This window comes from Sinobaca sp. SA16-1 (assembly GCF_059510515.1).
Genome location: NZ_JCAKFL010000005.1, coordinates 173,015 through 288,357, shown reverse-complemented (window position 1 = coordinate 288,357; position 115,343 = coordinate 173,015). Strand labels below are relative to the sequence as shown.

Here is a 115,343-nt window from a genome sequence, read left to right as displayed (position 1 = left end):
TGATTACTTCCGACGCTCCGCCCGGCACGCAGCAGAAAAAAGCTGTCTTTACGTCCAGGCTTGTCCATTTGTACATCAACATTCCAAATACAAGCCCCATCAGCAGTGTAATCGATAACGTGACAATCAGGGGCAGAATATAGGCTGGAATGACCGCGAAAAGCTCTGTGTCCATCAAAAAGCCAATGTTGGCTCCCACGAGCGCCAGAGCTGCCTGAAACGGCCAGCCTTCAAAGGTAAAACGCTTAATGAAAATCCCTGTAAAAATCCCGGCCAGCAGGGCTCCAAACAGCCAGCCGGCAGGCACACCAGCAGCAGAAAAAAGGCCGCCTGTGAGGACGGCTGCTGTGATAAATAAGCCTTTCTGCCACATCATGACGGCCCCTCCACTACTCATTTTAATCAACTTTTGTTAGTATATCATGATTTTCCGTACTGCTCTCTTTGTTTCGAAGAAGAAGTAGCCGCCTCACGAAAGGAACGGGAAGAAAAATAAAATACGGCTCCGTTAATAACAGCCATTATAGCCATTCCCATAAAGATATTGCTGTAAATACCGGCATTTCCCGGAGAAAAATGAAGCGGATTATACGCCTGTGCTCCGGTATATTGATTCAGCAGGGCACCTATGACCGCTCCTCCGAATGCACCGGCCATGAAATTAAATAAATTGTACACGCCCATTCCTACACCTGTCTCCTCCTCCGGAAGAACAGAAGAAATTAAGTTAGCTGTGGCTGTCTGCAGAAACGGAAAAGCTACATAGCTTGCAACCAGGGCCATGCTTATGAGCCATGGAGAAGCACCAGCAGTAATAGACAGCGAGATGAAGCCAACCATCGTTAAGCCGAGGGCAAGAAACACCATCGGCCAGCTGCCAAACCGATCCGTCCATAAGCCGGCAATTCTTCCCATAAATGCCGCAGTTATCGCACCAGGAAACAATACGAGCCCAATCGCTGTTGTACTGAGATTGTTCACGTCATCCAAGAGAAGAGGCATCATAAACATCATGCTGAACATTGTCATAATCCCGAAAAAGCTTGTAATTAAGGTGGTCCGGTACGCATGGTTCAGAAATAAACCGGGCTTGATAAACGGATTGTCCACACGGAAAATCCACCATATGAAAATAGACAAAAAGATGATACTGACCCCGAGATACATCCAGCCGACCGTTGTAATAAATAAAATAAAGAATCCAACTCCCACTGCCATAAAAAAGGCACCCGGAAAGTCGACTTTGCCGGTTTTCGGCTCTTCCACCGGCAGCCATTTGTGAAAAAACGGAATCGTTATTACAACGAATATCGATACTAGAAATAAGTAATTCCAGGCGAATGCACCGGCAATCAACCCGCCGGCAATAGGGCCTATCCCGGATGCAAATGCCATTGTTGAAGATACTATGCCAAGCACCTTGCCCTGTTCCTCTTTAAAAAAACGGGAAGGCGCGATAAATACAAGCGCTGGAACCGTTGCAGCTCCGGCAGCCTGGATCATTCTGGCCGCCACTACCATCAGGAAGTGAGTGGAGAAAAATCCGATCACAGAGCCAACAGCAAACAAAATCAGTCCAACCGTCAGCAGCCGCTTAAATGGATACAAGTCAGCGAGCTTTCCATAGATAAGCGCACCTACTGCATAAATAATAATGTATCCTGTTACTACCCAGCTTACCTCCGAAGGAGATAACGAAAAGGCCTGGGCAATATCAGGAACCGCAATCATAAACATAGTAGAGTTCATAACAGAAAACATAAGAACTGCACATAGCAAAACAATAATTCTTCTTTTAACAGATCTGCTGAGTGGTTCAGCACTTTCTATATGTGAATCCGGCACAGACAGCGCCCTCCTTTAATGCTTCTTTATACCATTAGCAGTGTATCATATATTTCTCTTTTCGAAATAAATTCAGTCTCCGCATTCTTGATAATAACAATGAAATATATGATATACTGTAACGATGAAAAAAAGATCGGAGGATTTATGCTTACTTTTGAGGAAAAAATAAAAATTGCGGAAGAATTTGTAGAACTTGAGAAAAAAGAAGTATCCATGGGGCGCGTTAACTTCCATTACGAAGAAAGTGCATATGATAAGAAAAATGTTGTCTATCACCTTCATCCGAACGGCAACGGATTTGTCTATGCCGAACTGGTCCAGGACGTTAAAACAGATGAGCGCGGCATGGTAAATATTCGGGAATATCCGGCAGATGACTTTAGAAATTTAATTAAAGAAGCGATTTCTTCTCTTCAGGCTGATGCCTCTATAGAAGAAGAATTTGAAATTGAAGAATGGGAAAACGTAGAGGATCAGCTGCTCGTTCTCATGCCGGAAGAAGACGGCTGGAATGTCTACGCCGGGCTGCAGCTCGATGGCACATTCAATACGTACGGCGAAGCCATCGATTATTTGGAAAAAGAAGGATTCAAAAGAGTATTATAATAAAATAAGGAAGAAAAAGAAGAGCTGCCCCTAAACAAGGGGCAGCTTCTTTAACATATCGAGAATTCATTATATTTTGTATATCTATACACAATACCCGTTTCTTTTAAAAAGGGAATAGCACAGAAAAAAATTAGGCGGCGACTCGAACAGACCAGCCATCGGTGAAAATAAAAAGGTCGTTCTTTTCCTTTTCAGCTTTTGGCTTGTACAAGATTCAAAATTTCAATTGAACGGAGAGTAAATTCAATAAAATTTTAAGAAGATCTCTGCTTATTAAAAACCTCTCCCGGTGAAAAGGGAGAGGCTGAATTGTTATTTTTTATTTAATAAATGAAGGAGGGATTCATACGTCTGAGCCCCCATTATGCCCTGTTCGTTTGCAATAAAACATGGCACTCCTGTAATGCCGATCTCCTCGGCCGTCTGCCTGTCTTCCATAATTACCTGTTCAAATTCTCTATTCTCCACGGATTGGCGGAATGCTTCTTCGTCGAGTCCAACAGCTTCAGCAATTGCTGTCAGGGTGGCAAGATCGTTGATATCTCTATCTTCCTGAAACTGTGCTTTAAACACGGCGTCATGATAGGCATCTGCCTTTCCATGCAGTTCCGCAAACTTGGCTCCTTCATGAGCGTGATGGGAATGGCTGCTTTTGTCATTCCATTTCATATCCAGCCCGTACTGTTCGGACATCCGCTTCACGTTCGCTCTTGCCTGCTCCATGTAGCCTTCCGGCTTGGGCGGCAGTTCAACGCCTTCCGGCTTTAATTCAAATGACCGCCATTCTATTTCTACTTTCTCTTCCTCAACCAACTGGTTGAGCGGGGCACTCCCGATAAAGCAGAAGGGTCAAAGAAAATCGCTGAATACGATCATTTTCTGTTTTTCTTCCATGTCAGTCACACTCCTATGATTTAACTTTAATCACAATTTTACCGCGGGTGCGGCCTTCTTCACTTGCCGCATGGGCCTGCTGAACACCTTCTTCACTAAGAGGAAACGTGCTGTCGATAACTACTTTTAATTTGCCTTGGACACATAGATCCGCCAGCTTCTGCAGACGTTCTCCACTTTCTTCGAGCCATACAAAGCCGGCTTTCACTCCGTATTTATCCGCCTGTTCCTGTTCCGGCTGTCCGGCGATGGTTGGAAGCTTCCCGCCTTTTTTCAGTACGGTAAAGCTTTTTTCGAGTACTTCGCCGCCGATCGTGTCGAGTACAATATCTGCATCCGTCACTATTTTTTCAAAGTCTTCTGTCTGGTAGTCAATGATTTCATCGGCCCCAAGTTCTTTTAACATATCTGCTTTTTCCGCACTTGCTGTAGCGATAACATAGGCACCGAAGCTTTTTGCAATCTGCATGGCAAAATGACCGACTCCGCCGCCGGCTCCGTGAATGAGTACTTTATCTCCGGATTTCATTTCTGCAAATTCGACGAGACACTGCCAGGCCGTCTGTCCGGCAAGCGGAACAGCTGCGGCGTCATCAAAGCTCATATCTTTTGGCATATAAGAAACCCGGTTTTCCGTTGTTTTTACATACTCTGCGTACGTACCACGGTTGTTGTTGGCAGTACGTGTGAATACCCGGTCTCCTTTTTTAAACGAATGAACGTTTTTCCCAGTTTCTCTTACAACGCCTGCTGCATCCCATCCTAATATAATAGGGAATTCGTAAGGCAGCATGTCTTTTAAATAGCCTTCTCTCAATTTCCAGTCAATCGGATTTACAGACGTTGAATATATTTCAATAACGACTTCATCATCTTCCGGCTCCGGCCGGTCTATTTGTTCTTCGGTAAGCTGTTCCTTACCCCCGTATTCATTTATTACAATTGCTTTCATCCTGGTTCCACATCCTTCTTTTTATACTCTTCTTCTATCCCCTTACTTTTAGTAATGCAAACCTGCATCCCTTCACTCATTCTTTGCTGCACTTCTTTGTAATCAGGCATGCCTGTCTGTGCTCCAATTTTTTCAACAGCTATGGAGGCTGCTGCATTCGCAAAAGCTGCAGCTTCTTTCATTGATTTTCCTTCAGCTGTTCCAACGGCAAGTGCCCCGTTGAAAGTATCCCCCGCTCCCGTTGTGTCCTGTACCCGGCTTTTATAACCCGGATGCGACTTTCCTATCGTACCTTCTCTCCACCGCACCCCTTTATCTCCAAGGGTCGTAATAATTTTCTGCTGGATGGTATCCTCCGCTTCTGTAAACAGCTGGCTGTATTCTTTTTCATTAGGCGTTATATAATCGGCCAGTTTCCATAATAGTTCCGGCATATCCAGGGCGGGAGCCGGATTGATCATAAGAGGCAGATTGAGCTCACTGCATCTCTGTGCCGTATGCATAATCGTTTCAGCAGGTATTTCAAATGACATTAAAATGATGTCGCTCTGCTTCAGTACGTGGAGATGTTCGTCTACATAATCAGGCGTTACATAGGCATTGGCGCCGGAGGCAATAATAATCCGGTTGTCATTATCTGTTAACAGAATAGAGGCGGTTCCGGTAGAAACTGCCGGAGCTGCTTTCACATACAGGCTGGTAATCCGGCTTTCTTTAAGATAGGCGCGTATCTCTCTGCCAATATAATCATCTCCTGTATGCCCGATAAAACTTACGTCCGCTCCCAGTCTCGCGGCTGCTATTGCCTGATTGGCGCCTTTCCCTCCCGGGGCCGTTTCGAACCGCTCTCCTATTATCGTCTCTCCCTGCTCTGGAATGCGGGAACAGGTAGTAATCAAATCCATATTAATGCTGCCAACTACTGTGACTCTCGGTGCATTGGTCATGGTCAATTCCTTCTTCCGGCTGAATTAGTTTACAAACCCGGTTTTGTTCTCTTTTTTTATACGACTATTTACAAAAAGAGTCAACTGCCGGTATATAAAAAAGCGGCCGCTTCCGGCCGCCTTGCACTGTTTTTTAGGAAGAGGCCGGCTCTACTGTTTTCCGGCTTTGTTTTTTGAATCCTTCTTCCCTGAATTCTTTTTTCTTCTGCTTGGAAAGCTGATTGTATTCTTCCAGGAATGCTTCATAATCCTTCAGCACTTCCTCGAGCGGACCGTAATCTCTTTTCTCGCCGAATTCCAGCCACAGGGCTTTTGTACAGAATTCTTTCATCTGGCTGATGGAATGGCTGACGAAAAACATCGTCTTGCCTTCTTCTTTAAACTCCCTCATCTTATCAAGGCTTTTCTTTGCAAAAGCCCGGTCCCCGACAGAAAGAGCTTCATCAATAATAAGAATATCAGGGTCAATGCTTACATTGATAGCAAAACCAAGTCTTGCCTTCATCCCGCTTGAATACGATTTCACCGGCTGATCGATAAATGCTTCGAGCTCGGCAAATTCAATAATGCTGCTTTCCATTTCTTTAATCTGCTTTTTGGAAAAACCGAGCATTAAACATTTCAGCTCGATATTCTCCCGGCCGGAGAGCTTCAGGTCAAGACCGGATGATACTGCAATGATAGCTGAATCCCCATTTTTGATAAGCTCCCCGTCTGAAGGAGGAACAATTCCTGCCAAGATGCTCGACAGCGTTGATTTACCTGAACCATTTACTCCGAGAAGACCGATAATGTCTCCTTTTTCCGCTTCAAACGATACATTGCGGAGAGCATAGAATTCTTCTCCGAAGTCTTTAGGCAGAAGCATATCCTTCAGCCGCTCCGACTGGGAATCATAAATCTTATATTTTTTTGTTAAATTATTAGCGATAACTGCTTTTTCCATAGAGACCCCTTCTTCCATTAAAGGAAATCAACAAAGTGACGGCGGAAACGAACATGCAGGGCGGCTCCGATAATAAAAAATACCGCAACGGTTCCCCAGAAATATAAAGTATACTCCCACTGGTCAATGAAATACCATCCGTCTCCAAAATAAGCAGCCCGGTATCCCTCTACAAGATAATACAGCGGATTAAGCTGCATAGCGGACTGAATTGCCGGCGGCAGGGAATCGGTTGTCCATAGAAACGGCGTTAAATATAGCATGACGCGGATAGAGGATTGAATAAACATCTGCACATCGCGCACTAATACAGTAAGCGTAGACGAAATTAATACAAACGATACAACGAGCGCAATGGTTCCAAATAGAAAGTAAGGAAACTGCAGGTAATACATGTTTACAGGGTACCCTGTAAACTGCATATAAATGCCTACGATTACCATTAACGCTAAATGGGGATAAAGCTTGGACACAATAATATACGTTGGAATAGCGCTCGTTGGAAAATTCATCCTGGCTACCATTTTAATCTTTGAAAATATGGATTTAGAGCCCTGGGTGATCGCCGGCTGGACAAAAAACCAGATGGTAATACCGGCCATCATCCAGTTTAAAAACGGAACGCCGTCCACGCCGGTGTTGCCGCGGATGCCGTACCCAAATACAAACCAGTAAATAGCGATAAAAATCAGCGGGTTTATAATCTCCCAGGCAATACCTAAATAGTTGTTTTTATTTTTGCTTTTGATTTCATAGACTGACAGCCTTCGTATTAAATACAGGCTCTGGTACAGTTCTTTGCAAATTAATACTGCAGATTTCATAATAGTTCCCTCTTTTGCCGATACATTAGGAAATCACTACAAGGTCCCTGCTGTTACTCTTTCAGCTTCCAGGTGCGTTCCGGTATAACAGGCATTATTTCTTCTATTTTAGAAATACCCGCTCTACTATCCGCTTGGAGGCATTTCCGTCTTCAAGAGCATTGTAGTTGTTTTCGAATATCTCGAATTCTTTTTTGTAACGCTCCATAATGGTATCGGCCTGCCTGATTTCTTTAATAATTTCGTCTGTGGTCCGCACCAGCGGGCCCGGGGCCTCTTTTTCAAAATCGAAATAGAACCCTCTCAGCTGGTCACGATAGCTTTCGATGTCATAAACAAAGAAAATCATCGGGCGCTTTAGCACGCCGTAATCGAACAGAACAGACGAATAATCCGTCATCAGAATGTCGCTTATAATATATAAATCACGAATATCTTCATAGTTGGACGCGTCATACGCAAATCCTTCGTGTTCGGTTACATCCACCTGGTCTGATACAAGATAGTGCAGCCGAAGAAGCACGACGTACTCATCTCCCAGCTCTCTTTGCATTTGATCCAGGTCCATTTTCAGGCTGAACTTATAGCGTCCGATAAAATGGTATTCATTATCCCTCCACGTTGGAGCATATAGGATTACTTTTTTATCTTCGGGAAGGCCAAGCTTTCGTTTGACCCTCTGGACGTCTTCTTCTTTATGGTGCACAAGATAGTCGTTTCTCGGATAGCCTGTTTCCAGCAGACTTTTGTCGTAGCTGAAAGCACGACGGAAAATATCCGTAGAATAGCGGTTAGGAGATATCAGATAGTCCCACCGGCTCGCTTCATTCACAAAATTCTTTTTGTACGTTTCTGTTGTAGTGCCGGGCATAAGTACTTCTTCCATATCCAGTGCCAGTTTTTTCAGCGGTGTACCGTGCCACGTCTGCAGGTACACCGTTTTTTCCGGTTTTGGTATCCATTTCGGAAGCCGGCTGTTGAATACCCAGTACTTCGCTCTCATCATAACCATAAACCACTTGAGGGTAAACCGGGGAAGCATATTTACATTATGCTCTTCGAACTTCCCCTTATACCGATGATCCACGCTCCAGTAATACGTACGCTTTGGATCCTGTTCCTTCAAGTACTCATACACAGCCCGGGGGTTACAGCTGTACTGCTTTCCGAAGAAACTCTCAAATACTACAATATCCTTCTTTCCGGGCAGGCGGCCGATTAACGAAAGCAGCGAACGCTGCAGGCTTTTGCTTTTCTTGAACTTTTTATAGCGCTTGGATGTATTTTTTTTAATCTTTTTTACTTTTTTTAGATAAGACTTTTTAATTTTGTTTGATGATTTCTTTATTTTCTTAACGGATAGGTTTTTCATATCACTAAATCCTCCACTGGCTCCATCTATTAGAAAGCAATGCCGGCTGTTTTTGAGAAAGCAGCGGCGGTGTATTTCTCATCAGGGTTCTATCTGGGGCATGCTGCCTTTGCCTGTTATGATAACAGGTCGTTCTCCGGCAGCTAAAAAGAGAGCCTTATATAATATAGCAGGAATCCTTTTGATTTTGAACTGCTTAAATTACTGTGGAATATGTGATCACCCGGCAGAGGAGGGTTTTCCTTTTTATATTTTTTTCGTAAAAAACGTAAAGAAAAACCTGACACACAGCCAGGTTTATTGGCACCGTCTTTCCATACAGGGATGGAGATTCTTGTGACTTTTAAGCAAAAAAAGAGAGAGCACTACGTTCCCCCTCTCTTTGTTCCATTATATTCAGCTTGCTTTTTTTAGTAGTTGTTCACGAGAAGAAGCTCTTTTTTGATTTTGGTCGTTGAAATGTTTGCTGTTCTTGGAAGGTACACAACATCACAGTAAGGCTTAAGGAAGTCGAATTCGCCCTTCCAGTCATCTCCCATGACAAAGGTATCAATCGAACGGTCTACCACGTCTTCGAGTTTCTGCTCCCACTCGTTTTCCGGAATCACTTCATCTACATAACGGACAGCTTCAAGAATCATCTTACGCTGCTCATACTGATAATAAGCTTTTTTGTTTTTTAGTGCGTTGAACTCGTCTGTGGAGATGGCAACAATTAGATGGTCTCCTAGGTCTTTTGCACGCTTGAGCAGATTAATGTGGCCCCAATGCAGCAAGTCAAATGTGCCGTACGTAATAACTTTCTTCATAACTAATGCCCTCCTTGTTAAACTTTATATGTTTTATTTGTATTTATTTTTAGATGATAATGTTAATTTTTTTTAATCAAAATTAATATAAAATTTACTTTCTACTGGTTGACTTTTATACTATAACATACATATACCGCCGCAATCATCGAGTAATCATGGAAATATTGCCCAATGATTTATAAAAATATGTAACAAACTAAACAAAAATTACACACTTTTACTTAATTTAAAAAAGGAGTACCTTTTAAGGCACTCCTTTTCTTTATTCCGGATGATTCAGGGCATCTACTGCTTCCTGATAAATACGTTCTGCATTCTTCTGATCAATATGGGTGAAAATAGATGATTTCATGCCGGCCACCGATTTCTTTTCCTGAAAAGACTGTTCGATATGTCCGCGGATGCTGTTCAGCAGATTGTGTTCTGACTTAACTGTATCCCCAAGAAAAGTTTCTCCGAGTGGACGGAGGCTGCCTGTTTTAAAAAAACTTTTCACATCAAAGTGATAGAAAATCACCGGTTTTCCCATATAACTGAAATCGAAAGAAACACTGGAATAATCCGTGATCATCAGGCTGCTCTCCTTTAAGAGCTCCTGTACGGACACTTCCCCTAATTTCAGCACACGAATGTGTTCTGTGCTCTCGACTGTAAAATGGTCTATATACGGCTGCATCCGGTAATGAGGATAAAAGTCCAGGTCCACGTTATGAGCTTCGAGCATGCCATGCAGTTCTTCATTGTGAATAAGCGACTTGTACCTTTTATAATAGGTAGAGTCTAAAAATGCTTCCTCATTATGAAGCCATTCCCTCCACGTTGGAATCAACAGAATTTTCCGCTTAGATCCGGGATTTTCCAGCAGTTCATCAAACCTCGATAAGCCGGTAACTTTCACTTCAGCGGAACTGTATCCCATTTCTGTTACAACCATCTGCTTTTCCATTTCCGAACTGACGCAGAAAATATCAAAAGGATAATGGTAGTACTTTTTATCGTATTCTACTCTTTTGCGGCCAAGTACGCCGTGCTGCAGAAAGACTTTTTTGGCCCGCTTGTATGACTCCATTAAAGCACCTTTAAATGGCAGCAGGTATTCAATATCATGGGATCCAAAAAACGCATCCGCTTCCAGCGCCTTTATTACATGCTCGTCACTGCCGGCAGCCAATACATTTCCAAACGCTGCCACTTTGCTGAAATCTTCCGCTTTTTCGTTAACAACGTAGTACGCATCAATTTCGGGGTGATGCAGACGGCAGTATTTAAAGAAATGATACCCTGTATCCTGCGCAGTATCCGGTCTTTCCCCAATAATCCACGTATATTTTCCGGTGGAGCGTGCGTACGTTTCGTTTTTTTCTTTCAGCCAGGCCGCGTGCTCTTTAGAAAGCAGCGCGGTTTCCAGCTTTACATTGCCCCGCGGAGTGTGGGTCGCGTAGTATTCCAGAACTTCCCCCTCTGTTTGTAACGAGTGGGAGGCAATAATATCATCTTTATAATAGGTAAATTCTTCCTGGCCAAGCTTTCTTTCCCGAATGTATGTCCCCAGTTCTACACGAATGTACAAATCAATGACATCTTTACTCTCGTGAAGCGATTGAAGCTGATCGAGCGGCACTTCCACTTTAAAGGCGTCCCCTTCTTTTTCATAAGGGACAAATAATGCCTCCCGTTCTGTCTCCCGGCTTTTCGCTACAATAGTCAGTGACTGGTCTGCCGGATCAGCTGCTTGCATGGCATTAAGGCTGGCCGTTCCTTCTATAAAAAAGCTGTTACCCTGTACGTTTAAGGCGGTAACATTTCGTACAATGCCCGCTTCTTTCAATATATAACCTAGACGGTTGTTGACCGTAGCGTAGAAAAATCCTTTATATACATAATCGCCGCGCCGCCATTCTTTTCTTGGTTCTGTTTCAAAAATACTCTGCTCTGCTCTAAAACGGTATTCCATCAGCCGCGCATCCACTTCTGCGCTTAAATACACTTCATACCGGGACGTATCAATCATTTTTCCGAAGAAAAGAGACTTTTCCGGCAGGCTGCATGTAAACGTATATTCTTTTGCCTTCTGATCTCCTTTTTTTGTTTCCATAGGCGTCCGAATTATTTCACCGGACAGCTTGTCGGCGAGGCAGAGATGAAACGCATCCACTTCATACTTTCCCCACTGAAAACTGCCGCTCATATGCACTTTGTTGTCCTGGTAGACGGAATTCCAGGAGTAAACTTTCACTAAGTCTGCGAATACTTTAAAGGAAAATCCTCCGTTTGATGTACGATACGGACGTATCCGGCGGATGCCGCCATCCACTTCAGCCCGATGATATGCCCCGGGGAGGAATTCGCCCGAATCTATATTCATGCGGTACAGCCTGCGTTTATCTGTCTTGATATAAAAGTGAGCGTCCCATAATCCGCCGGAAAAGGACGGTTCGGAGGAGATCCAGTCTGCCTGCCAGAAATAGTCATCCAGCCACTTTATGGTTAATGTTTTATTAAGTATTTTTTCTCTCTTCTTTAAAAGAATGCCGGACGAATGAAGATCCGGAATATCTGATAGAATGTTTCGATTCCCCATGCCCGTGATGCGGTACGTGTCTCCGGAACGTTCAATATCCACTACTTTCATCGGCATATCTTTCAGCGTTTCCCCATCCCATGCTTCTCTTCTCGTAATATTCACATAGCCTCTTGGTGTTTTATACACCTTTAAAAAAGCCCGATCGCCGTAATACAGCTTTTCCATGTAGAGCTTATCTGCAGTAGGCGCGCGCAGCCTGGCTGCAGCCTCATTGCTGCCATCCGACAAAAGGATATAGACCTCCCAGTTGTTAATGTGCGGCGTCACCTTATGTAAATAAAGGGCTTCAAGTGGTATACGGCAGACAAAGGATACGCGACCGGCCTTTCCTTTTTTCGGCTTTACGACATTCCATTCTATAGAATCCACCGTAAACTGGTGCTCTTTATCTCCTGGATGGATGACAGTTGCCAGCGAATGTTTTTTTATTTTTCTGTAGGTTATTTCTTCTGGTAAAGAAGTGCAGGTACCTTTGATCACCCACTCCTCTTCCTTTACATCTACCCAATTTATTCTGGCTGATACAGCCTTTGGTTTTAGTGTCGTCATTTGAAACCTCTCCTGCTTTTTGCGTCGTTCTTTCTCTTATCCCATTCTCCATTTAAGCTGTACCTTAATCTTAGGCCATTCCTCTGCAATAATACTATACATTACTGCATTTCGGATCCGGCCGTCATGAAGCTGACGCTCGTTTCTGAGCATTCCTTCTTTTACCGCCCCAAGGCGCTCCAATGCCCGCTGGGCCGGCACATTTTTTTCATCTGTTAAAATCTGCACCCGAATCGCATGAATTTCTTCAAATGCCTGCTGAAGCAGCAGGTATTTTGTTTCGGCATTTATGCCGGTGCCATGCAGGAAAGAGCTGAAATAAGTCGATCCAAGCTCTATCGTACGCCGGCTTTGGGAGTAGTTGTATAACCTGGTCGATCCTCTGATGCGCCCGGTTTTTTTCTCGATAACCGTATAAGGAAAAGAGGTTCCCTGTTCGTATTCCAGACAGGCCTCTTCAATAATGCTTTTCATGTCTTCTACTGAAGAAAGGTACCTCACCATGTACGTCCAGTTGGATGCTTCCGTTGCAATATAGTACAAATCTTCTGCGTCATCCAGATTCATTAAACGAAGCTGGTAGTGATTACCGGTTCTTTTTTTCAATGGATGCTCCTCCTTCTTTAATTAAAATGGCTTGTATCTCCCTCTTTTCTTACATCTATACGCCCGTCTTTTATTTCAATATGAGTCAGGCTGCAGTTCGCCAGTGGAGGGGCTTCCCAAAAATGTTTCAGCGATTCTTTTTTTAAATACGCCAGCAGGCATTTCAATGTACCAGAATGGCTCACAAGCAGAATTTGGCCCTGCTCGTGTGTATTTATTATGTTCTCCCAGGCAGACGCCGCCCGCTGCTGGAGGGCGGGAAACGTATCGCCGCCCGGTGCCTCAAATAAATGGGGCTCGGTAAAGAAAGTCGTCACTTTTGCTTCTTCTTCTTTTTGAATGGCTTCCGCTGATCGACCGTCCCAGCTCCCATAATTAAGCTCCATCAGCCCTTTTTCTTTTTTGATGGAAGCTGCCGGCTGTCCGGATATGATCTCGGCTGTCTTTACCGCCCGCATTGTCGGACTCGCGTATACAGCGTCCAGAGGGATCTCTTTTAAGCGCCTGCCCAGCAGTTCGGCTTTTACGGTACCGTCCCTGGTCAGCGGAGAGTCTTTCCACCCCTGCACAATTCCCTGCGCATTCCATTCGGTCTGGGCATGGCGTACTAAATAAACTGTCAGCATTTTCCACATCTCCTTTTTATTCCGGCTGGCAGGAAGGACAAAAATAAAGCCGTCTCGACGCTGCCGTAATCTTTTGAATATCCGTGCCGTCTATACGGCACTGGTCCCCGTCTCTGTTAAACACCCAGTGCCTTCGCTGCGCGTAACTCTGCCCTCTCTCTTTCAGGCGGCCGGCTGTTTCCCGGTCTGTGGTGATACCTCCTGTCTGATAGGAGCGCTCTACTAATGTAATCAGCGCTTCGGCTGCGCTTTGAAGCTGTTCATCGGTACAATCCGCGGGCCTTTTTCCCGGATGAATCCCCGCTTCAAATAAAATTTCGCTTCGCAGGTAATTGCCGATGCCTGCTACAAACGACTGGTCCAGTAAAAGGGAGGCCCATTTTCGGTTAACAAACTTCCGGCTCGTCATCCGCTCAAATAATTCCGCAGAGGACGTTTCATTATTTAAAATATCCGGGCCGATTTTCGCTAAAAACGGATAATCTTCCACTTCTTCGTCTCTAAGTACTTCTATTTCCGACGCGCTGTATAAGAGAGCGGACTTCTTTTCATTGTGTATCGCCAGCCGCAGCTGGCGCTTTGTAGCAGGATAGTTGTATGCTGAACGGACATACCACTTCCCGTACAGCTGGTTGTGGGAATAAATGGTGTAGCCGTTATCAAAACGGATCAGCATCGCCTTTCCTCTCGTCTCCACTTTTAATACTGCTGCCTGTTCAAACGAAGCGGTATACGACTGAAGGTAGGGAAATGCAAAATACATTTCTGTAACGGGGCCTGCCTGTAGAGCTTTTTCCACCTGGTCTGCGGCCCGTCTGATTTCTGGTCCTTCCGGCATGTTTATCGCTGCCTTTCCTATTTATTATTTTACCCTTTTTCTTTCGTCCTGTATCATATATAAGAAGTTGATTTTTTGAGCCCATATATCGTTTATAAAGGAGAACAGTCATGAGTGCTATTCTTAATATATTTAATAAATTAAACCAGAATATTGAAGCGAACCGTCCCACGTCCACCCAGGAGGGGGACCTGGAGCGTACGATTGAGCTGTGTGAACAGGGCATTGTCCTGCTCCCAATGTACATGCAGGAAGCAGGAGAACCTCCCGGTCAGCTGTTATGCCGGGACGTGTTGCTCCGCTGTTATCTTACCACTGATCAATTTGAACTTGCACGTGAAGCCGTTGCTTCTGTGTATAAGGCAGGAGCCTATACTTCCGTTCAGCATGAAAAGGCGGTCCGCGGTATTGATGACATCGAATCCGCCCGCAATGCTCTTGCCGAAGTATTAATAAAAAATCCGGGTATTGCCGCTGAAGAAGCAGAGCAGAAGGTGCCTGGAGCTGTTTCCTCTTCCCTCAAATGGTACCTTACCCACTCCCGCGTTCTGGATAAAAAAACAGAAAACGGCGTTACCCGGGTGTGGCTGCCTGAACAGCTGATGGACCAGTCCCATACCGATCCATCATTAGTAAAAGTAGCTATCGTTGATGTGGAAACCACAGGAATGTCCAAGGAAGAAGATGAAGTGGTCGAACTCGGTTTAGTCGTTTGTCTTGTTAACAATAAAACCGGCGAAGTGGAAAAGGTTCTCACAGAGCTGAATAACTTAAATGAACCAAGCTTCTCGATTCCGCCGGGTGTTACAAGGGTTCATGGTATTACCGATGAAGATGTCCGCGGAAAAAGCCTCGATCATCCTAAAATCGAACTGCTTCTGGAGCAGTCCGACCTGATTGTCGCTCATAACGCTTCGTTTGACCGCGGTTTTGTTTCCCGCTATTTTCCTTTTGTTAAAGAAAAGCCGTGGCACTGTTCGGTAAAAGGCGTCAATTGGAAACAGTACGGCTTTGTTTCCAAAAAGCTCATTTCGCTCTGTCAGGCACATGGCCTTGCCCAGACGCAGTCCCACAGGGCGCTTGATGACGTGAAGCTGACCCTCGGCCTGCTTCAGCAGAAAAACCCTGAAGGCACACCTTATTTTCTGGAACTGCTGGATAAAGAAATTCAGTTTTCCGATAAAAAACGAGCATACTAAAAAGCGGAAGGCCGGCGCCTTCCGCTTTTTTTGTCGTAATTTAGGGTGTTAATGACCGTTGTCTTTTTTCGTAATTTCAATCAAATCACCGAGCGTCAGCTTGCCCCGGTCACCAATATGATAAAGCAGTTCAACGAGCAGATGAGCAGTAGTCTGGGCATCGCCAAGAGCGCTGTGCCGATCAAATAGTTTTGAACCGAACTGAATCGCATAGTGGGAGAGATCTCTCATATCCCAGGATGGATTCAAATAACCGATCACATCGAGCGTGTCAATATACGTCGGTTCATCAAAAGTCAGCTTGTGCCGGGCCAGTTCTTTTTTCAGCACCATAATATCAAAATCAAGGTAATGGCCCACCCAGCCGCCGCTGTCATACTGTTCAATAAATTGATAAAATGCTTCAATCGCTTCCAGGGCAAGAGGTGCCCCTTCCACGTCAGACTGCTTAATGCCAGTCAGGGTCTGAATGGAGTCAGGAATCTCTCTTTCCGGATTCACGTAAGTCTGAAATGTATGGTCGGTAACTTCCAGGCCCTGCACCTGCACGGCTCCAATTTCAATCATCCGGTCTCTGCTGCCTACAGCAAACCCCGTCGTTTCTGTATCAAATACGGTAAAGCCGAGCTCCTTTAACGGGGTATTTAATGGCAGTTCGTTGTTTAACTGATAGTGAAGACTCTTTTTTTTCCAAAATATCATAAGACTCCCCTCCTTTTCATCCCCTGATCTCTTTAAGCCATTCCAAATGTCGCCACTGCTTTTGTCTGAAGCGTGCGTATGGCTTTTAACGCTTGTATCAGCGCTTCTTTGTCCCTTGATTTCATCTGTCGGAACGACACTTCGCTGGAATTTTCCTCTTCCCGCTTATACCGGTCCCATGACTGCGTCACCCTGATGTGAAGCACTACTTCGTAAGCATAAAGCAGCTCATCGGCAAAAGGTTCATCCATTACTCTTTTATCTTTAAGATGCTCTATCATTTCTTCCGGCGTTTCTCCTAAAATACCGTGCTCGGCTGAAAGAATCTGCAGCGAATGATGAAAAGGAAACAAAGCCTGCTTTTTTATATCCATGCCTTCTTTTTTCACGCGGAACAGGGCACGTATTGGATGGTCCAGTACGGGAACCGGCACGTTTTTTTCAAGCTCGGCTGCACGCCTTAGAAATATTTTTGATTTTCCGAGCTGTTTGGACACGCCTTTTACAAACTGATCTCTCACTTTTTCACTGCCGTATATCCAGCGGAACGCAAGAAAGTTCTGACCGAGCAGGATGTTTTCATTGGTGGCTCGAAGACCCCATGTCCGGATTCTATCCTCCCAATGATCAATCGTTCCCCGCCAACCGGGAGCGCTTGCCATCATGTTTCCATCACAGCGTTTGTAGCCTGCGGTTTCCAGCCAGTAAACAATCTGTTCTCCAAGCTTTTTAAAATAGGCATCATTGGATTTACGATCTTCTTCTTTAGCCGGTTCTTCATACACAAGAAAATGATCCTGGTCCGTCATCATAAACTGTTCGTGCCTGCCCCCGCTTCCCATCAGGAAAAACGCAAAATCACAGGGCGGGCTTCCGAGTTCTTCTTTTACTTCTTCAAGCGCAAGTTCGGTACAGTGACGGATCAGACGGTCATACAGGTTCGTGACTACTTTCATGATATGAAGAATCGGAATGCCGTCATCAATCAGATGGCCGAGCACTTCATAAATGGCAAATTTCACGTCAGCAAGGCTTTCGCTGGAAGATGCTTCGATTTCCCGTAGAACGTCAAATTTGCCGCGGTTTTGTTTTTTCAGCAGATCGGACAGCGTGATCATACCGACCACCTGGCTTTTGCTGTCTTCATTCACGACAGGCAGGTGCTTGATGCCATTCATAAGAAAACTCGACATCGCTTCATAATAATAGGCCCTCCGGGAAATCGTGTAAGGAGACGAAGACATAATATCAGCTGCGGTACCTGTTTTCCTGTCTGCGGCAATGACACGCTGCACCAGGTCCTTCTCAGTAATGATGCCCTGCAGCCGCTGCTTTTCGTTGACAACGACAATGGAACTTGCCTGCTGGTCGACCATTTTTTCTGCTGTATGCTGAATGCTTTCTTTTTCTTCCACCATTAAAGGCGGCGCATTCATTACGTCCTGTACCCGTTGAATAAACGGATCGCTCTCCCCCCACTTCTGGGCAAGATGCACCTGTTCTGCAAGAGAAGCATAAATATCCCTCAGCCTGACGGCTACATGACGCATGACAAAATCACGCACTTCTTCGCGGTGCCATACTTTTTCCATCACCTGGTACGGAATGTACAGGCAGACCGACTCTTCAATGGCACGTACTTCTACCGTGTAATTGTTCTGTTCGGCCGATGGCTCCCCCAGAAAATCAGCAAGGCTTGATAACCCGATAACTTCTCCTTTTTCCAGCACTTCAAGAACTTCCTGGTTTTTTTCTTTTGTTTTGGAAAAGCTCACATATACTTCCGTTAAACCTTCCAGGATAAGAAGCAGCCCGTCTCTCGGGCTTTCCGAGTATAAAATACGCTGATTTTTGGAAAACGACTGTAAGGAGCATGTCTCCATTAATGCACCAAATTCAGCGGCTGGTGCGCCGCTGAATAAGGGATGGAGATGTACCTGCTCCAAGTATTCTTTATTTGTCTTCTTCTGTTCCATCATTCATCCATACCTCACCGTTCTTATATGTCATTTGTTCCGGATAGCGGAGATCCACTACATCATCCTGCAGATGCTGAGCAGGAGCCGGGGTTAATAACGTCACGATAATACATGCAAGGAAGTTAATAGGTACGGCAATAATACCGGCTCCTGTGTCCTGAATGCCAAGGAGTGTAATTCCATTAAGCGCCAGGAAGATGTACGTAAGTGTCGTACCGAGACCTACGAGCATTCCGGCAATGGCCCCCTGCTTGTTCATACGTTTCCACCATACGCCAAGGAAGAGAACCGGGAAGAATGTTCCGCCGGCCAGTCCAAAGGCCCAGGCTACAATCTGTGTGATAACGCCCGGAGGATCCAGTGCAATAATCCCAGCTACTACTGTAGAGGCAACAATTGCAATCCGTCCTGCATTTAAACGCTTTTTATCTGATGCTGTCGGATTCATCAGGCGGTAGTAAATATCATGAGCGAAGGAAGAGGAGATCGTAATCAAAAGACCGCCCGCAGTCGATAGAGCCGCAGCCATCGCACCGGCTGCTACAAGACCAATAACGAACATGCCCAGATTGGCAATTTCCGGCGTCGCCATTACTACCATATCGTTGCCAACAGCGATCTCATCCCAGTCCAGTATGCCGTCTCCGTCGGTATCGGCAATTTCCAGCAGACCCGTGTTGACCCAGCTTTCCGTCCAGGCGGGAAGCTGATCAATCGGCTGCCCGGCTACTTCTGTCATTAGAATAAAACGGGAAAATGCAGCGTAAGCCGGCGCAGAAAGATACAGAAAACCAATGAACAGCAGTGCCCATGCACCGCTCCAACGTGCCGCTTTCATTGTTGTTACGGTGTAGAAGCGAACAATAACGTGCGGAAGTGCTGCGGTTCCTACCATTAATGTAAACATAAGAGCAATAAACTGACTTCGGTCACTCTCTGAAAACGGTGCAAAGTATTCAGTAAATCCAAGTTCCCTGTCCAAAGCACCAATCTCGTTAACGACATTTCCATAGGTCAGCCAGGGAAGCGGATTCCCGGTAACCTGCAGGGACATAAATACAATCGGTACAATATAAGCAACAATAAGTATGATGTACTGTGCTACCTGAGTCCAAGTAACCCCTTTCATACCGCCGAGAGAAGCATAAATCGCAATAATAACAACCCCGATAATCGTGCCGTATGCGGCCGGGATACTGAACAAACGGCCAATAACAACTCCGGATCCGGAAAGCTGGCCGATAACGTAAGTAAAACTGATAATAATAGTGGCAATTGCTGATATTAATCGTGCTGTATTGCTGTCAAACCGGTCCCCGATAAATTCAGGAACCGTAAACCGTCCGTATTTACGAAGCTGTGGTGCCAGGAGGAAGGTAAGCAGAAGATAGCCGCCTGTCCAGCCCATAATATAAGCGAGACCGTCATAGCCGAGAGCCATAACTGTTCCGGCCATACCGATAAATGAAGCGGCACTCATCCAGTCGCCGCCTATTGCCATACCGTTCCAGAATGCTGGAATCCCGCGGCTGGCTACGTAGAATTCAGATGTTTTTTTAGCTCTATTGAAATAGGCAATTCCAATATACAGTGCAAATGTAGCGAGTATCAGACTTACAGATACGAGTGTTTGCATGTCCAAGCTGGTGACCCCCCTGAATGTTTAGTTTGTCTGTAATGGTTATTTTGCTGCAGTGATTTTTTTATTAATGATCTACCGTTTTGCCACCGCTGATCCGGACATTTTCATCATTATCAATGCCATATTTTTTGTCCACGCGGTCATTTAGAATCGCATTTAGGAATAAAAGAATTATAAAGACGATCACGGCTCCCTGGGAGGCCATATAATAATGAAACTGTACGCCCATAAACATAAATTGTGAAAAGAATTCCGCGAAGGTTACAACACCGAAGGAAACGAGAAATCCAATGAATAAAAAGATCGAAATCATCGTCGTCCTTGTTTTAAAATAAGCATCCGCTACTTTTTTCTCTACTTTTTTCATTTATTAACACCCGCCTCTATAAGTTAGTAGTTTTTGTGCGCTTTCGTTTTTCTATCCTCCCCTCTTTTTGTGAGCGCTTTCAAAAATGAATGCATGAATCATTATGCACTATGTGAAACTCTTCCTGTTTCTTTTTTGCAATTCATACACATAATGATCGGTGGCTTTTTAGCAGCCAATATACTATTCAACACAATGACAGCGGGAATGAAAACAAAGAAAAATGATGTCATCCACCATCCCAGAATCACCGCCATTATGACAGGAAGCGTTGACATAAAAAAGACGTAGCGCCATTTCGACATCACAGCGATTCGTTCACTGCTGCAATGAATGCACCGTTCGTTCTGCTCGTTTTGGTTTCTCATACCTGGCCCTCTCCTTTAATATGTTATTGCAGGCCGAAAATCAACTGAACTGTTTCCCAAAACGGCAGCGGTACTTTCGCTATCTCGATTACCATATAGGTTCCGATCGCCAGAAACGGCATCAGCAGAAGCGCCGGCTTTTTCATTTTCCATGCCACAACCAGACTTCCCAGCATAACCACCCAAAATAAAATCAATGCAGCCATTTTCATCCCCCTTTTGTGAGCGAGCTTTCAAATTCAGACTTACCAGTCTGATAAAAACAGTAATCACTCTACTTTCTGTTTTTCACGCAGGGTATTCTCTGCGTTTTGTTATACTACACATTATTCCAAAAATATCATCAGCCCGCAACTCTTATTTTAAAAATTCTAAAATATTAAAAAACGATCAAAGTAAAAAAAGAGCGCTGCCTCTTTCCGGCTCCGCTCTTTTTCTGTTAAGGGGCTGGTTCTTCTGTTAATGGCAGCACCAATATTTCCACTCGTCGGTTCTGTGCTCTGCCTTCCGCTGTATCATTGCTTGCGGCCGGACTATGTTCCCCATAGCCTTTAGCACTGAAAATAGCAGGGTCCAGATCCGGATTATTAAGCAGCAGCTGCATAAAATGGACAGCTCTCAGTACGCTGAGGTCCCAGTTTGTTTCAAAGTCCGCATTGGAAATAGGTACATTATCGGTATGCCCGCTGATAACTATATTCCGGGGAGGGCTTAATACGAGGAGCTCTGAAATTTCATCAGATAATGATTCTGCTTCTTCCCGGACTTCATCTTCACCGGAATTAAACAAAATATTATCTTCAATTGAAAGCATCAGTCCATCTTCTGAAATGCTGGTGTTTAATTCTTCCTCAAGGCCCCGGTCCTGTATAAACTGATCCACCTTTTCCTTGATGCCCTGCAGTTCTTCCTGATCAGCAAGCGCCGCCGCTTCCTTTTCTTCTTCCGTAGCCGACGCATCGGATACTTCTGACAATTCCATACTATCCTGGCCTGCCAGCTGTTCCATTTCCGGTACCATTTCCGGATGCTCCATTATGCCGGTTCCTCCGTCAAACGCTGAATTAAAAGAGTTCGAAATCTGCTCGAATTTTTTTGCATCTACAGAACTCGAAGCAAACAGGACAATGAAGAGGGCAAGAAGCAAGGTGAGAATATCCGCATACGGAAGAAGCCAATCCTCCCCCATGTGTTCCTCTTCATGCTGCTTTTTTCTTCGTTTAGACATGCTATCCCTCTCTTCCTGCTGCGGGTTCTGCATTTTGAATATCTTCCATTACTTTCTGTCGCTTCTTTGCCGGAATATACATCAGCAGCTTTTTCTCAATTACTTTCGGAGGCTGCCCTTCAAGTACGGAAAGAATACCTTCGATCATTACTTCTCTAATTTCTATTTCTTTTTTTGATTTACGTCTCAGCTTATTGGCGAACGGGTGCCACAATACATAGCCGGTAAAAATACCAAGCAGCGTGGCTACAAAAGCCGCACTGATCGCGTAGCCGAGCAGCTCTGTGTCACTCATGTCGGCAAGGGCTGCAATCAGTCCAACCACTGCCCCAAGCACACCAAGAGTCGGTGCGTATGTACCTGCCTGTGAGAAGATGCTTGCCCCCACTTTATGGCGTTCCTCCATCGCCTCCACTTCTTCGGTCATTAAATCCCGGATGAAGTCCGAGCTTTGGCCATCGACTACCATACTCAATCCATTACGCAGAAACTCATCTTCAATTTCATCTACTTCCGGTTCCAGCGCAAGCAGCCCTTCTCTTCTTGCCGTCTGGGCCCACTCTGAAAATTTCGGAATCAGTCCTTCCACACTTAAAGCGCCTTTATCGCTGAAAATAATTTTGAAAAGGTTAGGTATATTTTTGATTTCACTCGTAGGAAACCCAATAACGATTGTTGCGATGGTTCCAACGATAATAATCATGATGGCTGCCGGATTGACCAGGGCTCCCAGTTGCACACCTTTCATTACCATTCCGCCGAGAAGTGCCGTAAGTGCTAGTATTAATCCAATAATGGTTGTTTTATCCATTCCTTATTCATTCCTTTAATTTGACGTCTCTACCATTACTATCGGCAACGCCGCATTGGAAATGAAGGAGGAAGACGAACTTTTTCATTCATCCTGCCAAAAAAGCTCATCAAGGGTTTTCGAAAGCACATGGCAGACAGCGAGACACAACTGAAGACTCGGATTATATTTACCTGATTCCATTAATCCAATGGTCTGTCGGGATACTCCTATTTTTGCTGCCAGCTCTCCCTGGGATAAATCTTTTTCTGCGCGGGCTGCTTTCATTTTTAAGTTTTTCATTTCTTCTCCTTTCTTCCCGGACTATTCCAGTTTCTTTGATCTTGTAAAAATAACTGGAATAAATGCCAACAAAAGCATAGCTGGAATATATATCATTAGGCTTCCCATAGAAACGATAAAAAAATAATATACACTCTGTGACATTCCTTCTCCATATACCACGGCGCTTCTAACACCAAAATACAGCGATATGATCAGCCCGCCCGCAGCAGCATAAATAAAATGCTTTGCTGTCATCGGCAGACGGCTGTTTCGATCGTGTATTTCTTTTTCTGCACTAAAAATACCGAGCAGCCACCCTCTTATCATGTAATAGATTCCTGTTCCAGCTAAAATCATTAATTCTACTATAGGTAGAGAAGACGGCTCTGGGTTTACCATCTCTTTGTAAAAAATCGAAAAAGCGCAAAATAACACGACCAGGAGATAAAGCTCTTTATAGATTTTATTTTTTGTCTGTTCAATCCATTCATCTGTTGTTTTTTGTTTAAACCAACGCATTATAACGCCTCCTTTTCTAAAATTATATATTATATAAATCATAATGCAATATATATATTGCATTAAGTTAATAAAAAAAAACACTCCTATGGAGTGTTTTTACTGATGCGGTTTCGGGCGTACGAGCATTTCGTTAACCGCCACGTGATCGGGCTGTTCGATTACATATGTAATCGCATTAGCCACATCTTCGGGATAAAGGGAGGGGCCAAGAATATAATTGTCCATCATATTTAACAGGTCTTCATCTGTTAAATGGTCGGTTAGTTCTGTTGCAACCACTCCCGGTGAAATCGTCGTTGCCTTAATATTATCTTCCGGCTGCACTTCTTTACGAAGTCCATCCATGACAACGCGTACTGCTCTTTTCGTGGCGGAGTATACAACATTGGATGTCGCTGTTTCATGTCCTTCTTCAGAAGAAATGGAAATAATATGGCCTTCTTTCTGATTCAGCATAGCAGGCAGGGCGGCTGCAACACCGTATAAAACACCTTTCAAGTTCACATCGATCATACTATCCCATTCGTTCACTTTCGCCTTACTCATATTGGAAGCAAGCGAAATGCCTGCGTTATTAATCATTACATCCACACGTCCATAAGCCTGAAGTGCCTCGTTTACGAGAGCTTCCACCTCTTCGCGCTTCGTTACATCCGTTGTTTTATAGATGGCTTTTCCGCCATCATGTTCGATTGTCTGCTGAAGCAGTTCCAGACGTTCCTCCCTGCGGGCGCCCAGGACCACGCAGGCTCCTTTTGATGCAAGTTCTCTTGCGGCAGCTTCTCCGATTCCGCTGCTTGCTCCGGTAATAACAATAACTTTTCCTTCCATAGCCATATAGCGACACCCTCCCAATTTGATAACTGTGTTCTTATTCTACCTTTAAAAGACTCTATTTTACAAATACAAGATGTCATTCCCTCTGCTTCCAGCATGTGCCTAAAGAAAAGCAAGAGCGTTTAGGCTCTTGCTTCAGAAGGAGATACCGTTGTTTCTTCTTTTTTATTCTGTCGTTTAATATAGCGTTCCAGGTGCTTTTTATAGCTGTGCATAACCCAAATATGCATTCTCGCCTGCGTATACTGATAAATAAACCACGGCAGCGAAGGCATGTAATCATGAATCGCTACAATGCACTCGCTTGTTCCGGGAATATGCCTGAATTCCAGACGCCCGCGGTTACCGTCTACCGTCTTGGCAAACGCTCCGCCTGTAATATAGTAAAGGGCTCTATCTTCCGTACTGCGTTCTTCAGAAAGCGATAGAATAAGAAGCGGTTTTCTTCCGAACTTTGGATAAAGTTCACAGCTGCTCGGATCATCACATTTTGCCCGCAGAAAAGGATTGAACAAGCCGGGAAGCCATTCCACATAGTGCCGGGCCACCCACTGGGCTGTTTTCCCGTCCGGCATTGGAACACGCTGCACCGAACGGACATTGGCCTCTACTTCCGGTTTTTTCGGTTTAGGAGAAGCCGACCCCTGCTGTTTTTCTTTTTCTTCCTGCTCTTTTCTTTTCTGTTCTTCTTCGCGGATGGAATTTCGGGCCGCTTCTTTAAATGTGATTTTACCGTCACTGATGCCTTCTACTACCCGCTCTTTGCTGACGACCATGGGATGCACGAGGCTTTCAATAAGCGGATACACCATTTCCTTCGGCGTCTGCGTCGTTAGGCTGACCCAGAGCCGGGACAGTTTCACGGTGAAAAAAGGCACATTGTAAAACTTGCGTTCTTTATTTAAGACTTCCGCTGTCTGCTTCATCATAATTTTATAAGTAAGGACTTCCGGTCCTCCCACATCAATGGCTCTTCCAAATACAGACTCGTTGCCGACGCTTTTATCCAGCGCATTTAACACATCCGGCAGGGCGATAGGCTGTGTTTTTGTATTCGTCCATTTTGGAAGAATCATATAAGGCAGACGCTTTACCAGACGCTGCAGGATTGGGAAAGAAGAGCCCTGCGGTCCTACGATCAGACCGGCACGTATTGTCGTTACGGGAATGCCGTAAGCGCTGAGCACCTTCTCAACTTCAAGCCGGCTCTTCAAGTGTCTGGAGAGCTGCTTTGCTTCCGGCATCAGACCGCTCAAATACACAATCTGCTTGACCCCGTTCTTCTTGGCGGCCTGGGCGAAGTTATCCGCCAGAATAATATCCATATCCTCGAATGTGCCCTGTGTGAGCTTTGCGGAAGGCATCATGGAGTGAACGAGATAAAAGGCATAATCGGCTCCCTTTAATGCTTTTTCTGCATCCGCCATGGAGAACACGTCACAGGACCGCCATTCGACGTGTTCTGTGTTTTCGTATTTATCACCGTTACGTGATAACGCGATCACATCGGCATGTTCGGTTAGCTTATTCATTAGATTTCTGCCAATGTAGCCGCTTGCTCCGGTTAATGCAATTTTCGGACGCTTTGTCTGTTGATTATCAGCCATTGAAATTCACTCCAGTATACTAAATTTTATTATGTTTCTTATTCAGTACCCTTTTTTGGAGCAGAACTAACGCATGGCCGCGCCTACTTCTTAGCAATATGCACTTTCAGATTTTTACCTTTGATCGTCGTATGGCGCAGTGCCTCGAGCACCATCATGCCTTTTCCATTTAAAATATCTACGTAGGAGGACTGCTCCTGAATGGAAATAATGCCGATGTCTTCTGCCGATACGCCCTCAATATTAGAAATCGTGCCGACAAAGTCTACAGCCCGGATTTTCTTTTTCTTTCCGCCGTTAATATACAGCTTTAAAATATCTTGATTCATCTGTTCTCCTTTGTCTGCTTTCCGCTCCGGCTTCTGCTGAAGGCTTTTTTGAAAAGCCGGCAGAGCGCGGGTGACTTTCTGTTCAGCCGGTACCGCTCTTCTTTCAATGGAGAATCCGATATAGTCTTCAATGTACTTCATATAACGCTCATCACGGGGACCTGCAATCGTTATCGCCGTTCCGCTCCGTCCTGCTCTTCCCGTCCGTCCGGTGCGGTGCACATAGCTCTCCTGTTCCCTCGGCACGTCAAAGCTGATAACGTGGGTGACGTTCTCTACGTCAATCCCTCTGGCAGCTACGTCTGTTGCCACCAAATAGCGGAACAAACCTTTCTTAAAATCATCCATCACGTCAAAACGATCTTCCTGGATCATGCCGCCGTGCAGTTTATCACATGGATAGCCCTTCTGTTTAATGTAGGCAAACACCCGTTCAACCTCTGCCTGGGTGTTACAGAAAATGACGCACGTTTCCGGATTTTCCATGACTGCTGCTTTATGAAGCGTTTCGAGCTTTTTCTCCGGAATGCTGTCCAGACGATAATGGGTAATCGCCTGGGCGGAAGCCGCTTCCGGTTCCACTTCCAGATAATCAGGTTCGATCATGTATTTCCGACCGAGCTTTTCGATATTTTCCGGCAGCGTAGCAGAAAACAGCATTGTTCTGCGCTGCTTGGGAACCCGGTGGATTATCGCTTCCACCTGTTCCAAAAAGCCCATATGAAGCATTTCGTCTGCTTCATCAATAACAAGGTACTTTACTTTTTCAAGAGAAAGCGTTCCTTTTTCAATGTGATCGAGTACACGGCCCGGGGTTCCGACTACGATATGGGCTTTTTGCTTCAGCTCGTTTTTCTGCTTGGCAAAAGGCTGCTTGCCATACAGCGCTACCGCATTAACCCGTTTGAAGCGTCCGATATGGATAATATCGTCTTTTACCTGGGCGGCGAGTTCCCTCGTCGGCGTAAGTACAAGCACCTGCGGCTTGTTTTCCTCCCACTCTACCAGCTCACAGAGCGGAATGCCGAATGCCGCTGTTTTCCCGCTTCCCGTTCTTGCTTTTACAATCACGTCCCGGCCTTCCAGCGCTTTAGGAATCACTTTCTGCTGGACGTTGGTCGGCTCCTTGTAGCCAAGCATATCAAGCGCGCGGAGTATGTCCTCTTGTAATTTATACTGCGTAAATGATTTCATTTCCAACACAATCCTTTTTGTTTATAAATTTCGTTTGGTCTTATCCTGCACTTAATCATACATGGTTCTTTAAGCAATAGGGAAAAAATCAGCAAAAAAAGGCAGGGACGAGGCCTGCCTTTTGTTTATACAACCAGTTTGACACCACTTGTTTTCTGCTCGAGCATTTTATGAATTAATGTCCCGATATGAGCGGCAGCTTCCAGTGGCGGCGTACCGCTGCGGTGAATGTTGGAGACTACCATGCGGCTTGATTCTTTCGTTCCCTCCCGGGGCCGATAGCACATATAGGCACTTAAAGATTCCGCCGAGACGAGGCCCGGCCGCTCGCCGATCAGCAGCACAAAGGCCTCAGGCTGAAGCAGTTCTCCTATCGCATCCATACAGCCGACACGCCCTCCTTTTAAAAAGAAAGAGGTGCCTGTTTTTAAACCGTAGGAATCGAGCGAATCTTTAAGCGCCCGGTACACATCCATGATATTGGCCTCTACCGCCGATGCGCTGAGACCGTCTGAGATAACAATCTGCACCTGAGGAGCCATTTCACAGTTCTCGAGTATCCGCCGGCGCCCTCCATCAGAAAGCAGGCGTCCGTGATCCGGCCGTTTCAAATAATTCTCCTTGGATTCAAAGCGGGTATCTATCGAAAACAAACCCAGCTTCGCGAGCAGCGCCTCCTCCACTTCCCCGTAAACAGAATCAACGGCTGCGGCATGATCCACTCGAAACGACAGCGCATCTTTTGTGAGCGGTCTTGTGCCGGTTCGTCCGACTTGAATCCGGGCTGGTGTAAACTGCCTCAGGTCGACCGCATGCGTATCTTTTTGTTTTTCCATCCTGCTACCTCCTATACCCGGTGCAGAAACACTCCCGCGTCACCGGATGTTTTTGTAAGATATCCATTTTTCATCAAGTCTCTGCTTTCCAGCCATTTTTCAAAATCAGGAGCCGGTCGTTTGTTGAAAATACTGCGCTGCGTGGCAATGTCATGGTAACTGAGCGATTGGTAATTCAGCATGCAGTCATCGGCCATCGGCACGCCAATCACAAAGGTAACGCCTGCGCTGGTGAGCACGGTGCTCAACGTGTCCATATCATTCTGGTCCACGTTCATATGGTTTGTGTAGCAGGCGTCGACCCCCATTGGCAGACCGTGCATTTTCCCCATAAAGTGATCCTCAAGCCCCGCCCGGATGACCTGCTTGCTGTCAAACAAGTATTCCGGACCGATAAACCCTACTACCGTGTTGACGATAAACGGATTAAATACTCTCGCCATGCCATAGCATCTCGATTCCAGCGTTACCTGGTCAATGCCTGCGTGGGCTTCCGCGGAAAGCTCGGACCCCTGCCCCGTTTCAAAATACCAGCGGTTTGGTCCCGGTGCAGTGCCTTTTTCCTGAATCAGCGCTGATGCTTCCCGAAGCATTGCCGTTGAAATACCGAATGATTCGTTTCCGGCCTGGGTTCCTGCAAGACTTTGAAACAGCATATCCGCGGGCGCCCCGTTTTCCACCGCTCTCATCTGGCTCGTAATGTGCGAGAGCACACAGTTCTGCGTGGGGATGTTCCATTCATCAATAACGGCTTTTGTTTCCCGCAGCAGGCTGTCAATATTGCTCGTCGTATCAATAACCGGATTAATGCCTATGACGGCATCTCCTATTCCATAACTTAATCCTTCATACAAAGAAGCCCTTATGCCTTTAAGATTATCGGAGGGGTGATTGGGCTGGACTCTGGAAGCGAGCACGCCCGGCTGGCCGATCTGAGTCCGGCATGTGGTCAGAACGGTAATTTTGGATGCTGCCTGAATCAGATCCAGATTGGACATCAGCTTAGCCGCCGCCGCTATCATTTCGCTCGTCAGACCTTTTCCTGTTTCGACTAAATCACTGCCTGTCTGTTCATCGCTCAATAGATACTCCCGCAGATCAGAGACGGTCCAGCTTTTTAGCACGTGCAGCCTCTCTTTATGGAGAGACTGCTCAATCAGCTCTGACACTTCATCTTCTTCCGGCAGAAGCAGCGGATTGTCGTATATCTCCCCAAGCGTCAGATCGGCCAGCACCATTTTCGCTGCTATCCTTTCTTTCATGGAATCTGCAGCCAGGCCGGCCAGCTCATCGCCTGACCTCTCTTCATTTGCTTTGGCCAGAATTTCTTTCAAGCCGTGAAAAACATACGTTTCCCCGAAGAGAATTACTTTTTTCTCCATCTCTTTTCCCCCTTTTCATCAAAATGCCAGTGTTTTAATAGAAATGGAAATCGCTTCTCCTGAAACCGGAAGCCCCAGATCGATATAATCGCCGTGTGTGACATCCACCTGATCGATGCAGATCACTTCTTTGTCCTTGCCTGACCGCTTTTGGAGAGCCTGTCCGAGTACTTTAGCCAGATCGTTCTCACTCAGCACGGCAAGAATCCGTTTATCAGCAAATTCTCTGGCGTACACCGCCTCCATGCTGTCGCTTATATCCTGCAGGAGCTCGTATGTGATGTGTTCTATAGAAGGCAGCGCGATCACAAAGGGAGGATCCTGCTGTTCTGAATAGATGGATTTCGCTTCTTCGAGCATCTTTTCAAGACGGGTATGAAAAGTAGCAGCCGAACCATGTTCATATACCGGAATCGTTAAAATAGGCAGATTTTTAAGCGGGAGGAGCGTCTGGTTAACAAACATCGTGGATCCGCTCACTTCCGTATTCTGCATACCGGCTCCAATAACTGTCGCCCGGGACGTTTCTTTGGCAGGAATGAGGAATAGGTTTCGGCTTAACGCTTCTTCCTGCAGGCACGCTGCCAAAAGTGGTCCGATGTCTCCATAAACCGCGGTTTCTTCGACTGTCTTTGGCTTAGGCTCCCTCATCATTTCTCCGACACCGCCGGAAAATATGAGCGTGTCAATCGTTGGAACTGCTGATAATGCGGGCTCTGTTATCAACCCTTCTGCCGCCTCCCCGCCTGTCACTGCATCGAACATCAGCCCGCTCAGCAGCTGACAGACGCCCTCCAGCTCTTTCATGGATAATGCCTCATTTACCTCCACCGGAATACCGTGTCCGCTCAGAAGACGTTTCGTAGACGGGGCAATATAGCTCACTTTCCCCTGTTTATCCAGCCGCAGAAGGCGTCCGCCGACATGAAACGTTATTGTGTAAAAAGGAAGACCGTTTTTAAACAGCGCTGCATTGGCTGTACCTCCGCCTACATCAATATTTGCCGTTACACCCGTATGGTTTTCGGAGTATTCCAGCGCTCCGGATCCTTTGCCTGCTAAAATGCCTTCCAGCGAGGCTCCGGCTGCAGCCACGACAAAATCCCCGGCACGGTCGGCTAAATAATGAATGATATGTTCTGCGTTTTTCTTTAACGCTGTTTCGCCCGTTATAATGACAGCGCCCGCTTTCACATCGGCAAGACGAATCCCGCCGTGCTTATATTCCTTTTCCAATATATCCTGCAGGGCTTTCATATTAATTTCTTCATTGTTAACCAGGGGGGTCGTGTACATCCCGCTTTCATAGACAACTTCTCGTTGTTCAATCGTGCAGGCCGGAAGTGTAAAGCCATTGTCAGATACTTGAATATAAAGCCGGCTGACAATGCATTTGGTGGTACTCGTTCCAATATCAATCCCTATACTTGTGATCCATTCTTTATCCATCACGCCCTCCCTTCAGGCGGATTCACTCTGCTTTTCTAATAAACGTCCGGCCGCTAGAAAGGCCGCTCCTTCATAAGGTCCAACGTTTAAATCCTTACTGAACTATATTCGTCTTTGCTGTCAAAATACCTGCATGTACCAACGTATTGAGCTGGACTTTTTGCCTTGTCTGAATTGTCTTTCCAGCACACCGCAGTTTTGGCTGATTGTGCATCCTGTCGCATGCATATAAAAAAGATCCCAGCAGCTGCCGGCATCTTCAGGATATTGATTATCTGTTTTTACTTCTCTTTACTCTTCTTCTTTATCAAGCCGGAACACGTTCTGCCCGTCTTCGAATACCGTATTTCCATTTTCAAACTTGATAGTATCAGCCTGCGGCACCATCCGGTCTTTTGTTTCGTACTGAATGTTGTAGGTCGGCTCCTTTCCATCATAAAGCACCGTTACATCGTAGTTTATTTTGTGGCCCTTATCACTTTTTGTTTCATGGCTTCCCTGAACGGAAGAAAAAGTTATTTCCGCCATACGTATCCACTCCTTTGCTTTTTCTTTACTCTTCCCTTAGATTGCTCTTCTGAATCTTTATTTCCGTTTGCTCTCTTCTATCTTATTAAAAAAAGCATTTCAAATGCATATTTTATCGTTTAACAGGGTATGAGGTGAGGATGCACCTGTTCCAAATCTACTGGAAACATATCGGGTCAGAATTAGTTATTCATTAAAAGGGAGTGTATTGTATGGAACCAAAAGTCGATCGAAAAAAAAACAAACTGGCGTTGATCGATTATAAAATTTTTCTTCCCGCCCTCATTGTTATTATTGCGATAAGCGTTATGTTCGCAGCTAACGAGGGCGCTGCTTTGGAGTTATTAAACCCTGTATTTGATTCCATTGTCAGCATATTCAGCTGGGGATATCTTTGGTATGCGGTTATTTTAGTAGGAGCCGGCCTTTATTTATCCTTTTCCAAATACGGAAAGGTCGTTCTTGGAGATCCTGCTGAAAAACCTCAGTTTTCCCTGTTTGAATATGCTTCTATCTTAATAGCGATGGGTGTTGGTTCTACGTTAATGCGGACCGGCATGCTCGAATGGTCATCTGTAGCCAATGATCCGCCTGCCGGAGTCGAAGCTCAGTCTGCTGAAGCCCTTTTATGGGGAAACTCCTACGCGATGTTTATGTGGAGCTTTCAGGTATTTGCTATCTTTGTCATGATTGCTCCGGCAATGGCATACCTTATTCATGTCAGAAAACGTCCATTGATGCGTATTTCGGAAGCTTTCCGGAGTATTTTTGGAGATGCCTTTACGGATGGACCGCGTGGGAAATTTTTGGATATTATTTTCCTGATCAGCATTTTGGCCGGTGCGGCCGTTACGCTTGGTCTCGGTGCTCCCATCGTTACGTACAATTTCGCCGCACTGTTCAATATGGAAGTGACATTCGGCCTCACGCTGGCTGTGACCATTATCTGGGTCTTCATGTTTTCCATCAGTGCTTATGTCGGTATTGAAAAAGGAATCAAACGTTTGAGTACCTTTAATATGTACTTAGCAGGAGCTTTTGGTATTTTTATTTTAATAGCCGGACCCGGCGTATTTATTCTTAACTTTTTTACAGAAACGTTTGGATTTCTTCTAAATAATTACATTGGCATGAGTTTTATGACCGAATCATTAGCCGATGGAGGAGCCAGCCATATCCAGACAAATACGGTATTCTGGTTTGCCTACAGCGCCACATGGGCTATGCTGCACAGTGTATTTGCCGCCAAAATATCAAAAGGACGTACGATTAAAGAGATGATCTTAACATATCTGCTGGCACCTACCCTGCTGTCCTGGATTGCGACCGGTATTCTCGGCGGACTCGGCGTACACCGCTATATCAATGGAGACGTAAACGTGCTCGAGATCGTGCAGAACGGAGATGAAATGGCAGCTATTCCTGCTATTCTGTCTTCTCTGCCACTTCCTGCCCTCTCGCTTACCGTCTTTATGATTGTGGCCATGGTTTTCTTAACAACCACTCTGGATTCGACTACGTATACCATTGCTGCTTATACAAGCACAGAAGATATGAGCAAAAAGGAACCATCTAAATTTCTACGGATTATTGTCGCTGTTATTATTACGTCGCTTGCTCTTGTTTTAATGAGAGCCGGCGGACTTGCCCCGCTCGAAATTGTGTCCGGATTAATGGGGCTGCCGATTATTATCATTCAATTTATGCTGATTTATGCAGCCATTAAAATGATGAACCAGGATGAAGCCTGGATTAACAATGTACGCAAAAAATAAAAAGAGAAGCCTCCTTTTGTCGAAGGGAGGCTTTTTTTCTAGAAAATTTCATTTATCTGCTTAACCTTTCCTATATCCTGCCGATACTATAAGAAGAAATGAAACATTTAATGGCACACTTTTATTCTTTTTAAGAGTCCATCTGTTGTCCATACATATACATATCGAAAGGCAGGAATTCCATGATAACTAATGTAGCTACAAGCGGATTTTCGCTTCCGCAGCCCGGTAACACCGCATCTTCCATGAAAGTAGGCAGCCGGGGCGATTTTGTCGAGCAGCTTCAGAAAACACTGACGGAAAAGGGATTCAACCCTTCTTCCAACATAGATGGCATTTTCGGATCCAAAACGCTTCAGGCAGTCCGGGACTATCAGATGTCGACAAGCATCTCCAACCCGCGCGGGAATTTCTATGGAGTAGCCGGTCCACAGACGCTCGGTTCTTTAGGACTTGCCGGCTCCCCTGTCGTAGCAGGAGCTTCTACCACTGTGCCGTCAGAAGCAGCATCCGCTCCAAAACCGGCCTCTTCTTCGGCTTCCGGAGATGCGGACAGCCTGATTTCGTCGGCTAAACGCCATATGGGCGTTCCTTACCTATGGGGAGGCACGACAAGAAAAGGCTTTGACTGCAGCGGCCTCATTCAAAGCGTCTTTGCCGAACACGGCAAGGATCTTCCCCGCACCGCCGCCCAAATGTGGAAAGCTGGAACGAGTGTGGATAAACCGGAAAAAGGCGATCTGGTCTTTTTCGAAACGAGAACCGGCCCTTCACACGTCGGTATTTATGCAGGCGATAACAAGTTTGTTCATGCCGGCGCCTCTACGGGGGTAACAGTAACAGATATGGACAACAGCTACTGGAAATCAAGATACCTCGGAGCGAAAGAAATGTAAAAAAAGCTTTATTAAAAGAACCGGCAGGAGATACTTCTGTCCGGTTCTTTTTTTTAGAATGTTTTTAAAACCCGGGTCGACATACGTATTCACAAACGCCCTCTCCGTGTGTCAAAATGGTATACTGACAGAGTTTCCGAACGCAAACTACATCACCCGGGAGTGGACAGCTATGGATAAAAAAGATATTGCCGCGATTCGCAGGCAGCTTAAAGTAGACAATGACCTATTAAAGATTACTGATATATTCAATGTGTACGTGATGAAAGAAACGACAGAAATTTACCATCAGCAGAGCCAGCCATTTCATATGCTCGACAGCGACCAGCAGGAGCTTTTTATCGCCCACTTTAAAAAGCTGCTCGGCGGCCAGATGGATGAAAAGCTGTTTGAAGTAAAGTTTGACCGGGAAGCTGAGGATTCCAGCCAGCTGATTCTGCACAAAGCGCTTCTCAGCAGCAGTGTAGAGGACTGGAAGCAGGAAATGCTTGCGATCACAAACAAGATACTGATCGATCATCCGTATGAAAAAGATATTGTGATCTCGTTTATCCGCGCGGAGTACATGAAGCCAACCCGTCGGGAAAGCGGGGAAAATGAGGAAAACACCCGGGACACAGTCTATTCCAATCCCTTCATTATATGCAGCATTAATAAGACCGAAGAGCCTAAGAAAGAAATTCATTTTGACTACATTGAAAAAGAATTCAAATACAAAATCGAAACCGATCCCGTTATCGATTTAAAGCACCCCATGGCAGGCTTTCTGTTTCCGGCGATTACCGACGGAGTGTCCGACGTAAATCACGTCCTCTATGCAGCAGGCAAAGCGCATGAGCCGGACTACCGGTTTATTGAAGAAGTACTGAACGGCCAGGACATTATGACTGCCCAGGAAGACAAGGCTGTGTTTGAAGAAGTGATTAAAGACGTAGTCGGCGACCAGCTCAACCCATCCACCCTTGCTGCAGTATATGAAGAAATCAACCGGGTCGTTGAAGAAAATGAAGAAGATACGCCTCCTATGCTCGACTATAAAGACGTCGGCCGCGTGCTTGCCCAGAGCGGTGAGAAGGTCGAAGACGAGCAGATTAAATCATCATTCGAGCGCTTCACCAACGAGGAATCCTACGAACTAAAAGCAACAAGCGTGATCCCGAAATACAAATCCAAATCGATTAAAATCAATACGAAAGTTGCCAATATTTCAATCAGCCCGCAGGACCTGCAGTTTGTGAAACAGGTCAACTACAAAGGCAAGCGCTGCATTATGATTGAAATCGAAGAAGACGCCGAAATCGAAGGCTTTAAAATGCTGCCGGAAGCGTTTGGGGAAGACGAATTGTAAAAAAAGAAGAGGCCGTATAGGTCTCTTCTTTTTTATGAAACAAGCTATTAAAATTTTATTGGGACGGCAGCTTTCTGCAGGCCATGCCTCAGCAAAAAGACAAGACCATCCTTTTATCTTTACCGATGGCTGGTCTGCAGGAGTCTGCCGCCATATCTATAAACATAATTATTTAGTGATCACATCACTTAGAACTTGTTTTAAGGAATTTCTCAATTTAACCATATTGTCCGTCATAAAAAGGATCATTTCATCCCAGTCCTCTTCATTGAAGACATTTACATCTTTATGCCAGTAAGCGATGCGGCTGCCTTTGCCCTGTTCCAGCCGCTGCCAGTCAAGCTGGTCTCCAAACGAGGCTTCTATTTCATCTTTGCGGTCTGAAATTCTATCGAAAAGTTCTTTATTTTCTTCCTGCAGTCCACGATTTATCAAAAGTTCAACCCTTGCAAAAGTTCCTGTAATAACAAATGTATAGGTTACCCCTCCATAACCGCTTCCACAGTTAAGCCAGTTATCTTTTGAAGGATTGACATTTTTAAATAGATCCGACTTCTCATTCATCTCTTGCAGCAGGCGTGTCCAGAAATTAATTCGGATGGTATGTCTTGTTTGTTTCTTTTCTTTATTGATTACTTCTTCCTGTTTTTTGTTTGCTATTTTTATTAAATACTCTTCGGCATTTACAACTGGAATAATCTGTTCCGTCTCGAGAAGAATCTGGTCATTTAATTCATAAGGTGTAACCGTAATACATTTGATTTTAATATGGTGATCCAAAAGCCACATCGCTGTGGACGTTACTTCTTTTCTAAAATGTGCAGCAATCATAATAATCCGCTGATCCTCATTGTTGAGCTCTACCTCACTGAAATCCTCGATTTCAAGAAATTCACTCAATACTTCCTCTGCCAGTTTGTTCCTTTCCTGTCCGTCCAGGTATTTTTGAAAAATATCTCTTATGTCGTTTTTTGTCAGTCCTGAACAATAGGATGCGTACTTTAAAGACTGCCATACAACATCTTTACCACTGTCATCCAGCTTGTTTTCGATGATTACAAGATTTCCCATCTTATCAATTGCCAATAAGTCCAGTCTTTCTTTTGTATCATCAAAACCGCTGAATTCTTTTTGAATAATAAGTAATTTTTCTCCAAGAATATCTGTATTTTTACATATCCATTCCTGCAGATGCTGTCTTTCCCTGAATTTTAATTCCTGAAAAGTTTTCTTGTTGATAGATACTGCTTCATTTTTTTCTTTATCTATTAGAAACATTGAATCTCTCCTTTTAATTTCTGCAAAAAAAGAATTTCCGTCACGGCCTTTCCAAATATAATAGAGAGAACAGACCGCTGTCTGGAAATTCTTTGTTTTTTACTGTTCTACTCTTGAAACTGATGCTACACACTCTATATGCGTGGTCTGCGGGAACATATCCACAGGCTGTACTTCTTTCACTTCATACGCTCCGCTTTCCGTTAGATACTTCAAGTCGCGGGCCAGAGTGGCCGGGTTACAGGAGACGTAGACAATTCGTTCGGGCTTCGTTTCAAGCATCATATCAAGCAGCTTGTTGTCACAGCCTTTCCGAGGCGGATCGACCACCATGACGTCCGGGCGCAGGCCGTTTGCTTTGGCCCACCATGGGACGACTTCTTCAGCTTCCCCTATCGCAAACGTTACGTTCTCAAATTGATTCAGACGGGCATTACGCTTCGCATCCGTGATCGCTTCCGGTACAATGTCTACGCCATGCACGTGCTTCGCTTTCTGGGCAAGAAACAGCGAAATCGTTCCAATGCCGCAGTACGCGTCTACTACCGTTTCATGGCCTTTCAGATCGGCATATTCAAGCGCCTTATCGTATAGTACCTTCGTCTGATCCGGATTCACCTGGTAAAATGAGCGTGCTGAGATCGCAAACGAGATGTCTCCTATATGATCGTAAATATATTCTTCTCCCCACAGCACGTTCGTTTTATCGCCAAAGATTACATTCGTGCGCTTTGGATTGATGTTGTGAATAATCGATACCGTTTCCGGTATGTCTGCCTGGATTTTTTCGATCAGCTTTTTCTTATGGGATAAGGTTTCATCTTTTGTGACAAGTACAATCATCAGCTGGCCGGTCGTTTGGGCATATCGGGCCACCACATGCCGGAGTGTGCCGCGGTGTTTGTCTTCATTGTAAGACGTAATTCCAAGCTCGTCGGCAATATTTTTAACCTTCTGCACGGCCTGGTCGTTGTTTTCCTGCTGAATCATACAGGCATCCATGTCCATAATCCGGTGGGAGCGCTGCTGGTAGAAGCCGGCTTTTAAATGGCCGTCCGGCTTTGTTCCAATCGGCACCTGCGCTTTGTTGCGGTAATGCCAGGGCTCATCCATACCAAGTGTTGGATGAACAGTTACGTCAGACAGGCCGCCGAGACGGTTTAAAGCTTCCACTACCTGCTTATGCTTGTACTGCTTTTGCCCGCTGTAGTTCATATGCTGCAGCTGGCACCCGCCGCAGAGTTTATAGATCGGACAGGGCGGTTCCACCCGGTCCGGGCTTTCTTCGATCACATTAAGCAGACGGCCGAAGCCGTAGCCTTTTTTCGTTTTAATGACTTTTATTTCAGCAGTTTCGCCGGGAAGACTGTTTGGCACAAATAATGTATAACCATCCACCTTTGCGACGCCTGCACCTTCATGGGTTAAATCTTCTATAGTTGCCGTAATGGTCTCGTTTTTCTGTACGGGCAGCTCGTTTGTCATGTGATGCCTCCACTCATTAGTCCTATATTCTTTACAGATTGTATCATATCTTATTCCATTTGGATTTGTTTGTGTCCTTTATGAGCGGTCTTCTCTTTTGAAACAAGCTGCGGTAGGATAAATAAAGAGATCTTTAGGAAGAAAGGACGTTACATATGAAGACAGAAAAAGAAAAAATGCTGGCCGGAGAGCTTTTTCTTCCACACGACGAAGAGCTCTCCGAAGAGCGTATGAATGCGAAACTGGCACTGCGGATGTACAATAACATCGGCGTGGAATATCCGGAGAAGCGTCTGGAGACGATCAAGCAGATTTTCGGGTCTACGGGTGAGGCCGTCCGGGTTGAATCCGAATTCCGATGCGATTATGGCTACAACATTCATGTCGGGGACTCTTTTTACGCTAACTTTGACTGCGTCATGCTTGATGAAGCGCCTATCCGATTTGGCAGCGGCGTTATGCTCGGTCCCGGCGTGCACATTTATACCGTAAATCATCCACTTGATGGAGAAGAGCGGGCCACTCTGTATGAATACGGCACTCCCGTCACTGTAGGCAACAACGTCTGGATCGGCGGCCGTTCCATTATTAATCCCGGTGTTACCATCGGAGACGGTGCCGTCGTTGCATCCGGTGCGGTAGTTGTAAAGGATGTTCCCGCTCATACCGTTGTCGGCGGCAATCCGGCACGCGTGATTAAACAGACGAAAAAGCAGGAAGGCTGATGACCTTCCTGCTTTTTGCTATTTATTTTGTTCGCTTTCTTTCCATTTCGTGTAGCTTGTGTCCTGCTCGAGCGGCAGATCGTGGTCGACCGCAAATTTCTCAACATCACGGTACAGCCCGGTATCTTTAAACCGGCGCAGGCGGATCGTTGATAAATTTTTTCGTTTAATCAATGGAAGAACTTTTCCACCCGGAGCATTTTTTAAAAAGATGCCGGTGACGTTTTTCGGATACACTACCCTGGTGAAGATCCGTTTCTTCAATAAATACGTATAACACGTCATCGTGTTATTTTTAATCTTCACATGCTGGTGAAGAAACATCGACAGTACTGCGACAATACTAATCAGTACAGCCGGAATAATAAAGGCAGGATCTGTTAACAGCACGATGGCCCAGACCGCAGCCAAAAGAATAATGGGTTTTACAAGATTATAACCAGAGTGATACGTCATCCTTACTATTCACCTACTCTATTCCTACAATTTTACTTCTGCGCTCATATAATAGCACATCTCTCCATACACCGTTAAGCCTTCCTATTTTTTCCCGGCGTCCAACTTCCCGGAATCCGGCATTTTCATGGATACGTATGCTTTCAATATTCTCCGGCATAATGCCGGCCTGAAGCGTCCAGTAGCCTTCACGCTCGCTGATATAGATCAGCTCTTTCATCAGGCGTGTGCCGATGCGCTTGCCGCGTCCTTCATCATGTATATAAATGCTGGTCTCCCCCACGCCTTCATAAACCGGCCTGTTTGAGGTAGGAGCGAGTGCCACCCAGCCGAGCACTTTTCTCGTCTCTTCTTCCACTGCTGTAAGCCGGCAGACAAGATCATGTGTCGCTGACCAGATTTCCCAGGAAGGCGTTTTTGTTTCAAACGTTGCTTTCCCGGTCTGAATCCCCATATCGTATATTTCCCTGACTTCCGGCCAGTGCTCCTTATGGAGCCGTTCAATTTCAATGTTCATTATGTTCAGCCCCTTACGTGTCCCATTCTTTACTCTTCTATTATAGAAGAAATACGCTTCTGCGACAAATATCACCGTTTTTCCAGGTGAAGCGGCTGAGGGACTGTTAATATTCATTTATAACTTATTGATAATAGGCAGATAGAATATTGTTTTAAAAAGGAAAAATATGTGATAAAATTCTACATGTAATCGCTTCCATTATCGTATTCTACCGATTTACAGTTTTGTGTATCACTATCACATTTATGTAAAAGGAGAGGAAATCGCATGCGCTATGAAAGCCCGAACACAAAAGGAAGTCTTGTTCAATTTAAGGATCGTTATGACAATTTTATAAATGGGGAATTCAAAGCTCCCGTCAACGGGGAGTATTTCGATAATGTATCCCCTGTTACCGGCAAAGTATTCTGCCAGGTAGCCCGTTCATCCAAAGAAGACGTGGAACTTGCCGTCGATGCAGCAGAGGCGGCAAAAGATGCTTGGGGTAAAACCTCGGTGGCAGAGCGCTCGAAAATACTAAATAAAATCGCAGATCGCATCGAAGAAAACCTGGAAATGCTTGCCGTAGCAGAAACATGGGACAACGGAAAAGCTATCCGTGAAACACTTAATGCCGATATTCCGCTGGCAGTCGATCACTTCCGTTATTTTGCCGGGGTTATCCGTGCTCAGGAAGGCCGCTTAAGCCAGATTAATGATGATACTGTCGCTTACCACTTCCATGAGCCTCTTGGTGTTGTAGGTCAGATCATTCCATGGAACTTCCCTATTCTTATGGGAACGTGGAAAATCGCGCCTGCGCTGGCTGCCGGCAACACCATCGTACTCAAGCCGGCCGAGCAGACACCCGCTTCGATCATGCTTGTTATGGAATTAATTCAGGACCTGCTTCCACCGGGCGTATTGAACGTTGTTCAGGGATTCGGCGTTGAAGCCGGCAAGCCGCTTGCCACCAACAGCCGGATTTCCAAAGTCGCCTTCACCGGTGAAACAACGACCGGACGTCTGATTATGCAGTATGCGTCAGAGAATATTATTCCGGTTACACTGGAACTGGGAGGAAAATCCCCGAACATTTTCTTTAAGGATATTATGCTCGAGGATGATAAGTTCCTGAATAAAGCAGTAGAAGGTATGGTATTGTTTGCCCTGAATCAAGGGGAAGTATGTACATGCCCGTCCCGTGCCTTGATTCATGAAGACATTTACGATGAGTTTATGAAACGTGCCCTCGAGCGCGTAAACGCTATTAAAGTCGGCCACCCGCTTGATACCGATACGATGATGGGCGCCCAGGCTTCCCAGGAACAGATGGAAAAAATTCTATCGTACCTGGATATCGGTAAACAGGAAAATGCCGAGCTTCTTACAGGCGGCGGCAGGCAAAAAATGGACGATGAAGAACTCGCTGAAGGCTTCTATATTGAGCCTACTGTCTTTAAAGGACACAATAAACAGAGAATTTTCCAGGAAGAAATTTTTGGACCGGTTCTTTCTGTTACGACCTTTAAAACAGATGAAGAAGCAATGGAAACCGCTAACGATACCCTTTATGGATTAGGCGCCGGTATCTGGACTCGTAATATTACGACAGCCTACCGCTTTGGCCGCGGCATTCAGGCCGGCCGTGTCTGGACCAACTGCTATCACGATTACCCTGCACACGCAGCGTTTGGTGGATACAAGAAGTCCGGTATTGGCCGTGAGAACCATTTGATGATGCTTGATCACTACCAGCAGACAAAAAACATGCTTGTCAGCTACAGTGATGACGCGTTAGGTTTCTTTTAAACACCCGCAGCAGATTATACGGGCCGCCTTCCAGAAATGGGGGCGGCCTGATTTTCTTTCTGGATGAAAACGTGTACAATAAGACTATATCCTTTTTCTTCTGTCCCGCGATTAGACCCTATTTTCAAGAGAGGATGGTTAATATGGCTGTGGATAAAGTAACCGCAACAGATGCCACGCTTGAACTGATGGAATCACTCAAAAAACGGCACGGTGAATTGATGTTTCATCAATCCGGAGGCTGCTGTGACGGCAGTGCACCAATGTGTTTTGCAGCGGATGAATTCAAGGTCGGAGACAGTGATGTATTACTTGGAAAAATCGGCGGCGCGCCTTTCTATATTTCAAAGGACCAGTATGAGTACTGGAAGCATACCCAGCTCATTATCGATGTAGTGGACGGCCGGGGCGGTATGTTTTCCCTGGAAGGCCCGGAAGGCAAACGGTTTTTAACCCGCTCCCGCGTGTTTACAGAAAACGAACGCGAAGAGCTGAAAAAAGAAGCATCCATCGTGTAAGAAGACTGAAAGAGCCTATCCGCTCTTTCTTCTACATAAAAGAATACAGCTGAAGGAGGCCCCTCTATGCACTGGTTTGTTATTATTACGGCAATTACTGCCATAGGCACCGGTATTTTCGCTTTTGTTAATATTAACCGCGGCTATTAAAAAACCGACCTCACGGGGTCGGTTTTTTACATGGCATCTACTTTATCAAATTCCTCTATTATTTCTTTATGCGGCGGCTTTTGCATCAGGCTGACCACAATAATGGCAATTCCCGCAAAAAGGAATCCCGGTACAAGCTCATACAGGGCAAAAATACCTTCTGAAGGGATGGCCCATAAAATGACAGTACCTCCTCCTGTCAGCATGCCTGCCAATGCGCCTCCCATCGTTGTGCGGCGCCAGAACAATGCCAGCAGCAGGACAGGGCCAAATACAGCCCCAAACCCTGCCCAGGCGTACTGTACCAGTTCGAGCACGGTGCTGTCCGGATTGTAGGCCAGCACTGTTGCGATCAGGGCGATCGCTACTACCCCTATTCTTCCAACCCAGACGAGCTCCAGGTCGCTTGCTTTCGGCCGCAGATAGCCTTTGTAAAAGTCCTCGGCCAACGCGCTCGAAGAAACAAGCAGCTGGGAATCAATTGTACTCATAATCGCAGCCAGAATAGCAGCCAGCAGAAAGCCGGAAATCCATTCATTAAATAACAGCTGCGAAAACAGAATAAATACCGTCTCGTGAGAGCCATCAGCAAGCGCTCCTCCCGCTCCGGCAGCAGAGAAGTAGGCAATGCCTACAAATCCTGTGAAAATGGCACCAAATAAGGAAAGCACCATCCACGTCATACCGATCAGCCGTGCTTTTGGAATTTCTTCTTCTGAGCGGATTGCCATAAACCTCGTAATAATATGAGGCTGGCCAAAATAACCAAGCCCCCAGGCGAGCAGGGAAATAATACCAATCGCAGAGGTGCCGGCAAACGCATCTAAATGCGTAGGATCAACGGTCCCAACCGCTGCGATGGTTTCCCTCCAGCCGCCCAGTTCCGAAACGGCCACAAATGGCACAATGACGAGAGCGAGAAACATAATGATTCCTTGAAAAAAGTCCGTCCAGCTGACGGCAAGAAACCCGCCCAGAAACGTGTACGTAATAATGACCGCCACCCCTATCCAAAGAGCGGTCGTGTAATCCCATCCAAAGGAATTCTGAAACAGCGTAGCTCCCCCGACCAGACCGGAAGACGCGTAAAATGCAAAGAAAATAAGTATAAAGACAGCGGAAACCATCCGCAGGAGCTTGCTTTTATCCCGAAAGCGATTTTCCAGAAAATCCGGAATCGTAATAGAATCATTGGCCACTTCCGTATAGCGTCTAAGACGCCGGGCCATAAACTGCCAATTTAAGTAGGCGCCGACGGCAAGGCCGATCGGGAGCCAGATCTCACTCATTCCCCCTAAATACATTGCTCCCGGCAGCCCGAGCAGGAGCCAGCTGCTCATGTCCGAGGCACCGGCGCTCAACGCGGCGACTGCCCCGCCAAGCTTTCTTCCTCCTAATACATAATCGGAAAGATTGTTCGTCATTTTGTAGAAAATAATACCGATTGCGAACATGCCGACAAGGTAAATTAAAAACGTAACTAGCGTTGGTATCGTCATTTTCGATCTCTCCTCTGCTTTCTTTTATCTGTCACAAACGTAATGCAGGAGAGAATAATAAGGATAGGCATCGGAACCAGAAGCCAAAACCACGTCGCTGTTGTTAATGTTTCTGTCATATTATGTCCTCCTTTTATCTTACTGCTTTGTAATGCAGGAAAAGTGCCGATCATGAACTATTTTATGTAAAAGGTATTTTTTATTCTGTTGCCCGGTAGACACCGCAGGTTTTTTGGCACTGCTTAATATTTTGCCCTATTTTGCCTGCGTCTGCAACTTTCTTCTATATTACAAGAAATGACATATTTCCCCCTTAATATATGGTAATATAATGTTAAAACATAGGAAAGTAAGGGAATGTACATATGAAATGGATGACAAGTGCTGCACTTATCTGTTTTCTCAGCCTGCCTGCTGCTTCTGCCGGTGCGGCATCCCCCGAACAGGAAGGATTTTTTTCTTCTTTTATGAACCAGATGTTCTCTTCCGATGAAACCGAACCGGAAACAGAAGAAGCTGATGACAGATGGGCAGAAGCCCAGCTTGAGGTGGAAGACGAGGAAAATCAGACGGAAGAAGAACGCTTACACGATTTCGACGAGACGTGGGCTTCTTTCCCCTCCAGCGGCCAGGCTCCGGCTTTGACGACACCGCTGACTCTTTTCACAGCCGCTTCTGCTTTCACCAACGGCTTCACAGAGCCGGAAGCACCTGAATCAGCTGACGCTGTCAACACCCCAGTTGCGGAAGAGCAAGCAAACAGCAGCTGGGATTCTTTTGATGAACAATGGGACGATTTTGGCAGTTCTTTTGATGAGGCCCGTCAGGAAGAGGATGCTTCAGAAGACGAACCGGTTCTTTTTCAAGAAACGGAAGAAACGAATTAGGAGGTATCCCCTATGCTCCGCCGAACCCCGACACTTTTCAAACCTTTTCCAATATTAGAGACCGAACGGCTTATTCTGAGACGTCTGCAGCAGACCGATCTCCGGGATGTATTTGAATATGCATCCAACGAGAACATCAGCCGCCAGGTATTGTGGGAGGCCCATCAGTCACTGCGGGAATCACAGCGGTTTCTGGACTATGCTTTTGAACGGTACCGCCGGGGGGAAATGGCCCCTTTTGCGATTGAGCATAAAGCAGACAAAAAAATGATCGGCACCATTGATTTTGCCTGGTGGGAACGCGGAAACGGAACGGTTGAAATCGGATTTGCCCTGGCTGAACCATACTGGGGACTCGGCCTTATTTATGAAGCAGCCAGTGCCTTGAGTCAATTTGCTTTCGAACGAATGGGTGTTACACGCATCGAAGCCAGATGCTTCGCTGAAAACACCCAGTCGATCCGCGTCCTCGAAAAAATAGGTATGACGTATGAAGGCACACTCCGGCAGCGGCTTTTGGTTAAAGGGGAGCGGCGGGACGTTCATATTTACAGTATTCTTCATCAGGAATGGAAGCAGAAGAAACGGATTCAGTAAAAAAGGAACTCTTGGAAGAGTCCCTTTTTTTTGGTTTATTTCACTTTCGGGCTGAACATTTCAATATGATGATGCAGGTTAAAGAATTCACATGGCAGTTCCCCGCCGTGCTCACCGTCCAGATTGAGCTGCATGTCGCCCTCTACTTCAATTTTCACGCGGCTGGCTTTCACATACATGACGCGTTCATGATTCAGGTGTTCTGCATTCAATGCCTGCGTGCCTATTTTTACTAACTCGGCCAAATTGGTTTTTTTGATTAGAATAACATCAAATTTCCCGTCATTGTATTTAGCTTCCGGCAGCAGCTTTTCAAAACCGCCTACCGAATTGGTATTTGCGACAAGAAACAGCATAATTTCTCCTTCAAATACTTCATCATCGTACTCCACTCTTACTTGCTGTGGATGCAGGTCGCGGAGCTTTTCGAACCCTTTTAAATAGTAGGCAAACTGCCCCATCATTGTTTTCAGGCGGCTTGGGGTGTCATAGGTTAATTCTGTCAGCTTGCCTCCGGCTGCGATATTAATAAAGTACTTGTCGCCTACTTTCCCTATATCGACAGGCTGGGTATAGTCGCCGCAGAGTACATCGCATACGCCTTCTATGCCGACATCGCTGATACCAAGTGCCCGAGCCATATCGTTTGTCGTACCGGAAGGAATCAGGCCGAGTTTGGGCCGATGTTCTAGATCAGCAATGCCGTTTACGACTTCAAAAATCGTCCCGTCCCCGCCGGCTGCTACGATCACGTCAAAACCGTCCAGCGCAGCCCGCCGCGCTTCCGACTTGGCGCATCCTTCGGCTTTTGTCATATGGGCAGATGTCTCATACCCGTTTTGTTCCATGCGGTCCAATATATAAGGCAGGTCTTTTTTCATCTGTTCCCTGCCGGATGTAGGATTATATATTACTCTTGCTCTTCTCATTGCAGTCTCCTTATTATGTGGTTTACTATCCCATACCCTAGATGGCGGTATTTTGAAACAGAACATGCCATTAGTGTATACTTACCTTAAAGCATTTGCTGCTCTTTGAAATCTTAACAAGTTTTGTTTAACAAAAGTAATATACATATCTTGATCTCTTTCTTCAAAGATAAATAACCCTTTTTTCATTTCTTTTAAAGCTAATGTGATTTCTCCATTGTAAAAATGAGAAGTTCCCTTTAAGTAGTAAAATTCTCCAAGAAGAAACACCGAGTCTTTCTTGTAATTTAACTGTATCCCATATTCAACTAATTCAATAGATTTTTTGAATTTTTTCATTCTAAAGTAAACTAATGCCAAGTTATAATAAATCTTTATTAATGGAGAATTTGTATTAACTAGAGGTATTTTTTTTACCATTTCAAGAGCTTTGTCAAAATAGACCAGAGCTTCTTTATATTTTTGTATATCTGAATGCATATTTCCCATGCTCATCATCATTGAAATATCTGTAGGTGAAATTGTCTTTTTTGAATTTGTTTCGATGTCCATTGCTAACCACAAAAGATCTATAGCCTCTTCTTTTTCATTAGTTAAATTAAAGTGACATATACTTCTTTGCCACAATAAAAATTTACGATGACTTAATTTCCTAAATAATGGATTTTTTAAAGACTCTCTTATCAATTCCATTGCTTCATTATACTGCCACGTATGAACTAAATTTTCGATTTTTTCTTTCGTTTCTTTAATATAATTAAATCTAGGAGCTTCTTGTTCTTCAAAGAAATAACTAATATCCACACCCAAACGAAGTCCCATTTTCTGCAAAATTTCTGCTGAGGGCTGCATTTCTCCTCGTTCAATTTTTGAAACAGCCCTTTGCGAACAAATTTCCTGACACAGCTCCCTTTGACTAACCTCGTAATACTCCCTCAAATCTTTCAACTTTTCTCCTATACTACTTTTCATTTAAACACGCCCTAATTGAGTACTATAGTTCTCAATAATATCAAAAATGTCCGAATTTGTATAATTTATAGAGCTGAATCGATATTATAGTCTTAGAAGACTTATGCATGACTTAATTGAGTATGCCATAATTCTAATATGAAGTTGATATTACTGTTGCAGGGAGGATAATTATGAAATTAGTAAAAGTTATAGCGTTTACAGGTATTGCTTTAGCTCTTGTTGCTACAACAGGAGACGTTAGTACTCTTGGCGTTAATTTCCCTCACGTATATTAACTCTTTATTACTCTCTTAATTTGTTTTCATACCACCAAGTTTTTTTACCCCCTTTTAATCCCCTGTGCTGCAGGGGATTCTTTTTTTCATTACGGCTGGCAAGGAGAGTGATTGGATGGTTTTGGATAGAGAAGGATTTATGGCTTTATTTTTTATGAAGGAGCAGGCGGCGCGCGATAAAGAAACAACTCGGGCCCTGCTTGAGTTTGTTTTCTATGAAACGCCGAAATACGGACCGGACATGCCTTTTATTGAATTAATGGCTTACGTCTGGCTTAAAGATCATCAGGTCGTGCGGGAACTTGCTGAAAAAGAACCGGCGTTGGAAGGCTTTGTGGATATATTTGACCAGAGCGATGAAGCCGACTTTGCTTTCATGACCGACCGGGTTAAACAAGCAATTTTCTCCTGACTCACAAAAAAAGAAGCAGCCGCCGCAGCGATTGCTTCTTTTTTCTATTTAACGGGCTTCCATGCCCTCTTTAATTAATTTGTTCACGAGCTGTGGATTCGCTTTTCCTTTGGTTTCCTTCATCGTCTGGCCGACGAGGAAGCCAAGTGCTTTATCCTTCCCGTTTTTAAAGTCTTCGATTGACTGCTGGTTGTTATCTAAAATCGTATCCACGATCGACTTAAGCTCGCCTTCATCTGAAATCTGGACAAGGCCTTTGTCTTTAACGATCTGTTCCGGATCGCCGCCGTTTTCCATCAGTTCAGCAAATACAGTTTTGGCAATCTTGCTGGAAATCGTGCCTTCTTCAATCAGTTTGATCAATGTTCCCAAAGCTTTAGGCGTCATCTTGATATCCTGAAGCTCCATGTTGTTGGCATTCAGGTAAGCATTCACTTCTCCCATGAGCCAGTTGGACGTCTGTTTGGCATTAACGCCCTGGTCTATTGCTTCCTGGAAAAAGTCCGACATTTCCTTGGACTGGGTGATTACACCGGCATCATAAGCCGGCAGATCGTATTCTTCAATATAGCGGACTTTTCTCGCATCCGGAAGCTCAGGAATCTGCGCTTTGATTTTATCAATCCAGTCCTGGTCAATCAGTAACGTCACCAGGTCAGGCTCCGGGAAGTACCGGTAATCATCGGATCCTTCTTTAATACGCATCAGAACGGTTTCTTTTTTACTGTCATCCCACCTTCTCGTTTCCTGAAGAATTTCTCCTCCGGAAAGAAGCTCCTGCTCCTGGCGGATTTCTTCAAAAGCGAGACCCTTCTGGACGTTCGTAAAGGAATTCAGGTTTTTCAGCTCGGCTTTTGTACCAAATTCCTCCTGGCCTGCGGGACGAAGGGATACGTTGGCATCGCAGCGAAGAGACCCTTCTTCCATTTTGCAGTCTGAGACTTCCGTATACTGCAGGACAGCCTTCAGTTTTTCCAGGTAGGCATAGGCCTCTTCCGGTGTACGAATGTCCGGCTCTGATACGATTTCAATCAGAGGCGTGCCTACACGGTTGAAGTCTACAAGAGAATGCTCGCCGAAATCATCGTGTGTCAGCTTGCCTGCATCTTCCTCCAGGTGAATACGGGTGATGCCGATTCTTTTTTTGTAGCCTTCTACTTCGATTTCGATCCAGCCATGCTCTCCGATTGGTTTATCAAACTGGGAAATCTGGTAGGCTTTTGGATTATCCGGATAAAAGTAGTTTTTGCGGTCAAACTTTGTTTCTTCTGCAATTTCGCAGTTCAAGGCTATTGCCGCTTTCATGGCATATTCCACGGCACGTTCATTTAGTACCGGCAGAACGCCGGGATGACCGAGGCAGACCGGACAGGTCTGTGTATTCGGAGGTGCACCGAACTCGGTTGAACAATTACAAAAGATTTTTGTATTCGTTTTTAGCTCTGAGTGGACTTCAAGTCCAATGACCGTTTCAAATTTCACAATAGTTCCCCCCTTACAATTCCGCTTTCGCTTTATGGTGTTCCGTTGCCTGTTCATAGGAATGGGCCACTTGATAAATCGTTTTTTCATCGAACGGGCTTGCAATAATCTGCAGGCCGACCGGCATGTTTTCAGAAAATCCGCACGGTACGGAAATAGCCGGTACCCCTGCCAGGTTTACTGGAATGGTTAATATATCGTTGGCATACATCGTCAGCGGATCATCTATCTGCTCGCCGACTTTAAACGCAACGGTCGGCGCTGTTGGGCCGATGATTACGTCATATTTAGCAAGTACATCGTCAAAATCATTTTTAATTAAATGACGGACCTTTTGGGCTTTTTTGTAGTAGGCCTCGTAGTAGCCGGAGCTTAAGGCAAAGGTTCCAAGCATTATACGGCGCTTGACCTCATCCCCAAATCCTTTGCTTCTCGTTTCCTTGTACATTTCAAGCAAGTTCTTGCTTGAGTCGTGACGAACGCCGAAACGAACGCCGTCAAAACGGGAAAGGTTCGCCGATGCTTCTGAAGAAGCAAGCAGATAGTATGCGGCTACCGCATACTTAGAATGGGGAAGAGATACTTCCTCCCATGTCGCGCCCTGGCTTTCGAGTACTTTTAACGCTTCGAGCACTTTTTCTTTAATTTCCGGCTGCACGCCTTCGCCGATATATTCTTTCGGCACAGCGATTTTCAATCCTTTGACGCCTTTTTCGAGATCTGCACTGAAATCCGGAAGTTCTACGTCGGCAGAAGTCGAATCTCTTTTGCAGTGACCGGCTATTTGCTGAAGAACTCTGGCGTTGTCTTCTACCGTACGGGTTAGTGGACCTACCTGATCTAAAGAAGAAGCAAATGCCACAAGACCAAAACGGGATACACGGCCGTACGTAGGCTTCATGCCTACTACACCGCAGTAGGAAGCCGGCTCACGGATAGAACCGCCCGTATCGGAGCCAAGAGAAAACATTACTTCTCCTGCGGCAACCGAAGCTGCGGAACCGCCGCTTGATCCACCCGGCACCCGGTCAAGGTCCCAGGGGTTGCGCGTGATTTTATAGCTGGAGTTCTCATTGGAAGAACCCATCGCAAATTCGTCCATGTTCAGCTTGCCGATATTTATAGAAGATGCCTTCTGCAGTCCTTCTACTACTGTTGCATCGTAGACAGGGATAAAGTTATCAAGCAGCTGGCTTGCGCAGGTCGTGCGAAGGTTTTTTGTGACAATATTATCCTTAATACCGCCCGGCAGACCAAAAAGCATGCCATTGACACCGTCTGTACCGATAGCCTCATCCAGTTTTTTCGCATGCGCTCGGGCCTGTTCTTCGTTTAACGTGAGAAAGGCCTTTACTTTGTCGTCGACTTCATTGATTCGTTTATAGGAAGCATCTACTAGTTCAGATACTTTAACTTCTCTGTTTTCAAGCTTCTTATGTACGCTCGAAAAACTTTCTTCTAATATAGACATGGTCTTCCCCCCTTTACTCTAAAACTGATGGTACTTTCACCTGACCGTTTTCCTGATCCGGTGCATTTCTTAATGCGTCTTCTCTATTTAAAGAAGGTTCTACTTTATCTTCACGCAGTACGTTATGAATATCGAGTACATGCGATGTCGGCGAAATATGATCTGTATCCACTTCGTTAAGCTGCTCGGCAAACTCAATAATTTTATCAAGCTGCTCGGTAAATCGTTCTGCTTCTTCTTCAGAAACAGACAGCCGGGCCAGATGAGCCACATGCGTTACCTGTTCTTTTGTAATTTTATCCATTTTATTGTCACCTCCGGCTTCTTATGCTTTCACAATATACTGATGATACCAAATTAGCTGTCTCACAGCAACGCTGGGGCAGGCGGCCCCCTGAAGCAGGGAGCCGGCTTTTAGTAAATATGGGTATAAGGATCTTCCCCGGATTCTCTCACAATTAATGCTTCCTGCCCCTGAGTGGAATTAATTTCTATTTCAATTTCCATTTCAGAAGGAAAGCGGGCTTCCATGCGGTCTACTACAAACTGGGTGAATGCAATAACTTCTGTTTTGCTGTAAAAGCGGATAGGAATTTCGATATTTAGTTCTCTCATTTCCCCATTCTGGTAATAGCCTTCTCCTACTACGCCGGTAAAGTTTTCAAAGAAATTATTAATATCGGCCTGGAAGGAGTCGAATGCTTCAGCATCCGAACGCTGGGCTTCTGTGGCTGCACTGGAAGGGAATAAGTAATGGTTCTCATCAATCTCAGTCCAATTGCCTACATCGTTGCCAGGCTGTGCTATCCCGGTCGCAATAAATTCACCCGGTACCGATGCATCCCTTGGAGCTTCCCGGAAAACCGAAAACATAATGGGTACATCTTCGAGTACCCCGTCCCCGCGCTCTTCACTGCGAAGGCGTTCAGTGATCTCCTGGGCTATACGTTCGGCATCCTCCAGGCTCGTTTCCCGATCGATCGTTTCCTCCAGCCAAGGGCCGTAGGAACCATCGTCCAGCTCTTCCCGGAAATAATACGTACTATTCATGGAAAGGCCGATCATTACACCGCCTGGCTCATAATCCCCGCCGTCTTCGACCATGTAATTATGCTCGATAAGGTTTGAGAGCGTTCTTGGCGAAGCACTTTCCCTGGCTTCAAAATCATCGCCGCCTCCAAGAGCCGGGTTTAGGCCGTCCGGGTTGCCTTCTTCATCATCTGACGCATCTTCCTGGCGGCTCAGCCAGCTGTTTAATTCATCTCTCGTAATATAGCGGCCTTCCCGGAAAAAATAATCATCCTGGCTGAATTCATCTACAGCAATTTCCTGCATGCCCGTTTCCAGACGTTCCAGGTCCAGACGATTGTACGTCATTTCCGTACTGAATCCGCGTGACTGTCCGTGCACATACTGCCCGTCTTCGAGGATGCTGCGGTAGTATTCATCCAGGCCTGGAATATCAGGGCTGACTTCTACTGTCGTTTCCTCTTCCTCCTGGTTTTCCTCCGGGCTTTCTTCTTCATCTGAAGACATTCCCGGAAGGCATCCGGAGAGCAGCAATACAGCAGATATTCCGACCAAGCCTGTTTTTCTCCACATATCTTTCATCTCCCTATTTGAATCGGCCGTGCTTTATTAAACAGCATCCGTTTCCTTTTTAAAACGAGCTTCGTTCCACACTTCGACAGAGCATTCTTCCGCTTTCGCCAGCTTGGAACCTGCATCTTCCCCGGCAATCAGAATATCTGTTTTCCGGCTCACGCTGCCCGTCACATTTCCGCCAAGCTTTTCAACGATTTCCTGGGCCTGCTTCCGGGAATAGTCTTCCATTTTCCCGGTAAGCACGACGGTTTTGTCTTTAAGCGGTGATTCTTTTACCGCCGACTGTTTTTTCGGTCCTTTGTACTCCATATTAACGCCGAGGCGCTTTAGTTCAGACAAAAGCTCTACTGCTTCCTCATTATCGAAAAAATTCACGACCGAATCCGCCATCTTTTCACCAATCTCAAAAACGGCGAGCAGTTCTTCTTTAGACGCCTTCATCAGACCGGCCATGGACTCAAATTCCGCCGCCAGCGTTCTGGCGGCTTTTGCGCCTACAAGAGAAATGCCCAGACCGAACAAAAGCTTTTCCATCGAGTTGTTTTTTGAAGCTTCAATGGCTTCCAGTAAATTCTGTACGGATTTTTCGCCCATTCGTTCCAGTTCCAGCAGCTTTTCTTTTTCCAGCTTGTATAAGTCCGCAATACCGTGAATGAGTTCATGCCGAAACAGCTGAAGCACAACTTTTTCTCCAAGGCCGTCGATATTCATCGCTCCTCTGGACACGAAATGAATAATGGCTTCTTTCAGCTGGGCCGGACACTGCGGATTAATACAGCGCCTGGCCACTTCGCCTTCGAGGCGGACGAGCTCGCTTTCGCATGCCGGGCAGTGGATCGGCATGACGAAATCTTTTTCTTCACCGGTTCTAAGCTCGGTGAGCACCTTAACGACTTTCGGGATAATGTCGCCGGCTTTTTTGATAATAACTTTGTCCCCCAGCTTGACATCTATTTCCCTTATCAGATCCTCATTATGAAGCGAGGCCCGTTTCACGGTCGTTCCTGCCACCTGGACTGGTTCAAGCACAGCGGTCGGCGTCACAACGCCGGTACGGCCGACTGATAGAATAATATCTTCAAGCGTCGTTACTTTTTCTTCCGCCGGAAATTTATAAGCCGTCGCCCAGCGCGGGCTTTTCGCTGTAAAACCGAGCTTCTGCTGCTGCGACAGCGAATTGACTTTGATCACGATGCCGTCCGTTTCGTAGGAAAGACCCGTCCGGGTATCCGCCCATTCTTCCACATAGGCAATAACGTCTTCGATCGTTTGGCAGTGCCGGCTCTCTGGGTTTGTTTTGAAGCCCAGTTCCTTCATGTATTCCAGCGACTCCAGATGAGAAGGCAGGCCGAGGCCTTTGTCATCGGCAATAGCATACAGGAAAATGTCCAGGTTGCGGTTTGCTGCGATTTTGGGATCCAGCTGGCGGAGTGAACCCGCAGCGGCGTTTCTTGGATTGGCAAATGGCTCTTCGCCGTTTTGTTCTTTTTCTTCATTTAACCGCTCAAATGACTTTTCCGGCATGAAAACTTCCCCGCGCACTTCAATATTCACACGGTTATCCAGGCGGAGCGGAATCGAGCCGACGGTCCGCAGGTTATTGGTTATATCTTCCCCTGTCGTGCCATCGCCTCTTGTTGCCCCGCGTACAAATCGTCCTTTTTCATACGTTAAAGACACGGCAAGGCCGTCAATCTTCAGCTCGCAGATATATTCGGCCGGTTCATCCAAATTCTGCTGGACGCGCCGGTCAAAATCACGGAGATCCTGTTCATTAAACGCATTGCCCAGGCTCATCATCGGAATCTCATGCTGCACTTTCTTAAACGAATCCAGCGGAAGTCCGCCGATACGGACCGTTGGTGAATCCTCTGTCTGCAGCTCCGGAAATGCTTCTTCTATATCGACCAGCTCTTTTAATTTCTCGTCGTACTCCGAATCGGGAACAATCGGATCATCGAGCACATAATAATGGTAGCCGTATTTCTCAAGCAGCCTGCGTAGCTCCGCTGCTTTTTCTTCTGCTTGTGCCTGCTGCATCGTTTTCTCCCTTTCCTTGCTTATTCCTTTGTAATTGGAGCAAATCGGGCTAAAAGCCGTTTGATGCCATCTTTAGGAAATGCAATATCCAGTTCCATATCCTCGGCGTCTCCTTTGACGCTGACAACGGTGCCGGTTCCCCACTTTTTATGGGAAGCCTTGTCTCCTACTTTCCAGCCAAGCTCCGATCCGCCGGTTTCGGCCTGAACCGTATGCTTTCTATCCGCTACAGCTGCCTGGCGCCGGCGTTCATACGGTGACAGCTTCTGCTGGAAGGAAGGCGTCAATGGTTTGTCCTCTTCCATGCCTTCAAGCAGTTCTTTCGGCAGCTCACCGATGAACCGGGATACAGGGTTGGCCTGGGTTTTACCGTACAGCTGTCTCATCTTGGCATGGGTGATAAACAGCTCCTGCTCGGCTCTTGTAATACCAACGTAAGCCAGACGGCGCTCTTCTTCCATCTCCTCTGCTTCAAACAACGAACGGCTGTGTGGGAAAATCCCTTCTTCCATTCCAGTAATAAACACGGTCGGAAATTCCAGTCCTTTTGCAGAGTGGAGGGTCATCATTACGACGGCACCTTTTTCTTTTTCCTCTTCGTCCGGTGCATTAATGTCGGATACGAGTGCCAGATCGGTTAGAAAGCCGATAAGTGATTTATCTTCTGCATTTTTTTCAAAGTCTTTTGTTACCGATAAAAATTCATCGATGTTTTCCATCCGGCTCTGCGCTTCAATTGTCTGTTCTTCTTTCAGTGCCTGACGGTATCCCGTTTTTTCCAGGATTTCCTCTACGAGCTCCGTTACAGAAAGGTATTCCTGCATCTCTATCCAGCCTGCCATCTGCCGGGAGAAATCAATTAATTTTTTGGATGCCCTGGCGCCGAGACCGATCTGGTCGGCGTCCTGAATCGCATCAAACATTGTGATGTCGTTTCCTGCAGCAAAATGGGCCACTTTATCAATGGTAGCCGCGCCGATTCCCCGTTTAGGCACGTTAACGATCCGTCCAAGGCTGATATCGTCATTTGGGTTTGCAATCGTACGAAGGTATGCGAGCACATCTTTGATTTCTTTTCTGTCATAGAACTTGGTGCCGCCGATCATGTTGTAGGCAATGTTGGATTTCACAAACATTTCCTCTATCATCCGCGACTGGGCGTTCGTGCGGTATAAAATAGCGATATCTGAATAATTGCGGCGCCCGCTGTTAACTTCGTCTCTTATTTTTTCGATGATGTATGCTGCCTCATCGCGCTCATCCGTGGCGTGGTAATAACGGATGTTTAAGCCTTCATCATTATCGGTCCAGAGGTTTTTCGGCTTTCTTCCTGCATTATTGGTAATCACCGCATTCGCAGCCTGCAGAATTTTCTTGGTGGAGCGGTAATTCTGCTCCAGCAGAATCGTCTTTGCTTCTTCGTAGTCGGATTCAAACGAAAGGATATTTGAAATGTCGGCTCCGCGCCACTTATAAATGGACTGATCGGAATCCCCTACGACACAGATGTTGTGGTGTTTTTCAGCGAGCATCTGCACGATCGTATACTGTGCTTTGTTTGTATCCTGGTACTCATCTACATGAATGTACTTAAATTTACGCTGGTAGAATTCCAGCACTTCCGGCACCTGACGGAACAAACGGATCGTTGTCATAATCAGATCGTCAAAATCAAGCGCATGGTTGCGGCGCAGACGCTTCTGGTATTCGCTGTATACTTTTGCCGCTGTTTCTTCAAACGGGCCATACGCGCGTTCTGTCAGCTTTTCCGGAGATTCAAGCACGTTTTTGCTTGATGAAATAACACTCAGCATACTGCGGGCATCGAATTTTTTGGAATCAATATTTTCATCTTTCAGGATCTGGCGGATCACGGAAAGCTGATCGGTACCATCTAAAATAGAAAAGTTGCGGCTGTATCCGAGCCGGTCGATGTCTCTGCGCAGGATGCGGACACACATGGAGTGAAACGTGGACATCCAGATATCTTCCGCTACCGGTCCGACCAGTTTCCCGACCCGGTTCTTCATCTCCCGTGCCGCTTTATTCGTAAACGTAATCGCCAGAATAGCATAAGGCGGGATGCCCTTTTCTCTCATTAAGTATGCGATCCGATGGGTTAGTACTCTTGTTTTTCCACTTCCTGCGCCGGCCATTACAAGCAATGGACCGTCCGTATATAGAACGGCTTCTTTTTGTTCGGGGTTCATGCCCGCGAGCATTTTTTCAATTATTTCTTTTTGCATGCCGATTCCTCCGTATTAATCAGGATAACGATTTGAAACAAACGTGCCGTTTCATTTACCTGCCCCTGGTATCGTTTTATTTTTTTACTGCTTTCACTGTGGAAAGAGCGGCTTTCATGTTTTCATAAATAATATTGCCTACGACAATTGTGTCTGCAAAAGCGGCCATTTCTGCGGCTTCCTCTTTCGTCCGGATGCCTCCCCCATAGAAAAAGCGGGCCTGCTCCAATGCTGCGGCGGTTTTTTTTACGGTTTCTACAGGGCCCAGTACTCCGCTGTACTCAAGATAAAAGACGGGAATGCGGAACAGCTTGTCTGCAAGCTGTGCATAGGCCAGAATATCTTCCTCGTCCAGGCTGTTATTTACGCCGGTGCGTCTGGCTGCTTTCGAATCCGGATTGGCGATACAGTACCCTTCCATAATCATCTCTTCCCATTGTATCAGAGGACCGAGTGCTTTAAGCGCTTCGTGATGGGCTCCGGTGATCCACTTCGGGTCACCTGCATTCAGCACGCTCGGAATGAGGTAATAATCAAATCCCGGCGTTACTGCCTCGAGTTCTGATATCTCCAGGGCACACGCGACCGAATACCTGCGGATTCTGGCCAGAAGATCGAGCGTGTTATCAAGCGTCACACCGTCGGTTCCGCCTACGATGACTGCATCCGTTCCCGATTCACAAAGCTTTTCCAAATTTTCGTCCGATATTTCTTTAGCGGGATCTAATTTAAACACATGCTGCCATTCTGTATATAAAAGCATTTCTGCTCCTCCAAATTCACGCTTCAAAGTAATAAGTCTCAGCCATTAATTATACCAAAACCAAACGCATATTCCTAAGATAATTTCACCCGCCGCTGCAGAGAAAGCCTTATCATTTACCGCTTTTCTCTTTCCGGCGGCTTTTAGTCCCAGGAGCTTTGCGTGCAAAGCCGAATGTTCGACACGTTTGTGTTCCTGCTTTATACTTTTTTCGTTCTATGTAAAAATAAATACCTGAAAGGAGCCGCTTATGTTCACATGCCAAAATGTACAGTATAAAGATATCCTGCAAATAGACAGCCTTACGATAGAGAGCGGTGCCATCACCTGTATTGTCGGAGAAAGCGGCAGTGGAAAGTCTACTTTTTTAATGCTTCTTAACCGTATGATCGAAGCCGACCGCGGGGAGATCTCTTACAATGGAAACCTCCTTTCTTCGCTTGATCCGGTTATGCATAGGCGGGAAGTTGCGATGCTTCCCCAGCACCCGGTTTTATTTGGGGAAACGATACGTGATAATGTTAACGCCGGCCGACGGTTTGCCGGCAAACCATCCGCTGAAGATGAAGCCATTAAACTAATTATGAGCGATTTTTACTTATCTAAAGACCTGGAAACCGAAGCGGAAACTCTTTCCGGAGGAGAAAAGCAGCGGCTCGCGCTCGTAAGGGCTGCTGTATTGGACAGCCCGGTTCTCCTGCTCGATGAGCCGACTTCTGCTCTCGATGACAATCTCGAGCATGAAGTGATGGATCGTTTTGTCAGCTGGGCCCGCCAGCATCAGAAAACCATTATTTTTGTTACCCACTCCCGTTCTATCGGTGAAACATTTTCTGATACGTTAATCGACTTTAATCAATATACGCTGCAGGGAGGTGCGCTCAATGGATGACGGCATGATAAGCCTGACCATTTACCAGCTTCTCGCAGCCTATGTGTTTATTATTCTGCTGCTTGTTATCGTACGCATTCGAAAAATACCGCGTGATAAAGAGATTCTTATCGCTACGCTGCGCATGACCATTCAGCTCCTTATTGTAGGCTATGTGCTCATGTATTTATTTGAGAACCCGCACCCTCTTTTCACTATTGGTGTCGTATTATTCATGACGGCTTTTGCTATTCATAACGTTCATAAAAGAGTTCGCGGCACATTGAATAAAGAGCTGAAAAAAGCAGTGGCTGTCTCTATCAGCGTCGGCACATTGACCAGCCTGGTTTACTTTAACTTTATTGTCATCCAGTTTTCTCCCTGGTATGACCCGCGCTACACGATTCCTATTGCCGGAATGATTATCGGCAATTCCATGACCGGCGTGACACTAGGGGTGCAGACGCTTCTGGACAATATGAAAAACCAGCGCCGGCAGGTAGAAGCCGCGCTTATGCTTGGGGCCGATCCAAAAGAGGCCAGCCGGGAAATTGTGAATCAGTCGTTTGATTCCTCCATCCTTCCGACCATTAATTCCATGGTGGGAATGGGTATCGTTTTTCTTCCCGGCATGATGACCGGCCAGATTTTAGCAGGCGCCGATCCGGTCACTGCGATTGAATACCAGATTGCGATTCTGCTCGGCATTACCGGAGCCGTTGCGCTTACCGTTATTATCTTTGCCCGGATGGGGTACAAAGTATTTTTCACGGAAAACAGCCAGCTGAAATAGAAAAAAATCTCCCGTTTCTGCGGGAGATTTTTTTAACCAGTGTATATATCCGCTCTTGGATAACGGACGTTTGATTTTTCCGTTCTTGCCAGGGCAAAAACGATGGTAAGCGGGCCGATTCGGCCGAAAAACATCAGCAGCATCAGAATATATTTGCCCGGCTCCGTCAGCTCATAGGTCAGCCCCATCGAAAGCCCAACGGTACCAAACGCTGAGAACACTTCGAATACGATCACTAAAAACGGCGCCTGTTCTGTGAGCGTTAATAAAAACAGAGCGGTAAATACAAGCATCAGGCTCGTCACCGTAATAATAAACGAGCGGGCAATAACGGCCTGGGGAATCGAGCGCTTAAACAGGACCGGCTCTTCATCCCCTTTAAAAAAAGTAATCATCGCCCAGATGATAACGACAAAGGTGGTTAATTTAATGCCGGAAGCGGTTGAGGCGCTTCCTCCCCCTATAAACATCAATAAAGACATTAATAAAGCCGTTCCTGGTTCTATCTGCGTGATGTCGATCGAGTTAAATCCAGCCGTTCTCGGTGTAACCGCCTGGAAATACGAAGCCCATATTTTATCGCCGAGTGATAAAGAAGCCATCGTGCCGGGATTATTTGTTTCCAGCAGAAAAATGATGACCGCAGCAGACGCGTTTACGATCAACGTGCCAATGATCATGATTTTGGAGTGAACCTGCAGCGACTTGAACCGTTTGTTTTCTATTACGTCATACAGCACGGTAAATCCAATACCGCCTGTAATAAACAGGCCGGTAATAATAACGTTGACGAGCGGGTCCCCAACGTATTTGGTAAGGCCGTCCGACCATAGGGAAAAGCCGGCATTGTTAAATGCAGAGATAGAATGAAACAAACTCGCAAATAAGCCGTACCGCCATCCATACTCAGGCACCCAGTCAATCGCCAGAAGGGCTGCAGCGAGCGCTTCCATGCTGACTGAAAAAATAAACAGCACTTTCACGAGCTTAACGATGCCGCCAATGGACGTTTGATTAAAGGACTGCTGAATGCGCAGCCTTTCCTTCAGTCCAATCTTTCTACCAAGCAGAATAACAATCATCATCGCAACCGTTAACAGCCCGAGCCCGCCTATTTTTATTAAAATCATAATAATTACCTGGCCGAAAGTGGTATACACGGTTCCCGTATCCACCACAATCAGACCGGTCACCGTCGTAGCGGAGACAGCTGTAAATAGAGCGTCCGTAAAGCTTACCGGTTCAACCGCGGATACTGGAAGCAGCAAAAGCAGCGTGCCTGCCGCAATAGCCGCCAGAAAACTCAACGCTAATATCTGCGGCGGTGTCATATTAATTTTATGGCGGTGCATATACGATGCCATAAGGCAGCCTCTCTCTTCGTCTCATGCTTTCTATTTGAAAGATGTGTCAATTGTATACATATTAAAGACCCATTCACTATAAATGTAAATGGGTCTTTATGACTATATAAAATAAGCAGCTGCGTGCTGCCAAAGCTTTTTTAATGCTATTAAATCTGAAGAGAGGATCCGCATATGAATAATATTATATTCCGGCTTTGTTACGGCAGCGCGCGTTCCTTCCGGAATCGACAGATAACGTTGGAACGTTTCTGCCTCTATCTTTTCTGCCACCGCCCCAGCGGCCCAGAATGATGCATAGTAGTCGCTCCCATCCAACACGCCTATATGATGGGGATGACAAACATCCGGCTCCAGACGCAGGCGGTCCAGGCATTTAAGTTCCTGGTCCATCCATAGAGTAAAAGAAGTATCCAGCTTCTGATACTGCCAGGCTTCCCGGCGTTCCCGCCGTCCCGGGGTTAGTATCTCCCCCCAGATTATTGAGGCCTTCTCGTCCATCTTTACTATGGTCCGGCTTGTAAAGGACGCATCTTTATACGGAATTAATGTGTCCGGCTGCAGAATGAGAACGGCTCCCTTTTCTATATTCACCGAAAATTCCTGAATCGTATCCTGCGCTTTCGTCTGCGGGTATACTTTTACCGCTGACTGGGGAATCAGCGTCACCTCCGCGTCTTCTTCCAAATAAATGCGGTAGATGTACGTATCACCCGACACCATTCCGCCGGAAGTCTCCACTAAGTAGGCCACCGCCCGTTCCGGGCTGTCCGGATAAAGCATCCGGCTTACCTTGAGCGGCGGCGACTGATAGGCATCTTTTAAAATCGTGCGTCCTGATTTACGTGAAAACCGAAGATCCAGCTCTCCCTGAAGAGCCAGGCTTGTCTCAGGCCCCACTTTTCACTTCAGCATCAAGCTTGACGTCTTCGAGCAGCAGCGAATGGCGGATCCAGGAAATAACCCCATCCAGGCCCGATCCATCTTTTTGGTTAGCAAAGACGAAAGGTCTTTTGCCTCTGGCATTGCGTGCATCCTGTTCCATCATCTCAAGGTCCACCCCGACGTAGGGAGCCAGGTCTTTTTTATTGATAACGAGAAAATCCGAACGCGCTACGCCCGGTCCACCTTTACGGGGGATGTCCTGGCCTTCCGCTACATCTGTTACGTAAATAAACCCGTCTACAAGCTCCGGACTGAACGTCGCTGATAAGTTATCACCACCGCTTTCAACAAAAATGATATCCAGACCGGGAAATGATTCATTCAGTTCATCAATGGCTGCGAAGTTCATGGAAGCATCTTCACGGATAGCCGTATGCGGGCATCCGCCCGTTTCTACGCCGATGATGCGCTCTTCCGGAAGCACGCCGTTTTTTGCTAAAAACTGGGCATCTTCTTTTGTGTAAATATCGTTGGTAATAACGGCTATATAGTAATCTTTATGCATTCTTCTTGTCAGTTGTTCGATTAAAGCTGTTTTGCCGGATCCCACAGGACCCGCCACTCCAATACGTACTGGACTCATTTCTGAACCTCTCCTTTATTATGAGCTGAATAAGCGTACTTTAATATGTTCGTGTTCCATGGAAGCAAGTTCTATGCCAACCGCCTGATTTCTTACATCTGCAAGCGACAGCTCTTCTACTGCTGCAGCTGCTTTTATGACGGAAGGAAGAAGCGCGGAAATCGTCCGCATGCCGCTTTTCTGTCCCAGAGGAACTGCCCGGACGGCATTGTGTACGAGCGATGTCGTGGTTGAATACAAAAATCCCGTTACGGCTTCCTTTGTGCCAATATTTGTCTGCAGCATATAGAGGGCGTAGACGACACTGTAGTGACGTCTCAGCTGATGAGATTCCATCGTTCTTTTTAGTTCATCGGCCGCCGCCTGCCCTTCTATAGATTCCACCGTCTGCAGAAACTGGCTGCCCATGCGCAGGCTTGCTTCTTTTGTTTCTCTTGCGATTTTCACAGCGTGTGCAACGGCTCCGGCATAAGCAAGGCTTTCCCCGGTGCCGTTCATAATTTCCTGAACGATAATGGCATCACCGTAGACGACATTTTCAAACAAGTAGGATTCACAGAACGCAAGAAGCTCACCGCCGTTTGTAATCCAGTCTGCCTGAATATAGGTTTCCATCCCAAACGACTGCGTATACGATCCAATCGGAAACGCACTGTCATGAAGCTGCATCAGCTTCAAAAAATCAATGTGCATGCGCGTGGCCTTTATATTTGAACGGACGGTCAATCCGTCTCTGCTCCAGCTTATAGGCAACTCCTGTATCTTTAAAAATCGTTTCCAGTGTGCTGTCGTACCTTACGGTTATATTATCGTCTTCTACGAGGCAGGGCGTATGACGGTTGCCCAGTTCAAAAGCAACCTTTCCCATTTCCGTCATTGAAGCCGGCGTGATGACATATACATCTTCCAGCGTGGTGCGGACGGCAATCTGCAGATTCTCGTCTTCATACAGCAGGCCTCCCGTTTCCAGATGCTCACCCGCCTCCAGGGAAATAGAGATATCCCGTCCGGCGGCAGTATCTTTTCTTAAAATACGTTTAGCCAGCTCTTCCCACTCTACTTCCAGCCAGTCCACTTCTTTGGAAGAAGCATCTTTTTCATTAAATCGTCCAGCCATTTTTGTGATTTTCATAACAGGTCTCTCCTCTTTTTAAAATAAAAAATACCGCTGGGCCATCGCCACTTCTTTCAAGGGCTCGCACGTCAGCAAGACGCCGTCGGCCTTTACTTCATAGGTTTCCGGATCGATTTCAATGTTCGGCATTTTATCGTTGGCTTTCATATCCTGTTTGCCGATCGTGCGGCAGTTTTTTACATAGGAGATATTCTTCTGGAGGCTGAGTTTTTCTCCTATTCCATCATCATAGGCCGCCTTTGATACAAATGTCAGACAGGAAGAATACAGGGCACGGCCAAAGCTTGCAAACATAGGGCGTTGAAAGACGGGCTGCGGCGTAGGAATAGACGCATTCGGATCTCCCATCTGAGCGTGGGCGATATGTCCGCCTTTAATGATGATTTCCGGTTTGACTCCGAAAAAAGCCGGGTCCCATAACACAAGATCCGCCCACTTTCCCGGTTCCACCGATCCTACTTCATGGCTGATACCATGGGCTACGGCCGGGTTAATCGTGTATTTGGCTACATAGCGCTTTGCACGCTCATTGTCATTTCCCTGCGCTTTGTCTTCTGCTATAAAGCCAAACTGCTTTTTCATTTTATCTGCCGTCTGCCATGTCCGGATAACTACTTCCCCAACCCGCCCCATTGCCTGGGAATCGGAGGATATAATGCTCAGGGCTCCCATATCATGCAGAATATCTTCTGCAGCAATCGTTTCCGGCCGGATCCGGGAGTCAGCAAAAGCTACATCCTCCGGGGAGTTATGATCCAGATGATGACACACCATCAGCATATCCAAATGTTCATCTATTGTATTGTGGGTGAACGGCCGCGTCGGGTTGGTTGAAGAAGGAAGCACATTCGGGTATCCTGCAATTTTCATAATATCCGGAGCGTGGCCTCCGCCCGCACCTTCCGTGTGATACGTATGAATCACGCGTCCTGCAATTGCATGGATCGTATCTTCTACAAATCCCGCTTCATTCAGCGTATCTGTATGTATTGCTACCTGCACATCCATATCATCCGCTACGCGAAGCGCAGCATCAATCGCAGCCGGCGTTGTTCCCCAGTCTTCATGAAGCTTCAGGCCGATCGCCCCGGCTCTTACCTGTTCTTCAAGCGGCTCCAGGGAAGCTCCATTTCCTTTGCCCAGAAAGCCCAGATTAACCGGAAACCCTTCAGCTGCTTCCAGCATCCGGTGAATGTTCCACTCACCCGGCGTGCAGGTCGTCGCTTTCGTACCTGTCGCAGGACCGGTGCCTCCACCAAGCATGGTAGTAACACCCGAAGAGATCGCTACATCAATCTGCTGGGGGCTGATAAAGTGAATGTGGGCATCAATTCCTCCCGCTGTAACGATCATTCCTTCAGCGGCAATCACTTCTGTAGAAGCCCCTGCTGTCAGCTCCGGATGGACGCCGTCCATTATATCCGGATTCCCGCTTTTTCCGATGGCTTTAATACGACCGTCTTTTACGCCGATATCAGCTTTGTAAATACCGGTATAATCGACAATCAGCGCGTTTGTAATTAATAAATCCACGACTCCCTGGTTCCGAACAGCCCGAGAGCTCTGCCCCATTCCTTCCCGAAGAACTTTGCCCCCTCCGAATTTTGCTTCTTCTCCATAAATCGTATGATCCTTTTCCACTTCTATCCAAAGATCGGTATCTGCGAGCCTGACCTGGTCCCCTGTTGTCGGGCCGTACAGTCCGGCATAGCTTTTTCTTGAAATATCCATTACCGCTCTCCTCCAAACCCTTTTTTCTCTGCAGCTGCCGCCAGCTGTCCCGGCTGATTCACGGCGCCGTTTGTCAGTCCGTTAAGCCCGTAAACCTCTTTTCGTCCGCCGATTTCCACAAGTTCCACTTCATGTTCTTCGCCCGGTTCGAACCGGACAGCTGAGCCGGAGGAAATGTTAAGCCGCATACCAACAGCCAGTTCTCTATCAAAAAACAGGTTGCGATTCACTTCAAAAAAATGAAAATGCGACCCAACCTGTATAGGACGGTCGCCTTGATTGGCTACGCGGATCGCTGCTGTGCGCCGGTTTTCATTAATCGTGACCGGTTCTGTTTTCAATTTATATTCTCCAGGAATCATAACAACGTCCTCCTTTTCTTATTGGATAGGCTGATGAACGGTCACAAGCTTTACTCCATCTGGAAATGTTGCTTCAATTTGTACATTGTCGATCATTTCGGGAATACCCTCCATCACTTCTTCAGCAGTAAGCACATGCTTGCCTTCCTGCATAAGCTGGGCTACCGTCTTTCCTTCTCTTGCGCCCTCCATTAAAAAAGAGCTTAAAATAGCCATGGCTTCCGGATAATTAAGCTTCAGCCCTTTTTCCCTGCGCTGCTTGGCGAGTTCAGATGCCATAAAAATAAGCAGCTTCTCTTGTTCAGTTGGCGTCAATTTCATTTTGTCACGTCCTTGGACTATTTTCAGAATCATAAGACTTTCTTATACGTCGATATTATACCTATCATCACATGTGAACTTCAAGCTGTATGTAAGATTATTTAACATCCTTTATATAGGAGAAACTGTTCATGAATTTTTCTTCTTTTGTGCAACCTGCCTAAATAAATTCTGTGTGATGTAATCTGACAATGACCTCCAAACCCCCTCGTATATATGCTACTTTTACAAACATACATGTTAAGGGGGTTTACATAGAATGTTATATTTTCCCAAAAAGACAGCACTTGCTCTCAGCATGGCCGCTTTATTAACAGCCGCCGGATGCTCCGGCGAAGATGAAGCTGCTGTAGAAGATAGTACCGCAAGCGGGGAAGCCGGCACCTCTACTGAGGCGGATCCCGAGGAAGAAGCAGTGGAAGTTGACGAGGATCAGATTCCGGTAGGCATTCTTCATTCCTTAAGTGGAACAATGGCGATGAGTGAATCGTCGGTTCGCGACTCCGAATTGCTCGCTATTGAAGAAATTAACGAAGCCGGCGGCGTCCTCGGTAAAGAACTCGTCCCGGTTGTGGAAGACGGTGCGTCCGACTGGCCGACATTTGCAGAACGTGCGTCCAAACTGCTTCAGCAGGATGACGTTCCCGTTATATTCGGCGGCTGGACATCGGCCAGCAGAAAGGCGATGCTGCCGGTCGTCGAAAATAACAACGGACTGTTATTTTATCCGGTCCAGTATGAAGGAATGGAATCTTCCCCGAACATATTTTATGCGGGCGCCGCTCCCAATCAGCAGATCACTCCTGCGATTGACTGGCTGATGGAAAATAAAGGCGATGATATCTTTCTGCTTGGCTCGGACTATGTATTTCCACGTATTGCCAACCAGGCCGTCATATCCCAGGTGGATGATGCCGGCGGGACGATCGTAAGTGAGCAGTACACGCCGCTCGGCCATACAGACTACAATACGATTATTTCCCGCATTAAAGAAGAAGAGCCTGATGTTATTTTCAACACATTAAACGGGGACAGCAACGTTGCTTTTTTTAAACAGCTGTATGATGCCGGTATTACATCGGAGGATATTCCGGTATTGAGCGTCTCGGTAGCGGAAGAGGAAATTCAGGGGATCGGCGCCGACGTGCTTGAAGGGCACTACGCCAGCTGGAACTATTACCAGAGCACCGACACCCCGGAAAATGAAGCCTTTGTAGAGTCTTTCAAAGACACCTACGGAGACTCCCGGGTAACGGGGGATCCGATAGAAGCGGGATATTTCATGGTTCATCTCTGGGCGAAAGCCGTAGAGGAAGCCGGGACAACAGATGTGGACGCGGTCCGGGAAGCAGCCGATGGTATCACTTTTGATGCTCCCGGCGGTCCAGTTGAAATTAATGGAGACAATCAGCACGTAAGCAAAACGGTACGGATTGGCGAAGTACAGACGGACGGCCAGTTTGAAGAAGTCTGGAATTCCGGCGACCCGGTAGTGCCGGATCCTTATCTGGAAGAATATGATTGGGCAGCCGGTTTAAGCGACGTGCTCACCGACGAATAAAAGGAGGACTCACTGTGGAAGGTATTATTTCTCAGCTGTTCAACGGCATCAGTCTCGGGTCTATCCTGCTGCTGATCGCCCTTGGTCTGGCTATTACATTTGGTTTAATGAACGTTATTAATATGGCACACGGTGAACTGATTATGATTGGCGCCTACGCCACGTTTGTGGTGCAGAGCCTGTTTATCGATTACCTGCCTGAATCTATGTTTAACTGGTATTTTGTTTTAGCGATTCCGGCTGCGTTTTTGACGGCGGCTCTTATCGGCTGGCTCCTCGAATGGACGGTCATCCGTCATTTATACGGCAGGCCTCTTGACAGCCTGCTTGCCACATTTGGCGCCGGCCTTATTCTGCAGCAGGCCGCCCGCTCTATTTTCGGCGCTCCCAATGTTGGCGTGCAGAGCCCGGCCCTGCTATCCGGGGCTGTGGAAATCTTTTCAATCAGTTTTCCTAAATCACGGATTTTCATTATCCTGCTTGTGAGCGCCTGCGTTCTGTTTATGTTTTATTACTTTTACAAAACATCCAACGGCAGAAGAATCCGTGCTGTTATGCAGAACCGCGATATGGCTTCAAGCGTCGGTATTTCTACACGCCAGGTCGACTCTACTACGTTTGCTCTTGGGGCGGGATTTGCCGGCATCGCCGGGATGGCCCTTACCTTAATCGGCCCGATCGGCCCGACATTGGGTACAGCTTACATCATTGATGCATTTATGGTCGTCGTAGTCGGAGGCGTCGGAATGCTTCTCGGCACCGTCATCGCCGCTCTCGGTATCGGGGTATTTAATACCGGCTTTGAATACTTTACGAATGCGTCGATGGGACGCGTGCTGTTATTTGTGATTATTATCTTATTTCTGCAGTGGCGCCCGAATGGTTTATTCAACCTTAGGACCCGCAAGCTTGATTAATACAAGAACGGAGGGAAGACATGGGATTATCGAAATGGATTGGGACTAAGCAGGGCATCTTTGCCGTACTGCTTCTCCTATTGGCAGTACTGCCTTTTATACTTAATGATTTTCATACAAATCTGCTGGGCCGCTACCTGGCTTTTGCGATACTCGTCATCGGCCTGGACCTTGTCTGGGGCTATACCGGTATATTAAGCCTTGGTCACGGCATTTTCTTTGGACTTGGCGCCTACATTATGGCGGTTTACGTCACGATTGAGTCAGCCGGCGGTGCGCTCCCTGACTTTATGATGTGGAGCGGGATGACCGAGCTGCCTTTCCTTTGGGAACTGCTCTCCAATCCTGTGGCAGCTATTCTTCTCGGGGTACTCGTACCAATGGCTATTGCCTCGCTGCTTGGATTCTTTACGTTCCGCAACCGGATAAAAGGCGTATACTTCACTATCCTGACGCAGGCACTTGTACTCGTGACCGTCACGCTTATTGTCAGCCAGCAGCGCTACACCGGTGGATCGGACGGACTGAGCAGCTTACACACAATTTTTGGATTTTCTTTGTCCAATCCACAGACTCAGCTGTTTCTATACTTTCTTACCCTCGTTGTGCTGGCAGCCGTCTTTTACTTCTGCTTCAAGCTCGTAAACAGCCGGTTTGGGAAAGTGCTGATCGCGATACGGGACGGGGAAAACCGCCTCCGCTTTTCCGGTTACAACACAGCGTATTACAAAATGGTTGTGTTCACTCTATCCGCTGGAATTGCCGGACTTGCCGGCATGCTGTTCGTGCTGCAGATCCGCATCATTACGCCGACGATGATTGATATTATTCCATCGATTGAGATGGCCCTATGGGTTGCCATCGGCGGACGCGGTACGCTGCTCGGCCCTGTATTCGGCGCTATTCTAGCAAATGTCGGAACTACATTTTTCAGTGAAACGTATCCGGAGCTGTGGACATACTTTATCGGCCTTGTCTTCATTGTCGTTATCGTATTCCTGCCCGGAGGCCTGATGTCGATTGGAAATAAACTAAAAAGAAAACGGAGGTTATCTGATCATGAAAAAGCAGAACAGCAGGCAGGAGCAACCACTGACAAGCATTCTTAAATGCCAGGATGTCCTCGTGAAATTTGGTGATTTCACCGCATTGAACCGCTTTTCATTCGGTATGGCCGATAAAGAAATCCACTTTCTTATCGGACCAAATGGTGCTGGAAAAACTACGTTTCTTGATGTCCTCTGCGGACTGACAAAAATGAGCGATGGCATCATTACTTTTCAGAAAAACTATGCACTCGAAGATAAAAAAGAATACGAAATTGCCAGAAAAGGAATCGGGCGGAAGTTTCAGGCCCCTTCCATCTTCCCTCACCTTACCGTGCAGGAAAACCTCGAAGTCGCCATGAAACAGGAGAAAGGCGTATTCTCGATGCTTCGCGCCAAAATGAAAAAAATGGAAAAAGAAAAGATAGACCGTCAGCTCGAAATTATCGGCCTGGCCGGCAAACGCGATATCCTCGCGGGCGGTTTATCTCACGGCCAGAAACAGTGGCTCGAAATAGGGATGGTGATGATGCAGGAGCCGGAACTGCTTCTGCTCGATGAGCCGATCGCCGGCATGACCGAAGAAGAGGAAGAAAAAACAGGCAGCCTTCTCCGGGAACTAAAGCAGGACTGCTCTCTTATTGTCGTAGAACATGATATGGATTTTGTCCGTGAGTATGCCGAAAAGGTAACCGTCATGCATGAAGGCACCCTCCTCAGTGAGGGCACGATGGAGCAGATCCAGCAAAACGATAAAGTACGGGAAGTTTACCTCGGCAGCAAAGGAGCCGATGCTCATGCTTAGTGTGGAAAGCATCGATGCCGCCTACGACGAGAGCACCGTTCTGCGCGGCGTCTCTATTCAAGCAGATAAAAACCAGGTGATCTGTATTCTCGGCCGCAACGGTGTTGGCAAATCAACGCTTATTAAATCGATTATGGGTGTGCTTAAAGTCCAGGAAGGCCGGTTAACATTTAACGATAAAGACATTACAAAAACCGTGCCCGCCAAGCGTGCCCGGGCCGGCATGAGCTACGTTCCGCAGGGCCGTGAGATCTTTTCAAGCCTGACCGTAGAAGAAAACCTGCTGCTCGGACTCGAAGCAAACCCAAACAAAAAAACGACTATATTTGAAACCATTTACAGCTACTTCCCTGTACTCAAAGAAATGAAAAACCGTAAAGGCGGTGATTTAAGCGGCGGTCAGCAGCAGCAGCTCGCTATCGGCCGTGCGCTTGCAGCCGAACCTTCCCTTCTTCTGCTTGATGAACCGGCGGAGGGCATTCAGCCCAACATTGTAGAAGACATTCAGCAGGTGATTATCGACTTAAAGCAGAACACGGAAACGGCGATGATTCTCGTCGAGCAGAATATTGAATTTGCCCGTGCTGTCGGCGACTACTTCTATGTAATGGACCGGGGCCGCATTATGTTTGAAGGACCTGAGCTCATCCAGGAAGAACTTGAAGAGTATCTCAGTATTTGAAAAAGCGCAAAAGAGATTCCCGAAAACTATCGGGAATCTCTTTTGCGCTGCGGATAATAATAAAAAACTATTTTCAATATACCGATATATGGCCGTCTGCACGGGATTCCGTACCCCCGATGTACACTCCGCTTTCCGAATCCTTCCAGATAACCTGCCCACGTCCAAAGGCGGTTTCATCCATTGTTTTTCGAATATGATGCCCTTTTCGTTCCAGCGCCTGGGCAATATGGTCGGGAAACAACGGTTCAATTTCAATCGTTTTCTTTTCCGACCATCTCCACCTCGGTGCATCCAACGCTGCCTGCGGGTTAAGGCCGAAATCAATGGTGCTCGTCAAGACCTGCAGATGCCCCTGAGGCTGCATAAATCCTCCCATGACGCCAAAGGCTCCTGCTGCCCGGCCGTCCTTAGTCAAAAAGCCGGGAATAATCGTATGATAGGTTCGTTTAGCGGGCCCTGCTGCATTTACTGCGTGTTCATCCATACTGAAATTACACCCTCTATTCTGCAGGTTAATCCCCGTTCCCGGAACGACAAGCCCGGAGCCAAAATCCATATAGTTGCTTTGAATATAGGACACCATATTTCCTTCTTTATCGGCAGCCGCTAAATACACAGTTCCTCCCTTTTGCGGTTTCCCCGGTTTCGGCAGCATCGCTTCTTCACCGATAGCTTCTCTGCGTTCTGCTGCGTACTCTTTAGACAGCAGCTCCTCCACCGTTACGTTCATGTCTTTCGGATCTGTAATATAGTGCAGGCCGTCTGTATAGCCGAGTTTCATCGCTTCCATCAATACGTGATAGGTATCCGGCGATTCTTTTTCCTTCAGCTCCATCTCTTCGAGAATATTCAGCGCCAGAAGAGTGTTTAAGCCATGGCCATTCGGAGGAATTTCCCAAACATCATAGCCTTTGTAGGAAACAGAAATAGGATCCACCCAGTCTGCCTGAAAAGCACTCAGATCTTCTTCTGCGATTAATCCTCCGTACTGTTTTGAAAACGCATCTATCTTCCCGGCCAGCTCCCCTTTATAAAAAGACGCAGCTTTCGTTGCGGCAATATCACGAAGCGTGCGGCCATGATCAGGAAAAGTCCATATGTCTCCTGCCTGCGGGGCGCGCCCGTTTTTCGTGAAAATGCGGAACCATTCCTCAAATTCGGCCCCTTTTAATGTGTCGCTGAATAACTGCACCCCGCGCTTCCAATACTTTGCGACTGCCGCACTGACGGGAAATCCTTCTTCTGCCAGCTTTACTGCCGGAGCCAGCACCTCTTTAAGCGGCAGTACACCAAACGCTTCAGAAAGCTCCGCCCAGGCGCCGGGCGCCCCCGGAACTGTCACTGGAATAAACCCATGGTCCGGCACGTCTGTCAGCCCTTTTTCTTTCAGCTTTTCGAATGTAAAAGCTTTAGGAGACCGCCCGCTCGCATTTAACCCGTACAGTTTTTCCTTCATCCAGACAAGAGCAAAAGCATCCCCGCCTATCCCGTTGGATGTTGGCTCTACTACCGTAAGAGCAGCAGCAGCGGCAATCGCCGCGTCTACGGCATTCCCTCCCTTTTCAAGCATCTGCCGGCCGCAGTCAGCAGCCTGCGGCTGGGATGCGGCTACCATTCCGTTTTTTGCGTATACCGGAAGTCTTGCCGTCCGGTAAGGCTGGTACAGTTCATCAAATGTCATCATGCAAATCCTCCTTTTATGATTCAGGCTGAATCCATTTTCCAATGCCTGTGACCGGCTGGGCCGGTGCCGGAAAAATGGTGTTTCCTCCAAGAATAGTCTGTTCAATCGATGCAGAAAAAGTCATGCCTTCATAGGCACTGTGTTTGTTTTTCATATACATGTTTTCCTTCGTAACGGTGTAGCCTTTATTCATGTTGACGAGCACGAGATCCGCTTCTTTTCCTTCTTTAATTTCTCCTTTCCGGCCAGCAAGGCCGAAGCGTTCCGCAGGAGCAGCTGCCAGCCACTGCGCGACCTGCGGGAGTTCTATATTGTGGACCGCCGCCAGTTCCAGGACGGCCAGAAACGTATACTGCCCCCCGCTGATCCCGCCCCAGGCCGCAAACATGTCGTCTGTAGCCTTCATGTCAGCAGGACACGGAGAATGATCAGAGGAGATCATATCAATTTTTCCCTCAAGCAGCACCTGAATCAATTTCTGCTGCTGGATTTTGGAACGAAGCGGCGGTGCGCATTTAGCTTCCGCTCCTTTTTCAGCGAGCGTTTCTTCTGTAAACAATAAATAATGCGGACATGTCTCCAGAGTCACATCCACTCCTTCCTGCCTCGCCTTCTGTATGTTTTCTACCGCTTCCGCTGTGCTGATATGCACAAAATGAAGCGGACAGTTTGTTACTTTGGCGTAGGAAACAGCCCGGTTCACCGCTTCAATTTCCGCTTCTTCCGGCCGGCTTTTAGAAAAAGAAGCCGCGTCTGTCTGCTCTTTGTACCGCTTCTCCAGCCCGTTTACAATCGCTGCACTTTCGGAATGCAGAGCCAGCAGCCTGCCTGTCGGAGCAATCCTCTGCATGCCTTCAAATAGTACAGCGTCATCGGAGCGCTCAAATTCTTTATTTCCTGTAGGGGACATAAACGCTTTAAAACCGATGACACCGGCAGCTGCCAGCGCTTCCAGTTCGTCTTCATTGCCAGGAACAAGTCCTCCCCACAAGCCGAAATCCGCCGCAGACTTCAGTCTGCCTCTTGCCGCCTTTTCCTGGAGCACCTCTACAGAAATAGTGGAAGGTATTCCGTTCAGCGGCATGTCGAAATATGTAGTCATTCCACCGGCGGCCATCATCGCCGCCCCTGTTTCAAAACCTTCCCAATGCTCGCGCCCGGGTTCGCTGAAGTGGGCATGCACATCAATACCTCCTGGAAAGACGTGAAGTCCCTGCGCATCGACTTCAGAAACGGCTTTGTTTTTAATAGCGGGATGTATTTTTTCAATGAGCCCGTTCTTTATTGCAATATCTGCGGTGACGACCGTATCGTGCATCACAATCTCTCCCCGGCGGATGATTACATCATAATTGTCCATCAACTATCTCTCCTCTTGTGTTTTTATGTAAGCTTTCTTCACAATGATTGTATATGGCTTTCATTTTACTGGTATTATGACAATTAATCATTAGCATTTCCGGCAATTTCTTTCCCTATTATTGGATATAGTAACTAAATCAGCATATATAGAATAGAAAGGACGATACAGCATGAAAATAAAACATCTATTCCAGACTCCGCTGCTTAAAGAAGCCTTCATTCTTGCCGGTCGGAACGGACAGGACCGCCCCATTACCAATGTCAGTATGATGGACGCCCCCGACATCGGGGACTACTTGAATGAGCATGACCTGCTCGTAACGACCGCCTATCATTTTAAAGATGATTCGTCGCTGCTTACCGATCTTATTCAACATATGAACGACAAAGGCTGCGCAGGCATCGGCATTAAGACAAAGCGCTTTCTTCATGAAGTGCCGCAGGAAGCTGTAGCACTTGCCGATGCGCTTGACTTTCCGATTATTGATCTGCCGGCCCACATCAGTCTGAGCACCATTGCAGCTCACCTTCTCAGCAGTATGCTCGACACACGGACGACCGAACTGCAAAAAGCCATATCCGCCCATCAAACATTTACCCGCCATATAATCAGCGGCAAAGACCTGCAGAGCCTCATCATAAGTGTGGCGGCTACTGTGAACCAGCCTGTGTTTATGCTCGACCATCATGCCAGACTCGTCTCAGCCTCCGAGTCGATGCCGGATGTTATTGAGTCCTTTACTGCCCTGTACAAAATGAATTATCTGTTTTTCCTGGAGAACACGACCCATACCACTTTTTCCCTGCTTGCTTCTCCCTATACACAGATTACACTGTTTCCTATTTATACTCATGAATCCACGTGCAGTTACCTTGCCGTTGCTGGAAAAACGGACAGCTTCAGCAGTGAACTTGTCCTCACCATGGAACAGGCGGCCAACGTTATTGCTTTTGAACGTCTAAAGGAAAATGCCCTGAAACAGCACCAGCAGAAAGCCAGAAATGAGTTTTTTATCAATTACTTGGAAAGTGCTTTTTCAACAAAGGAAGAAATCATTAACCGGGCTAAGGAATTTAACCTTCCGAATGAAGAGAAGTATATCTGTATCGTGGGAAAAGTTGACCGGCAGGAAAAATGGAGAAGCTTTACCCAGTCCCAGCTCGAAACGAGCGCGGTTTTTGATTTTATTCAAGGAGAACTTCCCGGATTTCCGTTTCCTCCCCACTTGTTTATAAAAGGCGAAATGCTTATTATTCTGCTTCAGGCCGATGAACATACCGGCGATGTAGTGCCTGCCATCACAAGCGTTCTCAAGTCTCTTCAGCAGGAAACAAAAAACTATTTTCAGCGGACAATATCATTTGGCATCAGCAATATTACCCATCAGTTTCTTGATGTTGATACCGCTTTCCGCGAAGCAAGAGATGCTCTTCAGACCGGTCAGCTGTCCGGTGTCCTTGAATCCGTGCAGGCATACCAGACGAAAGATGTAGCAGAGCTGCTCCGTGTGATTCCTGTAGAAGACTTAAAAGAATTTTATATTCATACGATGCAGCAGCTCGGTCAGGCCGGTAACGATGACCCCACCCTGCTTTACACGCTGGCTGTGTATTTAGAGACCCACTGCCATATTTCCGAGACTGCCAAGCGCCTCTATGTTCACCGTAACACCGTTATCTACCGGCTGGAGAAATGCGAAGAATTAATTGGCAAAAGTCTGAAAGACCCGGAAATCACCCTGCGGCTCCGCCTTGCTCTTCGTATTAGAGCGTCTCTGTCCATGGTCGATTAAATAGAAAATCATCTACACTATTTTCGTTTTATTTAGAGAAACAGCGCATTATTTTTAAACTATTCAGTTATCTCACCCAATGACTTACCCGCCTTTATCCATTACGATAACACTACATCAAAAACGGCCGGGGCGGCAGACTGTACTGCATAAGGAGGCAGAGTCATGAGGTATACCCTTCAGGAACTAAACGACATGACAGAAAGCAGATTCACTGATGCGTTAAAAGATGTGTATGAACATTCGCCCTGGGTAGCTGAGAGAGCTTCTGCCCATCGCCCTTTTTTCAGCCGGAATGATCTTCACAGCGCTATGGTGCAGCAGGTTAAAAAAGCTTCACTTGAAGCCCAGACGACTCTTATCTGCGCCCATCCGGTACTCGGAACATCCAAACCAATGAGCAGCGCTTCTGTCTCAGAACAGAATGGCGCCGGCCTCCAGAGCTTAACCGAGGAAGAACAGCATCGTCTTGATGAATTAAATACCCTCTACATGGCACGGTTTGAGTTCCCCTTTATTTATGCCGTTAAAAATAAAACCAAGCGGGATATTTATCATTCCCTGGCAGAACGGGTTGATCTGACAAAAGAAGAAGAAAGGGACCGGGCACTGGAGGAAATTTTTAAAATTGCCAGCTTCCGCCTCGAAGGCCTTCTCACGGAGGAAAAAGAAAGCCGCCCATTTTCCTGAATCCATTTTGCTTGTAAAAAGGAGGCTCTTACCTATGGCACTCACCACTCATATTCTTGATATCGCCCACGGCCGTCCGGCAGCTTCCGTTCAGGTGCAGCTGTTTTCTATTGATACTGCAGGCACCCGTGTTCTGCTCCGGGAAGACCGGACCAACGAAGATGGCAGATTCGACACCCCGCTGCTCCCATCCAAGGAGCTCAAAACCGGTGAATACGAAATGCTGTTTTATATCGGGGATTATTTTGCTTCCATCGAACAAAGTCCGGCCGAAGAACCCCGCTTTTTACAGCACGTCAACATAAGATTCGGCATATCTGCGCCGGAGGAGCATTATCATATCCCGCTGCTTATTTCTCTCTGGGGCTACCAGACCTACCGGGGCAGCTGAGACGTTACCATCCAAGAAAGAGAGGAACATACGTGAAGAACTGCTTTTCATTTGATACACTACATACTACATACCGGAAAGAGAGCATTGCCGGTGGCCGTACCGGTTTTACGTCTGTTGTGACAGCAGGGGCCCTGTTCTTTTTCCCTCTTTTAGCCGTAGTGACAGAAGGAGTAACCGCCGCTTCATTGAGTGGAGGGAGGAATCGCTGTGCCCGCTTTTCTAACCATTGTTGCGATGCCCCTTACCTACAGCATTGCGACAGGCATTACCTTTGGCTTTATCTTTTATCCCATGCACTGTCAATTGATGATGGCAGCCGGTAAAGCTGTTTATATTCAGGCTTTGTAACAACAAAAAAAAGCGCCGTAAAGGCGCGTTTGCTGAAAAGCATTCCCCGTTTGTTTACTGAAGAGAACCGGCGATCGTATCTATATTATGTCGGAACATGCCTTCATAGGTTCCCTCTTCCGTTCCTTCTTCTCCCATTGCATCTGAATAAAGTTCTCCGCCTATTTCCACTTCATGACCCTGCTGGGCCGCCCCTTCAATAATGGCATTAATCGAGCGGTCGGATACACTGGATTCTACAAAAACAGCATTTATTTCCCGGTCGACAAGCAGGTTCACAATATTGTCCACATCACGCACGCTGTACTCCGAATCCGTGCTCAGCCCCTGCAGTCCTTCTACTTCCATGTTGTAAGCATTGCCAAAATAGCCGAAGGCATCGTGGGCGGTAACGAGCACCCTGCTTTCTTCCGGTATCGTATTCAGCTCTTCTTCCGCATACGTATCAAGCTCCGTCAGCATAGCTTTGTATGCTTCGCCCTGCTCTTCATACAAATCGCTGTTTTCTTCATTCAGCGAAGACAGCTCTTCTGTTACAGCATCCGCCGTATATCCCCACATCTCCGGGTCAAACCAGACGTGCGGATCCGTTGAATCACTGTCTGCTTCGGTCTGCAGCATGTCCTCCGGAATATTTTCTGCTACAGGAACAGCACTTGTTTCGTCTCCTACATTATCAAATACTTCCTGCATATTTCCTTCCAGATTCAATCCATTATAGAAAATAATATCAGCATTTGCCAATTTCCCTATGTCTTCCTGAGTCGGCTGGTACAGGTGGGGATCCACGCCGGGTCCCATTAACGTTTCCACTTCTACGTATTCTCCGCCGATATCATTAACCATATCGCCTACCTGGGAAGTAGTCGCAAGCACCTGCAGCGGCTCGTCTTCACTTACCGCTTCGTTATCGCCGGTTCCGCAGGCAGATAGTATTCCCACTAATGCTGCCATTCCAATTACGACTCCTGTTTTTTTCATCTTGCTTCCCCCTTGAATTTGCCTATGGGCAAATTTTATAGTAAAAAAAATATTATTTAGTTTAAGTCTAAAATGTTTCCCTAAGGAAAGAATAGACTATTTTTTATTTTTCGTCAATTATATTCCTGATTTTTTCAAACAAAAAAGCCCCTATTAGGGACTGTCACTTGATCCTTCGAAAGCAAGGCTGTCGGCTGCCTTTTGGACAGCCCTTATAATACTGGCATAGCCTGTACAGCGGCAGAGATTGCCTGCCAATGCCTCTTGAATGTCTTCCACGGATGGATCGCTGTTTTTGTCCAACAATGCTTTAGCCGCAACAATCATGCCGGGCGTACAGTAGCCGCATTGAAACCCGCCTTCTGTTAAAAAGGCTTTTTGAATCGGATCCATTGCCTCTTTTGATCCAATTCCTTCTATCGTTGTTATGCTGCTCCCCTCTACCTGGCAGGGCATAACCAGGCAGGCATTCATCAGCTCTCCATCTACGAGGATCGAACAGGCACCGCACCGGCCAATGCCACAGGAAAGTTTCGTGCCTGTCTGCTGCAGATCGTCTCTAAGTACATCCACCATTCTTTCGACTGGATTTCCATTGTACGTTACTTGTTCCTGATTCACTTGAAAACGAATGGTTTTTTTCGTTGTGCTGTTATGCGCGGATTTCATCTGCATTCTCCTCTCGGCCCAGCTTCATCAATAGTTCTCTTGAAACCGGAATACTGGTGATATGAGTGCCGATCGCTTGAAACACGGCTTCTGCAATCGCGGGAGCCACAGCTACCGTTCCGATTTCCCCTACGCCGCGCGGGCCGTACTTGTCTTGTTCGTATAAATCTTCAATCGCCTCCACCGCCATTACTGCCGGTACATCCTGAATCGTTGGAATCATGTACGTATCCAGATTGTCGGTGTCATACCGGCCGTATGTCATAGCAGCATCTTCCATTAAACTGTAGCCGACAGACATAACACCTCCGCCTTCTATCTGGCCTCTGTACCCTTTTGGATTTACGACGGGACCGGCCGCTGCCGCATGCTGCAGACCAATCACCTTGACCCTGCCAAGACGTATATCAAGTTCTATTTCCGCCACCACAGCACCAAACGTATATAAAAAATGCCCGGAGTCAATTTCGTCCGGCGTCACCGGAAAATCGAAGGTTGTCTGCACTTCCAGCATTTTTTCTGGAAACGCCTCGAAAAGCTCCCGGTAAGATACGGCCTGTTCTCTTGTTTCCAGTAGATACACTCCGCCTTTTCCTGTATAAAACCCCTCCGTGCTTTTCCCAAGTACAGCTGCGGCCCGTTCAAAAAGCCGCTTCTGAAACAAAGGCTTCAGCCGCTGGATGGCATGATAGACCATGCTTGTACCGCGCGAAGCCGTCGTCGAACCGGAAACCGGCACTTTTTCTGTGTCTCCTATCAGAAAGCAGACGTCTTCCCGACTGCATTCAAACGCCTGAACAAGTGTATTTTCAATAACCGCTACAATGCCCTGGCCGCATTCTTCAAATCCAAAAACACCTTCTATTTTCCCTTCCTCATTCAGACGGATCATGCCTCCGGAAGGATCGAGACGCCCGTATCCAAGTCCTCCGCCATGCATGGCCACAGCTGTACCGAGCCCGCGCTTGATATACTTTGCGGCCGGCGGCTTTTCTGCCAGTTCCGTCTGTTTTTCTTTTCTAATACGCTCCGCGGCCTCCAGTACTAACAGCCCGCCGTTTGTCGGCGCAATCCGGTGGCCGAGCGGTCCCGGTGATTCATGCTTTCTCATATTGACTGCCTGGAAATCGTGCAGATCCATGTTAAGTGCAGCCGCCAGCCGGCTGACCTGTCCTTCGAGCGCAAAGGTAACCTGATTTCCACCGAAGCCGCGGAACTCACCAGCTACACCGTTATTAGTGTAGATCGATAACCCTTTTGTCCGGACATGCTCAATATCATACGGTCCGGACGCATGTTCTACTGCAAATTCCAGAACAGCCGGTCCTAATGTGGCATAGGCTCCGGTATCTGCCTCAATATACGTCTCGTGGGCGATAAGCTTTCCTTTTTTGTCCACTCCCGTTTTCATTTTAATTTTCATTGCATGGCGTTTAATTCCAGCACGGACCGATTCTTTCCGGCTGTTATGGATTTGAACCGGCTTTCCCGTTTTCAGTGCGAGCAGTGCCGCATAAGGCTGTACGTTCAACTCATCTTTTCCGCCGAACGAACCTCCTATTGGACTCGATACGATGCGGATACGCTCTTCTTCCATCTGCAGAATTCTGGAGAGTTGAAACCGGTCCTTGAGCCCGTGCTGGGTACCCATGTAAACCGTAATCCCACCGCCTGCTTCCGGGACGACCACCCCGCCTTCCGTTTCCATATAGGTGTGCATCTGCCGGGGTGTTTCATATGTTTCCTCTACGACGACTTCACAGGCAGCGAATGCACTGTCAGCATGCCCGCGCTGCTGCTCTGCCTGATGCAGAATATTTCCGTCTTTATGAAGCGCCGGTGCGTCCGGGGCCAGGCTTTTTTCCATCGTATCTATAATAGGCAGTTCCTCGTACTCGACGATGATCTTCTCCAGAGCTTCCTCCGCGGCTTCTTTCGATACGGCCGCAACGGCCGCGACTGCGTCTCCCATATAGCGGACTTTGTCTTCACAAAACACCGGCTGGTTCGGCATCACGATACCAAACCCATTTAAGCCGGGAACATCTGCCGCTGTAATAACGGCTTTTACGCCGGGAAAGGCTTCTGCTTCTTTTATTTGGATGTGTTTAATCAAAGCATGGGGAGAGCGGCTGCGAAGCACCCGGCCGTAAAGCATGCCTTCTATCCGACGGTCCGTTAAATATTTAAGCGTGCCTGTCACTTTCTCTATGCCGTCCGGCCGGATGTTTCCATCATTTTTCAGCGGCATGGGTTCTATCCTCCTCTTTCCAGATTTCCAATGCAGACTCCAGGATCATGCCGGCAGCCATTTTTCGATAGCCGGATGCTGCAAACACATCGGATACCGGGGCATATTCTTCCAGAATCATTTCGCAGACTGTTGTCACTGCCGAATGAGTCAGCGTCTGATTTTCCAGACAGGCTTCTGCGGCAGGCATCCGCTCCGGCGGCTGATCTCCACCGCCTACGGCAATTCTTACGTGTTTCAGACGCCCTGCCGGCGTCCGGTCCGCCGATGCCGCTACAGTCAGGATCGAAGGGCTGAACGTTTCCCGGCTCCCTACTTTTTCAAAAAAAGTAAGTGTTGGTGATGGGAGCGGAAGCTGAACAGCGAGCAGAAGAGCTGCCCGTTCCTGTGTCCGGTTCAGATAGTGGTCCAACGGCAGCACCTTCTCTCCATCTTCATCCATAAAACGAACCTTGGCATTTAACACGAGCAGTGATGCGGCTGCATCCCCTTTACGATAGCCGATGTTGCCTCCAAGGGTTCCCTGGTTTCTGATGGCAGGCGATCCAACAGCACCGGCCGCTCTGCATAATACTGGAACGTGCGCCTTTAAAATAGGATGATCGATACAATAACGAAGCAGTACATTGGCTCCGATAGACAGAAAATCTTCGCCATTTTCTCCCTGTCGTTGAAGCGTCTGCAGTTCCTCGAGCGCCTGCAGCATAATCATATACGATGGAAGCGGAGTACCTTTTTCCCGCTGCAGTTGAAACGTGGTGCCGCCCATCATAAAAGCGGCGTCCGCCCCATATGTTTCTTTCAGCTGCCAGGCCTCCTCTATTGTATGCGGAGTTAAAACGATACTGTTTGCACCAGCCATTGGTAATCTTCCTTTGTGTCTATGTCATAGAAAAGCGCCTCGTTTGCTGCAGAAAAAACAGTTCCCTGCAGGGAATTATCACCACGGAGACAAGATCGTGCTCCTTTATCTCCTTCAAGCTGTTTCAAACGGGAAAACAGCTGCTTTTGCAGCAGAAGCGGCGGCTGCAGGCGACCCATTGCGGCATAATCCTGGGAAGCATTTTCACAGGTGCTGATTAACTGATTGATTCTTTTTGCAGTAACAAACGGCTGATCTGCCAGCAGTATAACTACCGCATCTGCTCCCGCAGCTTCCGCTTCTTCTATACCGCGCCGCAGGGAATAGGCCTGGCCTTCCTCTGCCCGTCCGGCCACTACGGTTGTCCATCTTTCCCTCCAGGATCCCTGATAAAATAAGGGAGCAATCCACCGGGTATCCGTGCCGGGACGGGTCACAATAATTGTCGTATCGAGTTCCGATAAAAGTGCCTGCTTTAACGCAACACTGCCAAGTGACATGCTTCCTGCAGGCAGATGAAGCTTGTTTTCCTGCATTCGTCTGCTTTCGCCGGCAGCCAGATAAATACCTGTCACCTTTTCCACCTCGCTGCCTCCTTAACGGCAGACTGTTTGGACAACGGAATGATTTCCGCTAAAATACTGACCGCAATTTCTTCTGGTCCCTCTGCTTTAATGGAAAGACCGACAGGAGACGTAATCCACTCCGGAAGCGGTCGTCCGTTCTGCAGCCGTTCCGCCCTCGCTTTGGAACCGAGAATACCGAGATACATCGGACATTTTGGAATCAGATACTCGAGCAGCTCTTTGTCGTATTGAAAATGGTGGGTCATCAACAGCACAAAATCAGAAGGAGCAACCGGCACCTTTGCAGCCAGTTCTTCAGGAAATCCACAGTAGATCGCCTCTGCTGCCGGATGAATCTGTTTCCGGCATCTTTCCACGCGCCAATCAGCAACCGTTACGGAAAAGCCACTCATCGAAGCGATTTGCACAAGCGGTTCCACATCCGTACCAGCTCCAAATATAACCAGCCGCTGTTTAGGCTTGATAACCTGGACGTACATTATTTCTCCGGTGGAAGTGATAAAGCGCCCTTTCGTTTTCACAAGGGACACTTCTTCAGAAGAAACCAATGCCGTTTTCAGCCGGCTCTCTTTTTCCACACGCAGCACGACCGCTTCTTTCCCTTCTTTTAGAAGACCCTCGATTGTAAAAAGCCGGTGGATTTGTTCAGCCCGCAGAGGCTCCATATGAACGAAAACACTTCCATTACAGCCGGTGCCTTCTCCCCAGGACAGCGGATCATACCCGCGCATGTCGTATTCCACCGTCCGGTCTCCGTGCTCCCATACTTCTGTGACCCTGGCTGCAATGTCCTGCTCCAGGCAGCCGCCGCTTAATACTCCTGTCATCGCTCCCATGTGATCTACCAGCATGGTAGTGCCTTCTTTTCGATAAGCCGACCCTTCTACGTGAATAATTGTCGCCAGCATGGCAGGCTCGCCGTGATTCATATGACGCAGCGCCTGAATAATCCTATGCAGGTTTTCCATCTGATATCTCCTTTCTTTTTTACGTCACTATCTTTTGAACGGCGGCGAGCATGCGTTTAATGGAAACGTTCGACTGGGTAAGCACATCTGATTTGTTTACAGTCAGATGCTTTTTGTTTTCCATAACAATTTTCCCATCAATAATTGTTGTTTCTACATCCTGGGCCTGCGCTGAATACACTACGCGGGAATACGGATCGACCGTTTCGGAAGGATAGCTGTGAAAATCACGCAGGTCCATCAGAAATAAGTCCGCTTTTTTACCGGTTTCAATGCTTCCGAGTTCATGATCCATTCCTATTGCCTTTGCTCCGCCGCGTGTAGCCATACGAAGTACTTTCGCTGCAGGCATTGCCGTAGGACCGTGAATTGGTTTAGGCAGAAGAGCGGCCAGCTTCATTTCGTGAAACATATTCAGATTGTTATTGCAGGCGGCTCCGTCTGCCCCAATGCTGATATCACAGCCATCGGAGTCCAGGGTGTACGTATCTGCAATTCCGGAGGCAAGCTTTAAGTTTGATCCCGGACAATGCACCATTTTTACCTGTTTTTCTTTAATAATCTGCCTCTCTTTTTCATTGAGCCACACGCAGTGCGCCAGGATAAGGCGCTCGTTTGCCAGCCCAATGTGATCGAGGTATTCGACATTCGGCATGCCGCGCTGCGATTCCACCAGCTCTATTTCGCTTTTGTTTTCGGAAGCGTGGGTATGAACATATACATTGTAATAATCAGATAAATCACGGACTTCCGTCAGCAGCTCTTCCGTGCAGGAAACAACAAAGCGCGGGCTGAAAGCATACTGAATTCGTCCGTTGTCATAGCCGTGCCATCGTTCCAGAAGTGCCACGCTTTCTTTAATAGAAGTCCGGGTATTTTCAAGCAGCTGCGGCGGTACGTCGTCGCCGACATCCATCATAACTTTTCCGGAAAGCGCGCGGATGCCGCTTTCGGCAATTGCCTGAAACGCCGATTCGGTGTGATGGACCGTCTCCATATCAACGATGGTAGTCGTTCCACCGCTGATGCACTCTCCAATACCGAGCATCGCCGAATAGTAAATAGATTCCTCGTCGTGGGCAGCTTCAAGCGGCCACAGCCTTTTTTTCAGCCAGTCCATTAATTCCAAGTCATCTGCCTGTCCCCGGAAAATCGTCTGACATAAATGAATATGTGTTTGGATAAAACCAGGAAGCACCGTTTTTCCCGTGCCGTCAATCATTCTCGTCTGGGCCGGATCCAGCTCCTGAATATCCCGGCCTATCGCTGCAATACGTCCATCCTGAATCAATATGTCCCCGTTTATAATATCCATTCCATCATTTATTGTAATGATTTCCGCATTCTTTATTAGAATATCTTTCATGAGAATCCCTTCTTTACTGTGTATTTGGGATAAAAAAGCCGGAGAATTACACAGTCCTTCGACTATGCGCTTCTCCGGCTTCTATTCTTTTCCGACCAGCGGAAAGACAGCTCCCGATTTTTCGATTAAAAGAGACTGCCCGGATAAACAGGCTGTTTCCTTTTCGTTTAATTGTTAATATCGTATGAAAAAAACACCAGTTTGTCTGGTTATTTGTTAGATATCCTTACATATTTTATGTATCAATATAAATAATGGCCGCCGCTTCTTCTGTAACAGGATCAAAGTCTTTTAAAATCGTTTTCACTTTAATCGAAAGCTGCTTTTCCAATTCTGCCTTCAGACGTTCTTTAAATTCTTTGATCAAGGTCGTGTCCACGGTCAACGTAAGTTCCGGATACTTCTTATGAATGGCTTCGAGCGCCGGCACGCGCTGATGCTCCCCAAACACCAGAATCTTGTCCTGCAGCATCTCGATTTTCTGTTTCCTGACCCCGACTTTGTACATATCCTGATTGACTTTATTATAAATCTGCGCCACTTCTTTCCGCAGTGTTTTTTCATCCATTTTGTTATATGCGTTCATGTTGTCCCTCCTCCTATTAGTATAATAAATACTCTCCGGGCTCCGTTCTGTTTGTGTACATAATCTGACAGCTTTTTCTGTAATACAAAAACCGCCCCCGGGCTGAGCCGGGAGCGGTTTCTTTATTTTTCCTGGGTTTCTTTGATTCGGTCCAGCGTCATTTGATAGCTGTCATTTCCATAGTTCAAACAGCGTTTCACGCGGGAAATCGTAGCCGTACTGGCTCCGGTTTCTGTTTCGATTTTATGGTACGTATTCCCGTTCTGCAGCATTCTGGCTACTTCCAGTCGCTGAGCTAAGGATTGAATTTCATTTATGGTACACAGATCATCAAAAAATGCATAGCATTCTTCCAAATCCTTCAATGACAATATAGCCTGAAACAGCTGATCTAATTCTTTTCCACGAAGTTTATCAATCTGCATCCTTTACACCTCACTTTAAAACGAATGTCCAACTTTCATTCCTGCTGTAAAACTGCTTCTCAGACGCTGATACATATGAAAATCAGTGACTTGTTTTGTTAGGTTACCGTTCTGCCCTGTACTTTTACAGTTTAACGCATAATAGAAGGAAAGAGTACCGTTTTCTTATGCACGTCGAAAATTCCCTTTTGGGTCACCCGGATGTAAGGCAGGTGGGTCGAGGAGAAAAACAGCATGCTGTATATAGGGTCATCATGCTTATAACCGCGCTCGCGGAGCTTTGCCTCAATGCTTTCATGCTTGGCAATCACTTCTTCCATCGGTGCAAGCGACATGGCGCCGAACAGCTTCAGCGGAAGGCCTTCAATAACTTCATTGTCTTCGACAAGAAAGATCCCGCCGTCATTCTGCTTGAGTTCTTCAAAAGCACGGAGCATGTCTTTTTTTCGTTTACCGATTAAAATAATGTCACCGGTATTGGAAAATGTCGTCGCAAGGCCGCCCAGGTTTTCCGCGAAGCCTTTTATGACGGTATTAATACGCCATTTCCCGTGGCGGTCCAGCATCGTAAAAAAGCACTCATCATGATCAGGATCGAGCTCATCAATGGCTGCGTCCACGCCTATTTGATACGGCTTTAATATAACCGAATTGACTAATTCAATTCCCATCGGCATGGAAAAATGAAGATCATCGTAGGTAAGGTTCCAATCAAGCATTAATGGATGGACCCCGTATTCACTCCAGGAAAAATGCTTCTGCGGATATAGGTTTTCTTCTCCGCGGTACACCCATTTCCCTTTAGCCATCACTGCTTCCGGCTTCGGAATTGATGGATCTTTCAGAAAGTTAATATGAGCAAGCCGGCCGGGCGCAATCATTCCAACGTAATCATCAATGCCAAGATGCTTGGCAGAGTTGTAGGAAGCCATTTCGTATGCTTCTATTTCCGGCACTCCTTTTTCCAAAGCGATTTCGATTGTGCGGTCCATAATCCCATCTTTGTAAAAAGAAGGCGTGGAGCCGTCTGTATTCATCGTAAAGCGGCTGAAGTCGGTAATACCTGCTTCCAGCAGACCTTCCAGCATTTCCGGCAGATCCGGGCGGATGGAAGAATAGCGCAGGGAAGTAGTCATTCCTGCGTCCAGCCTCATTAGCGCCTCATCCGCCGTCATTGCTTCATGGTCGCCTGAAACACCAAGCAGTGCCATTTGGATAATGGTTTTTTCGGAAGCACCGGGCAAATGGCCTTCAATCGGCTTATTTGCTTCTTTCGTCTGCTGCATCCAGTGAAGAATCGTATCATCACCTGTCATGACCCGCGGCCATGCTGTAAGTTCCCCGCCCTGTACGACGAGTGGGTGCTCCAGCCATGACATCATTTTGGAAGGAGAAAAAATAGAGTCTTCTTCCTCCATTTCCGTCTGGGCATCGTATCGCGCCCACCAGTACATGGAAGTCGGGAGATTATCCAGTTCTTCTATAAGTGTAAGCGCTTTCTTTTTATCAACATGCAGAAAGAAAAACATATTGTCATTTACGAGTGTCGTTGTTCCCCGCTGGGAAGCATACGCTGCAAAAGTGTGCGGATTGTAAAGCTGAAACGGATGAACATGTGGCTCTATATAACCTGGCACAAGAAACTGGCCTGTGCAGTCTACTACTTCCGCCTGTTCAGTATTATCGGGAAGGCTGTCTCCTACGTATATAATGCGATCGTCCGATATCCATATGTGGCCTTCCAGCCATTTTTTCCGTGCACTGCTCAAGTACGTTGCATTTTTTAATACTATATCAGGTGAGCGTTGTCCTCTGATAACGGAAAGTTGGTTTCGAAGTGTTTGTTTGTTCCATCTAAATAACCGGGATGCCATATTTTCACCTGCTTTGCTGTATTTTTATGTTTGCTTATTTAGTGCTATCGTATCACACTTTGCCTCTGTACTCCACGAAAGGAAGTGACAACTGTGGGAACTCTGCCCCGGCTTAACGGGGCGGAGCACCCCTGTTACTGTAACAAAAAGAACGGATCTGTTTGGTGTTGTTGAGAAGAAATCTTCCATTGAAATTCACTGCCGGCAATAGAAAAGCCCTCCGCCTGACCGGCAGAGGACTTCAATGCATCAGGTGGCAGCCGATATGGCTTTATGCCCGATGTCTTTACGGTAAAACAAGTGGGTCGTATCAAGATCTTCAAGCTTCGCGTAGACCTTCACCTGTGCTTCTTCAAGCGTTGCAGCTTTTTCTGCGATTAACAGCACGCGTCCACCAGCGGTTTTATACTGGCCGCCTTCCTCTTCAACGCCTGCAAAAAACAGCATATCAGATGACGGTACCGCAGCAATCGGCTGATGTTTTGCATAAGAGCCGGGATAGCCTTTAGAAGCGGCTACTACACCGAGTACCGCATCGTCGGACCAGGAAAGCACCGGCTTTCCGCCGGCCAGCAGGTCCAGAATCACTTCTGCCAGATCAGATTCCAGACGCGGCAGCACTACCTGCGCTTCCGGATCGCCGAAACGGGCATTAAACTCGATGACTTTAGCGCCGCTGTCTGTCATCATCAGCCCGGCATACAAAATACCGGTAAACGAACGACCTTCTTTCACCAAGGCTTTAGCAGCAGGCTCAAGTACCTGCTCCACTGCTTCCTGCACCTGCTTTTCTTTAAACTGCGGCACGGGGCTGTAGGCCCCCATCCCGCCGGTGTTCGGTCCCTGATCCTGGTCATAGGCACGTTTATGGTCCTGGGCGCCTACCATTGGAATCACCGTTTCTCCGTTCACAAAGGCCATCAGCGACAGTTCTTCCCCGCTCAGGTACTCTTCGATCACGACTTCCGCTCCGGCCCCGCCGAATTTACTGTCCACCAGTATATCGCGGAGCGCCTCGCCGGCTTCCTCTTCTGTCAGCGCGACGGTCACGCCTTTGCCTGCCGCCAGGCCGTCCGCTTTGATTACGATGGGAGCACCGATTTTCTGTACATACGCCAGCGCCTTATCATAATCAGAAAACACTTCATAAAAACCGGTCGGTATGTTGTAACGCTTCATAATGTCTTTGGCAAATGATTTACTGCCTTCAATTTTGGCAGCAGCCTGGGAAGGGCCGAAAACGGCCAGGCCTTCCTTATGAAAGCGGTCAGCCAGTCCTTCAAGCAGCGGTACTTCCGGACCGATCACGGTCAGTCCGATATCCTGCTGTTTGGCAAAGGAGACAAGACCGTTCTGATCCGACTCGCTGATCGCTGTACACTCTGCCGCTTCTTTCATGCCCGGATTGCCGGGGGCCGCGAACACTTTATTAGTTTTCCGGCTTTTAGAGAACGCCCATGCGAGAGCATGCTCCCGGCCGCCTCCGCCGATAACGAGTACATTCATAAGTGAATCGCTCCTTTTAATGTTTAAAGTGGCGGATGCCTGTAAATACCATCGTAATGCCCAATTCATCAGCCATCGAAATAGATTCTTCATCACGGATAGAACCACCCGGCTGAATAATAGCGGTTACGCCGGCCGCTCCTGCTGCTTCCACCGTATCTTTCATTGGAAAAAAGGCATCAGAACCCATCGCGGAACCGACAGCTTCCTCGCCTGCCTGTTCTACTGCAATAGCTGCAGAGCCGACGCGGTTCATCTGGCCGGCCCCGATTCCAATGGTTTTATCGCCTTTAGCCAGTACGATTGCATTTGACTTCACGTGCTTGACTATTTTCCAGGCCAGCTTAAGATCCTGCCATTCCTGCTTGGAAGGCTCCCTTTTAGTTACAACGCGAACGTCCGCATCCAAAAAGCCCTTAGCATCCTGTTCCTGGACAAGTGTGCCGCCGTAAATGGAAGTCATTACCGAACGCTCCATTGGGGCTTCGTCCATGGAAACACTCAAGAGACGGATGTTCTTTTTAGCTGACAAAATGTCCAGCGCTTCCTGTGAGAAGTGCGGGGCAATCACGATTTCCAGAAAGATATTCTTCAACTGGTCCGCTGTTTCCGTGTCGACTTCCTGGTTTAATGCTACAATGCCTCCAAAAATAGACACTGGGTCTGCTTCATACGCTTTCTGGTACGCTTCGGCAATCGTTTCTCCGACACCGACACCGCACGGATTCATATGCTTAACGGCTACTGCAGCCGGCTGGGAAAATTCTTTTACCATTTCAAGCGCTGCCTGGGCATCGTTAATATTATTGTAGGAAAGTTCTTTACCATGCAGCTGCAGCGCGTTGGCGATTGAGCTGATCGGGCCGATCGGCTCTCTGTAGAAAGCCGCTTTCTGATGGGGGTTTTCCCCGTAGCGCAGATCCTGCTTCTTCTCATACGTTACGGTGTACGTTTCCGGATAAAGTTCCCCGGTCTGATCTGTTAAGTAATTGGCGATCATAGCGTCATAGGCTGCTGTATGGCGGAAAACTTTCGCTGCCAGCATTTTCCGGCGCTCGACACTGATTTCCCCGTGCTGCTCCAATTCATGTAACAGCTCTTCGTAATCGTTGGGATCCGTAATCACTGCAACATCCTGATAATTTTTGGAAGCGGCGCGGAGCATCGTCGGTCCGCCGATATCAATGTTTTCGATCGCTTCTTCGAATGTCGTCTCCGGACGTTCAATCGTTTCTTTAAACGGATACAAATTAACGATAACGTAGTCAATCGGAGCGATATTATGTTCTTCAAGCTGTTTCATATGGCTTTCTTCCGAACGCATTGCAAGAAGTCCGCTGTGAATATTGGGATGAAGGGTTTTTACACGTCCATCCAGAATTTCCGGAAACCCGGTAACATCGGAAATCCCGATGACCTTGACGCCTCCTTCTTTAAGAACGCGGCTTGTGCCTCCTGTAGAAATAATTTCAATGCCGAGGCTTTCCAGTTTTTTCGCAAAGGGGACGATGCCCTCTTTGTTTGATACGCTGATCAGTGCTCTTTTTGTGTACATGCCTGTTAAAAGCTCCTTTCCAATTTTCCAGCGAGTTCATCGATAACTTCCGGATACAATCTATGCTCTATCGCCTGAATGGCGTTCGTTAATGTCTCTTTGGAGTCTGTGCGGCGGATGTTTACCGCTTCCTGCGCAATAATGCGGCCGGTGTCCATGCCTTCGTCCACGTAATGAATCGTCACCCCGGTAATTTTTACCCCAGCCTGCCACGCCTGCCCGATCGCATCTTTTCCGGGAAAAGCCGGCAGCAGCGAAGGATGGATATTAACGATGCGTCCTTCAAATGCGTGGAGAAGAACCGGGCCGATCAGGCGCATGTATCCTGCCAAAAAAACAAAAGAGATGCCATGATGTTCCAATTCCTGTACAATCTCTTCTTCAAACGCCTGTTTGGAACTGTATTGTTTCGCCTGAAAAGAAAATACGGGAATATGCAGTGCTTCTGCTTTTTGAATAACGGCCGCCTGCGGTTTATCACATACAAGCAGGGAGACTGCTGCGCCGAGCCTCCCCTCCTGTTCTGCCCGGACAATGGCTTCGAAATTCGAGCCGCTGCCTGAAGCAAATACTGCTATTTTTTTCATGAAACGGTGCCATCCAGTTCAATCGAACCTCCGTCGGTAACGGAGCCGATCCGCACGGCTGGTTCCTGCCCGGCATGAAGCGCCTGCAGTGCCGCATCGGCATCTTCCGGGCGGACAGCTGCGATCAGGCCGATACCCATATTAAAGGTGCCGTACATATCTTTATCCGACAGACTGCCGGTAGACTGAATCAAGGAAAAAATCTCCGGTGTCTTCCAGGCTGAAGTCTGAATGGACGCACCAAGACCTTCCGGAAGCATTCTTGGTATATTTTCATAGAAGCCGCCGCCTGTAATATGAGCCATTCCCTGCACAGTTACGGTGTTCATTAAGTCACGTACTGCTTTTACATATATTCTTGTCGGGGTTAACAGCTCAAGCCCGAGCTTCTTTTCAAGCGGAGAGTAGATTTCCTGGAGCTCCAGGTTCCCTTTATCAAACAGGACACTTCTGGCAAGAGAAAGCCCGTTGCTGTGAATACCGGAGGAGACAAGACCGATCAGTACGTCTCCTTCCCGGATATTTTCACCGGTGACAATATCTTTCTTTTCCGCCGCACCGACCGCAAATCCTGCAAGGTCATATTCATCAGCATCATACATGCCCGGCATTTCTGCCGTTTCCCCGCCGATCAAAGCACAGCCTGACTGCTCACAGCCGTCGGCCACGCCTTTTACGATTGCTTCGATCTTTTCCGGGACGGCCTTGCCGCACGCGAGATAATCGAGAAAATAAAGCGGTTCTGCGCCTTGAACGGCAATGTCATTAACGCACATAGCGACGGCATCCTGGCCGATCGTATCATGTTTATCCATTTGAAAAGCGATCATCAGCTTTGTGCCGACGCCGTCTGTTCCCGAAATAAGCACGGGCTCTTTGTATGGAAGCGCAGAAAGGTCGAACATGGCGCCGAACCCTCCGAGTCCTCCCATCACTTCCGGACGCATCGTACGGCTTGTATGCTTTTTCATTCGTTTTACTGCTTCATAGCCGGCCTCTACATCAACGCCGGCTTGTTTATATGCATCAGACATCGTCAAGCCCCTTTCTATTCTAGCTGTTCATCACTTTATCATGGGGATGAACGGTGTCTTCGTAAATTTCTGTTGGGTAGTTTCCTGTAAAGCATGCCAGGCACTGGCCGCAGTTCTTATCCTGGCTGCTTCTTCCAATCCCTTCAAGCATGCCGTCGATGGAAATGAAGGCTAATGAGTCGGCTCCCATTTTTTCACGCATTTCTTCCACTGTATGGTTCGACGCGATCAGCTCCGCCTTCGTTGACGTATCGATACCGTAAAAGCAGGGGTGGGTAATCGGCGGCGACGTGATGCGCACGTGTACTTCCAGCGCACCGGCGTCTTTTAACAGCTGAACGATGCGGCGGCTTGTCGTACCGCGGACAATAGAATCATCCACCATGACAACACGTTTGCCGGCCACTACGCCCCGTACCGGTGACAGCTTCATCTTAACGCCCTGCTCACGCAGCTCCTGGGTCGGCTGAATAAAGGTCCGTCCGACATATCGGTTTTTAATAAGGCCAAGCTCGTAAGGAATGCCGCTCTGTTCAGCAAAGCCGATAGCCGCTGAGATGGAGGAGTCCGGAACACCGGTTACGACATCTGCTTCCACCGGCGTTTCCAGAGCCATCTGCTTGCCGAGACTTTTCCGGGCCGTATGCACATTAATCTGATCAACATCCGAATCCGGTCTTGCAAAATACACGTATTCCATACTGCATATCTGTCTGTCCGCCGGTTTGGAAAACAGCTGCGAGCGCATGCCGTCTTTATCGATAATAACAATTTCCCCCGGCTGCACTTCCCGTTCGTGCACAGCGCCTACAGCGTCAAATGCACAGGTTTCCGATGCTACTACGTAGGCATCTCCCATCCGTCCAATCGAAAGCGGACGCAGGCCGTTTGGATCCATGGCCACCATCAGCTTGTCTTCGGTCAACACGGCAAGCGCGTAAGCACCTTTGATCGTGGAAAGGGCATCTTTAAACTGTTCTTCAAGCGTTGGGTGAGGACTTCGTTTAATCAGGTGGGCCAGTACTTCTGTATCGGAAGTGGACTGAAAAATGCTGCCTTCCCGTTCCAGGTCACTTTTTACTCCATTTGCATTAACAAGGTTTCCATTATGAGCGAGCGCCAGTCCGCTTGTCTGGGACTGGAATAAAAGCGGCTGTACGTTTAACAGCCCGCCTCCACCGGAAGTAGCATAACGAACATGCCCTATCGCTGCATGCCCCTGAAGCTTCTCCAGTTCACCTTCTTTAAATGCTTTCGTCACAAGGCCAAGCCCTTTGTGTGTGCTCAGCTTATCCCCGTCGCTTACGACGATGCCGGCACCTTCCTGCCCTCTGTGCTGCAGGCTGTGCAGGCCGTAATACGTTACCTGCGCTGCATCTTTATGTCCCCAGATCGCAAAAACTCCGCATTCTTCATTTAAGCCTTTGATTTCACCAAACATGGAATTGCTCCTTTCCAGGTCTCCTCCAATGTCTTTAAAGGAGCCTGTACCACCGTTTCTCCTGATGCTGATGCAATATGCAGCTGGCTGTTGTCCGTCACTGTGCCAATGAATTGAGCGTCTTCGATCATATCTTCCAACAGTTTCTTTTCGTCGGCCGGTACACTGATAACAAAACGGGACTGGGTTTCAGAAAACAATTCATTTATCGGTTGCCCGGAAAGCGTGACATCTGCTCCAAGCGATGTGCCTATTAAGCTTTCCGTCAATGCTACGCCAAGCCCGCCTTCTGAAATATCGTGGGCGGAAGAAACAATGCCCATTTTAATTGCTTCCAGAAGCTGCTGCTGGCGTTTTTTCTCTACGGCCAGATCCAGCTTCGGCGCCTTGCCGGAGATATAGCCCTGTTCCATTTTCTGCAGTTCACTGCCGCCAAATTCCGGCGCTGCTTCGCCGATCACATACACCGCGTCGCCTGCCTGTTTGAACGTCTGGGTCGTAATATGCTTTAAATCTTCGATCAGGCCTACCATACCGATGACCGGCGTTGGGTATACCGCTCCCTGGCTTGTTTCGTTGTAAAGGGAAACGTTGCCGCCGATGACCGGCGTTGAAAGCTCGGTGCAGGCTTCGCTCATGCCGTCTGTCGATTTTTCAATCTGCCAGAAAATCTCCGGGTTTTCCGGACTTCCGTAGTTCAGGCAGTCTGTCACGCCTAAAGGACGGGCCCCTGAGCAGACAATATTACGCGCAGCTTCCGCTACCGCGATGCGCCCGCCTGTTTCCGGATCCAGATATATATAACGCGAGTTGCAGTCTGTCGTCATCGCGAGAGCTTTGTTTTTGTCTCTTACTTTAATAACGGCCGCATCCGACCCCGGCTGCACGACTGTATTTGTCTGCACCATATAGTCATACTGGTCGTAAATCCATTCTTTGCTTGCAATGGTCGGCTGCTCCAGCAGTCGAAGCAGGGTGCCCTGCAAGTCTTCTACATCCGGAAGCCAGTTGATGCCCTGGTTTTCCTGGTAATAAGCAGGTTCTGAAGAGGCCGGATGGTACACGGGTGCATCCTCTGCAAGCGAATCAACAGGCACGTCGGCTGCTACTTTGCCGTTATGAATCAGGCGAAGTACCTGCTCTTCGATTACTTCCCCAACGTTGGCAGAGAGAAGTCCCCATTTATCGCATATATCAATAATTTCCTGTTCACGGCCTTTTTCTACAACGAGAAGCATCCGCTCCTGCGATTCGGACAGCATCATTTCGTATGGTGTCATGCCTGTTTCGCGCTGTGGCACAAGATCAAGATTCATTTCAATTCCTGACCCTGCCTTACTCGCCATTTCGGCGGAAGAAGAAGTCAGGCCGGCTGCTCCCATATCCTGTATGCCGACGAGCGCATCTGATTTCACAAGCTCCAGGCATGCTTCCAATAACAGCTTTTCTTTAAATGGATCTCCGACCTGAACAGCAGGACGCTTGCTCTCCGATTCTTCACTCAATTCCTCTGAAGCAAAGGTAGCACCGTGAATACCGTCACGACCGGTGTCGGCTCCGACATAAAGAACCGTGTTTCCAACTCCTTTAGCCTGACCCTTTTGAATGTCTTTATGGTCAATCAAACCTACGCACATAGCGTTAACAAGCGGGTTGCCTTCATAGCACGGATCAAACTGAATTTCACCGCCGACGGTAGGTACCCCGACGCAGTTGCCGTATCCGGCAATGCCGGCGACTACTTCTTCGAGCAGGTAACGAACGCGCTGATTGTCAAGTTCTCCGAAGCGCAGCGAGTTTAACAGCGCAATCGGACGGGCTCCCATGGAAAATACGTCACGGAGAATACCGCCTACGCCCGTGGCCGCCCCTTGATAAGGTTCAATAGCGGAAGGGTGGTTATGGCTTTCGATTTTAAATACTACCGCCTGGTCATCGCCAATATCGATGATGCCGGCGCCTTCCCCGGGTCCCTGCAGAACTTCTTCTCCGGTAACCGGAAACTTTTTCAGCACGACTTTGGAGTGCTTGTAGCTGCAGTGTTCGGACCACATAACGGAAAAAAGCCCCGTCTCTGTATAATTCGGCAGACGTCCGAGAATTTTTTCCACCATCGCAAATTCCTGCTCTTTAAGGCCCATTTCTTTATAAATATGCTCTTTCTTAATTTGCTCTGGGGACGGTTCAAGTAGTAACGACATGGGATTTCCTCCAATGATTGAGAATAGATTGAAACAACGGCAGGCCATCAGCGCTGCCAAGCAGGTCAAGAGTGGCTCGTTCCGGGTGCGGCATCATGCCGAGCACATTTCCTTTTTTATTTACAATGCCGGCAATATCGCCGACGGATCCATTAATATCTTCTTTGTACGTGAACACAATCTGATTGTTGTCCTGCAATTCCTGGAGGGTGGCATCGTCGCAGAAATAGTTGCCTTCTCCGTGGGCTACTGGAATCGTAATATCTTGGCCCTGTTCATATTTTTCGGAAAAAGCCGTTGTGTTGTTTTTTACCTGCAGGGTTGTCTGGCGGCAGATAAACTTCAGCGATTTATTCCGCTGCATGGCGCCCGGCAGAAGCCCGGCTTCAAGCAGAACCTGGAATCCGTTGCAGATGCCCAGCACCGGCTTGCCTTTTGACGCTTCTTCGATCACGCTCTCCATTACCGGCGCAAAGCGGGCAATCGCACCTGAGCGAAGGTAGTCTCCGTAGGAAAATCCGCCTGGAATCAGGATGGCATCATAGGCTGCAACGCTTTTTTCGGTGTACCATACTTTTTCTACTTCTTCTCCAAGGCCGTCTTTGATGGCGTAAAACATATCGTCATCACAGTTGGAGCCTGGAAATACGATTACGGCGAACTTCATGAGGAAACAACCTCCTCCATATTGTACGTATAGTCTTCAATAACCGGATTTGTCAGCAGCTTATGGCACATCTCTTCGACTTTTTCCTGCACATCGTCCGTGTTTTCCATATGAAGCTCGATAAATTTACCGGTCTGCACTTCGCTCACTTCGTTATATCCCATCGTGTGAAGAGCGTTATTAATGGCGCTACCCTGCGGATCCAATACGCCGGCCTTTAACGTTACGTAAATCTGAACTTTAACCATGTATAGTGCCTCCCAGTCTTTTTAAAATCTCCTTGTAGCCTTCCTGCAGGGAACCAAGACCATAGCGGAACAGGTCTTTATCGAATTTTTCCCTCGTCGTTTTGTCCCAGAGCCTGCATGTATCCGGAGAAATTTCATCGGACAGCAGGATCGCTCCGTCTTCTGTCGTACCAAATTCCAGCTTAAAATCGACCAGAATCAATTCACATTCGTCAAAATGCTTTTTAAGCGCATCGTTTACTTCCAGCGCCAGCTTTCTCATTTCGATCGTCTGGGCCGGTTCCGCTGCATGCAGAAGGCGGATATGATCATCGTTAATAAGCGGATCGCCCAGCTCATCGTCTTTATAGTAAAATTCCACTACCGGCACATCTACTTCGGTGCCTTCCGGAATACCGGTGCGCTTTTTCAGGCTGCCGGCAACTACATTGCGGACAACGACTTCCAGTGGAATAATCGTTGTTTTATGAACGAGCTGTTCTGTCGCGGAAATTTTTTTCTCAAAATGATTGCGGATGCCAAGAGACGTCAGCTTTTCGAAAAGAAGAGAAGAAATAACATTATTCAGCTCTCCTTTTCCCTTTAAGATGTCTTTCTTTTCTCCGTTAAACGCTGTGGCTTCATCTTTATATTCCACCCAGAGAAGTCCTGGTGTATCTGTTTCATAAAGCCGCTTGGCTTTTCCTTCATACAGAAGATCCTGCTTTTCCACTCAAAACGCCTCCCTGGTTTATTTACTCAATACCTGCACGCTTAAAGATCGTATCCACTTGTTTCATATGATGATTGTAGTCAAAGCATTCATCGAGCTCTTGTTCTGTGAGCACTTCTGTAATGCGGGACTGCTGGTCAACAAGCGTCCGGAACTGAACGCCCTCTTCCCATGCCTGCATCGCTGTAGGCTGCACGAGATCGTATGCTTCTTCCCGGGCCATGCCTTTGTTGATTAATGTGAGCATAACGCGCTGGGAATAAATCAGCCCGAACGTTCTTTTCATGTTGGCTTTCATGTTTTCCGGAAACACCGTCAGGTTTTTAACAATATTGCCAAAACGGTTCAGCATATAATTAAGCGCGATTGTCGCATCCGGCAGGATGATGCGTTCTGCCGACGAGTGGGAAATGTCACGCTCATGCCAGAGCGGCACGTTTTCGTATGCTGTAAGCATATGGCCGCGGATGACGCGGGCGAGGCCTGACATATTCTCCGAGCCAATCGGGTTGCGTTTATGAGGCATCGCGGAGGATCCTTTCTGCCCTTTGGCGAAAAACTCTTCCACTTCGCGTGTTTCACTTTTCTGCAGGCCGCGGATTTCCACCGCCATTTTTTCAATCGATCCGGCAATAAGAGCAACGGTGCTCATGTAATGAGCGTGGCGGTCCCGCTGCAGTGTCTGGGTGGAAACAGGAGCTGCTTCAAGTCCAAGCTGATGGCAGACATGCTCTTCAATATACGGTGGAATGTTGGCAAACGTGCCAACCGCACCGGACAGCTTTCCAACACGTACTGTTTCTGCAGCAGCACGAAAGCGCTCCAGGTTGCGCTGCATTTCCTGATACCAGAGGGCAAGCTTCAAGCCGAAAGTCGTAGGCTCGGCGTGCACTCCGTGCGTGCGTCCCATCATGACCGTGTATTTATGTTCTTTTGCTTTTTCTTTCAATATGGAAGTGAAGTTCTCCAGATCCTTTAACAGAATCGCATTCGCCTGCTTGAGCTGGTAGGAAAGAGCAGTATCTACAACGTCTGTAGAAGTCAGGCCGTAATGCACCCATTTGCGTTCTTCCCCAAGCGTTTCTGACACGGCTCTTGTAAAGGCTACAACATCGTGACGCGTTTCCTGCTCGATTTCGTTAATACGTGCCACATCAAATCCTGCATTCTCACGGATTTTTTCCACGTCTTCCTTTGGAATGTCTCCAAGTTCGGACCAGGCTTCGCAGGCGGAAATTTCCACTTCGAGCCAGGCGTTAAAGCGGTTGTTTTCTGTCCATATTTCTCCCATTTCCGGGCGGGTGTAACGTTCGATCATGTTGATTCCTCCACTCTCTCTATCTGCTGCTTTATTTTATATAGGTATTCCATACGGTATTGCTGTCTTCAAGCGCCTGTTCCACGCTGTCGCGCAGCACGGTCCAGTGTCCCATTTTCCGGCCGGGACGACTTTCGGCTTTTCCGTAAAGATGAATGTGCTCTTTGGCAAAATCCTGCAGGCCGTTCATTACCGGCTCCACGTGCTGCCCTAATATATTTGTCATCACGACCGGCTTGAGCAGGCCGGTCGGTCCGAGCGGCAGTCCGCAGACGGCGCGGATATGCTGTTCAAACTGGGATGTTTCACAGGCTTCAATCGTGTAGTGCCCGGAATTGTGCGGCCGGGGTGCCACTTCGTTTACGTAGAGCGTTTCTTCATCTATAACAAACATTTCAATAGCGAGCGTACCGACAAGCTGTAAATGCCCGGCTAATGTTTCAGCCAATGCATAGGCCTTCTCTGCTAAGGTGCCCGGAATCCGGGCTGGAACGATCGTTTGGTGGAGAATATTGTTTTCATGAATGTTTTCTCCGACAGGAAATACAGCTGTTTCTCCTGTCGTCGCTCTCGTAATAATAACGGAGATTTCTTTTTCAAACGGGATCCAGGCTTCAAGGACAAAATCCGCCGGATTCTTTTCTGCCAGGCGGCTGTATGCTTCCTGCAGGTCTGTTTCTTTTTTCAGCACTTCCTGGCCTTTGCCGTCATATCCGCCCCGGCATGTTTTTAAGACAGCAGGAAGGCCGATGGCTTTAACTGCGGCCTTGAGAGAATCATAGTCGGTGACCGGCTGGTACGGTGCCACCGGAACGCCCGCGGCTTCAATAGCTTTTTTCTCACGAAGCCTGTGCTGGGTCGTATGAAGAAGCGCACCGCCCTGCGGAAGGTACATCGTTTCTTCCAGGAAAGAAGCCGTGTCGGCATCAATATTTTCAAATTCATAAGTCAGGACGCTGCAGTGGGAGGAAAGTTCTTCTGCCGCGCTGCGGTCGTCGTAGGCTCCTTTTATTTCCACATCGGACACCTGGCCGGCTGGAGAGCCCGTTGAAGGCTCCAGTACCGCCGTACGGTATCCCATCGGCCGTGCGGCAATTGCCATCATCCGGCCGAGCTGCCCGCCGCCGAGTATACCAATTGTTTTGCCGGGAGGTATTAACGTCATGATGGAAGGTCCCCCGTTTCTATTACTTTGCTGCGCATCTCTTCGCGCCGGTTATCCATTTTTTCAGCAAGCTCCTCATCAAATGCCGAAAGAATCTGTGCGGCAAGCAGGCCGGCATTTACTGCCCCTGCTCTGCCAATAGCTACCGTAGCGACAGGCACGCCGCCCGGCATCTGAGCGATCGACAGAAGCGAATCCATTCCCTGCAGCGCTTTTGATTGGATAGGAACCCCGATAACAGGAAGTGTTGTCTTGGCTGCGGTCATGCCAGGAAGATGCGCGGCGCCGCCGGCTCCTGCAATAATAACTTTCAGCCCTTTCTGACGGGCCGTTTCTGCATACTCGAACATTAAATCCGGTGTCCGGTGGGCAGATACGACCTGTTTTTCATATGCAATATTCAACTCATCCAGCACATCACATGCGTTCTTCATCGTTTCCCAATCGGATGTGCTTCCCATGATTACTCCAACCTGCGGATTCATTCTTCCACTCCTCTACGGCTTTGCTCCGTTGTGTTCTATGTGTTAAAAATCCACGAAAAAAGCCCCGGTAGGTTGACTTTTCTTTATAGAAAGCTGTCAGACGTGCCGGGGCGGAAAGGACACACCACGGACGCAGTGCCGTGGGGCGTTCTTTCCTCATAGTCCGGCGATTTACGGTCACCAGGTAGAAACTTCCGGGCCCTATTCCCGATTTTATATGAGGGTTATATGTCGTTTTCATTCCTCTTACAGCTTAACAAGTTGTCATGAAATCTGTCAACGGAATTCGAACATTATAATTGTATTAAGTTTTAATGTTCGGTTATTGGGGTTTTGCTTCAAAAATGATTTGCTGTTTTAATAATGTATTCTCTTTTTTGCCATTTATGATGGTTTCAGTGAATACTGGTTTTTCTATTCTCCGGACAGGAACAAAGCCTTCCTGCTTTATCCGGTCAAGACAGGCAGCGATCGTTTCTCCGTCCTGCACTTCAAACGTTTTTTTGGCAGCCATACTCTACTCCTATCATCGTATTCCCTTGACCCGGAAGCCGCCGAAAAATGCTTTCGGTTCATGTAAAGTAATGAAGGCTTTGGAATCAGGGTCTTTTACTGGCCGGTAAAGATAATACCTCCCTTTTCTGCTCACTAATTCATTATCGCATATTCATTAGGCCACCGGGAAAGAAAAAACTGCCCTTTCCAGGACAGTTTCAGCTTAAATATTTTCATTTTTTTAACTACTCTTTCGAAAAAGGGACATAGATCTCACCGGCAGGATTTGTTTTTTTCAATAGGTAACGCACCTGTTCGGACAGCTTCTGCGGTGGGTATGGCTTTGTTAAATAGTGGTGCACTTCCAGCTCCTCCATTTTTTCCGTGTCTTCATTTAATGCGGAGGAAACGATGATAGGAATATTTTTCAGATCTTCTCTGGCTTTTATATGCTGAATAAAGGTCCATCCGTCCATCTCATCGCCAAGCATAACATCGACGATAAACACGTCCGGCTTCAGACCGTTGTCAATCGCAGCGAGAGCTGCTTTGGGATTAAAATGAAACGCAACCTCATATTTGGCATGGCGCAGTTCCTCTGATAACAGCAGGCCGAGGCTTCTGTCATCCTCCAATACAAGTGCGGTTAATGTAGAATCCGAATGCGGATACTGAAGCAGTTCCTCCCCATCAAGTGCTGGAAGGTGAAAAGTGAACGTACTGCCCTTTCCTTCTTCAGAACTCACTATAATTTTACCATTATGGTCTTCGAGTATTTTTTTACAGACCGCAAGTCCCAGACCGGTTCCACGGATTTTCTGACGCTTTTCGCCTTCCACCCGGTGGAATTTACTGAAAAGCTTCGGCAGTTCTTTTTCCGGAATGCCGAGCCCCTGGTCTGTGACTGATACTGTGACATTGTCCTGGAAATTCTGCATACTGATCGTGATCGTACCGCCATTCGGTGAGAATTTGACGGCATTACTGATCAGGTTGGTCATAACCTGTACAAGCTTATCCTCATCTGCAAAGATTTTCCCGGAGTGCAGCTTATCTTCAATGACAAAAGAATGCTCCGGCTGGCCGGGTTCCATCGTATGCACGACGTTCATCACAATTTCAGCTGCATCCACCCGTTCTTTATCATATGTTTCTTTGCCGGATTCCATCCGCTGCAGATCCAGAAAATCGTTGATCAAATGCGTCAGGCGGTTGCCTTCTTTGTGAATCGTTTCAATATATTTCCGCTGTTTTTCCGGCTTTAATTCTTTCATCAGCATAAGTTCAGCAAAACCAAGAATACTCGACAACGGTGTTCGCAGCTCATGGCTGACCGTGCTGACAAGGTCTGACTTCATTTTGTCGAGCTCGTAGCTTCTCGTATGATCCCGGTGGACGAAAATAGTACCCTGGAGCTTTCCATCACTGAACAGCTGCTCTCCATACACTTCATACACACGGACATCCTCACCATCGTGAACATGATAATATACTCTATCGATATTCGGTTTTTCTCCTTCACGATAGGAATAAAAGTAAGCTTCCAGCATGGAACGATCTTCTTCCGCAGCATGCGCAAGCAGGCTTGATGTCCATTTTTCAAAGGAGGGCTGCTGGGAATTCTCCAGGCCGCACTTTCCTGCGATCTGATCCATTTTACTGTTGCTGTGAATCATCTTTCCCTTTTCATCAATAAACTGAATACCTTCGTTTACATTATTAATAATCGCCTGGTACAAAGCGCTGTCTTTTTCGGTCGTTTCATGAAGAATAATCCGTTCAAAAGAAATTTTGGACTGGCTCAGCAGACCGAACATGGCATGCTGCTCTTCCTTTGAAAACGGACGACCGATTCGGTTCATACAGCAGACTCCAATTAAATGCTCCCCTTCGGAAAAAATAGGCATATACAGTTCGTACAGATCCCGTTTCTCCTCTGAGAGCCCCTGCTCTGATAAATCCGCCTGCACCTTTACCATATGAGGTGCCTTTGTTTCATACGTAATCATTGCAGGCGTTTCTTCAATATGCTCCGTTATCCATTTTACTCTGGCATCGCTCATTCCAAGGCTTGCTGTCATCCATTCCGGCTGCATGGTCAAAATCACTGCTTTTTCAAATGGAAACAGCTCTTGAAAATGCGTAAGGATCGTCTGAAGCAGTTCTTTTTTCTCGGATACAGCGGACAGGGAGGAATTAAATTCATTCATATGATGCAGCCGTGCCCGCTGGAGTTCTAATTCTCCCTGCTGGGATTCAAGCTCCTCGTTGCGGTCGGTCAGCATTTCCTGATTGTTCTGGATGCTTGCAGCCATCTGGGAAAACGTCCGGCTGAGCGATCCCATTTCATCTTTACGTTTTGTATATTTCAGATCAACGTCTTCTCCGGCTTCAATCCTGTCAGCTGACTCCTCTAAATTCTGGAGTGGTCTGGTTAACCAGTATAATAACGTCCAGACACTCACCCCGAGCACAAGAAGAATAAGGAAGAAATAAAGCAGGATGGAATTATTGGCCTGGATCGTAGAGGCAAAATAATCATCGTTTGCAGCAGCACGATCGCTTTCAATAGCGTTGTACTCCTCCGTTGTCTGGGCAATAATATTATTAGCCTGTTCGTTGATTTCTCCTGAAGTAATCTCGTCTATTTCTTCTCCGTCATTCTGGATCTGCTCCACTACCTGCGGAATCCACTCCTGCGAATACTGTGTAAAAAATACATCGAGTTCTTCACTAAATGCTTCATTTTTGCGTTCGCTGTCCAGCGCCTCATACTCTCCGAGAATAGATTCCAGCTTTGTTATTTCAGTGTTCAGGTTCTCAAGGATAGCTTCATCCTGATAGATATAAAACCCTCTTCCTTGAATGATCACCTGCTGGAGTGTCGTTTCTATATCAAATAACAGGCCGTCGAGCTCTCGGAGTTCCACTGACTCGCTTCGAATGTCTTCCTGCTCCCCGCTGATCTGATTTAATTGGACAACAGCACCGGCTCCGACGAGAAGAAGCAGGCACACGAAGATTAATAAAAACCTGCGGTGTGCCTTTTCCAGAATATATTTAATCATCAAGAAGATCCTCCACCACGCTTACAAGAAGGGCGGGGCTGAAAGGCTTTGTTAAAAACTCTGTCGCTCCCGCCTTCAAAGCGCTTTCTCTATCGGATTCCTGGCTTTTAGCCGTAAGCATCAGGCTTTTCATCTGCTTCAGCCGCCCGCGCTCCTTTAAATTACTAAGTACTTCCACTCCGTTATAACCCGGCATCATATAATCTACAATTAACAGGTCATATTCTTTCTCGGAAGCCATTTGGAGAGCTTCCGTACCATTTTCTGCTTCTTCTATGTTATATGCTTCGTCTTCAAGCGTGTCGACGATGAGCATTCTCAGCACATCTTCGTCATCGGCTACTAATATTTGTTTCATAAATCCCGCCCTTCTTTTCGCCATGTTAAGACGAAATTCCTTTTCTTTCCGCTTTTGACCAGTCTTTGCTGCGCCGGATAGCTTTCCAAATCCCTTCCACACGCCAGACGACTGTAAGCGGGCGGTACCAGAAAGATTCTGTCCATGCATACCAGAACAGCCTGTCTAAATCTTTTACATTGGTGTGCTTTCCATTGCCCTGCTCTTCCAGGAGCACAGAGGTAACAGAAAGCAGCGATCCCATAATAACCATTAAGGAAAATAGGATAACGGCAAATACCGTGTTGATTTCCCCAAAAAATAACGCCCAAAACAAGAGGGCATAACCCAACAATTCAAGAACCGGTCCGCACCATTCAATAAGGAAAAATACCGGCAGACCGATCCATCCAAGCGCTCCGTATTTCTTACGGAAAAACATGCTTTTATGAATCCAGAATGTTTCGGTAAGTCCCTGGTGCCATCGTCTCCGCTGTTTTCGAAGAACTGCTGCGGTTTCCGGCGCCTCTGTCCAGCAGACGGGATCAGGTATGTAGGATATTTTTGATTTTCTGTTGTTCTCTCTTGCCGTTCGGTGCATCCGGACGACAAGCTCCATGTCTTCCCCCACGGTATCGGTACGGTAGCCTCCGGCTGCAATGACGGCACTTTTTTCGAACAGGCCGAAAGCACCTGATACAATCAGCAGAATATTAAAATGACTCATCCCAAGGCGCCCGATGAGAAAGGCCCGGAAATATTCAATCACCTGCATAATGACGATCGGGCGTCTGGATACCGATACATTCATAATTTCGCCCCGCTCGATGGAAGAGGAATTGGCAATACGGATACTTCCGCCAACGGCTATTACTTCGCCATTCCCGTTAATTATCGGCTGTACCGCTTTAATTAAAGCATCGCGCTCCAGCACGGAATCAGCATCTATAGAACAGACGTAAGGATAATTCGATGCATTGATCCCTGCGTTTAATGCATCTGCCTTGCCCCCATTTTCTTTGTCAATAAGGTACACATTAGGATGTATCTCTGATTGGTAGACTGCTTTTACAGGCTTGGAGGGCACATAACGGCGGACGACCTGCTCTACTTTTTTCATGCGGAACGCATCAATCGCTGTATGCAGCATGTTATCGGTGGAGCCATCATTTATTATAATAATTTCAAAAGCCTGATAACGAAGACCCAGCAGGGATTTCACCGTTCCCTCCACTGACACCTCTTCATTGTATCCCGGCACGAGGATCGAAACCGGAGGGATATCATCGGCTTGAAGCCTGTCCTGATAAGGTTCTGTTTCATGAATGCCCTCTGTTTTTTTCATGTCACGCATGGCCGTTATTGCTGTAACGATATACCATACAAGCACAAGAACGGTGTAGCTGATAAAACCGAGAACGAGTATGAAAAAAATAACATTCAACACACCTGTCATACTACTTCTCCTTTCATCGTATCCAGCCATTGCCTTGCCATGTCCCTGGCAAAAGGATCATTGCTCGCGTGCTGGATAAAAAGAAGTTCTTCCTCTCCGTTTGGGTGATCGCTGAGTGCCTCTCCTGCATAATATCGGACCCACCAGGAAGAATCTTTAATCAATTCCCGAATGAAATCCTGCACTCCGCGGGAATGGCTGATTTTCCAGAGCCTGGCGGCCATCATTCGCTCCGGCCAGTACTCGGATGCCGCTATAGCGGCAGGAATAATGGTATCGGGTACGATACCGAGTTTTTCAAATCCTTTGTAGGCCTGCAGGCGCACTTCCAGATTTTCATCTTCTGCTGCCTTTTCAAATAATGAAATCGTGTTCCAGTCCCCTTTTTGGGCTGCGATAGACAGTACCGACTCCCTCACTTCCTGATTGGGGTGAGCTGCCAGTCTTTCCATCCATTGCGAAAAGACATCGTCATCCAGTCGGCGGATAACCTCTTTATATAAATAAGGCGGCTCCGCGGACTCTTCATGAAAAAACTGTTCCATAAATACCGGGGATTCAAGAACAGCCAGGGTCCGGGACGCCTGTGGATGCAGATCAGCGTTATTTCTATCTTCTTCATACAGTGTTAATACTTCCGGCTCCAACTCTGTTAAATGAAAATTCTCAATAAAGTATAACGCATTCAGCCGGTCGCTTATCTTTCTCGAACGCAGCTGGTTTCGGTAGGTTTCTGTCAGTTCTCCGGCAGCAAGCGTATAGATGCCTGCCATCGTGTGTTCATCATTCATCCAGTTCATATATTCAAGCAGCACATCCTGAACTGCTGTCTGCGACGTTTCTGTTCGTAATTCCGGCATCCGCGGCTCCCATTTTGTTTCTCCTTCAAGCGCCGCGGCTACAGCCGGACGGATCTCCTTTTTTATCCGTTCCAGGTGTTTTTCTTTTTTAAACCGCTGTACTTTAATACTCCGTAAATATAAATAAAAACATATAAGGCTTATCAAAAAAACAAGGAGCACAATGAGCAGCGTCAGTATAAACGGCCCCATTTATAGTATCCTCTGAATAAACCGCCGGGATCTGGCCAGCAGCTCTTCTACTTTAAAAGGCTTTATTAAATAGTCATCTGCACCAAGCTCCAGTGCACGAATGACGTCTTTTTCTGCTTTACTTCCCGTCAGCATCAATACGACAATATCAGAAGCCGGAAAGTTTTTGCGGAGGTTTGTCAGCACTTCAAATCCATTCATTCTCGGCATTGTTACGTCCAGAATAATAAAAAATTTCTGGGAGCGCTTGTACCAGTCATCTTCCAGAAAACTTTCTCCTTCGCGGTAATAGGTAACATTGATGCTGTATTTAGGCAGTTCCATCCGCTGAAAACGGTTCAGCAGAAACCCGCCCATCACTTCATCGTCATCCACAATAATAATATTCATCGGCATTTTACGGACTACTTCATTCCCCCGCTGATACGCCCGTATTCGGTTTCTTCCTTCTTCTTTGGCTGTTGCCAGCGCCCGGTCACATTCCTTAAGCAGAACGTCCAGGGAACCGGTGTCGGGCGTTACCGTAGAGATACCGGCAGAAAACGTCAGCGTCATGTCATCAAGAAAGTCGATCACCATTTCGGAATAATTCTTACACCAGCGTTCGGCTGCTTTTACCGCCTGCTCTTTGCCGGTATTTGGAAGAACAACCAGAAATTCTTCTCCGCCAAGACGGATCAGCATATCCTGCGGACGTTTCTGCTGGTCCAGAAAAGCGGCAAACTGCTTTAACACTTTATCGCCGCGGTCGTGGCCAAACGTATCGTTCACTGCTTTAAAGTGATCGAGATCCAACAGAACACCGGAGAATTCTGCTCCTTCTCTTCGATAGGCACCGAAGAAACGGTCACTGGCTGTTTCGAGTATTTTACGGTTAAACACACCGGTCAGCTCGTCAATCGTTATGGCGTTTTGGATTCGTTTTTTGCGGGCGAGCTGGTTGGCTAAAATATGTTTTAACTCACGGATGTCAAACGGTTTTTGCAGAACAAAGGAAGCCCCGTGCTTGTAGGCTTCATATTTTGTTTCAGAGCTGGCATCTGACGTCACCGCGATAACCGGTGTTACGAGCGCTTCAGCAATCTGTGAAACCGTATTTAACAAATAAAATCCATCCTGCTTATCAGGCACAAAAATATCTACAAGCAGGCAGTCGGGATGGTAATGATGATACATTTCAAGGGCTTTCTTTTTATCAGGGGCCAGCAGTACGAGATACCCTTCTTCCTGAAACTGATCTTTTATGTAATTAGCAAAATCTATATCGTCGTCTACGAGCAGCAGAAGCGGTCCATGGCTGGGTTCCTCTTTTACGGACACCAGGGCTGCTGGGACTTCGTTTTTTTCTTCTTCAAATGTCTGGATAAGCGGCGCCAGAAACTCCGAAAGCTTTTCAATGCTCCACCTTGCTTCCTTATTATCATTCAGTTTTTCCATTTTTTCCTCTGAAACAGCGGACAGTTCATTGAGCCCAAGCGTTCCGCCTGTCCCTTTGAGCGTGTGGAGCCAGCGGTATATTTCATCGTTTTCAACGGTGTCCCGCATTTGAAACGCCTGCCACGTCTGCCGTGTCTTTTTTAAAAACAGTGCTTGATAATTCTCCATTACCTTCCTCCCGAACCAAGTCCTTATACAATAATTTACAATTTGCTGTGACTATTACTCTATTATATCTGAATTTAGTTCTCCTGTAGAGTAATTAATTGGTAAAAAGACAGGTCCGGGAGTATAGCCTTATAATATAAAAAAAGCGCCCATAAAATATTATGGACGCTTTCTGACTAATCTTATGAAAAAGTAACCACTTTTCTGCCGCGGATTTTCCCGGAAATAATTTGTTCCAATGTTTCCGGAAGTTCATTAAGAGTAATATCACTGCCAATTTCTGATAGTAAATCTTCTGTTTTTAAATCAGCTGCCAGGCGGTTCCATACTTCCCTGCGCCGTTCCATCGGGCAGTTTACCGAATCAATCCCGACGAGGTTAATACCCCGGAGAATAAACGGAAAGACGGTAGTTGGTACTTTCGTTCCGGCGGTAAGTCCGCTTACGGCCACCGATCCCCCGTACTGCAGGCAGCTTAAAATGTAGGAAAGGGTTTCGCCGCCGACCGGGTCGACCGCCCCCGCAAATCGTTCTTTATCGATCGGCCTGATTTTTTCAGGCACCAGGTCTTCTCTTGCAATAATTTCTTTTACACCGAGCTTTTTTAAATAATCGTGCTCGTCGCTTTTTCCTGTACTCGCCGCTACGTCGTATCCTAGTTTGGAAAGCATGGCAGCCGCCATGCTGCCGACACCGCCCGTCGCTCCCGTTACGAGAATGGTTCCTTTATCAGGCGTAACGCCCTCTTCCTGCAGCCTCATGACAGAAAGTGCGGCTGTAAATCCGGCGGTTCCATAAATCATAGCTTCTTTCAGCGACAGGCCGTCCGGCAGGGGTACGACCCATTCGGAAGGAACTCTTGCATATTCACTATACCCTCCGTAGTGGGAGACACCTAGTTCATAGCTTGTAACGATGACTTCCTGGCCTTTTGAAAAAGCCGGGTCACTCGATTCCTCGATCTTACCGGACAAATCAATTCCCGGTACCATCGGATATGCATTAACGATGTTGCCATTTTCCATAGCAGCCATCCCATCTTTAAAGTTCACGCTGGAATAGTGGACTTTTATCAATACATCACCCGATGGCAGATCTTTCTCGGAAAGCTGCTGAATATCTTTTGATACGTGGCCGTCTTCTGTCTGGTCGACGACCAGGGCTTTAAATGAGTTCATTTTTGTTTCCTCCTTTGGCTGGTTGATGCTTTCTCCGCTTCTATTCCCTGAGAAAATCGTTTCTAATCAAAAAAAGCACGCTTCCAGTGGAAGCATGCTTTTTCATTTATTCACCGAGAAAGGCGAAGTAAGCAATAAATACAAAGAACAAAACGTACATAATGGGATTGATTTCCCGGCCGCGTCCTTTAACGAGCATTGTAATCGGATAAAAGATGAAACCGATGGCAATACCTGTTGCAATACTGTAGGTCAGCGGCATCGCTACTACAGTTAAAAAGGCGGGAAGTGCAATTTCAAGTTTGTTCCATTCTATTAACCGGAGCGATGAGGCCATCAGCACCCCGACAATAATAAGGGCCGGCGCCGTTACCGTCTCGGTGACGACCACAAGCAGCGGCGAGAAGAACATAGCCGCTAAAAACAGCATAGCCGTCACGACGGAAGTAAAACCGGTACGTCCGCCTGCGGCCACTCCTGCCGAGGATTCAATATACGCGGTCGTTGTAGATGTACCAAGAATAGCTCCAATAGACGTTGCAGAAGAATCGGCAAGCAGCGCGCGTCCGGCACGCGGCAGTTTATTGTCTTTTACATAGCCTGCCTGATTGGCTACCGCATATAAGGTTCCCGCCGTATCAAAGAAATCCACGAACAGAAACGTTAAAATGACGATAATCAATTGTACAGTCAGCTGGGTTGTCCATTCCACTTCTCCTAAAATGCTGAAAGCAGATCCGAAAGTCGGCGCAAGACTAGGGACAGCTCCTACAATGCCTGAAGGCAGTTCGATAAGACCGAAAATAATACCGGTAACCGCCGTAATCAGCATCCCGTAGAAAATCCCGCCATGGATGCCCTTTACCATCAATATTGCCGTGACGATCAGTCCAAAGCTTGCCAGCAGCGTCAGCGGGGAAGTAATCGAGCCGAGCCCGACGAGGGTGGCTTCATCCCCTACTACAATACCGGCGCCTTTAAGGCCGATAAAAGCAATAAAGAGGCCGATACCTGCCGCTACCGCATATTTTAGTTCTGCCGGTATCGCATTAATTACTTTTTCTCTTACCCCCAACAGCGTAATGCAGATAAAAATGATACCCGACATAAATACGCCAAACAGCGCAAGCTCCCATGGAATGCCAAGCCCGATGACCACCGTGTAGGCAAAGAACGCGTTGAGCCCCATTCCCGGCGCAAGCGCAATCGGATACTTTGCAATAATTCCCATGATCAGTGTACCGACCGCAGCGGACAACGCTGTTGCCGTAAACACAGCACCCTGGTCCATACCCGCATCTGATAAAATCAACGGATTGACAAACAGGATGTACGCCATGGAAAGAAAGGTGGTTAACCCCGCCAGGCTTTCTTTTTTTAACGTAGTGCCCTGTTTCGCAAATTCAAAATATCGATTCATTTTCTATACCCCTTATTCTCTGTTTCCGCATGCGAGCGGTTTTATATAGTAAAGAAAAAACTCCGGCAGAGGAACCCTCTGCCGGAGCTGGACATAGAAAAAGACAGCGCAGAAAAAGCGGATCGCTCCGCTTGCTGCTGTCCCTTTCGTAGCCAAGCTGTTCATGGCAGCTGGTAGAAACCTGCGGGCCTTATTCCCGCAATTATACGAAAAGAAGATGAATTATTCCCACTCGATAGTGGAAGGCGGCTTAGATGTTACGTCGTACACGACGCGGTTTACGTGCGCTACCTCATTTACAATACGGGTGGATATTTTCTCGAGCACATCATATGGAATACGGGCCCAGTCTGATGTCATGCCGTCAATAGAAGTTACTGCACGGATCCCTACTGTATAATCGTAGGTTCTCGCGTCTCCCATAACGCCGACACTTCTCATGTTGGGAAGTGCGGTAAAGTACTGCCAGATTTCACGGTCCAGTCCGGCCAGTTTGATTTCCTCGCGGAGAATCGCATCGGAATCTCTGACGATCGTAAGCTTTTCATCCGTTATTTCTCCAAGGACGCGGATACCAAGGCCCGGTCCCGGGAAGGGCTGTCTCCAGACAATTTCTTCAGGCACGCCAAGCTCTTCACCGAGCTTACGCACTTCATCTTTAAACAATGTTTTTAACGGTTCGATTAATTCAAAGTGCATATCTTCCGGAAGGCCGCCGACATTGTGATGGGACTTAATCGTCTGGGCTGTGTCCGTGCCGCTTTCAATAATATCTGTATATAACGTTCCCTGCGCAAGGAAATCCATATTTTCCAGTTTCCCGGCTTCTTCTTCAAACAGGTAGATAAATTCGTTGCCGATGATTTTCCGCTTCTGTTCTGGATCGGATACGCCGTCCAGCTTGCCGAGAAAGCGGTCTTTGGCTTCAATTTTAATAATGTTCATGGAGAACTCGCCAGCAAATGTTTCCATCACGCTGTCCGCCTCTCCTTTTCGAAGAAGGCCGTGGTCGATAAACATGCACGTCAGCTGATCACCGATCGCCTGGTGAATCAATGCCGCTACGATGGAAGAATCCACGCCTCCGCTGAGAGCGCACAGTACATTCTTGTCTCCTACCTGCTCACGGATGATATCCACCTGCTCTTCCACGAAGTTTGCCATGGACCATTCACCGTGGGCGCCGCAGATTTCAAAAGCAAAATTCTTGAGGATGTCGTCGCCGAACTGGGTGTTGCGCACTTCCGGATGAAACTGTACGCCGTACATTTTCCGGTCGGCATCGCTCATTCCGGCTACCGGACATGACGGATTGACAGCGTCCACTACAAATCCTTCCGGCGGAGCCAGGATCAAATCGCCGTGGCTCATCCAAACGGACTGCTCTTTCGGAAGATCATGATAAAGGGAAGATCCGTTCTGAACGGTAATCATCGCTTTGCCGTACTCTCTGTGATGAGCCGCTTCCACTTTCCCTCCGAAATGATGAGTCATCAGCTGCATACCGTAGCAGATCCCAAGAATCGGAATCCCCATATCGAATATGGCCGGATCGCAGCTCGGCGCTCCTTCGACATACGCGCTGTTCGGCCCTCCGGAGAAAATAATACCCTTCGGATTGAGTTCTTTCAGTTCGTCTGCTGTGATTTTGTTGGAATGCAGTTCACTGTACACCCCTAAATCTCTTATTCTTCTTGTAATCAGCTGGTTGTACTGGCCTCCAAAATCGAGAACCACAATTGTTTCATGTTCTAATTCCACACCTGCCACCCCATTTTCTATTAGTACAATGCATCAAGACATTCTTAAAGCATAAAAAAATCCGTAACACCCCTTCATTATACATAGAAAACGAAGGCAGTCTTACGGATAGCGGAGCAGTAGCTGCTCTTCTATAAAGACGGCCTTCGTAGTCCAGTCATTAAGGTGCCCGGGTAGATACTCCCGGACCAATTACCGGGGATATACGAAGTATTTATTGTTTGTAATACGGTTCGGCTGCAAGCCGCTGCGTACGATGAAAACATGCCTTTCATTTTATCAGCAGCCTTACAAGCGGTCAAGGCGTTATTCGATGAACCATTTCTTTCCATGTGCTGTTTGCTTTTTCAATGTCCGCCAGTTCCGCCTGTCCCCCATAATAATATTTTTCGAATTCCCGGGTTAAAAATCCCATATCATCTGTCTGGTAATGGTGGTCCATTCGTTTGGCATACTCACGCAACGTCTCACTGTCTTCTTTTTTCCAGCCGGCATAGCCGAGAAGCCAGAGCAGCGAATAGAAAGATTTCACAAAGGTGCCGGTATCATCCACGTGCCGGTATTTCGCTAATAAATAAGCCGTAATTAATTTCCTGCGAAATACAAATCCCAGCACAGCAGCAATCCCAGCCAGGAGGAAGAAAGGCCAGACCGGCATCATAAACGAATCCCCGGCTGCCTCTTCCCGATCCTCCTGCTCATCCTGCTCTTCTAATTCCTCGTGATCTTCTTCTTCCTCCGGTGTTTCCGCTTCCGCTTCTTCCCCGTCAGCAAATTCATAGTCTGCTTCTGCGTCAAATCCGCGGGTCGGTTCAAATGGAACCCATCCCGTTCCCGGAAAGTATACTTCCACCCAGGAATGGGCATTGGCATTTGTTACTTCGTAGACTGATTCATCTTCCGAGGACTCCACTACTTCCCCGCTCGTATAGCCTTTCACCCAGCGGGTTGGGATATCGAGAGTCCGGAGCATGACGGCCATAGAAGTAGAAAAGTTATCGCAGTACCCGATCTGTGTTTCAAATAAAAATTGTTCCACATAGTCCGTGCCTTCATCCGGTACCGCTACATCCTGGGTATTATACGCAAAATCCGGGCCGCGCAGATAGTTTTCTACGGCTTTCACCTGGTCATACCGGTTATCTTCTTCTGCCGTCAATTCCTCTGCCAGTTCTCCGACGGAATCCGGAAGGTCAGCCGGGGTCTGCAGAAACGCCTCATCCACATCGTCCTCATCATCTTCGGTTACCTGCCTCATTTCCTCTACCGGAAATGAAGCTTCCTCGTAAACTACGTCATAGGAGGAGAGCGGAAAGCTTTCTCCGTTCCGGCTTGCGTCTGCCCGGCCGGTATAGCGGTCAACGGAGAAAGATACCTCTTCTTCGGGAGCGTTTATCTCTTCAGCCGACCCCGGATAAAAAGCAAAATCATTGGTCCGCCCTTCTGCCATCGTAACGCTCATCTGCTGTTCTTCTGTCGGTGCTGCGTCATCATAAAAAGAGCTGGCAAGCGTTCCTTCCGCAGAAGTAGAAGTTTCCCAGCCGAGGCCGGTGTATTCGTCTTTTGATTCACCCCGCCAGTAGCCGCTTCCGGTTCCAACAGCTGTAAACACCGGACTGTCATCCATTTCAAAACCGCCGCCGAGGCGTTCATCGTTGGCACCGTATCCAATCCGCTGTGTTCCGCTTCTATCTTCCGTGTCTCCGTCCACGCCGGTTCTTGCCTGAAGAAACGGCACAGGATCCGCCCACTGCGGCTCTGATTTTGGCGCGGCAATACCGATACCGGCCGCGGTTACAAGGACCGCCAGCGTAAGCGCCGCCCAGCGGAGCCAGACTTTTCCTCTTTTTTCCCCTGGAAAGTATTCCGAAAGACGATCCCACTGCAGAAGAGCCAGCAGAACAAACCCAACTGCAAAAATGCGGATAATGGCACCACTCCCATTATAAGGAAGGAAAGTGTCCATAATACCTATATAAATTATCGTGAACACAAAAAAGAATAAAATACGTTTGGCCTGAATCACCCAAAAATAAACGAGGTAGCTCATTAACGCAAGCAGCAGCAGAAACAAAAAGGTCCGGAATGGATCTGTCAGTGCCTGCCACTGCCCATTGAGCATCGTCTCGGTGTTTACCGAAAGCTCATTCGAAAAATTGAGCCACCATGCCGGACTCAAAAAGCTTGTTTCAAAAAACACGGCGTGAAGCGCGTATAAAATACTGCCTCCAATAAGCATCAGATGCAGCCACCACGGAAATCGAAAAAACGTAACAATAAAGAAAAAAGCCGAAGCGGCCATAAACATTGGAACAAATC

108 protein-coding genes, 1 pseudogene and 3 riboswitches (2 of these 112 running past the window's edge) are annotated in these 115,343 nt (G+C 47.1%); of the genes and pseudogenes, 22 read left to right on the top strand and 87 right to left on the bottom strand.

All coding sequences use genetic code 11. The annotated features are described in order from the left end of the window. Together AC5W2J_RS15480 and AC5W2J_RS15475 are read right to left on the bottom strand one after the other, a co-directional pair. Positions 1 to 376, bottom strand: the 5' portion of a protein-coding gene (locus AC5W2J_RS15480) for an AbrB family transcriptional regulator (protein ID WP_496060360.1). Its footprint begins 668 nt before the window's first position; the window shows 376 of its 1,044 coding nt (coding positions 1-376); it begins with the start codon at positions 374 to 376; its stop codon lies off the left edge, out of view. Positions 377 to 420: 44 nt separating this feature from the next. Then, positions 421 to 1,845 carry an MFS transporter gene (locus tag AC5W2J_RS15475; protein WP_496060359.1) on the bottom strand — a complete coding sequence of 475 codons (1,425 nt, stop codon included), beginning with the start codon at positions 1,843 to 1,845 and terminating at the stop codon, positions 421 to 423. Positions 1,846 to 1,992: 147 nt separating this feature from the next. Between AC5W2J_RS15475 and AC5W2J_RS15470 the strand changes: the two genes are divergently transcribed. Next, positions 1,993 to 2,454 carry a hypothetical protein gene (locus tag AC5W2J_RS15470; RefSeq protein WP_496060358.1) on the top strand — a complete coding sequence of 154 codons (462 nt, stop codon included), beginning with the start codon at positions 1,993 to 1,995 and terminating at the stop codon, positions 2,452 to 2,454. A 315-nt stretch (positions 2,455 to 2,769) separates the two neighbouring features. Here AC5W2J_RS15470 and AC5W2J_RS15465 read toward each other — a convergent pair whose 3' ends face one another. The 11 genes from AC5W2J_RS15465 to nei form a co-directional block, all read right to left on the bottom strand. Continuing rightward, positions 2,770 to 3,294 (bottom strand): DsbA family oxidoreductase, encoded by a 525-nt coding sequence (locus tag AC5W2J_RS15465; protein ID WP_496060492.1) that lies wholly within the window; start codon positions 3,292 to 3,294, stop codon positions 2,770 to 2,772. Positions 3,295 to 3,364: 70 nt separating this feature from the next. Continuing rightward, complete coding sequence (locus AC5W2J_RS15460) at positions 3,365 to 4,303, bottom strand: NADP-dependent oxidoreductase (RefSeq protein ID WP_496060357.1); 939 nt, start codon at positions 4,301 to 4,303, stop codon at positions 3,365 to 3,367. Beyond that, positions 4,300 to 5,250 carry a ribokinase gene (locus AC5W2J_RS15455; RefSeq protein WP_496060356.1) on the bottom strand — a complete coding sequence of 317 codons (951 nt, stop codon included), beginning with the start codon at positions 5,248 to 5,250 and terminating at the stop codon, positions 4,300 to 4,302. Before AC5W2J_RS15455 ends, AC5W2J_RS15460 begins: the two co-directional genes overlap by 4 nt. Positions 5,251 to 5,383: 133 nt before the next feature. Further along, positions 5,384 to 6,196 (bottom strand): teichoic acids export ABC transporter ATP-binding subunit TagH, encoded by an 813-nt coding sequence (gene tagH / locus AC5W2J_RS15450; RefSeq protein WP_496060355.1) that lies wholly within the window; start codon positions 6,194 to 6,196, stop codon positions 5,384 to 5,386. 17 nt (positions 6,197 to 6,213) lie between these two features. Beyond that, positions 6,214 to 7,020 (bottom strand): ABC transporter permease, encoded by an 807-nt coding sequence (locus tag AC5W2J_RS15445; RefSeq protein ID WP_496060354.1) that lies wholly within the window; start codon positions 7,018 to 7,020, stop codon positions 6,214 to 6,216. Positions 7,021 to 7,123: 103 nt separating this feature from the next. After that, the gene (locus AC5W2J_RS15440) at positions 7,124 to 8,392 is read right to left on the bottom strand and encodes a CDP-glycerol glycerophosphotransferase family protein (RefSeq protein ID WP_496060353.1); all 1,269 of its coding nucleotides are present in this window, start codon (positions 8,390 to 8,392) and stop codon (positions 7,124 to 7,126) included. A gap of 410 nt (positions 8,393 to 8,802) precedes the next feature. Next, positions 8,803 to 9,201 carry a glycerol-3-phosphate cytidylyltransferase gene (gene tagD / locus AC5W2J_RS15435; RefSeq protein ID WP_120193725.1) on the bottom strand — a complete coding sequence of 133 codons (399 nt, stop codon included), beginning with the start codon at positions 9,199 to 9,201 and terminating at the stop codon, positions 8,803 to 8,805. A gap of 265 nt (positions 9,202 to 9,466) precedes the next feature. Next, complete coding sequence (locus AC5W2J_RS15430) at positions 9,467 to 12,337, bottom strand: CDP-glycerol glycerophosphotransferase family protein (RefSeq protein ID WP_496060352.1); 2,871 nt, start codon at positions 12,335 to 12,337, stop codon at positions 9,467 to 9,469. A gap of 36 nt (positions 12,338 to 12,373) precedes the next feature. After that, entirely contained in the window at positions 12,374 to 12,904 is a 531-nt protein-coding gene (locus tag AC5W2J_RS15425; protein WP_496060491.1) for a GNAT family N-acetyltransferase, read from the bottom strand. A gap of 56 nt (positions 12,905 to 12,960) precedes the next feature. Beyond that, positions 12,961 to 13,569 carry a histidine phosphatase family protein gene (locus tag AC5W2J_RS15420; RefSeq protein WP_496060351.1) on the bottom strand — a complete coding sequence of 203 codons (609 nt, stop codon included), beginning with the start codon at positions 13,567 to 13,569 and terminating at the stop codon, positions 12,961 to 12,963. Between the two features lie 16 nt (positions 13,570 to 13,585). Then, a complete protein-coding gene (gene nei, locus AC5W2J_RS15415) occupies positions 13,586 to 14,407 on the bottom strand; it encodes an endonuclease VIII (protein ID WP_496060350.1) in 822 nt (273 codons plus the stop codon). 110 nt (positions 14,408 to 14,517) lie between these two features. Here nei and AC5W2J_RS15410 point away from each other — a divergent pair, with 110 nt between their 5' ends. Next, entirely contained in the window at positions 14,518 to 15,606 is a 1,089-nt protein-coding gene (locus tag AC5W2J_RS15410; protein ID WP_496060349.1) for an exonuclease domain-containing protein, read from the top strand. Positions 15,607 to 15,654: 48 nt separating this feature from the next. On the opposite strand, the gene AC5W2J_RS15405 is transcribed toward AC5W2J_RS15410, so the two are convergent. The 17 genes from AC5W2J_RS15405 to AC5W2J_RS15325 all read right to left on the bottom strand — a co-directional run bounded on the left by AC5W2J_RS15405 (position 15,655) and on the right by AC5W2J_RS15325 (position 31,651). Next, positions 15,655 to 16,308 carry a 3'-5' exonuclease gene (locus AC5W2J_RS15405; protein ID WP_496060348.1) on the bottom strand — a complete coding sequence of 218 codons (654 nt, stop codon included), beginning with the start codon at positions 16,306 to 16,308 and terminating at the stop codon, positions 15,655 to 15,657. Positions 16,309 to 16,340: 32 nt separating this feature from the next. Beyond that, positions 16,341 to 18,287 (bottom strand): DUF294 nucleotidyltransferase-like domain-containing protein, encoded by a 1,947-nt coding sequence (locus AC5W2J_RS15400; RefSeq protein WP_496060347.1) that lies wholly within the window; start codon positions 18,285 to 18,287, stop codon positions 16,341 to 16,343. Then, the gene (locus tag AC5W2J_RS15395; protein WP_496060346.1) at positions 18,262 to 19,929 is read right to left on the bottom strand and encodes a sodium:solute symporter family protein; all 1,668 of its coding nucleotides are present in this window, start codon (positions 19,927 to 19,929) and stop codon (positions 18,262 to 18,264) included. The genes AC5W2J_RS15400 and AC5W2J_RS15395 overlap by 26 nt, the downstream gene beginning before the upstream one ends. A gap of 64 nt (positions 19,930 to 19,993) precedes the next feature. Next, positions 19,994 to 20,296, bottom strand: a complete 303-nt coding sequence (locus tag AC5W2J_RS15390) for a DUF4212 domain-containing protein (protein ID WP_496060345.1) — start codon at positions 20,294 to 20,296, stop codon at positions 19,994 to 19,996. Positions 20,297 to 20,397: 101 nt separating this feature from the next. Further along, on the bottom strand, positions 20,398 to 20,664 hold the full coding sequence (locus tag AC5W2J_RS15385; RefSeq protein ID WP_496060344.1) for a hypothetical protein: 267 nt from the start codon (positions 20,662 to 20,664) through the stop codon (positions 20,398 to 20,400). A gap of 23 nt (positions 20,665 to 20,687) precedes the next feature. After that, positions 20,688 to 20,870 (bottom strand): hypothetical protein, encoded by a 183-nt coding sequence (locus AC5W2J_RS15380; protein WP_496060343.1) that lies wholly within the window; start codon positions 20,868 to 20,870, stop codon positions 20,688 to 20,690. A gap of 233 nt (positions 20,871 to 21,103) precedes the next feature. Next, positions 21,104 to 21,892 carry a flagellar motor protein MotB gene (gene motB / locus AC5W2J_RS15375; protein ID WP_496060342.1) on the bottom strand — a complete coding sequence of 263 codons (789 nt, stop codon included), beginning with the start codon at positions 21,890 to 21,892 and terminating at the stop codon, positions 21,104 to 21,106. A gap of 1 nt (position 21,893) precedes the next feature. Next, complete coding sequence (gene motA / locus AC5W2J_RS15370; protein WP_496060341.1) at positions 21,894 to 22,703, bottom strand: flagellar motor stator protein MotA; 810 nt, start codon at positions 22,701 to 22,703, stop codon at positions 21,894 to 21,896. 84 nt (positions 22,704 to 22,787) lie between these two features. Beyond that, positions 22,788 to 22,985 carry a helix-turn-helix transcriptional regulator gene (locus AC5W2J_RS15365; RefSeq protein ID WP_496060340.1) on the bottom strand — a complete coding sequence of 66 codons (198 nt, stop codon included), beginning with the start codon at positions 22,983 to 22,985 and terminating at the stop codon, positions 22,788 to 22,790. Between the two features lie 21 nt (positions 22,986 to 23,006). Continuing rightward, entirely contained in the window at positions 23,007 to 23,486 is a 480-nt protein-coding gene (locus AC5W2J_RS15360) for a DUF6773 family protein (RefSeq protein ID WP_496060339.1), read from the bottom strand. A gap of 99 nt (positions 23,487 to 23,585) precedes the next feature. Continuing rightward, on the bottom strand, positions 23,586 to 24,326 hold the full coding sequence (locus tag AC5W2J_RS15355; RefSeq protein ID WP_496060338.1) for an SDR family oxidoreductase: 741 nt from the start codon (positions 24,324 to 24,326) through the stop codon (positions 23,586 to 23,588). Positions 24,327 to 24,448: 122 nt separating this feature from the next. Then, positions 24,449 to 25,933: an NAD(P)H-binding protein gene (locus tag AC5W2J_RS15350; protein WP_496060337.1), complete on the bottom strand. Its 1,485-nt coding sequence runs from the start codon at positions 25,931 to 25,933 to the stop codon at positions 24,449 to 24,451. Between the two features lie 83 nt (positions 25,934 to 26,016). Further along, complete coding sequence (locus tag AC5W2J_RS15345; protein ID WP_496060490.1) at positions 26,017 to 27,462, bottom strand: DEAD/DEAH box helicase; 1,446 nt, start codon at positions 27,460 to 27,462, stop codon at positions 26,017 to 26,019. A gap of 119 nt (positions 27,463 to 27,581) precedes the next feature. Continuing rightward, a complete protein-coding gene (eutC, locus tag AC5W2J_RS15340) occupies positions 27,582 to 28,292 on the bottom strand; it encodes an ethanolamine ammonia-lyase subunit EutC (protein ID WP_496060336.1) in 711 nt (236 codons plus the stop codon). 11 nt (positions 28,293 to 28,303) lie between these two features. Then, positions 28,304 to 29,674, bottom strand: coding sequence for an ethanolamine ammonia-lyase subunit EutB (locus tag AC5W2J_RS15335; RefSeq protein ID WP_496060335.1), 1,371 nt, complete (start codon positions 29,672 to 29,674; stop codon positions 28,304 to 28,306). An 18-nt stretch (positions 29,675 to 29,692) separates the two neighbouring features. Next, the gene (locus tag AC5W2J_RS15330) at positions 29,693 to 31,123 is read right to left on the bottom strand and encodes an ethanolamine ammonia-lyase reactivating factor EutA (RefSeq protein WP_496060334.1); all 1,431 of its coding nucleotides are present in this window, start codon (positions 31,121 to 31,123) and stop codon (positions 29,693 to 29,695) included. Between the two features lie 291 nt (positions 31,124 to 31,414). Further along, entirely contained in the window at positions 31,415 to 31,651 is a 237-nt protein-coding gene (locus AC5W2J_RS15325; protein ID WP_496060333.1) for a hypothetical protein, read from the bottom strand. 212 nt (positions 31,652 to 31,863) lie between these two features. Here AC5W2J_RS15325 and AC5W2J_RS15320 point away from each other — a divergent pair, with 212 nt between their 5' ends. The 3 genes from AC5W2J_RS15320 to AC5W2J_RS15310 all read left to right on the top strand — a co-directional run bounded on the left by AC5W2J_RS15320 (position 31,864) and on the right by AC5W2J_RS15310 (position 35,670). Further along, positions 31,864 to 33,426, top strand: a complete 1,563-nt coding sequence (locus tag AC5W2J_RS15320; RefSeq protein WP_496060332.1) for a BCCT family transporter — start codon at positions 31,864 to 31,866, stop codon at positions 33,424 to 33,426. 182 nt (positions 33,427 to 33,608) lie between these two features. Continuing rightward, positions 33,609 to 34,322: a C40 family peptidase gene (locus tag AC5W2J_RS15315; RefSeq protein WP_496060331.1), complete on the top strand. Its 714-nt coding sequence runs from the start codon at positions 33,609 to 33,611 to the stop codon at positions 34,320 to 34,322. A 172-nt stretch (positions 34,323 to 34,494) separates the two neighbouring features. Then, the gene (locus AC5W2J_RS15310) at positions 34,495 to 35,670 is read left to right on the top strand and encodes a DUF4317 domain-containing protein (protein ID WP_496060330.1); all 1,176 of its coding nucleotides are present in this window, start codon (positions 34,495 to 34,497) and stop codon (positions 35,668 to 35,670) included. A 168-nt stretch (positions 35,671 to 35,838) separates the two neighbouring features. On the opposite strand, the gene AC5W2J_RS15305 is transcribed toward AC5W2J_RS15310, so the two are convergent. Beyond that, positions 35,839 to 36,948: a DUF4268 domain-containing protein gene (locus AC5W2J_RS15305; RefSeq protein ID WP_496060329.1), complete on the bottom strand. Its 1,110-nt coding sequence runs from the start codon at positions 36,946 to 36,948 to the stop codon at positions 35,839 to 35,841. A 99-nt stretch (positions 36,949 to 37,047) separates the two neighbouring features. Further along, entirely contained in the window at positions 37,048 to 38,433 is a 1,386-nt protein-coding gene (gene rlmD / locus AC5W2J_RS15300) for a 23S rRNA (uracil(1939)-C(5))-methyltransferase RlmD (RefSeq protein ID WP_496060328.1), read from the bottom strand. Positions 38,434 to 38,588: 155 nt separating this feature from the next. On the opposite strand from rlmD, the gene AC5W2J_RS15295 reads away from it, so the two are divergent. After that, positions 38,589 to 39,158, top strand: a complete 570-nt coding sequence (locus tag AC5W2J_RS15295; protein ID WP_496060327.1) for a sugar O-acetyltransferase — start codon at positions 38,589 to 38,591, stop codon at positions 39,156 to 39,158. Positions 39,159 to 39,176: 18 nt separating this feature from the next. Here AC5W2J_RS15295 and AC5W2J_RS15290 read toward each other — a convergent pair whose 3' ends face one another. Together AC5W2J_RS15290 and AC5W2J_RS15285 are read right to left on the bottom strand one after the other, a co-directional pair. Then, a complete protein-coding gene (locus AC5W2J_RS15290; RefSeq protein WP_496060326.1) occupies positions 39,177 to 39,614 on the bottom strand; it encodes a hypothetical protein in 438 nt (145 codons plus the stop codon). Between the two features lie 13 nt (positions 39,615 to 39,627). Beyond that, complete coding sequence (locus tag AC5W2J_RS15285; RefSeq protein WP_496060325.1) at positions 39,628 to 40,131, bottom strand: GNAT family N-acetyltransferase; 504 nt, start codon at positions 40,129 to 40,131, stop codon at positions 39,628 to 39,630. 270 nt (positions 40,132 to 40,401) lie between these two features. On the opposite strand from AC5W2J_RS15285, the gene exaC reads away from it, so the two are divergent. Both exaC and AC5W2J_RS15275 read left to right on the top strand, forming a co-directional pair. Then, positions 40,402 to 41,925: an acetaldehyde dehydrogenase ExaC gene (exaC, locus tag AC5W2J_RS15280; protein WP_496060324.1), complete on the top strand. Its 1,524-nt coding sequence runs from the start codon at positions 40,402 to 40,404 to the stop codon at positions 41,923 to 41,925. Positions 41,926 to 42,068: 143 nt separating this feature from the next. Further along, positions 42,069 to 42,443, top strand: a complete 375-nt coding sequence (locus AC5W2J_RS15275) for a DUF779 domain-containing protein (RefSeq protein ID WP_496060323.1) — start codon at positions 42,069 to 42,071, stop codon at positions 42,441 to 42,443. Between the two features lie 176 nt (positions 42,444 to 42,619). On the opposite strand, the gene putP is transcribed toward AC5W2J_RS15275, so the two are convergent. Together putP and AC5W2J_RS15265 are read right to left on the bottom strand one after the other, a co-directional pair. Then, positions 42,620 to 44,092 (bottom strand): sodium/proline symporter PutP, encoded by a 1,473-nt coding sequence (putP, locus tag AC5W2J_RS15270; protein WP_496060322.1) that lies wholly within the window; start codon positions 44,090 to 44,092, stop codon positions 42,620 to 42,622. Further along, positions 44,089 to 44,211, bottom strand: a complete 123-nt coding sequence (locus tag AC5W2J_RS15265) for a hypothetical protein (protein ID WP_496060321.1) — start codon at positions 44,209 to 44,211, stop codon at positions 44,089 to 44,091. The genes putP and AC5W2J_RS15265 overlap by 4 nt, the downstream gene beginning before the upstream one ends. A gap of 246 nt (positions 44,212 to 44,457) precedes the next feature. Here AC5W2J_RS15265 and AC5W2J_RS15260 point away from each other — a divergent pair, with 246 nt between their 5' ends. Continuing rightward, positions 44,458 to 44,979, top strand: a complete 522-nt coding sequence (locus tag AC5W2J_RS15260; RefSeq protein WP_496060320.1) for a hypothetical protein — start codon at positions 44,458 to 44,460, stop codon at positions 44,977 to 44,979. A gap of 12 nt (positions 44,980 to 44,991) precedes the next feature. Next, on the top strand, positions 44,992 to 45,576 hold the full coding sequence (locus AC5W2J_RS15255; RefSeq protein WP_496060319.1) for a GNAT family N-acetyltransferase: 585 nt from the start codon (positions 44,992 to 44,994) through the stop codon (positions 45,574 to 45,576). 35 nt (positions 45,577 to 45,611) lie between these two features. Here the strand turns inward: AC5W2J_RS15255 and AC5W2J_RS15250 are convergent, their stop codons facing one another. After that, positions 45,612 to 46,505, bottom strand: coding sequence for a diacylglycerol kinase (locus AC5W2J_RS15250; RefSeq protein WP_496060318.1), 894 nt, complete (start codon positions 46,503 to 46,505; stop codon positions 45,612 to 45,614). Between the two features lie 81 nt (positions 46,506 to 46,586). Continuing rightward, positions 46,587 to 47,477: a helix-turn-helix domain-containing protein gene (locus AC5W2J_RS15245; RefSeq protein ID WP_496060317.1), complete on the bottom strand. Its 891-nt coding sequence runs from the start codon at positions 47,475 to 47,477 to the stop codon at positions 46,587 to 46,589. A gap of 393 nt (positions 47,478 to 47,870) precedes the next feature. Here AC5W2J_RS15245 and AC5W2J_RS15240 point away from each other — a divergent pair, with 393 nt between their 5' ends. Further along, a complete protein-coding gene (locus AC5W2J_RS15240) occupies positions 47,871 to 48,167 on the top strand; it encodes a hypothetical protein (protein ID WP_496060316.1) in 297 nt (98 codons plus the stop codon). A gap of 48 nt (positions 48,168 to 48,215) precedes the next feature. On the opposite strand, the gene gatB is transcribed toward AC5W2J_RS15240, so the two are convergent. From gatB to pcrB, 7 genes are all read right to left on the bottom strand, one after another. Then, entirely contained in the window at positions 48,216 to 49,649 is a 1,434-nt protein-coding gene (gatB, locus tag AC5W2J_RS15235) for an Asp-tRNA(Asn)/Glu-tRNA(Gln) amidotransferase subunit GatB (RefSeq protein ID WP_496060315.1), read from the bottom strand. A gap of 13 nt (positions 49,650 to 49,662) precedes the next feature. Further along, the gene (gene gatA / locus AC5W2J_RS15230; RefSeq protein ID WP_496060314.1) at positions 49,663 to 51,120 is read right to left on the bottom strand and encodes an Asp-tRNA(Asn)/Glu-tRNA(Gln) amidotransferase subunit GatA; all 1,458 of its coding nucleotides are present in this window, start codon (positions 51,118 to 51,120) and stop codon (positions 49,663 to 49,665) included. A 13-nt stretch (positions 51,121 to 51,133) separates the two neighbouring features. Continuing rightward, on the bottom strand, positions 51,134 to 51,424 hold the full coding sequence (gatC, locus tag AC5W2J_RS15225) for an Asp-tRNA(Asn)/Glu-tRNA(Gln) amidotransferase subunit GatC (protein WP_496060313.1): 291 nt from the start codon (positions 51,422 to 51,424) through the stop codon (positions 51,134 to 51,136). A 110-nt stretch (positions 51,425 to 51,534) separates the two neighbouring features. After that, a complete protein-coding gene (locus tag AC5W2J_RS15220; RefSeq protein ID WP_496060312.1) occupies positions 51,535 to 52,722 on the bottom strand; it encodes a CamS family sex pheromone protein in 1,188 nt (395 codons plus the stop codon). A gap of 36 nt (positions 52,723 to 52,758) precedes the next feature. Next, complete coding sequence (gene ligA / locus AC5W2J_RS15215; protein ID WP_496060311.1) at positions 52,759 to 54,765, bottom strand: NAD-dependent DNA ligase LigA; 2,007 nt, start codon at positions 54,763 to 54,765, stop codon at positions 52,759 to 52,761. A gap of 20 nt (positions 54,766 to 54,785) precedes the next feature. Further along, complete coding sequence (pcrA, locus tag AC5W2J_RS15210; protein ID WP_496060310.1) at positions 54,786 to 57,011, bottom strand: DNA helicase PcrA; 2,226 nt, start codon at positions 57,009 to 57,011, stop codon at positions 54,786 to 54,788. A gap of 76 nt (positions 57,012 to 57,087) precedes the next feature. Next, complete coding sequence (gene pcrB, locus AC5W2J_RS15205) at positions 57,088 to 57,774, bottom strand: heptaprenylglyceryl phosphate synthase (protein WP_496060309.1); 687 nt, start codon at positions 57,772 to 57,774, stop codon at positions 57,088 to 57,090. Positions 57,775 to 58,024: 250 nt separating this feature from the next. Between pcrB and AC5W2J_RS15200 the strand changes: the two genes are divergently transcribed. After that, positions 58,025 to 58,666: an ABC transporter ATP-binding protein gene (locus AC5W2J_RS15200; RefSeq protein WP_496060308.1), complete on the top strand. Its 642-nt coding sequence runs from the start codon at positions 58,025 to 58,027 to the stop codon at positions 58,664 to 58,666. Then, positions 58,659 to 59,438 (top strand): ABC transporter permease, encoded by a 780-nt coding sequence (locus AC5W2J_RS15195; protein WP_496060307.1) that lies wholly within the window; start codon positions 58,659 to 58,661, stop codon positions 59,436 to 59,438. The genes AC5W2J_RS15200 and AC5W2J_RS15195 overlap by 8 nt, the downstream gene beginning before the upstream one ends. Positions 59,439 to 59,470: 32 nt before the next feature. On the opposite strand, the gene AC5W2J_RS15190 is transcribed toward AC5W2J_RS15195, so the two are convergent. From AC5W2J_RS15190 to ureA, 8 genes are all read right to left on the bottom strand, one after another. Beyond that, the gene (locus tag AC5W2J_RS15190) at positions 59,471 to 60,802 is read right to left on the bottom strand and encodes a TrkH family potassium uptake protein (protein ID WP_496060306.1); all 1,332 of its coding nucleotides are present in this window, start codon (positions 60,800 to 60,802) and stop codon (positions 59,471 to 59,473) included. Positions 60,803 to 60,904: 102 nt separating this feature from the next. After that, a complete protein-coding gene (locus AC5W2J_RS15185; RefSeq protein WP_496060305.1) occupies positions 60,905 to 61,702 on the bottom strand; it encodes an urease accessory protein UreD in 798 nt (265 codons plus the stop codon). Beyond that, entirely contained in the window at positions 61,692 to 62,330 is a 639-nt protein-coding gene (gene ureG / locus AC5W2J_RS15180) for an urease accessory protein UreG (RefSeq protein ID WP_496060304.1), read from the bottom strand. Before ureG ends, AC5W2J_RS15185 begins: the two co-directional genes overlap by 11 nt. A gap of 18 nt (positions 62,331 to 62,348) precedes the next feature. Next, on the bottom strand, positions 62,349 to 63,023 hold the full coding sequence (locus AC5W2J_RS15175; RefSeq protein ID WP_496060303.1) for an urease accessory protein UreF: 675 nt from the start codon (positions 63,021 to 63,023) through the stop codon (positions 62,349 to 62,351). Then, on the bottom strand, positions 63,013 to 63,462 hold the full coding sequence (locus tag AC5W2J_RS15170; protein ID WP_496060302.1) for an urease accessory protein UreE: 450 nt from the start codon (positions 63,460 to 63,462) through the stop codon (positions 63,013 to 63,015). Before AC5W2J_RS15170 ends, AC5W2J_RS15175 begins: the two co-directional genes overlap by 11 nt. An 18-nt stretch (positions 63,463 to 63,480) precedes the next feature. After that, complete coding sequence (ureC, locus tag AC5W2J_RS15165) at positions 63,481 to 65,196, bottom strand: urease subunit alpha (RefSeq protein ID WP_496060301.1); 1,716 nt, start codon at positions 65,194 to 65,196, stop codon at positions 63,481 to 63,483. Then, the gene (ureB, locus tag AC5W2J_RS15160) at positions 65,196 to 65,558 is read right to left on the bottom strand and encodes an urease subunit beta (RefSeq protein ID WP_496060300.1); all 363 of its coding nucleotides are present in this window, start codon (positions 65,556 to 65,558) and stop codon (positions 65,196 to 65,198) included. The genes ureC and ureB overlap by 1 nt, the downstream gene beginning before the upstream one ends. An 18-nt stretch (positions 65,559 to 65,576) precedes the next feature. Beyond that, positions 65,577 to 65,879 (bottom strand): urease subunit gamma, encoded by a 303-nt coding sequence (ureA, locus tag AC5W2J_RS15155; RefSeq protein WP_496060299.1) that lies wholly within the window; start codon positions 65,877 to 65,879, stop codon positions 65,577 to 65,579. A gap of 259 nt (positions 65,880 to 66,138) precedes the next feature. Here ureA and urtA point away from each other — a divergent pair, with 259 nt between their 5' ends. From urtA to urtE, 5 genes are read left to right on the top strand one after another with little or no spacing between them, the layout of a single operon-like run. Beyond that, positions 66,139 to 67,440, top strand: a complete 1,302-nt coding sequence (gene urtA, locus AC5W2J_RS15150; RefSeq protein WP_496060298.1) for an urea ABC transporter substrate-binding protein — start codon at positions 66,139 to 66,141, stop codon at positions 67,438 to 67,440. 14 nt (positions 67,441 to 67,454) lie between these two features. Further along, positions 67,455 to 68,357, top strand: a complete 903-nt coding sequence (gene urtB / locus AC5W2J_RS15145; protein ID WP_496060297.1) for an urea ABC transporter permease subunit UrtB — start codon at positions 67,455 to 67,457, stop codon at positions 68,355 to 68,357. A 20-nt stretch (positions 68,358 to 68,377) separates the two neighbouring features. Further along, positions 68,378 to 69,466, top strand: a complete 1,089-nt coding sequence (gene urtC / locus AC5W2J_RS15140) for an urea ABC transporter permease subunit UrtC (RefSeq protein WP_496060296.1) — start codon at positions 68,378 to 68,380, stop codon at positions 69,464 to 69,466. Continuing rightward, the gene (urtD, locus tag AC5W2J_RS15135; RefSeq protein WP_496060295.1) at positions 69,417 to 70,208 is read left to right on the top strand and encodes an urea ABC transporter ATP-binding protein UrtD; all 792 of its coding nucleotides are present in this window, start codon (positions 69,417 to 69,419) and stop codon (positions 70,206 to 70,208) included. The genes urtC and urtD overlap by 50 nt, the downstream gene beginning before the upstream one ends. Next, positions 70,201 to 70,890 carry an urea ABC transporter ATP-binding subunit UrtE gene (urtE, locus tag AC5W2J_RS15130; RefSeq protein ID WP_496060294.1) on the top strand — a complete coding sequence of 230 codons (690 nt, stop codon included), beginning with the start codon at positions 70,201 to 70,203 and terminating at the stop codon, positions 70,888 to 70,890. The genes urtD and urtE overlap by 8 nt, the downstream gene beginning before the upstream one ends. A gap of 73 nt (positions 70,891 to 70,963) precedes the next feature. On the opposite strand, the gene ggt is transcribed toward urtE, so the two are convergent. Next, entirely contained in the window at positions 70,964 to 72,574 is a 1,611-nt protein-coding gene (gene ggt / locus AC5W2J_RS15125) for a gamma-glutamyltransferase (RefSeq protein ID WP_496060489.1), read from the bottom strand. 16 nt (positions 72,575 to 72,590) lie between these two features. Beyond that, positions 72,591 to 73,937, bottom strand: coding sequence for an allantoinase AllB (allB, locus tag AC5W2J_RS15120; RefSeq protein WP_496060293.1), 1,347 nt, complete (start codon positions 73,935 to 73,937; stop codon positions 72,591 to 72,593). Positions 73,938 to 74,109: 172 nt separating this feature from the next. Here allB and AC5W2J_RS15115 point away from each other — a divergent pair, with 172 nt between their 5' ends. The 4 genes and pseudogenes from AC5W2J_RS15115 to AC5W2J_RS15100 form a co-directional block, all read left to right on the top strand. Next, positions 74,110 to 75,732, top strand: a complete 1,623-nt coding sequence (locus tag AC5W2J_RS15115; RefSeq protein WP_496060292.1) for a PucR family transcriptional regulator — start codon at positions 74,110 to 74,112, stop codon at positions 75,730 to 75,732. Between the two features lie 165 nt (positions 75,733 to 75,897). Beyond that, positions 75,898 to 76,422 (top strand): 2-oxo-4-hydroxy-4-carboxy-5-ureidoimidazoline decarboxylase, encoded by a 525-nt coding sequence (gene uraD, locus AC5W2J_RS15110; protein ID WP_496060291.1) that lies wholly within the window; start codon positions 75,898 to 75,900, stop codon positions 76,420 to 76,422. A gap of 34 nt (positions 76,423 to 76,456) precedes the next feature. After that, positions 76,457 to 76,813, top strand: coding sequence for a hydroxyisourate hydrolase (gene uraH, locus AC5W2J_RS15105; RefSeq protein WP_496060290.1), 357 nt, complete (start codon positions 76,457 to 76,459; stop codon positions 76,811 to 76,813). Positions 76,814 to 76,902: 89 nt separating this feature from the next. Then, a pseudogene (locus AC5W2J_RS15100) lies at positions 76,903 to 77,164 on the top strand (NCS2 family permease); the annotation flags it as partial. Positions 77,165 to 77,218: 54 nt separating this feature from the next. On the opposite strand, the gene AC5W2J_RS15095 reads toward AC5W2J_RS15100, so the two are convergent. The 32 genes from AC5W2J_RS15095 to AC5W2J_RS14940 all read right to left on the bottom strand — a co-directional run. Continuing rightward, the gene (locus AC5W2J_RS15095) at positions 77,219 to 78,145 is read right to left on the bottom strand and encodes a metal ABC transporter solute-binding protein, Zn/Mn family (RefSeq protein WP_496060289.1); all 927 of its coding nucleotides are present in this window, start codon (positions 78,143 to 78,145) and stop codon (positions 77,219 to 77,221) included. A gap of 153 nt (positions 78,146 to 78,298) precedes the next feature. After that, the gene (locus AC5W2J_RS15090; protein ID WP_496060288.1) at positions 78,299 to 78,814 is read right to left on the bottom strand and encodes a (2Fe-2S)-binding protein; all 516 of its coding nucleotides are present in this window, start codon (positions 78,812 to 78,814) and stop codon (positions 78,299 to 78,301) included. Next, on the bottom strand, positions 78,798 to 81,065 hold the full coding sequence (gene pucD, locus AC5W2J_RS15085; RefSeq protein ID WP_496060287.1) for a xanthine dehydrogenase subunit D: 2,268 nt from the start codon (positions 81,063 to 81,065) through the stop codon (positions 78,798 to 78,800). The genes AC5W2J_RS15090 and pucD overlap by 17 nt, the downstream gene beginning before the upstream one ends. Then, positions 81,049 to 81,927, bottom strand: coding sequence for an FAD binding domain-containing protein (locus tag AC5W2J_RS15080; RefSeq protein WP_496060286.1), 879 nt, complete (start codon positions 81,925 to 81,927; stop codon positions 81,049 to 81,051). Before AC5W2J_RS15080 ends, pucD begins: the two co-directional genes overlap by 17 nt. Beyond that, positions 81,900 to 82,511, bottom strand: a complete 612-nt coding sequence (locus AC5W2J_RS15075) for a nucleotidyltransferase family protein (protein WP_496060285.1) — start codon at positions 82,509 to 82,511, stop codon at positions 81,900 to 81,902. The genes AC5W2J_RS15080 and AC5W2J_RS15075 overlap by 28 nt, the downstream gene beginning before the upstream one ends. Then, the gene (locus tag AC5W2J_RS15070) at positions 82,499 to 83,482 is read right to left on the bottom strand and encodes an XdhC family protein (RefSeq protein ID WP_496060284.1); all 984 of its coding nucleotides are present in this window, start codon (positions 83,480 to 83,482) and stop codon (positions 82,499 to 82,501) included. The genes AC5W2J_RS15075 and AC5W2J_RS15070 overlap by 13 nt, the downstream gene beginning before the upstream one ends. 19 nt (positions 83,483 to 83,501) lie before the next feature. Next, entirely contained in the window at positions 83,502 to 84,848 is a 1,347-nt protein-coding gene (locus AC5W2J_RS15065; protein WP_496060283.1) for a 5'-deoxyadenosine deaminase, read from the bottom strand. A gap of 235 nt (positions 84,849 to 85,083) precedes the next feature. After that, positions 85,084 to 85,434, bottom strand: a complete 351-nt coding sequence (locus AC5W2J_RS15060; protein WP_496060282.1) for a Na-translocating system protein MpsC family protein — start codon at positions 85,432 to 85,434, stop codon at positions 85,084 to 85,086. 122 nt (positions 85,435 to 85,556) lie between these two features. Next, positions 85,557 to 85,859 carry a YerC/YecD family TrpR-related protein gene (locus tag AC5W2J_RS15055; RefSeq protein WP_496060281.1) on the bottom strand — a complete coding sequence of 101 codons (303 nt, stop codon included), beginning with the start codon at positions 85,857 to 85,859 and terminating at the stop codon, positions 85,557 to 85,559. Between the two features lie 131 nt (positions 85,860 to 85,990). Then, positions 85,991 to 87,733, bottom strand: a complete 1,743-nt coding sequence (locus AC5W2J_RS15050) for an adenine deaminase C-terminal domain-containing protein (RefSeq protein WP_496060280.1) — start codon at positions 87,731 to 87,733, stop codon at positions 85,991 to 85,993. 249 nt (positions 87,734 to 87,982) lie between these two features. Then, positions 87,983 to 89,239, bottom strand: coding sequence for a phosphoribosylamine--glycine ligase (purD, locus tag AC5W2J_RS15045; protein WP_496060279.1), 1,257 nt, complete (start codon positions 89,237 to 89,239; stop codon positions 87,983 to 87,985). Between the two features lie 16 nt (positions 89,240 to 89,255). Then, a complete protein-coding gene (gene purH, locus AC5W2J_RS15040; protein WP_496060278.1) occupies positions 89,256 to 90,794 on the bottom strand; it encodes a bifunctional phosphoribosylaminoimidazolecarboxamide formyltransferase/IMP cyclohydrolase in 1,539 nt (512 codons plus the stop codon). A gap of 5 nt (positions 90,795 to 90,799) precedes the next feature. Beyond that, a complete protein-coding gene (gene purN, locus AC5W2J_RS15035; RefSeq protein WP_496060277.1) occupies positions 90,800 to 91,381 on the bottom strand; it encodes a phosphoribosylglycinamide formyltransferase in 582 nt (193 codons plus the stop codon). Next, the gene (purM, locus tag AC5W2J_RS15030; protein WP_496060276.1) at positions 91,378 to 92,415 is read right to left on the bottom strand and encodes a phosphoribosylformylglycinamidine cyclo-ligase; all 1,038 of its coding nucleotides are present in this window, start codon (positions 92,413 to 92,415) and stop codon (positions 91,378 to 91,380) included. The genes purN and purM overlap by 4 nt, the downstream gene beginning before the upstream one ends. Before the next feature lie 19 nt (positions 92,416 to 92,434). After that, on the bottom strand, positions 92,435 to 93,856 hold the full coding sequence (gene purF, locus AC5W2J_RS15025; RefSeq protein ID WP_496060275.1) for an amidophosphoribosyltransferase: 1,422 nt from the start codon (positions 93,854 to 93,856) through the stop codon (positions 92,435 to 92,437). After that, positions 93,832 to 96,057, bottom strand: coding sequence for a phosphoribosylformylglycinamidine synthase subunit PurL (purL, locus tag AC5W2J_RS15020; RefSeq protein WP_496060274.1), 2,226 nt, complete (start codon positions 96,055 to 96,057; stop codon positions 93,832 to 93,834). The genes purF and purL overlap by 25 nt, the downstream gene beginning before the upstream one ends. Further along, positions 96,041 to 96,724, bottom strand: a complete 684-nt coding sequence (gene purQ / locus AC5W2J_RS15015) for a phosphoribosylformylglycinamidine synthase subunit PurQ (protein ID WP_496060273.1) — start codon at positions 96,722 to 96,724, stop codon at positions 96,041 to 96,043. The genes purL and purQ overlap by 17 nt, the downstream gene beginning before the upstream one ends. Further along, complete coding sequence (purS, locus tag AC5W2J_RS15010) at positions 96,721 to 96,972, bottom strand: phosphoribosylformylglycinamidine synthase subunit PurS (RefSeq protein ID WP_496060272.1); 252 nt, start codon at positions 96,970 to 96,972, stop codon at positions 96,721 to 96,723. The genes purQ and purS overlap by 4 nt, the downstream gene beginning before the upstream one ends. After that, entirely contained in the window at positions 96,965 to 97,684 is a 720-nt protein-coding gene (gene purC, locus AC5W2J_RS15005) for a phosphoribosylaminoimidazolesuccinocarboxamide synthase (protein ID WP_496060271.1), read from the bottom strand. Before purC ends, purS begins: the two co-directional genes overlap by 8 nt. 22 nt (positions 97,685 to 97,706) lie before the next feature. Continuing rightward, positions 97,707 to 99,002, bottom strand: coding sequence for an adenylosuccinate lyase (purB, locus tag AC5W2J_RS15000; RefSeq protein ID WP_496060270.1), 1,296 nt, complete (start codon positions 99,000 to 99,002; stop codon positions 97,707 to 97,709). Positions 99,003 to 99,033: 31 nt separating this feature from the next. Further along, positions 99,034 to 100,167, bottom strand: coding sequence for a 5-(carboxyamino)imidazole ribonucleotide synthase (purK, locus tag AC5W2J_RS14995; protein WP_496060269.1), 1,134 nt, complete (start codon positions 100,165 to 100,167; stop codon positions 99,034 to 99,036). Next, complete coding sequence (gene purE, locus AC5W2J_RS14990; protein WP_496060268.1) at positions 100,164 to 100,652, bottom strand: 5-(carboxyamino)imidazole ribonucleotide mutase; 489 nt, start codon at positions 100,650 to 100,652, stop codon at positions 100,164 to 100,166. Before purE ends, purK begins: the two co-directional genes overlap by 4 nt. A gap of 139 nt (positions 100,653 to 100,791) precedes the next feature. Next, a riboswitch (purine riboswitch) is annotated at positions 100,792 to 100,893 on the bottom strand. Between the two features lie 81 nt (positions 100,894 to 100,974). After that, positions 100,975 to 101,166, bottom strand: a complete 192-nt coding sequence (locus AC5W2J_RS14985) for an NETI motif-containing protein (RefSeq protein ID WP_496060267.1) — start codon at positions 101,164 to 101,166, stop codon at positions 100,975 to 100,977. Positions 101,167 to 101,392: 226 nt separating this feature from the next. Beyond that, positions 101,393 to 104,215, bottom strand: coding sequence for an ATP-binding protein (locus tag AC5W2J_RS14980; protein ID WP_496060266.1), 2,823 nt, complete (start codon positions 104,213 to 104,215; stop codon positions 101,393 to 101,395). After that, complete coding sequence (locus tag AC5W2J_RS14975) at positions 104,208 to 104,573, bottom strand: response regulator (protein WP_496060265.1); 366 nt, start codon at positions 104,571 to 104,573, stop codon at positions 104,208 to 104,210. Before AC5W2J_RS14975 ends, AC5W2J_RS14980 begins: the two co-directional genes overlap by 8 nt. A gap of 25 nt (positions 104,574 to 104,598) precedes the next feature. Continuing rightward, positions 104,599 to 106,008 (bottom strand): glycosyltransferase family 2 protein, encoded by a 1,410-nt coding sequence (locus AC5W2J_RS14970; RefSeq protein WP_496060264.1) that lies wholly within the window; start codon positions 106,006 to 106,008, stop codon positions 104,599 to 104,601. Further along, positions 106,005 to 107,060, bottom strand: coding sequence for a HEAT repeat domain-containing protein (locus AC5W2J_RS14965; protein WP_496060263.1), 1,056 nt, complete (start codon positions 107,058 to 107,060; stop codon positions 106,005 to 106,007). The genes AC5W2J_RS14970 and AC5W2J_RS14965 overlap by 4 nt, the downstream gene beginning before the upstream one ends. Continuing rightward, on the bottom strand, positions 107,061 to 108,665 hold the full coding sequence (locus tag AC5W2J_RS14960; RefSeq protein WP_496060262.1) for a diguanylate cyclase: 1,605 nt from the start codon (positions 108,663 to 108,665) through the stop codon (positions 107,061 to 107,063). It lies immediately after the preceding gene. Between the two features lie 182 nt (positions 108,666 to 108,847). Beyond that, positions 108,848 to 109,843 carry an NADPH:quinone oxidoreductase family protein gene (locus tag AC5W2J_RS14955; protein ID WP_496060261.1) on the bottom strand — a complete coding sequence of 332 codons (996 nt, stop codon included), beginning with the start codon at positions 109,841 to 109,843 and terminating at the stop codon, positions 108,848 to 108,850. 106 nt (positions 109,844 to 109,949) lie between these two features. Continuing rightward, positions 109,950 to 111,263, bottom strand: coding sequence for an NCS2 family permease (locus tag AC5W2J_RS14950; protein ID WP_496060260.1), 1,314 nt, complete (start codon positions 111,261 to 111,263; stop codon positions 109,950 to 109,952). 129 nt (positions 111,264 to 111,392) lie between these two features. Further along, positions 111,393 to 111,493, bottom strand: a riboswitch (purine riboswitch). Next, positions 111,486 to 113,024, bottom strand: coding sequence for a glutamine-hydrolyzing GMP synthase (gene guaA, locus AC5W2J_RS14945; protein WP_496060259.1), 1,539 nt, complete (start codon positions 113,022 to 113,024; stop codon positions 111,486 to 111,488). (Overlaps the previous riboswitch by 8 nt.) A gap of 129 nt (positions 113,025 to 113,153) precedes the next feature. Beyond that, positions 113,154 to 113,253, bottom strand: a riboswitch (purine riboswitch). A 69-nt stretch (positions 113,254 to 113,322) separates the two neighbouring features. Then, on the bottom strand, positions 113,323 to 115,343 hold the 3' portion of the coding sequence (locus AC5W2J_RS14940; RefSeq protein WP_496060258.1) for a transglutaminase TgpA family protein. The gene runs 103 nt beyond the window's last position; only the last 2,021 of its 2,124 coding nucleotides appear in the window; its start codon lies beyond the right edge, outside the window; the stop codon is at positions 113,323 to 113,325.

Bases quoted from the DNA above. Each gene is read 5' to 3' on its own strand.
- AC5W2J_RS15470 (WP_496060358.1), top strand. From the start codon at position 1,993: ATGCTTACTTTTGAGGAAAAAATAAAAATTGCGGAAGAATTTGTAGAA.
- AC5W2J_RS15460 (WP_496060357.1), bottom strand. From the start codon at position 4,303: ATGAAAGCAATTGTAATAAATGAATACGGGGGTAAGGAACAGCTTACC.
- AC5W2J_RS15455 (WP_496060356.1), bottom strand. From the start codon at position 5,250: ATGACCAATGCACCGAGAGTCACAGTAGTTGGCAGCATTAATATGGAT.
- tagH (WP_496060355.1), bottom strand. From the start codon at position 6,196: ATGGAAAAAGCAGTTATCGCTAATAATTTAACAAAAAAATATAAGATT.
- AC5W2J_RS15445 (WP_496060354.1), bottom strand. From the start codon at position 7,020: ATGAAATCTGCAGTATTAATTTGCAAAGAACTGTACCAGAGCCTGTAT.
- AC5W2J_RS15440 (WP_496060353.1), bottom strand. From the start codon at position 8,392: ATGAAAAACCTATCCGTTAAGAAAATAAAGAAATCATCAAACAAAATT.
- tagD (WP_120193725.1), bottom strand. From the start codon at position 9,201: ATGAAGAAAGTTATTACGTACGGCACATTTGACTTGCTGCATTGGGGC.
- AC5W2J_RS15430 (WP_496060352.1), bottom strand. From the start codon at position 12,337: ATGACGACACTAAAACCAAAGGCTGTATCAGCCAGAATAAATTGGGTA.
- AC5W2J_RS15425 (WP_496060491.1), bottom strand. From the start codon at position 12,904: ATGAATCTGGATGACGCAGAAGATTTGTACTATATTGCAACGGAAGCA.
- AC5W2J_RS15420 (WP_496060351.1), bottom strand. From the start codon at position 13,569: ATGCTGACAGTTTATTTAGTACGCCATGCCCAGACCGAATGGAATGCG.
- nei (WP_496060350.1), bottom strand. From the start codon at position 14,407: ATGCCGGAAGGACCAGAAATCAGACGGGCCGCAGACCAGGTGGAAAAA.
- AC5W2J_RS15410 (WP_496060349.1), top strand. From the start codon at position 14,518: ATGAGTGCTATTCTTAATATATTTAATAAATTAAACCAGAATATTGAA.
- AC5W2J_RS15405 (WP_496060348.1), bottom strand. From the start codon at position 16,308: ATGATATTTTGGAAAAAAAAGAGTCTTCACTATCAGTTAAACAACGAA.
- AC5W2J_RS15400 (WP_496060347.1), bottom strand. From the start codon at position 18,287: ATGATGGAACAGAAGAAGACAAATAAAGAATACTTGGAGCAGGTACAT.
- AC5W2J_RS15390 (WP_496060345.1), bottom strand. From the start codon at position 20,296: ATGAAAAAAGTAGAGAAAAAAGTAGCGGATGCTTATTTTAAAACAAGG.
- AC5W2J_RS15385 (WP_496060344.1), bottom strand. From the start codon at position 20,664: ATGAGAAACCAAAACGAGCAGAACGAACGGTGCATTCATTGCAGCAGT.
- AC5W2J_RS15380 (WP_496060343.1), bottom strand. From the start codon at position 20,870: ATGGCTGCATTGATTTTATTTTGGGTGGTTATGCTGGGAAGTCTGGTT.
- motB (WP_496060342.1), bottom strand. From the start codon at position 21,892: ATGTCTAAACGAAGAAAAAAGCAGCATGAAGAGGAACACATGGGGGAG.
- motA (WP_496060341.1), bottom strand. From the start codon at position 22,703: ATGGATAAAACAACCATTATTGGATTAATACTAGCACTTACGGCACTT.
- AC5W2J_RS15365 (WP_496060340.1), bottom strand. From the start codon at position 22,985: ATGAAAAACTTAAAAATGAAAGCAGCCCGCGCAGAAAAAGATTTATCC.
- AC5W2J_RS15360 (WP_496060339.1), bottom strand. From the start codon at position 23,486: ATGCGTTGGTTTAAACAAAAAACAACAGATGAATGGATTGAACAGACA.
- AC5W2J_RS15355 (WP_496060338.1), bottom strand. From the start codon at position 24,326: ATGGCTATGGAAGGAAAAGTTATTGTTATTACCGGAGCAAGCAGCGGA.
- AC5W2J_RS15350 (WP_496060337.1), bottom strand. From the start codon at position 25,933: ATGGCTGATAATCAACAGACAAAGCGTCCGAAAATTGCATTAACCGGA.
- eutC (WP_496060336.1), bottom strand. From the start codon at position 28,292: ATGGAAAAACAAAAAGATACGCATGCGGTCGACCTGAGGCAGTTTACA.
- AC5W2J_RS15335 (WP_496060335.1), bottom strand. From the start codon at position 29,674: ATGGAGAAAAAAGTAATTCTCTTCGGGGAAACGTATGTTTTTCACGGC.
- AC5W2J_RS15330 (WP_496060334.1), bottom strand. From the start codon at position 31,123: ATGGATAAAGAATGGATCACAAGTATAGGGATTGATATTGGAACGAGT.
- AC5W2J_RS15325 (WP_496060333.1), bottom strand. From the start codon at position 31,651: ATGGCGGAAATAACTTTTTCTTCCGTTCAGGGAAGCCATGAAACAAAA.
- AC5W2J_RS15320 (WP_496060332.1), top strand. From the start codon at position 31,864: ATGGAACCAAAAGTCGATCGAAAAAAAAACAAACTGGCGTTGATCGAT.
- AC5W2J_RS15315 (WP_496060331.1), top strand. From the start codon at position 33,609: ATGATAACTAATGTAGCTACAAGCGGATTTTCGCTTCCGCAGCCCGGT.
- AC5W2J_RS15310 (WP_496060330.1), top strand. From the start codon at position 34,495: ATGGATAAAAAAGATATTGCCGCGATTCGCAGGCAGCTTAAAGTAGAC.
- AC5W2J_RS15305 (WP_496060329.1), bottom strand. From the start codon at position 36,948: ATGTTTCTAATAGATAAAGAAAAAAATGAAGCAGTATCTATCAACAAG.
- rlmD (WP_496060328.1), bottom strand. From the start codon at position 38,433: ATGACAAACGAGCTGCCCGTACAGAAAAACGAGACCATTACGGCAACT.
- AC5W2J_RS15295 (WP_496060327.1), top strand. From the start codon at position 38,589: ATGAAGACAGAAAAAGAAAAAATGCTGGCCGGAGAGCTTTTTCTTCCA.
- AC5W2J_RS15290 (WP_496060326.1), bottom strand. From the start codon at position 39,614: ATGACGTATCACTCTGGTTATAATCTTGTAAAACCCATTATTCTTTTG.
- AC5W2J_RS15285 (WP_496060325.1), bottom strand. From the start codon at position 40,131: ATGAACATTGAAATTGAACGGCTCCATAAGGAGCACTGGCCGGAAGTC.
- exaC (WP_496060324.1), top strand. From the start codon at position 40,402: ATGCGCTATGAAAGCCCGAACACAAAAGGAAGTCTTGTTCAATTTAAG.
- AC5W2J_RS15275 (WP_496060323.1), top strand. From the start codon at position 42,069: ATGGCTGTGGATAAAGTAACCGCAACAGATGCCACGCTTGAACTGATG.
- putP (WP_496060322.1), bottom strand. From the start codon at position 44,092: ATGACGATACCAACGCTAGTTACGTTTTTAATTTACCTTGTCGGCATG.
- AC5W2J_RS15265 (WP_496060321.1), bottom strand. From the start codon at position 44,211: ATGACAGAAACATTAACAACAGCGACGTGGTTTTGGCTTCTGGTTCCG.
- AC5W2J_RS15260 (WP_496060320.1), top strand. From the start codon at position 44,458: ATGAAATGGATGACAAGTGCTGCACTTATCTGTTTTCTCAGCCTGCCT.
- AC5W2J_RS15255 (WP_496060319.1), top strand. From the start codon at position 44,992: ATGCTCCGCCGAACCCCGACACTTTTCAAACCTTTTCCAATATTAGAG.
- AC5W2J_RS15250 (WP_496060318.1), bottom strand. From the start codon at position 46,505: ATGAGAAGAGCAAGAGTAATATATAATCCTACATCCGGCAGGGAACAG.
- AC5W2J_RS15245 (WP_496060317.1), bottom strand. From the start codon at position 47,477: ATGAAAAGTAGTATAGGAGAAAAGTTGAAAGATTTGAGGGAGTATTAC.
- AC5W2J_RS15240 (WP_496060316.1), top strand. From the start codon at position 47,871: ATGGTTTTGGATAGAGAAGGATTTATGGCTTTATTTTTTATGAAGGAG.
- gatA (WP_496060314.1), bottom strand. From the start codon at position 51,120: ATGTCTATATTAGAAGAAAGTTTTTCGAGCGTACATAAGAAGCTTGAA.
- gatC (WP_496060313.1), bottom strand. From the start codon at position 51,424: ATGGATAAAATTACAAAAGAACAGGTAACGCATGTGGCTCATCTGGCC.
- AC5W2J_RS15220 (WP_496060312.1), bottom strand. From the start codon at position 52,722: ATGTGGAGAAAAACAGGCTTGGTCGGAATATCTGCTGTATTGCTGCTC.
- ligA (WP_496060311.1), bottom strand. From the start codon at position 54,765: ATGCAGCAGGCACAAGCAGAAGAAAAAGCAGCGGAGCTACGCAGGCTG.
- pcrA (WP_496060310.1), bottom strand. From the start codon at position 57,011: ATGCAAAAAGAAATAATTGAAAAAATGCTCGCGGGCATGAACCCCGAA.
- pcrB (WP_496060309.1), bottom strand. From the start codon at position 57,774: ATGCTTTTATATACAGAATGGCAGCATGTGTTTAAATTAGATCCCGCT.
- AC5W2J_RS15200 (WP_496060308.1), top strand. From the start codon at position 58,025: ATGTTCACATGCCAAAATGTACAGTATAAAGATATCCTGCAAATAGAC.
- AC5W2J_RS15195 (WP_496060307.1), top strand. From the start codon at position 58,659: ATGGATGACGGCATGATAAGCCTGACCATTTACCAGCTTCTCGCAGCC.
- AC5W2J_RS15190 (WP_496060306.1), bottom strand. From the start codon at position 60,802: ATGGCATCGTATATGCACCGCCATAAAATTAATATGACACCGCCGCAG.
- ureG (WP_496060304.1), bottom strand. From the start codon at position 62,330: ATGAGTCCAGTACGTATTGGAGTGGCGGGTCCTGTGGGATCCGGCAAA.
- AC5W2J_RS15175 (WP_496060303.1), bottom strand. From the start codon at position 63,023: ATGCACATTGATTTTTTGAAGCTGATGCAGCTTCATGACAGTGCGTTT.
- AC5W2J_RS15170 (WP_496060302.1), bottom strand. From the start codon at position 63,462: ATGAAAATCACAAAAATGGCTGGACGATTTAATGAAAAAGATGCTTCT.
- ureC (WP_496060301.1), bottom strand. From the start codon at position 65,196: ATGGATATTTCAAGAAAAAGCTATGCCGGACTGTACGGCCCGACAACA.
- ureB (WP_496060300.1), bottom strand. From the start codon at position 65,558: ATGATTCCTGGAGAATATAAATTGAAAACAGAACCGGTCACGATTAAT.
- ureA (WP_496060299.1), bottom strand. From the start codon at position 65,879: ATGAAATTGACGCCAACTGAACAAGAGAAGCTGCTTATTTTTATGGCA.
- urtA (WP_496060298.1), top strand. From the start codon at position 66,139: ATGTTATATTTTCCCAAAAAGACAGCACTTGCTCTCAGCATGGCCGCT.
- urtC (WP_496060296.1), top strand. From the start codon at position 68,378: ATGGGATTATCGAAATGGATTGGGACTAAGCAGGGCATCTTTGCCGTA.
- urtD (WP_496060295.1), top strand. From the start codon at position 69,417: ATGAAAAAGCAGAACAGCAGGCAGGAGCAACCACTGACAAGCATTCTT.
- urtE (WP_496060294.1), top strand. From the start codon at position 70,201: ATGCTTAGTGTGGAAAGCATCGATGCCGCCTACGACGAGAGCACCGTT.
- ggt (WP_496060489.1), bottom strand. From the start codon at position 72,574: ATGACATTTGATGAACTGTACCAGCCTTACCGGACGGCAAGACTTCCG.
- allB (WP_496060293.1), bottom strand. From the start codon at position 73,937: ATGGACAATTATGATGTAATCATCCGCCGGGGAGAGATTGTGATGCAC.
- AC5W2J_RS15115 (WP_496060292.1), top strand. From the start codon at position 74,110: ATGAAAATAAAACATCTATTCCAGACTCCGCTGCTTAAAGAAGCCTTC.
- uraD (WP_496060291.1), top strand. From the start codon at position 75,898: ATGAGGTATACCCTTCAGGAACTAAACGACATGACAGAAAGCAGATTC.
- uraH (WP_496060290.1), top strand. From the start codon at position 76,457: ATGGCACTCACCACTCATATTCTTGATATCGCCCACGGCCGTCCGGCA.
- AC5W2J_RS15095 (WP_496060289.1), bottom strand. From the start codon at position 78,145: ATGAAAAAAACAGGAGTCGTAATTGGAATGGCAGCATTAGTGGGAATA.
- AC5W2J_RS15090 (WP_496060288.1), bottom strand. From the start codon at position 78,814: ATGAAATCCGCGCATAACAGCACAACGAAAAAAACCATTCGTTTTCAA.
- pucD (WP_496060287.1), bottom strand. From the start codon at position 81,065: ATGCCGCTGAAAAATGATGGAAACATCCGGCCGGACGGCATAGAGAAA.
- AC5W2J_RS15080 (WP_496060286.1), bottom strand. From the start codon at position 81,927: ATGGCTGGTGCAAACAGTATCGTTTTAACTCCGCATACAATAGAGGAG.
- AC5W2J_RS15070 (WP_496060284.1), bottom strand. From the start codon at position 83,482: ATGGAAAACCTGCATAGGATTATTCAGGCGCTGCGTCATATGAATCAC.
- AC5W2J_RS15065 (WP_496060283.1), bottom strand. From the start codon at position 84,848: ATGAAAGATATTCTAATAAAGAATGCGGAAATCATTACAATAAATGAT.
- AC5W2J_RS15060 (WP_496060282.1), bottom strand. From the start codon at position 85,434: ATGAACGCATATAACAAAATGGATGAAAAAACACTGCGGAAAGAAGTG.
- AC5W2J_RS15055 (WP_496060281.1), bottom strand. From the start codon at position 85,859: ATGCAGATTGATAAACTTCGTGGAAAAGAATTAGATCAGCTGTTTCAG.
- AC5W2J_RS15050 (WP_496060280.1), bottom strand. From the start codon at position 87,733: ATGGCATCCCGGTTATTTAGATGGAACAAACAAACACTTCGAAACCAA.
- purD (WP_496060279.1), bottom strand. From the start codon at position 89,239: ATGAATGTACTCGTTATCGGCGGAGGCGGCCGGGAGCATGCTCTCGCA.
- purH (WP_496060278.1), bottom strand. From the start codon at position 90,794: ATGTACACAAAAAGAGCACTGATCAGCGTATCAAACAAAGAGGGCATC.
- purN (WP_496060277.1), bottom strand. From the start codon at position 91,381: ATGAAAAAAATAGCAGTATTTGCTTCAGGCAGCGGCTCGAATTTCGAA.
- purM (WP_496060276.1), bottom strand. From the start codon at position 92,415: ATGTCTGATGCATATAAACAAGCCGGCGTTGATGTAGAGGCCGGCTAT.
- purF (WP_496060275.1), bottom strand. From the start codon at position 93,856: ATGTTTGGTGAAATCAAAGGCTTAAATGAAGAATGCGGAGTTTTTGCG.
- purL (WP_496060274.1), bottom strand. From the start codon at position 96,057: ATGTCGTTACTACTTGAACCGTCCCCAGAGCAAATTAAGAAAGAGCAT.
- purQ (WP_496060273.1), bottom strand. From the start codon at position 96,724: ATGAAGTTCGCCGTAATCGTATTTCCAGGCTCCAACTGTGATGACGAT.
- purS (WP_496060272.1), bottom strand. From the start codon at position 96,972: ATGGTTAAAGTTCAGATTTACGTAACGTTAAAGGCCGGCGTATTGGAT.
- purB (WP_496060270.1), bottom strand. From the start codon at position 99,002: ATGATCGAACGTTACACCCGCCCGGAAATGGGAGAAATATGGACAGAA.
- purK (WP_496060269.1), bottom strand. From the start codon at position 100,167: ATGACGTTAATACCTCCCGGCAAAACAATTGGTATACTCGGCGGCGGG.
- purE (WP_496060268.1), bottom strand. From the start codon at position 100,652: ATGAATCCGCAGGTTGGAGTAATCATGGGAAGCACATCCGATTGGGAA.
- AC5W2J_RS14985 (WP_496060267.1), bottom strand. From the start codon at position 101,166: ATGGCTGCCAAAAAAACGTTTGAAGTGCAGGACGGAGAAACGATCGCT.
- AC5W2J_RS14980 (WP_496060266.1), bottom strand. From the start codon at position 104,215: ATGATTAAATATATTCTGGAAAAGGCACACCGCAGGTTTTTATTAATC.
- AC5W2J_RS14975 (WP_496060265.1), bottom strand. From the start codon at position 104,573: ATGAAACAAATATTAGTAGCCGATGACGAAGATGTGCTGAGAATGCTC.
- AC5W2J_RS14970 (WP_496060264.1), bottom strand. From the start codon at position 106,008: ATGACAGGTGTGTTGAATGTTATTTTTTTCATACTCGTTCTCGGTTTT.
- AC5W2J_RS14965 (WP_496060263.1), bottom strand. From the start codon at position 107,060: ATGGGGCCGTTTATACTGACGCTGCTCATTGTGCTCCTTGTTTTTTTG.
- AC5W2J_RS14960 (WP_496060262.1), bottom strand. From the start codon at position 108,665: ATGGAGAATTATCAAGCACTGTTTTTAAAAAAGACACGGCAGACGTGG.
- AC5W2J_RS14955 (WP_496060261.1), bottom strand. From the start codon at position 109,843: ATGAACTCATTTAAAGCCCTGGTCGTCGACCAGACAGAAGACGGCCAC.
- AC5W2J_RS14950 (WP_496060260.1), bottom strand. From the start codon at position 111,263: ATGAATCGATATTTTGAATTTGCGAAACAGGGCACTACGTTAAAAAAA.